Source organism: Nonomuraea mangrovi (assembly GCF_042681425.1).
In the GTDB taxonomy this organism is placed as follows: domain Bacteria; phylum Actinomycetota; class Actinomycetes; order Streptosporangiales; family Streptosporangiaceae; genus Nonomuraea; species Nonomuraea mangrovi.
In genome coordinates, this window is sequence record NZ_JBHUFV010000050.1 from 1 (window position 1) to 113,064 (window position 113,064).

Annotated in this window: 103 protein-coding genes and 2 pseudogenes (1 of these 105 only partly in view); 49 read left to right on the forward strand and 56 right to left on the reverse strand. The window is 70.5% G+C overall.

The genetic code is table 11. The annotated features are described in order from the left end of the window. Window positions 1–392: 392 nt before the first annotated feature. Window positions 393–619 (reverse strand): annotated as a pseudogene (locus ACFSKW_RS32675) (helix-turn-helix domain-containing protein); the annotation flags it as partial. A gap of 357 nt (window positions 620–976) precedes the next feature. Between ACFSKW_RS32675 and ACFSKW_RS32680 the strand changes: the two are divergent. Continuing rightward, window positions 977–1,561 (forward strand): DUF4240 domain-containing protein, encoded by a 585-nt coding sequence (locus tag ACFSKW_RS32680; protein WP_379576338.1) that lies wholly within the window; start codon window positions 977–979, stop codon window positions 1,559–1,561. 43 nt (window positions 1,562–1,604) lie between these two features. On the opposite strand, the gene ACFSKW_RS32685 is transcribed toward ACFSKW_RS32680, so the two are convergent. The 4 genes from ACFSKW_RS32685 to ACFSKW_RS32700 form a co-directional block, all read right to left on the reverse strand. Beyond that, window positions 1,605–2,135 carry a CbrC family protein gene (locus tag ACFSKW_RS32685; protein ID WP_379576340.1) on the reverse strand — a complete coding sequence of 177 codons (531 nt, stop codon included), beginning with the start codon at window positions 2,133–2,135 and terminating at the stop codon, window positions 1,605–1,607. A 437-nt stretch (window positions 2,136–2,572) separates the two neighbouring features. After that, a complete protein-coding gene (locus ACFSKW_RS32690; RefSeq protein ID WP_379576342.1) occupies window positions 2,573–3,172 on the reverse strand; it encodes a hypothetical protein in 600 nt (199 codons plus the stop codon). Window positions 3,173–3,477: 305 nt separating this feature from the next. After that, on the reverse strand, window positions 3,478–4,440 hold the full coding sequence (locus tag ACFSKW_RS32695) for an ankyrin repeat domain-containing protein (RefSeq protein WP_379576344.1): 963 nt from the start codon (window positions 4,438–4,440) through the stop codon (window positions 3,478–3,480). Between the two features lie 331 nt (window positions 4,441–4,771). Then, window positions 4,772–5,200 carry a hypothetical protein gene (locus tag ACFSKW_RS32700; RefSeq protein ID WP_379576345.1) on the reverse strand — a complete coding sequence of 143 codons (429 nt, stop codon included), beginning with the start codon at window positions 5,198–5,200 and terminating at the stop codon, window positions 4,772–4,774. Between the two features lie 620 nt (window positions 5,201–5,820). Here ACFSKW_RS32700 and ACFSKW_RS32705 point away from each other — a divergent pair. Next, window positions 5,821–6,300, forward strand: coding sequence for an NACHT domain-containing protein (locus ACFSKW_RS32705; RefSeq protein ID WP_379576347.1), 480 nt, complete (start codon window positions 5,821–5,823; stop codon window positions 6,298–6,300). Here the strand turns inward: ACFSKW_RS32705 and ACFSKW_RS32710 are convergent. Then, window positions 6,226–6,618, reverse strand: a pseudogene (locus ACFSKW_RS32710) (transposase family protein); the annotation flags it as partial. The gene ACFSKW_RS32705 and the pseudogene ACFSKW_RS32710 overlap by 75 nt on opposite strands. A gap of 55 nt (window positions 6,619–6,673) precedes the next feature. Between ACFSKW_RS32710 and ACFSKW_RS32715 the strand changes: the two are divergent. Both ACFSKW_RS32715 and ACFSKW_RS32720 read left to right on the forward strand, forming a co-directional pair. Beyond that, window positions 6,674–6,919 (forward strand): alpha/beta hydrolase fold domain-containing protein, encoded by a 246-nt coding sequence (locus tag ACFSKW_RS32715; protein WP_379576348.1) that lies wholly within the window; start codon window positions 6,674–6,676, stop codon window positions 6,917–6,919. Between the two features lie 150 nt (window positions 6,920–7,069). Beyond that, window positions 7,070–7,780: a ubiquinone/menaquinone biosynthesis methyltransferase gene (locus tag ACFSKW_RS32720; RefSeq protein WP_379576350.1), complete on the forward strand. Its 711-nt coding sequence runs from the start codon at window positions 7,070–7,072 to the stop codon at window positions 7,778–7,780. A gap of 130 nt (window positions 7,781–7,910) precedes the next feature. Here ACFSKW_RS32720 and ACFSKW_RS32725 read toward each other — a convergent pair whose 3' ends face one another. Beyond that, entirely contained in the window at window positions 7,911–9,290 is a 1,380-nt protein-coding gene (locus ACFSKW_RS32725) for an aspartate aminotransferase family protein (protein WP_379576351.1), read from the reverse strand. On the opposite strand from ACFSKW_RS32725, the gene ACFSKW_RS32730 reads away from it, so the two are divergent. Beyond that, entirely contained in the window at window positions 9,268–10,257 is a 990-nt protein-coding gene (locus tag ACFSKW_RS32730) for a LysR family transcriptional regulator (protein WP_379576353.1), read from the forward strand. The two genes, ACFSKW_RS32725 and ACFSKW_RS32730, sit on opposite strands and share 23 nt — an antisense overlap. Before the next feature lie 147 nt (window positions 10,258–10,404). On the opposite strand, the gene ACFSKW_RS32735 is transcribed toward ACFSKW_RS32730, so the two are convergent. Then, on the reverse strand, window positions 10,405–10,941 hold the full coding sequence (locus tag ACFSKW_RS32735) for a hypothetical protein (protein ID WP_379576354.1): 537 nt from the start codon (window positions 10,939–10,941) through the stop codon (window positions 10,405–10,407). A 247-nt stretch (window positions 10,942–11,188) separates the two neighbouring features. On the opposite strand from ACFSKW_RS32735, the gene ACFSKW_RS32740 reads away from it, so the two are divergent. The 4 genes from ACFSKW_RS32740 (at window position 11,189) to ACFSKW_RS32755 (ending at window position 16,229) form a co-directional block, all read left to right on the forward strand. Beyond that, window positions 11,189–12,580, forward strand: coding sequence for an MFS transporter (locus tag ACFSKW_RS32740; RefSeq protein WP_379576356.1), 1,392 nt, complete (start codon window positions 11,189–11,191; stop codon window positions 12,578–12,580). Between the two features lie 175 nt (window positions 12,581–12,755). Beyond that, a complete protein-coding gene (locus ACFSKW_RS32745) occupies window positions 12,756–12,968 on the forward strand; it encodes a heavy-metal-associated domain-containing protein (protein WP_379576358.1) in 213 nt (70 codons plus the stop codon). Next, entirely contained in the window at window positions 12,965–13,963 is a 999-nt protein-coding gene (locus ACFSKW_RS32750) for a hypothetical protein (protein ID WP_379576360.1), read from the forward strand. Before ACFSKW_RS32745 ends, ACFSKW_RS32750 begins: the two co-directional genes overlap by 4 nt. Window positions 13,964–13,991: 28 nt before the next feature. Then, the gene (locus ACFSKW_RS32755; RefSeq protein ID WP_379576362.1) at window positions 13,992–16,229 is read left to right on the forward strand and encodes a heavy metal translocating P-type ATPase; all 2,238 of its coding nucleotides are present in this window, start codon (window positions 13,992–13,994) and stop codon (window positions 16,227–16,229) included. A 209-nt stretch (window positions 16,230–16,438) separates the two neighbouring features. On the opposite strand, the gene ACFSKW_RS32760 is transcribed toward ACFSKW_RS32755, so the two are convergent. The 3 genes from ACFSKW_RS32760 to ACFSKW_RS32770 form a co-directional block, all read right to left on the reverse strand. Then, complete coding sequence (locus ACFSKW_RS32760) at window positions 16,439–16,888, reverse strand: hypothetical protein (RefSeq protein ID WP_379576364.1); 450 nt, start codon at window positions 16,886–16,888, stop codon at window positions 16,439–16,441. A gap of 8 nt (window positions 16,889–16,896) precedes the next feature. Then, complete coding sequence (locus tag ACFSKW_RS32765; protein ID WP_379576366.1) at window positions 16,897–17,757, reverse strand: F510_1955 family glycosylhydrolase; 861 nt, start codon at window positions 17,755–17,757, stop codon at window positions 16,897–16,899. A gap of 259 nt (window positions 17,758–18,016) precedes the next feature. Next, complete coding sequence (locus tag ACFSKW_RS32770; protein ID WP_379576368.1) at window positions 18,017–18,226, reverse strand: heavy-metal-associated domain-containing protein; 210 nt, start codon at window positions 18,224–18,226, stop codon at window positions 18,017–18,019. 147 nt (window positions 18,227–18,373) lie between these two features. On the opposite strand from ACFSKW_RS32770, the gene ACFSKW_RS32775 reads away from it, so the two are divergent. The 3 genes from ACFSKW_RS32775 to ACFSKW_RS32785 all read left to right on the forward strand — a co-directional run bounded on the left by ACFSKW_RS32775 (window position 18,374) and on the right by ACFSKW_RS32785 (window position 20,715). Continuing rightward, window positions 18,374–19,555 carry an NAD(P)/FAD-dependent oxidoreductase gene (locus tag ACFSKW_RS32775; protein ID WP_379576370.1) on the forward strand — a complete coding sequence of 394 codons (1,182 nt, stop codon included), beginning with the start codon at window positions 18,374–18,376 and terminating at the stop codon, window positions 19,553–19,555. Window positions 19,556–19,583: 28 nt separating this feature from the next. Next, the gene (locus ACFSKW_RS32780) at window positions 19,584–19,838 is read left to right on the forward strand and encodes a hypothetical protein (RefSeq protein WP_379576372.1); all 255 of its coding nucleotides are present in this window, start codon (window positions 19,584–19,586) and stop codon (window positions 19,836–19,838) included. A gap of 133 nt (window positions 19,839–19,971) precedes the next feature. Beyond that, the gene (locus ACFSKW_RS32785; protein WP_379576374.1) at window positions 19,972–20,715 is read left to right on the forward strand and encodes a dienelactone hydrolase family protein; all 744 of its coding nucleotides are present in this window, start codon (window positions 19,972–19,974) and stop codon (window positions 20,713–20,715) included. A gap of 184 nt (window positions 20,716–20,899) precedes the next feature. On the opposite strand, the gene ACFSKW_RS32790 is transcribed toward ACFSKW_RS32785, so the two are convergent. Then, window positions 20,900–21,478, reverse strand: coding sequence for a TetR/AcrR family transcriptional regulator (locus ACFSKW_RS32790; protein ID WP_379576376.1), 579 nt, complete (start codon window positions 21,476–21,478; stop codon window positions 20,900–20,902). A gap of 91 nt (window positions 21,479–21,569) precedes the next feature. Here ACFSKW_RS32790 and ACFSKW_RS32795 point away from each other — a divergent pair, with 91 nt between their 5' ends. Continuing rightward, window positions 21,570–22,976: an MFS transporter gene (locus tag ACFSKW_RS32795; RefSeq protein WP_379576378.1), complete on the forward strand. Its 1,407-nt coding sequence runs from the start codon at window positions 21,570–21,572 to the stop codon at window positions 22,974–22,976. A 251-nt stretch (window positions 22,977–23,227) separates the two neighbouring features. Here ACFSKW_RS32795 and ACFSKW_RS32800 read toward each other — a convergent pair whose 3' ends face one another. After that, entirely contained in the window at window positions 23,228–23,710 is a 483-nt protein-coding gene (locus ACFSKW_RS32800; protein WP_379576380.1) for a CHRD domain-containing protein, read from the reverse strand. 406 nt (window positions 23,711–24,116) lie between these two features. On the opposite strand from ACFSKW_RS32800, the gene ACFSKW_RS32805 reads away from it, so the two are divergent. Further along, on the forward strand, window positions 24,117–25,916 hold the full coding sequence (locus ACFSKW_RS32805; protein WP_379576382.1) for a bifunctional metallophosphatase/5'-nucleotidase: 1,800 nt from the start codon (window positions 24,117–24,119) through the stop codon (window positions 25,914–25,916). A gap of 120 nt (window positions 25,917–26,036) precedes the next feature. Here the strand turns inward: ACFSKW_RS32805 and ACFSKW_RS32810 are convergent, their stop codons facing one another. The 3 genes from ACFSKW_RS32810 to ACFSKW_RS32820 all read right to left on the reverse strand — a co-directional run bounded on the left by ACFSKW_RS32810 (window position 26,037) and on the right by ACFSKW_RS32820 (window position 33,437). Further along, window positions 26,037–30,626: a HEAT repeat domain-containing protein gene (locus ACFSKW_RS32810; protein WP_379576384.1), complete on the reverse strand. Its 4,590-nt coding sequence runs from the start codon at window positions 30,624–30,626 to the stop codon at window positions 26,037–26,039. A gap of 562 nt (window positions 30,627–31,188) precedes the next feature. Beyond that, a complete protein-coding gene (locus ACFSKW_RS32815) occupies window positions 31,189–32,469 on the reverse strand; it encodes an MFS transporter (protein WP_379576386.1) in 1,281 nt (426 codons plus the stop codon). Further along, window positions 32,469–33,437 carry an NAD(P)/FAD-dependent oxidoreductase gene (locus ACFSKW_RS32820; RefSeq protein WP_379576388.1) on the reverse strand — a complete coding sequence of 323 codons (969 nt, stop codon included), beginning with the start codon at window positions 33,435–33,437 and terminating at the stop codon, window positions 32,469–32,471. The genes ACFSKW_RS32815 and ACFSKW_RS32820 overlap by 1 nt, the downstream gene beginning before the upstream one ends. A 124-nt stretch (window positions 33,438–33,561) precedes the next feature. Between ACFSKW_RS32820 and ACFSKW_RS32825 the strand changes: the two genes are divergently transcribed. Then, complete coding sequence (locus ACFSKW_RS32825; RefSeq protein WP_379576390.1) at window positions 33,562–34,164, forward strand: helix-turn-helix domain-containing protein; 603 nt, start codon at window positions 33,562–33,564, stop codon at window positions 34,162–34,164. 41 nt (window positions 34,165–34,205) lie between these two features. On the opposite strand, the gene ACFSKW_RS32830 is transcribed toward ACFSKW_RS32825, so the two are convergent. The 6 genes from ACFSKW_RS32830 to ACFSKW_RS32855 form a co-directional block, all read right to left on the reverse strand. Further along, the gene (locus ACFSKW_RS32830; protein WP_379576392.1) at window positions 34,206–34,541 is read right to left on the reverse strand and encodes a hypothetical protein; all 336 of its coding nucleotides are present in this window, start codon (window positions 34,539–34,541) and stop codon (window positions 34,206–34,208) included. A 72-nt stretch (window positions 34,542–34,613) separates the two neighbouring features. Beyond that, window positions 34,614–36,701: an iron ABC transporter permease gene (locus ACFSKW_RS32835; protein WP_379576394.1), complete on the reverse strand. Its 2,088-nt coding sequence runs from the start codon at window positions 36,699–36,701 to the stop codon at window positions 34,614–34,616. Further along, entirely contained in the window at window positions 36,698–37,684 is a 987-nt protein-coding gene (locus ACFSKW_RS32840) for an ABC transporter substrate-binding protein (RefSeq protein WP_379576396.1), read from the reverse strand. Before ACFSKW_RS32840 ends, ACFSKW_RS32835 begins: the two co-directional genes overlap by 4 nt. Before the next feature lie 11 nt (window positions 37,685–37,695). Further along, complete coding sequence (locus tag ACFSKW_RS32845) at window positions 37,696–38,514, reverse strand: ABC transporter ATP-binding protein (RefSeq protein WP_379576398.1); 819 nt, start codon at window positions 38,512–38,514, stop codon at window positions 37,696–37,698. 103 nt (window positions 38,515–38,617) lie between these two features. Further along, window positions 38,618–39,904, reverse strand: a complete 1,287-nt coding sequence (locus tag ACFSKW_RS32850) for an NmrA family NAD(P)-binding protein (protein WP_379576400.1) — start codon at window positions 39,902–39,904, stop codon at window positions 38,618–38,620. A 57-nt stretch (window positions 39,905–39,961) separates the two neighbouring features. Next, window positions 39,962–41,245, reverse strand: a complete 1,284-nt coding sequence (locus tag ACFSKW_RS32855; RefSeq protein ID WP_379576402.1) for an MFS transporter — start codon at window positions 41,243–41,245, stop codon at window positions 39,962–39,964. Between the two features lie 79 nt (window positions 41,246–41,324). Here ACFSKW_RS32855 and ACFSKW_RS32860 point away from each other — a divergent pair, with 79 nt between their 5' ends. The 3 genes from ACFSKW_RS32860 (at window position 41,325) to ACFSKW_RS32870 (ending at window position 44,243) form a co-directional block, all read left to right on the forward strand. Then, window positions 41,325–42,200, forward strand: coding sequence for a LysR family transcriptional regulator (locus ACFSKW_RS32860; RefSeq protein ID WP_379576404.1), 876 nt, complete (start codon window positions 41,325–41,327; stop codon window positions 42,198–42,200). 208 nt (window positions 42,201–42,408) lie between these two features. Continuing rightward, window positions 42,409–43,236 (forward strand): class I SAM-dependent methyltransferase, encoded by an 828-nt coding sequence (locus tag ACFSKW_RS32865; protein ID WP_379576406.1) that lies wholly within the window; start codon window positions 42,409–42,411, stop codon window positions 43,234–43,236. Between the two features lie 215 nt (window positions 43,237–43,451). Next, on the forward strand, window positions 43,452–44,243 hold the full coding sequence (locus ACFSKW_RS32870) for an SDR family NAD(P)-dependent oxidoreductase (RefSeq protein WP_379576408.1): 792 nt from the start codon (window positions 43,452–43,454) through the stop codon (window positions 44,241–44,243). Between the two features lie 31 nt (window positions 44,244–44,274). Here ACFSKW_RS32870 and ACFSKW_RS32875 read toward each other — a convergent pair whose 3' ends face one another. Further along, the gene (locus ACFSKW_RS32875) at window positions 44,275–47,181 is read right to left on the reverse strand and encodes an ATP-binding protein (protein ID WP_379576410.1); all 2,907 of its coding nucleotides are present in this window, start codon (window positions 47,179–47,181) and stop codon (window positions 44,275–44,277) included. 145 nt (window positions 47,182–47,326) lie between these two features. On the opposite strand from ACFSKW_RS32875, the gene ACFSKW_RS32880 reads away from it, so the two are divergent. Together ACFSKW_RS32880 and ACFSKW_RS32885 are read left to right on the forward strand one after the other, a co-directional pair. Then, window positions 47,327–48,382: a questin oxidase family protein gene (locus ACFSKW_RS32880; protein WP_379576412.1), complete on the forward strand. Its 1,056-nt coding sequence runs from the start codon at window positions 47,327–47,329 to the stop codon at window positions 48,380–48,382. Between the two features lie 185 nt (window positions 48,383–48,567). After that, on the forward strand, window positions 48,568–49,176 hold the full coding sequence (locus tag ACFSKW_RS32885) for a dihydrofolate reductase family protein (RefSeq protein ID WP_379576414.1): 609 nt from the start codon (window positions 48,568–48,570) through the stop codon (window positions 49,174–49,176). A 52-nt stretch (window positions 49,177–49,228) separates the two neighbouring features. On the opposite strand, the gene ACFSKW_RS32890 is transcribed toward ACFSKW_RS32885, so the two are convergent. From ACFSKW_RS32890 to ACFSKW_RS32910, 5 genes are all read right to left on the reverse strand, one after another. Next, on the reverse strand, window positions 49,229–49,957 hold the full coding sequence (locus ACFSKW_RS32890; protein WP_379576416.1) for a DUF2071 domain-containing protein: 729 nt from the start codon (window positions 49,955–49,957) through the stop codon (window positions 49,229–49,231). Between the two features lie 239 nt (window positions 49,958–50,196). Beyond that, window positions 50,197–50,991 carry an SDR family oxidoreductase gene (locus ACFSKW_RS32895; protein WP_379576418.1) on the reverse strand — a complete coding sequence of 265 codons (795 nt, stop codon included), beginning with the start codon at window positions 50,989–50,991 and terminating at the stop codon, window positions 50,197–50,199. A 131-nt stretch (window positions 50,992–51,122) separates the two neighbouring features. Further along, window positions 51,123–51,629 carry an inorganic diphosphatase gene (locus ACFSKW_RS32900; protein WP_379576420.1) on the reverse strand — a complete coding sequence of 169 codons (507 nt, stop codon included), beginning with the start codon at window positions 51,627–51,629 and terminating at the stop codon, window positions 51,123–51,125. A gap of 174 nt (window positions 51,630–51,803) precedes the next feature. After that, window positions 51,804–52,175 (reverse strand): hypothetical protein, encoded by a 372-nt coding sequence (locus ACFSKW_RS32905; protein ID WP_379576422.1) that lies wholly within the window; start codon window positions 52,173–52,175, stop codon window positions 51,804–51,806. 284 nt (window positions 52,176–52,459) lie between these two features. Then, entirely contained in the window at window positions 52,460–52,945 is a 486-nt protein-coding gene (locus ACFSKW_RS32910; RefSeq protein ID WP_379576424.1) for a GNAT family N-acetyltransferase, read from the reverse strand. A gap of 178 nt (window positions 52,946–53,123) precedes the next feature. Between ACFSKW_RS32910 and ACFSKW_RS32915 the strand changes: the two genes are divergently transcribed. Beyond that, the gene (locus tag ACFSKW_RS32915; protein ID WP_379576426.1) at window positions 53,124–54,182 is read left to right on the forward strand and encodes a Glu/Leu/Phe/Val dehydrogenase dimerization domain-containing protein; all 1,059 of its coding nucleotides are present in this window, start codon (window positions 53,124–53,126) and stop codon (window positions 54,180–54,182) included. A gap of 114 nt (window positions 54,183–54,296) precedes the next feature. Continuing rightward, window positions 54,297–54,794, forward strand: coding sequence for an anthrone oxygenase family protein (locus ACFSKW_RS32920; protein ID WP_379576428.1), 498 nt, complete (start codon window positions 54,297–54,299; stop codon window positions 54,792–54,794). Between the two features lie 22 nt (window positions 54,795–54,816). Here ACFSKW_RS32920 and kstD read toward each other — a convergent pair whose 3' ends face one another. Together kstD and ACFSKW_RS32930 are read right to left on the reverse strand one after the other, a co-directional pair. Further along, window positions 54,817–56,598, reverse strand: a complete 1,782-nt coding sequence (gene kstD / locus ACFSKW_RS32925; RefSeq protein WP_379576430.1) for a 3-oxosteroid 1-dehydrogenase — start codon at window positions 56,596–56,598, stop codon at window positions 54,817–54,819. A gap of 87 nt (window positions 56,599–56,685) precedes the next feature. Then, complete coding sequence (locus ACFSKW_RS32930; protein ID WP_379576432.1) at window positions 56,686–57,918, reverse strand: amidohydrolase family protein; 1,233 nt, start codon at window positions 57,916–57,918, stop codon at window positions 56,686–56,688. Window positions 57,919–57,971: 53 nt separating this feature from the next. Between ACFSKW_RS32930 and ACFSKW_RS32935 the strand changes: the two genes are divergently transcribed. Beyond that, a complete protein-coding gene (locus ACFSKW_RS32935; protein ID WP_379576434.1) occupies window positions 57,972–58,382 on the forward strand; it encodes a DUF4259 domain-containing protein in 411 nt (136 codons plus the stop codon). Here ACFSKW_RS32935 and ACFSKW_RS32940 read toward each other — a convergent pair. Beyond that, window positions 58,372–59,031, reverse strand: a complete 660-nt coding sequence (locus ACFSKW_RS32940) for a hypothetical protein (RefSeq protein WP_379576436.1) — start codon at window positions 59,029–59,031, stop codon at window positions 58,372–58,374. The two genes, ACFSKW_RS32935 and ACFSKW_RS32940, sit on opposite strands and share 11 nt — an antisense overlap. Before the next feature lie 104 nt (window positions 59,032–59,135). On the opposite strand from ACFSKW_RS32940, the gene ACFSKW_RS32945 reads away from it, so the two are divergent. Then, window positions 59,136–59,540: a hypothetical protein gene (locus tag ACFSKW_RS32945; protein WP_379576438.1), complete on the forward strand. Its 405-nt coding sequence runs from the start codon at window positions 59,136–59,138 to the stop codon at window positions 59,538–59,540. On the opposite strand, the gene ACFSKW_RS32950 is transcribed toward ACFSKW_RS32945, so the two are convergent. Next, a complete protein-coding gene (locus ACFSKW_RS32950; RefSeq protein WP_379576440.1) occupies window positions 59,537–60,439 on the reverse strand; it encodes a hypothetical protein in 903 nt (300 codons plus the stop codon). The two genes, ACFSKW_RS32945 and ACFSKW_RS32950, sit on opposite strands and share 4 nt — an antisense overlap. 72 nt (window positions 60,440–60,511) lie before the next feature. Further along, window positions 60,512–61,369 (reverse strand): aminotransferase class III-fold pyridoxal phosphate-dependent enzyme, encoded by an 858-nt coding sequence (locus ACFSKW_RS32955; RefSeq protein WP_379576442.1) that lies wholly within the window; start codon window positions 61,367–61,369, stop codon window positions 60,512–60,514. Window positions 61,370–61,651: 282 nt separating this feature from the next. On the opposite strand from ACFSKW_RS32955, the gene ACFSKW_RS32960 reads away from it, so the two are divergent. Continuing rightward, entirely contained in the window at window positions 61,652–61,867 is a 216-nt protein-coding gene (locus tag ACFSKW_RS32960) for a tautomerase family protein (RefSeq protein WP_379576444.1), read from the forward strand. Window positions 61,868–62,016: 149 nt separating this feature from the next. On the opposite strand, the gene araA is transcribed toward ACFSKW_RS32960, so the two are convergent. The 7 genes from araA to chvE form a co-directional block, all read right to left on the reverse strand. Continuing rightward, window positions 62,017–63,474, reverse strand: a complete 1,458-nt coding sequence (araA, locus tag ACFSKW_RS32965; RefSeq protein WP_379576446.1) for an L-arabinose isomerase — start codon at window positions 63,472–63,474, stop codon at window positions 62,017–62,019. Further along, the gene (locus ACFSKW_RS32970) at window positions 63,471–64,118 is read right to left on the reverse strand and encodes an L-ribulose-5-phosphate 4-epimerase (RefSeq protein ID WP_379576448.1); all 648 of its coding nucleotides are present in this window, start codon (window positions 64,116–64,118) and stop codon (window positions 63,471–63,473) included. The genes araA and ACFSKW_RS32970 overlap by 4 nt, the downstream gene beginning before the upstream one ends. Beyond that, window positions 64,115–65,818, reverse strand: coding sequence for a ribulokinase (gene araB, locus ACFSKW_RS32975; RefSeq protein WP_379576450.1), 1,704 nt, complete (start codon window positions 65,816–65,818; stop codon window positions 64,115–64,117). The genes ACFSKW_RS32970 and araB overlap by 4 nt, the downstream gene beginning before the upstream one ends. A 28-nt stretch (window positions 65,819–65,846) precedes the next feature. After that, complete coding sequence (locus tag ACFSKW_RS32980) at window positions 65,847–66,833, reverse strand: LacI family DNA-binding transcriptional regulator (RefSeq protein ID WP_379576905.1); 987 nt, start codon at window positions 66,831–66,833, stop codon at window positions 65,847–65,849. Between the two features lie 69 nt (window positions 66,834–66,902). Continuing rightward, complete coding sequence (gene mmsB, locus ACFSKW_RS32985; protein WP_379576451.1) at window positions 66,903–68,120, reverse strand: multiple monosaccharide ABC transporter permease; 1,218 nt, start codon at window positions 68,118–68,120, stop codon at window positions 66,903–66,905. Further along, the gene (mmsA, locus tag ACFSKW_RS32990; RefSeq protein WP_379576453.1) at window positions 68,117–69,610 is read right to left on the reverse strand and encodes a multiple monosaccharide ABC transporter ATP-binding protein; all 1,494 of its coding nucleotides are present in this window, start codon (window positions 69,608–69,610) and stop codon (window positions 68,117–68,119) included. Before mmsA ends, mmsB begins: the two co-directional genes overlap by 4 nt. Window positions 69,611–69,621: 11 nt before the next feature. Continuing rightward, window positions 69,622–70,743: a multiple monosaccharide ABC transporter substrate-binding protein gene (gene chvE, locus ACFSKW_RS32995; RefSeq protein ID WP_379576455.1), complete on the reverse strand. Its 1,122-nt coding sequence runs from the start codon at window positions 70,741–70,743 to the stop codon at window positions 69,622–69,624. A 114-nt stretch (window positions 70,744–70,857) separates the two neighbouring features. Between chvE and ACFSKW_RS33000 the strand changes: the two genes are divergently transcribed. The 3 genes from ACFSKW_RS33000 (at window position 70,858) to ACFSKW_RS33010 (ending at window position 74,453) form a co-directional block, all read left to right on the forward strand. Next, window positions 70,858–71,205 (forward strand): nucleotide pyrophosphohydrolase, encoded by a 348-nt coding sequence (locus ACFSKW_RS33000; protein ID WP_379576456.1) that lies wholly within the window; start codon window positions 70,858–70,860, stop codon window positions 71,203–71,205. Window positions 71,206–71,235: 30 nt separating this feature from the next. Then, the gene (gene recD2 / locus ACFSKW_RS33005; protein ID WP_379576458.1) at window positions 71,236–73,356 is read left to right on the forward strand and encodes an SF1B family DNA helicase RecD2; all 2,121 of its coding nucleotides are present in this window, start codon (window positions 71,236–71,238) and stop codon (window positions 73,354–73,356) included. 146 nt (window positions 73,357–73,502) lie between these two features. Continuing rightward, the gene (locus ACFSKW_RS33010) at window positions 73,503–74,453 is read left to right on the forward strand and encodes a 3-methyladenine DNA glycosylase (protein WP_379576460.1); all 951 of its coding nucleotides are present in this window, start codon (window positions 73,503–73,505) and stop codon (window positions 74,451–74,453) included. On the opposite strand, the gene ACFSKW_RS33015 is transcribed toward ACFSKW_RS33010, so the two are convergent. The 10 genes from ACFSKW_RS33015 to ACFSKW_RS33060 all read right to left on the reverse strand — a co-directional run bounded on the left by ACFSKW_RS33015 (window position 74,404) and on the right by ACFSKW_RS33060 (window position 83,746). After that, window positions 74,404–76,350: a heparinase II/III domain-containing protein gene (locus ACFSKW_RS33015; RefSeq protein ID WP_379576462.1), complete on the reverse strand. Its 1,947-nt coding sequence runs from the start codon at window positions 76,348–76,350 to the stop codon at window positions 74,404–74,406. The genes ACFSKW_RS33010 and ACFSKW_RS33015 overlap by 50 nt on opposite strands. Before the next feature lie 138 nt (window positions 76,351–76,488). Next, window positions 76,489–77,169 carry a PepSY domain-containing protein gene (locus tag ACFSKW_RS33020; RefSeq protein WP_379576464.1) on the reverse strand — a complete coding sequence of 227 codons (681 nt, stop codon included), beginning with the start codon at window positions 77,167–77,169 and terminating at the stop codon, window positions 76,489–76,491. A gap of 57 nt (window positions 77,170–77,226) precedes the next feature. Next, entirely contained in the window at window positions 77,227–77,412 is a 186-nt protein-coding gene (locus ACFSKW_RS33025) for a hypothetical protein (RefSeq protein ID WP_379576466.1), read from the reverse strand. A 14-nt stretch (window positions 77,413–77,426) separates the two neighbouring features. Continuing rightward, on the reverse strand, window positions 77,427–78,185 hold the full coding sequence (locus ACFSKW_RS33030; RefSeq protein WP_379576468.1) for a sugar isomerase domain-containing protein: 759 nt from the start codon (window positions 78,183–78,185) through the stop codon (window positions 77,427–77,429). A gap of 10 nt (window positions 78,186–78,195) precedes the next feature. Then, window positions 78,196–78,924: a GntR family transcriptional regulator gene (locus ACFSKW_RS33035; protein ID WP_379576907.1), complete on the reverse strand. Its 729-nt coding sequence runs from the start codon at window positions 78,922–78,924 to the stop codon at window positions 78,196–78,198. 2 nt (window positions 78,925–78,926) lie between these two features. After that, window positions 78,927–79,793: an ROK family protein gene (locus ACFSKW_RS33040; RefSeq protein ID WP_379576470.1), complete on the reverse strand. Its 867-nt coding sequence runs from the start codon at window positions 79,791–79,793 to the stop codon at window positions 78,927–78,929. After that, window positions 79,790–80,605, reverse strand: a complete 816-nt coding sequence (locus tag ACFSKW_RS33045) for a carbohydrate ABC transporter permease (RefSeq protein WP_379576472.1) — start codon at window positions 80,603–80,605, stop codon at window positions 79,790–79,792. The genes ACFSKW_RS33040 and ACFSKW_RS33045 overlap by 4 nt, the downstream gene beginning before the upstream one ends. Next, window positions 80,602–81,447 carry a carbohydrate ABC transporter permease gene (locus tag ACFSKW_RS33050; protein ID WP_379576474.1) on the reverse strand — a complete coding sequence of 282 codons (846 nt, stop codon included), beginning with the start codon at window positions 81,445–81,447 and terminating at the stop codon, window positions 80,602–80,604. The genes ACFSKW_RS33045 and ACFSKW_RS33050 overlap by 4 nt, the downstream gene beginning before the upstream one ends. 17 nt (window positions 81,448–81,464) lie before the next feature. Then, complete coding sequence (locus tag ACFSKW_RS33055; RefSeq protein WP_379576479.1) at window positions 81,465–82,766, reverse strand: extracellular solute-binding protein; 1,302 nt, start codon at window positions 82,764–82,766, stop codon at window positions 81,465–81,467. Window positions 82,767–82,801: 35 nt separating this feature from the next. Continuing rightward, window positions 82,802–83,746, reverse strand: a complete 945-nt coding sequence (locus tag ACFSKW_RS33060) for a LysR family transcriptional regulator (protein ID WP_379576909.1) — start codon at window positions 83,744–83,746, stop codon at window positions 82,802–82,804. A gap of 66 nt (window positions 83,747–83,812) precedes the next feature. Between ACFSKW_RS33060 and ACFSKW_RS33065 the strand changes: the two genes are divergently transcribed. Both ACFSKW_RS33065 and ACFSKW_RS33070 read left to right on the forward strand, forming a co-directional pair. Further along, window positions 83,813–85,066 carry an MFS transporter gene (locus ACFSKW_RS33065; protein ID WP_379576481.1) on the forward strand — a complete coding sequence of 418 codons (1,254 nt, stop codon included), beginning with the start codon at window positions 83,813–83,815 and terminating at the stop codon, window positions 85,064–85,066. Continuing rightward, window positions 84,954–85,679: a ThuA domain-containing protein gene (locus tag ACFSKW_RS33070; protein ID WP_379576483.1), complete on the forward strand. Its 726-nt coding sequence runs from the start codon at window positions 84,954–84,956 to the stop codon at window positions 85,677–85,679. The genes ACFSKW_RS33065 and ACFSKW_RS33070 overlap by 113 nt, the downstream gene beginning before the upstream one ends. Before the next feature lie 177 nt (window positions 85,680–85,856). Here the strand turns inward: ACFSKW_RS33070 and ACFSKW_RS33075 are convergent, their stop codons facing one another. Then, window positions 85,857–87,053 carry an RNA-guided endonuclease InsQ/TnpB family protein gene (locus tag ACFSKW_RS33075; RefSeq protein ID WP_379576484.1) on the reverse strand — a complete coding sequence of 399 codons (1,197 nt, stop codon included), beginning with the start codon at window positions 87,051–87,053 and terminating at the stop codon, window positions 85,857–85,859. A 121-nt stretch (window positions 87,054–87,174) separates the two neighbouring features. On the opposite strand from ACFSKW_RS33075, the gene ACFSKW_RS33080 reads away from it, so the two are divergent. From ACFSKW_RS33080 to ACFSKW_RS33145, 14 genes are all read left to right on the forward strand, one after another. Next, window positions 87,175–87,846, forward strand: coding sequence for a helix-turn-helix domain-containing protein (locus ACFSKW_RS33080; protein ID WP_379576486.1), 672 nt, complete (start codon window positions 87,175–87,177; stop codon window positions 87,844–87,846). Between the two features lie 205 nt (window positions 87,847–88,051). After that, window positions 88,052–89,803, forward strand: coding sequence for an ATP-binding protein (locus ACFSKW_RS33085; RefSeq protein WP_379576487.1), 1,752 nt, complete (start codon window positions 88,052–88,054; stop codon window positions 89,801–89,803). 10 nt (window positions 89,804–89,813) lie between these two features. After that, complete coding sequence (locus tag ACFSKW_RS33090) at window positions 89,814–90,953, forward strand: exonuclease SbcCD subunit D (protein WP_379576489.1); 1,140 nt, start codon at window positions 89,814–89,816, stop codon at window positions 90,951–90,953. Next, the gene (locus tag ACFSKW_RS33095; protein WP_379576490.1) at window positions 90,953–93,376 is read left to right on the forward strand and encodes an AAA family ATPase; all 2,424 of its coding nucleotides are present in this window, start codon (window positions 90,953–90,955) and stop codon (window positions 93,374–93,376) included. Before ACFSKW_RS33090 ends, ACFSKW_RS33095 begins: the two co-directional genes overlap by 1 nt. Continuing rightward, complete coding sequence (locus tag ACFSKW_RS33100; protein ID WP_379576492.1) at window positions 93,373–94,329, forward strand: hypothetical protein; 957 nt, start codon at window positions 93,373–93,375, stop codon at window positions 94,327–94,329. Before ACFSKW_RS33095 ends, ACFSKW_RS33100 begins: the two co-directional genes overlap by 4 nt. 266 nt (window positions 94,330–94,595) lie before the next feature. Then, window positions 94,596–95,684 carry a YcaO-like family protein gene (locus ACFSKW_RS33105; protein ID WP_379576493.1) on the forward strand — a complete coding sequence of 363 codons (1,089 nt, stop codon included), beginning with the start codon at window positions 94,596–94,598 and terminating at the stop codon, window positions 95,682–95,684. Between the two features lie 47 nt (window positions 95,685–95,731). Beyond that, window positions 95,732–96,865, forward strand: coding sequence for an MFS transporter (locus ACFSKW_RS33110; protein ID WP_379576495.1), 1,134 nt, complete (start codon window positions 95,732–95,734; stop codon window positions 96,863–96,865). A gap of 26 nt (window positions 96,866–96,891) precedes the next feature. Next, a complete protein-coding gene (locus ACFSKW_RS33115; RefSeq protein ID WP_379576497.1) occupies window positions 96,892–97,680 on the forward strand; it encodes a nucleotidyltransferase domain-containing protein in 789 nt (262 codons plus the stop codon). 50 nt (window positions 97,681–97,730) lie between these two features. Further along, complete coding sequence (locus tag ACFSKW_RS33120; RefSeq protein ID WP_379576499.1) at window positions 97,731–98,486, forward strand: glutathione S-transferase C-terminal domain-containing protein; 756 nt, start codon at window positions 97,731–97,733, stop codon at window positions 98,484–98,486. Further along, window positions 98,483–99,793 (forward strand): NtaA/DmoA family FMN-dependent monooxygenase, encoded by a 1,311-nt coding sequence (locus ACFSKW_RS33125; RefSeq protein ID WP_379576501.1) that lies wholly within the window; start codon window positions 98,483–98,485, stop codon window positions 99,791–99,793. The genes ACFSKW_RS33120 and ACFSKW_RS33125 overlap by 4 nt, the downstream gene beginning before the upstream one ends. After that, entirely contained in the window at window positions 99,790–100,974 is a 1,185-nt protein-coding gene (locus ACFSKW_RS33130; protein ID WP_379576502.1) for an LLM class flavin-dependent oxidoreductase, read from the forward strand. Before ACFSKW_RS33125 ends, ACFSKW_RS33130 begins: the two co-directional genes overlap by 4 nt. After that, entirely contained in the window at window positions 100,971–102,005 is a 1,035-nt protein-coding gene (locus ACFSKW_RS33135) for an LLM class flavin-dependent oxidoreductase (RefSeq protein WP_379576504.1), read from the forward strand. Before ACFSKW_RS33130 ends, ACFSKW_RS33135 begins: the two co-directional genes overlap by 4 nt. Then, window positions 102,002–103,189, forward strand: coding sequence for an MsnO8 family LLM class oxidoreductase (locus ACFSKW_RS33140; protein WP_379576506.1), 1,188 nt, complete (start codon window positions 102,002–102,004; stop codon window positions 103,187–103,189). The genes ACFSKW_RS33135 and ACFSKW_RS33140 overlap by 4 nt, the downstream gene beginning before the upstream one ends. Before the next feature lie 65 nt (window positions 103,190–103,254). Continuing rightward, window positions 103,255–104,076 carry a WXG100-like domain-containing protein gene (locus tag ACFSKW_RS33145; RefSeq protein WP_379576508.1) on the forward strand — a complete coding sequence of 274 codons (822 nt, stop codon included), beginning with the start codon at window positions 103,255–103,257 and terminating at the stop codon, window positions 104,074–104,076. Here the strand turns inward: ACFSKW_RS33145 and ACFSKW_RS33150 are convergent. Genes ACFSKW_RS33150 through ACFSKW_RS33160 form a run of 3 tightly spaced genes read right to left on the reverse strand, consistent with a single transcriptional unit; the run spans window position 104,073 to window position 105,731 of the window. Then, on the reverse strand, window positions 104,073–104,414 hold the full coding sequence (locus ACFSKW_RS33150) for a YbaB/EbfC family nucleoid-associated protein (RefSeq protein ID WP_379576510.1): 342 nt from the start codon (window positions 104,412–104,414) through the stop codon (window positions 104,073–104,075). The genes ACFSKW_RS33145 and ACFSKW_RS33150 overlap by 4 nt on opposite strands. An 11-nt stretch (window positions 104,415–104,425) precedes the next feature. Next, the gene (locus tag ACFSKW_RS33155; protein WP_379576512.1) at window positions 104,426–104,806 is read right to left on the reverse strand and encodes a hypothetical protein; all 381 of its coding nucleotides are present in this window, start codon (window positions 104,804–104,806) and stop codon (window positions 104,426–104,428) included. Window positions 104,807–104,828: 22 nt separating this feature from the next. Continuing rightward, entirely contained in the window at window positions 104,829–105,731 is a 903-nt protein-coding gene (locus tag ACFSKW_RS33160) for a TauD/TfdA dioxygenase family protein (RefSeq protein ID WP_379576514.1), read from the reverse strand. A gap of 91 nt (window positions 105,732–105,822) precedes the next feature. On the opposite strand from ACFSKW_RS33160, the gene ACFSKW_RS33165 reads away from it, so the two are divergent. From ACFSKW_RS33165 to ACFSKW_RS33180, 4 genes are read left to right on the forward strand one after another with little or no spacing between them, the layout of a single operon-like run. Next, window positions 105,823–107,412 (forward strand): ABC transporter substrate-binding protein, encoded by a 1,590-nt coding sequence (locus ACFSKW_RS33165; protein ID WP_379576515.1) that lies wholly within the window; start codon window positions 105,823–105,825, stop codon window positions 107,410–107,412. Then, on the forward strand, window positions 107,409–108,314 hold the full coding sequence (locus ACFSKW_RS33170) for an ABC transporter permease (RefSeq protein WP_379576517.1): 906 nt from the start codon (window positions 107,409–107,411) through the stop codon (window positions 108,312–108,314). Before ACFSKW_RS33165 ends, ACFSKW_RS33170 begins: the two co-directional genes overlap by 4 nt. After that, the gene (locus tag ACFSKW_RS33175; protein ID WP_379576519.1) at window positions 108,314–109,096 is read left to right on the forward strand and encodes an ABC transporter permease; all 783 of its coding nucleotides are present in this window, start codon (window positions 108,314–108,316) and stop codon (window positions 109,094–109,096) included. Before ACFSKW_RS33170 ends, ACFSKW_RS33175 begins: the two co-directional genes overlap by 1 nt. Then, on the forward strand, window positions 109,093–110,589 hold the full coding sequence (locus ACFSKW_RS33180; RefSeq protein ID WP_379576521.1) for a dipeptide ABC transporter ATP-binding protein: 1,497 nt from the start codon (window positions 109,093–109,095) through the stop codon (window positions 110,587–110,589). The genes ACFSKW_RS33175 and ACFSKW_RS33180 overlap by 4 nt, the downstream gene beginning before the upstream one ends. Here ACFSKW_RS33180 and ACFSKW_RS33185 read toward each other — a convergent pair. Together ACFSKW_RS33185 and ACFSKW_RS33190 are read right to left on the reverse strand one after the other, a co-directional pair. Next, the gene (locus tag ACFSKW_RS33185) at window positions 110,579–111,799 is read right to left on the reverse strand and encodes an MFS transporter (protein WP_379576523.1); all 1,221 of its coding nucleotides are present in this window, start codon (window positions 111,797–111,799) and stop codon (window positions 110,579–110,581) included. The two genes, ACFSKW_RS33180 and ACFSKW_RS33185, sit on opposite strands and share 11 nt — an antisense overlap. Before the next feature lie 70 nt (window positions 111,800–111,869). Beyond that, complete coding sequence (locus tag ACFSKW_RS33190; protein WP_379576525.1) at window positions 111,870–112,763, reverse strand: sugar kinase; 894 nt, start codon at window positions 112,761–112,763, stop codon at window positions 111,870–111,872. 197 nt (window positions 112,764–112,960) lie between these two features. Between ACFSKW_RS33190 and ACFSKW_RS33195 the strand changes: the two genes are divergently transcribed. Then, window positions 112,961–113,064, forward strand: the beginning of a protein-coding gene (locus tag ACFSKW_RS33195; protein ID WP_379576527.1) for a hypothetical protein. It continues 619 nt past the right edge of the window; only the first 104 of its 723 coding nucleotides appear in the window; its start codon is at window positions 112,961–112,963; its stop codon lies beyond the right edge, outside the window.

Below are 113,064 nucleotides of genomic sequence, written 5' to 3' on the forward strand. Positions count from 1 at the left end.
AGGAGGACACCCCACCCATCGCCGCCTAGAAATCCTTGATCCACAGGTCTTGACGATTGCTCCCCCTCGGCACCAGCTCGCCCTGCTGCGCACGGCCTGCGATGAGGAGTCAGTGCTCCAGTTCGAGTCGAGACGTCAGCAGAGTGAACCAGCCGCTTCTGGTGTTCACCGAGAGGGCTTGGAAGTCATTAGGTTCGAATCCTGCAGGGGGCACACTCGATCTAGCTAGTGATACACGCACTGACCTGCAGAAATGCAGGTCTTTTGCGTTTCTGGGGTATGCCGCCGGACGCGGTAGATGGCAAGCATGTGCCCATGATCACGTACCAGCCGCGTACCGATCTTGGCCGCGATCTGATGGCCGTGGAGCAGCACGCCACCTCAGCGCCGTACCGACGCAACTCACACACAAGCGTCTCCACCTCCGCGCTCATCTGCGACGGAGACGACAAAGGGCGCCGCGAGCGATCCACCAACCGGCCAGCCCTGCGACCCGATACCGAGACTCCCACCGCGACAATGTCTGCCGGGCCACCCCGACCTCGCCGGCGACCTGAGTCACCGACCCACCGGCCAGCACAGCCAGAACCGCCCGATACCGCTGCTCGACAACGGACATATCCACCAGGGCCAATCCCGGCCTCCTGACGCGCGACGCCCGCAGACGACGCACGAAAGATCGGCCGACAACGGCACCCGTCAAACATGTTCTGGGACTGACGCGTCAAGCATGTCCCGGGACAGGACACCCACCATGGATGAGAACTTTCTCCACGGTTTCAAGCCGCCGCCCGATGGGCGGCGGGCGGCCGGGCGGTCCGGGCGGGCGTGCGGCCTCTCCGGGCCGGTCCCGCCCGGCCACCCCGCCGCCTCAACGGACGCAAGCCTTGGTACGGGGTTGTCAGCCGCTCCGCTTCGCGGTGGTAGGTGACGTACGAGGTGGCTACCTCAGCCACGACATAGCTAGTCTCGCGGCGTGAATCAATACGAGTTCTGGCACTTGATCGAAACAGCCCAGATGGAATCGGAGTCATCGGAGGCATTCGCCGACCGATTGACCGAGATGATGATCGCGGTCTCCGCAGAGGAGATCCTGGACTTCTACGAGCACCTTTCCGACCTGTGCTCGTCCGCCTATCGGTGCGATCTGTGGGGCGCGGCCGCGCTCATCTATGAGGGCTACTGCGGCGACGACCCGTTCCTCTACTTCAGGTTGTGGCTGGTAGCGCAAGGAAAGGCGGTCTACGGAAGCGCCCTCGCCTCCCCGGATTCACTAGCAGAGCATCGCCCCATCCAGGTGATGGCGGCCAAACCGATGAGCGACTGGGATGAAGGCAGCGAGTGGCCCTGGTTGGAATCGCTGCTCTATGTCGCGCCCAATGCCTACGAGCATAAGACCGGCATGACCTTCGATGACGCCATCGACGCTCGGCGGCCCGATGTCCTGCGGAGTGTCTCCGAAGGCGACCCGGTCGGTGAAGCGTGGGACCTTTCGAACCGGGAGGAGATTCAACGCCGCGCTCCCCGGCTTGCTGCGCTCTTCTTGCACAAAGTGAAATGACGGCCGGGAACGGTGAGGTGTCGAACGACCTACGTAAAACGACCTACGTAAAGTCGGCGTACGCCAAGCGAGATCCGCACATGCGGCATCTGAACAGATAGGCTGTGGGATTTCCGTCCTTGTCCAGGGCCGCCAGAAACTCTTCCACCTGCTCGGGCGACGATCCGCCGGTGGAGTTCTCAAAGCGAAGCATTTCCCGCGCGTCCGGGAAAGCCGCCAACTCCGACGCCCCGACCGGCCCGAGGAATACAGCGCCGTCACCGCAGTGGAACAACCAGCGTTCCTGCTGCCATCCGGAGAAGCCAGGGGTTCTCCGACTGATGGTCTCAAGCGTGCCTTCCGGCACGTTGCCGGGAGCGTCGTAGACATCTACAAGTTCGGCATCGTAGCGAGCCGCCAGGCTCCCATCCGCGATGCACCAGGGACACGGTTCGCTCGCCAGCGTCTCCATGCAGTAGACCGGCCCGGTGTACACATAACCTCGCCGCTGATCACAACACCCGCACGCTGCATCGGAAGCTTTCACCGACCCTGTGCTGAGCGGATCCGGATGGTAGTGGAAGTCAGGCAGCATGGCGGCAGAATATGCGGTGGACCTGTCAAAAACGGATCGGGGTCGAGACGTCATCGTCTACGCCTGCGCATCCCACCCTTTCCAGGCTGAGAGGCAGGCTGATGCCGTGGCGATCGCTTGCTTCGGTAATCGCCGTAGGTGGCGGGGGCGATCGGCTGCCGCGGACCGACTTCGTCAGTCCTTGCCACCGGATGAGCGGGCTGGTCGAGTGTGCCGGGAGGCGGCGGGTGCAGGGCACGCGAGCCGACGCTCACAAGCCTCTCAGGCCGCGGAACCGTAGAGACGTGAGTGACGAACTGGGTGACAATCGAGGCGTACACGTGCGGACGTTTATGGACCTTGGCTGACTGTTCGTGCAGGTCATCTGGCCTTGTGTGCCGGATCGGGGTCACGTTCAAATGGCTTTGCATCGAAGGGGTCATGGCCTTGGCGTTCGCTTACTCCGTCATAGTGATCAGAAAGTATTGGTCGAGAGCTGAGATGAGCCTGTCGGCCAGCGCTGGGGTGGTGGCCGTCGCCCATTGCCGTGCGAGGTTGAGGAAACCAGCGAGGTGCTGTCGGGCGGTGGTGAGCAGGCTGGCGAGCTCGCCGCGGGAGATCTCGATGGATGAGTCCCCATCGTGCTGCCGGAGTTGGATGACATGACCCAGATGTGTGATGTGCGGCGTGGGGCCGTGGCCGAGCCAGGGTTCTTGCCCCCGAGTCACGTCCCACCAGTCCCGCCAGTTCTCCAAGCCGAAGCAGCAACCGGGCGCGATGCTGACGCCCGTGGTGGTGTCGCGGAAGCGCAGCCCGCCGGGAGCGATCAGGCCTTCCGCTTTGGCGAGATGCTGTTCCAGATGCGCGTCGGTCAGGTTGGCGGCGTGGGTGACAGGGATGCCGTTGTAGCTGAAGATGACGGCCATGGCCGTCCCTACCTCGGCGGGAGACAGCAGGCCGGAGAGGGCGAGAAGGCGGTCGTTCGACGGTTGCGCGATCGGCCAGGCCGTAAAGCCGTCCGCGTCGTAGGTCTCCAGGACGGCGTCGACGATGACCATAGCCGTCAGTATCCACGCATTGCTCGTGTGTGCGGTTGCTGAGGTGTGAGGGCTCGCCGGCAGGTTGGAAGGTCGAGGGAGTCAGCGAAAGTCAGCGGACTCGTTGGCACGGGAACGCAGCCGACCTCATCGGGCGTCATCCCCACAGCACTTGACGGCACCGGATGGTATCCGGTGATCAGGAGCAGTACGCCTCACCGGGGTTCGCATCGAAGGGTGTCACCGGTTCGAAAATGATCTGCTTCACATGTGGACAACGGCCCGATTTGTTGGATTCGGGTCTTGCCTCGCATCTACTTCATACATCAGGCCCAGTGGTCCCGCTCGGGCAGTCGTAGCCAGGCGCCAGGTGGGCCGGTGATCGGCTGGGCGTCGGCCACGCGCAGGTCTGCACCGGCGCAGCAAAACGCTGGAGGGTGGTTGCGGTAGAGGTAGGCGGCGAGGATCCTCTCAGCAGGGGCATCAGGGGGAGTCATGTAGGCGGTATGCGTCTCCCAAGCTAAGACCGTACCGTCTCGGGCGACGTGTCCGCTGACGCCGCCCTTGGGATTGGAGTACATGCTGTAGCAGACCGTGCCCGGCGAAACGCGCTTGCCGAGACCGGGAGTGTCGGGGGTGTATCCCCAGGGTTGGGTGATGACGCAGCCGCCGGGCACATCGGTGATACCGACGATCCGGTCGGCGTCCGGGACGTTATACCAGGCCTCGTACAGGGCGTCGATGTCCACGTCGTCAGCCGGTGTGGCTTCCAGATGCCCTGTCGCCTCGGCTGCGCTGACACTGGCCACGCAAGCCAGGCTCAGGCCGTCGTAATAGAAGTCTCCCAGCGCGGGGATCAGACGTTTGGCTTCCGCCGCGGCGGCGGCCTCAGCCTCGGAGAGACCGATCTCCGGTGAGGGGATGGGGAAGAGGTTGGGAGTAGGGCCGGCCAAGCTGAGACGGCCGGGGGACCAGCCGCCCATCATGAGGCGCCACGGGTCCGCTCCAGCGGCGACGAGGGCTCGGGCTTTGTCCGAATGGCCTTCGAAGACAGCCATCCAGAGCGCGGTGCGGCCTCGATGTTCGGCGTCGACATCGTCGACGCGTATGGCCAACTCGGCGACCACTTCAGGCGATCCCCGCTCAGCCGCCATATGCAGCGGCTTTTCAAAGATGTGTACGCCGGAGTTGGGATCAGCGCCCGCGGCGAGCCGGTCGCGGATCAGGTCGAGGCCTGTCCACTCGTCATAGCCGACGATCCACCATCCGACGTCATCGGTAGCAGCCATGGCAACTCCTTGGACAACGCAGGGACACATACGTTGCTGATCATGGTCTACAGGGCGGACATTTTGGTCGACACCTCGCGAGGCATCGGAGATCTGGCAGCTCAAACGGGCCCTGCCTCGGAAGCGTCCCGTGACCCAGACGTCGTGATCTTGCTAACGCTGATGCTAACAACGGCCGTGGACGATCGTGGACGCTCGTGGGTGGACCACCCCTTACGGTGACGCGCGAGCTGGGGTATCGGAGAGTCGTGGACGGCTGTGGATGATCTCGTTCTCACTCGTAATGAAGTGGTCTGAGATTCAAGCGGGAAGGTGTGTTGGGCTCCCCGTTCTACTTCGCGTGCACCGTCACGACTACTCGCGGCGCACGGAAGGCCAGACGCAACGTGAAGGTGTCCAACACGAACAGGTCGCTGCCGTCCCAGTCGAAGCAGCTGACCTGACCGTGAGGAGCATCCGGGTGGGTGGCCACGCAGTCATGCCCCTCCTGGTCCTCACACCACTCGACGAGGCGTACATCCTCGAACCGGAAGACCACGGCGGGCGTCCCCGACAGCTCGGGTGGAGTCCACTGCGGGTCGTAGACGAACTCCAGCTCCAGCACCGGCGGCCGGCCGGGTTGATAGGTCAGGCGTCTGAAGTCGGTGTCGTGGAGGTAGACGTGGGCGTCTTCTGCGGTCCAGAACTCGTACAGCCCTGCCCTGGGGGTGACACCACGATCTTGGTCCTCGGCCACGCCGGCGAACTCGGTCACTGACATGGGGACATGGTCCTACAGACTGGAACGTCCTCGGCAGGCTCCGGCGGGGCGGTGACAGCAGTGCTGACAGCAACGTCCCCACACGCGGGCTCACCTCGGCCGCCATCCCACCACCCTCTGACCACGGCGTCCGCCGCCCAATGAGGACGATCGCTCCGCCTGGAAAGCAGACGGTCATGCCGCTGCGGGGCTTCCGCTCCTCGAGGCCTAATAGCCCTACGTAATGTCCGGTAGATCTTGGGTAGTGATGGTTCCAGGCGAGCATCGTCCCTCATGTGTCGGAGCCTCCATCCACGAGGTGCTTGCCGAACAGATCGGCGAAGAATCCCCGCAGCATCTCCACGGCGGCAGCCTCACCGTTGGTCATGTCGTATCGCCAAAGCGGTACATCTCGTACCCCTCAGCGCCCGATCTTCGGCGTCCACCTTCGAGTAGAGCCACGGGGACAAGGGACGGCGGCTCAAACCGTGAGTTGCTCAGGCGAGCTGATCACATCGCACGGCCGTCTTACCAGGAGCACCAACAGCTCGGCTATTGCCAGTGGAAGGAATTCCCCTTCTGCAGCAGGATCATCATCATAGAGTTATGCGGCGCTCCAGCCCCTTCAAGAGGATGGATGCATGGATCTAGCTGTTCTTGTGACCGTGGGCGGGGCCTCTCTCCTAGTCATTGGCTGGCTCATCGACAAATTCTTCGGAGGACTCGTCGAGGAGATCGGCAAGCGTACTCTTGACCGTCTCCTGCACCGGCCGAGCAAGGGCCCGCTGAGCCGACGAGCCGTTCGAAAGTACGTCAGCGATGTGCGGCGGAACTACGCCACGCATACCGTGGGCTTCCGCCGGGACGATGCGGCCATCACCGTCGAAGAGGTCTACATCCCAGTCCAGTACGAGTCTGGCGGGCGCCGGTTGAACATCGAGCACGTGGTCGCGGGAAAGAGCCGGGTAATTATCGTGGGCGAACCCGGCGCGGGCAAGTCAATGCTGCTCAAGCACCTCATGCTGGCCTGGGCCCGTGAGCCCTTTTCATCCTGCTTCGCGGAGTTGGAGTATGAGGATGGCTTTGACGAGCTGACCTGCGAGAAGAGGGCAGCAGCGTAACTTGCGAAGGATGCGCCACGTCTTCAACTGCGCATTCGCGCGTTCACCCGGTCCGCGGAGCTTGGCGTGCGAGGAGTTCGCGGTCTTCTGCGAGGTCGGCTTGCTGCGCCCCTTGTACGGCACCCGGACGGCCTCACCAGCGCCGACGTAGCCCTTGTCCGCGAGGGCGATCAGACCTGCGGCCTGCAGTCGGCGCACGATGCCCCAGATTCGTGCCGCCTTCAGGTCGTGCACCGAGCCCGGCAGGGAACCGGAGGTCCACAGCGGCGTGCCGTCCGGGGTAGCCAGGACCTGGATGTTCATGCCGTGTTTCTTATGCAACGCCGTCGATGAGGCGCAGGTGCGGCCGTTGCTGCCGGCGGGCGGTCCGGCGATGACGATCGTCACCAGCCGGCGCTGGATTGTCGACGAGAACGACGTGCTGCGCGACGAGGGCGAGGCCTACGCCCGCAAGCTGATCGCGGCAGGGGTCCAGACCTTCGGCGTGCGCTACAACGGCACGCTGCACGACTTCATGATGCTCAACCCCGTCCGCGCCACCGCGGCCACCAGCGCCGCCATGGCCCAGGCCATCGACGTCCTCAGGACCGCTCTGCACGGCGCGGATCAGCCGGAGTAGTCCCGGTGGACAGCCCCTGAGAGTCGGCGCGGGCGTCGTCGACCCCGCCCCGATCGCCGTCCACCCTGCCCGGTGATCTCCCCCCATGCGAGGTGCGTGATCCCCCGTACGGGGGAGGAGGGCCGGCGATGTCCCCGGCAGGGTGGAAGGATGACTGAGGAGTCTCATGATCCGCCGCCGTCCAAGGGCCAGGACGTCCAGCGGACGTTCAACAAGATCACTGACTACTACGACCGGATGAATCGCCTCATGACGCTGGGGCGACATGCCGCCTGGTGCCGTGAGGTCGCAGTGAGTACGAAAGTCCCTCCGGGTGGAAACATGCTCGATGTCGCCACCGGAACCGGCGTCATCGCTCTTGCCGCACGGGAGAAGTATCCGAACTCAACCATCCATGCCGTCGATTTCTCGGAGCGGATGCTGGCGGAAGCGGCGAGCAAACCGGGGGCCTCCGCCATCATGTGGCAGCACGCGGATGCGAACGATCTGCCCTTCGGTGACGAGTCCTTCGACGCCGTCACGCATGGTTATCTCCTTCGCAATGTCGATGATGCCCAGCGCGTGCTCGAAGAGCAGTACCGGGTACTCAAACCCGGAGGTCGGGTCGTCATTCTGGAGACGTGCCCGCCACGAGGACCGCTCCGTTACCCGGTGGCTCTGGGCGTTCGCGTTGTGATTCCCCTTCTCGGCCGGCTGGTCGCCCGCGATCGTGAGTCATACGCATACCTGCAGGAATCCACACTCGGATTCATGACTCCAAAGGAGGTCGTCGCGATCCTTCGTCGGGTCGGCTTCGCCTCCATAGCGTGGAAGAAGAGGTTCTTCGGCACTCACATGATCATCTCGGCCCGGAAGCCGTAGCCTTGCGGAGTCGTGCTGATCTTCCGCTCGTCGCGAGGGCCGGGTGGGACCGGCGAGTCCGTCACATCTCGCGATCACTGTCGTGGTGTTCCTCGATCGGACCGAGCCAGGCGCGTCCAACGGATTCACATCACCTGGCGGCGGCGTCGAGCACGGCTTCGAGAGAGGCCTCGAGGATGTCCACGCCGGTGTGCAGTTCGTCGTCTCTGATGGTGAGAGGTGGGGCGATGCGGAAGATGCCGCCCATCTCAGGTAGCTGGACGATGTTCATGTGCAGGCCTCGTTCGAGACAGGCCGAGGTGATCGCGTTGCCCAGCGCGTCGGCGGGCGCCTTGCTCTTCTTGTCCTTGACGAGCTCGACGCCTTGGAGCAGGCCACGGCCTCGAACGTCACCGACGACTTCGTAGTTGTCGCGAAGCGCCAGCAGCCGGTCGGTGAGCTGATCGCCTAGCGTCGCGGCACGCTCTGTGAGGTGCTCGCGGTCGATGACGTCAAGGACCGTCAGCGCCACGGCGGCCGCCAAGGGGTCGGAGACGTGGGTGGTGTAGAAGAGGAACCCCCGGTCGTGGCAGACCTGCTCGATTTCGGCGGTCGTGACGACAGCCGCCACCGGCAGTCCGGCTCCCAAGGTCTTCGACAAGGTCAGGATGTCGGGTGCGACCCCGTCGCGCTCGAACGCGTACATCGTTCCGGTACGGCCGAGACCGGTCTGCGCCTCGTCCAGGATGAGCAGCATCCCGCGTTCGTCACACATCTCTTTGAGTCGACGCAGATACCCGGGCGGCAGGTCGATGATCCCGCCTGAGGACAGGATGGGCTCGATGAGGCAGGCGGCGAGACTTCCGGCGGATTGCCGGTCGACCAGGGCGAAGCCGTAGGCGAGCTCAGCCTCCCAGTCGTGTGACCCGTCGGAGGATCGGAACGGCGAACGATAGGCGTTCGGCGCGGGCAGCGCGAGGTTTCCCGGTGTCGGCGGACCGTAGCCGCGCCGCCCGGCGGAGAAGGTCGCGGCGGCGGCCCCTTGGGTCATGCCGTGCCAGGAGCGGTCGAAGGAGACGATCTCAAAGCGGCCGGTGGAGAGCTTGGCCATCTTGATCGCGGCCTCGTTCGCCTCGGCCCCGGTGGTGAGCAGCAGCATCTTGCCGAGCGTCGGAGGCAGGGTCGCGGTGAGCCTCTGGGCGAGCTCCAGCACGGGGGTGCTGAGCATGCCGCTGAAGAGGTGGTCCAGCGACGCAACGGCGGACGAAACCGTTGCCACGATATCGGGGTGTGCATGGCCGAGGATGGAACTCATCTGTCCTGAGGTGAAGTCGAGAATCGGCGTGCCCTGGCGATCGAAGACATACACACCAGAGGCACGTTCGATGACCCGCGGGGTGAAGCCGGCTCCGTAGCGGATCAGGAGGCGGTCCGCCTCGTCCCAAAACGTTGTGTCCATCGCCAACCCTTTCTGATCGCGTCCGAGCCGACGTCGAATCTTCCGCTCGATGCCATCTTCGATCGGTGACAAAACTCGTAACAAGCAAACAAATACAACGCATCATTCGGCATTGCCTTACTATCGATCCATGCTCAATCCGCAACGCCTCGCGATCCTGCGCGCCGTCCTGGCGGCCGGGTCGATCAACAAGGCGGCGCGGAACCTCAGCTACTCTCCCGCGACGATCAGCCAGCACATGACCACGCTGGCGAAGGAGACCGGGCTGGTCCTCTTCGAGAAGCAAGGACGCGGTATCAGCCCCACCGATGCCGCACGGCACCTGGCAGATCAAGCTCAGTCGCTCCTCGCCGACTTCGGGCGGCTTGAACGCGTCGTCGCGGACCTTCGGGGCGGTCAGGCGCAGCATCTGGCGATCGCCTGCTTCGCTTCCGCGGCCGAGCGGTGGATCCCAGAGGTCGTGCGGACCGTTCGCCGGCACCAACCGAACCTCACCGTCGAGATCAGCCTCAACGAGCCCGTCGACGGGCGCGGCCGCCGGCGGCCAGACCTCGACATCCGGACTGAGCCCGCGAACGGAGCCGAACTACAGCTTGACGGCTACCAGCGTCACGAACTCACCATCGAGGAACTCGTCGCCGTGCTCCCCGGTGCCCACCCCCTCGCCGATGCCCGCGAGATCGCTTTCTTGGACCTCGAAGGTGAGCCCTGGATCGACCACGACATCTACGACAGCCCGATCGGGCAGATCATCTTGACCGCTTGCAAGGCCGCCGGATTCACGCCGCGCCATGCCGCCCGCCTGGACGATCACCGGGCGGCGCTGCGACTGGTGGAGACGGGTATCGGCGTCACAGTCCTGCCGCGCCTGGCCGTCGCCGAGCTCCCTGACGGAGTCGTCGCCAGGCCCCTGGTTCGCCCCACCGTCTCGCGGCGCATCGTCGTCCACGCCCGCCAGGACCGACGCCGCGGCGACCTCATCGCCCGTGCGGTGGCCCAGCTTCGCGACAGCGCCTGCCAGGCCGTACCGGCCTGGTGAGCTGGTCCGGAGACCCTGTCGGCTCGTGCCGTGAGTCTCCTCAGCCACAGCGCCAGGCCGTGCACGAGGAACGTGAGCGCCGATTCGCCGCCGATGACGGCAGGGGGACATGCGCGGTCTGGGGCTGATCGCCAGTCGTGCCCGGGATCACTGCTCCAGCCCCTTCGGCCATACCGGACACGGCCGCTCAGCCACGGGCGCGGGCGTCGACACGCCTGCCGGCGCGTCGACCTCGGCCCGGATGGCGGCGAGCAACTGGCTGTCCTCGTCTGGAAACGGCAAGGTCGGGAAACCGGCATCGCCGGGCCTGTCGATGCCTGCCAACGATCCCTCGACCGCCCGCGCCAGCCGATGGGCTTCCTGCCGTACCCGGCAGCTGCCGAGCGCGACAACGCCTGACCGGGCCTTCAGGAAGACGGATTCAGCCTTCCGGTACTCCTTCTTCGCTTCGCTGTCGTCACCCTTGACGAAGATCAGGCGAGTCTTGGCCAGCTGAAGCTGAGACCACGCCTTGAGGAAGTCGATGTAGCTCGCCTGCCTGGCCTTCACGCGCTCGTCGTTGAGCTGGACCTGTAACCGCGCGAGCTCCGACGAGGCGCCGGCCTTGGTGGCGGCATAGGTCCCTACGCCGCCGACGACAGAACCCAACAGCGTGAGAAGTCCCGTGATGACCGCGATGCGCATCTGGCTTCCGCCCGCAGGTGCTTGATCCGTCATAAGGCTCCTTCGTCCGCCGTCCCGGCCTCGCCGTGATCGTCCCTTTCCGCCGATGACCGCGGCAGCGTCGTGTCCTGACTGTGACATCCCGCGTACACGCCTGGAGCTGGTCGAGCGCATTCCGTGGGCCGGCTTCGCAAACCCTATGGGGGTATGTTACGTTTCCATCCGTCAATCGGAGATACCCCCTATGGGTATAAGGATGGGAATCGTCATGTCAGCTAATCCACGCCGCTGGTGGGCACTCGTCGTGCTCGCCGCAGCGCAGTTCATGGTGATCATGGATACGTCGATCATCGGGGTCGCGCTGCCGGACATGCAGCAGGACCTCGGCTTCTCTCAGGGCGGCTTGCAGTGGGTGTTCAACGCCTACGTGGTCGCCTTCGGCGGTCTGCTGCTCCTTGGCGGACGCCTGTCCGATCTGTTCGGAGCTCGCAAGATCTTCTCGACGGGTTGGGCGATCCTGATCGCCGGCTCGGTCGTCGCGGCGGCGGCGAACAGCGCCTGGCTCGAGATTCTGGGCCGTGGCATCCAGGGAGTCGGTGGCGCGCTCATCGCGCCGGCGGCCATGACGCTGCTCATGATGCTTTTCAGCCACGACCCGCGTGAACTCGGCAGGGCCATGTCCCTGTATGGCGCGGCCGCTCCGGCGGGCGGTACGGCAGGCGTCTTCCTCGGTGGCGTCATCACCGAGTACCTGAGCTGGCCGTGGGTGTTCATCGTCTACATCCCGATCGGCATGGCCGCCCTGTTGGCCGTCCCCTCGCTCCTACCCGCCACACCGGGCAGGCGCGGCTCGGTCGACGTCGTCGGTGGACTCTCCGCTACGGCCGGCATCGCCCTGGTCGTCTACGCCATCGTCGACCTCAACTGGATCGCCGCCGCCGGCGGCGCGGCGCTGCTCGCCCTCTTCCTCATCGTCCAGCGGACGGTGAAGGCGCCGCTGATGCCGCTGTCCATCTGGCGCACCCCAGGCCTTGCCGCCTCCAACCTGGCGATGACGCTGCTGGGCGCCGCCTGGATCCCGATGTGGTACTTCCTGAATCTCTACCTGCAGCAGGTGCTCGGTTATGGCGCCTTCCCCAGCGGCGCGGCCCTGCTTCCGATGACCGTCGCCATCATGATCTTCATGATCGGCATCACCGCGCGACTGCTCGGCCGCTTCGGCGCCAAGCCGCTCATCGTTCTCGGCCTGCTCGTGCTGGCGGCGGGAGTCGTGGGACTGTCGTTCGCCCGGCCTGACGGGTCCTTTGTCGCTGACGTGCTCCCCGCGAGCCTGATCGCCGCAGTGGGCATGTCGCTGGCCTACATCCCGGCGATGATGTCGGCGATGTCGGGTGCGCGACCCGAGGACGCCGGTCTGGCCTCGGGCATCGTCAACACCACCTACAACGTGGGCTCGGCGCTGGGCCTGGCGGTCATGACCGCTGTCGCCACCTCGCGCGGAGCCGCTGACCTGGGGAACCTCACCAGGCTCACAGATGGATTCCAGGCGGCGTTCGTCGGGGCCGCCGTCGTGGCCGCGGCCGGCGCGGTGCTCTCCCTGGTGTTCATGCGCACGCCCGGGCGTGCCGTACAGGACCAGCCGGACCCGGCACGCGTTTGACGCGGAAATACCATAGGGGGGTATGGTGTTAGAGTGATCAGCGCGACTCGAAGGGCACCTGGCCCCCACTGTGTCGCCGAGGCCACCGTCAAGGGCGGCCCCGAGATGCAGGCCACGATCAAAGAGGCCTCCGAGACCATCGCACGACTCGTCCGTTCCTGAAGGAGTTATGGATATGGCCACCACCACCTACACCGTCACGGGCATGACCTGCGGCCACTGCGTCAGCTCGGTCAAGGAAGAGGTCAGCGAGGTCACGGGAGTGACAGGCGTCGAGGTGGACCTGGCCACCGGGCTGCTGACGGTCCAGAGTGACAACCCCGTCGAGGCCGGCCAGATCTCCGCAGCCGTCGAGGCGGCCGGATACGAAGTGGCGAATCGGTCATGAACACTCCGGCCAAGCTCGGCGCTTACGTCCTGGGGCTCGCCGTCGTCTTCGGCGGCGCCCTGGGGGTGGGGAACGCGGTCGGCGAGGTCGGCGCGCCGCCCCAGGCGAACAGCCACAGCCAGAGCCACACCCCGAGCAGCCAGCCGACAAGCGCACACGACAGCGGAACGCACACCACGAACGCCAAGCCCAGTGAGGCGGCGTCAGAAGATACCCCTGGGGGGCTCCAAGTGTCCGAGAACGGTTTCACGCTCAACCCGCTCACCAGCACGATCAAGCCCGGCGAGCCGACCGACTTCCAGTTCACGGTGACGGGTCCGAACGGCGGCCCCGTGACCGACTACCAGGTGCAGCACGACAAGAAGCTCCACTTCATCGTGGTGTCCAGGGACCTTGGCACCTTCCAGCACCTGCACCCGGTAGAGGCCGGTGACGGCGTCTGGTCGGTGAAGCTGACGCTGCCCGAAGCGGGCGCGTACCGTGCTTTCGCCGACTTCGCCCCCACGGGCGGCAGCGCCTTGACGCTGGGCGCGGACCTGCTCGTGGCAGGCGAATACACGCCCAAGGCGCTTCCGGCCGCCAGCCGTACGGCAGACGTCGACGGCTACACCGTCACCCTTGACGGCGACCTGGTTCCCGGCCAGGCGAGCAAGCTCACCCTCACGGTGAGCAAGGACGGCAAGCCGATCACCGACCTGCAGCCCTACCTCGGCGCCTATGGCCACCTCGTCGCTCTGCGCGGCAGCGACCTGGCCTACCTCCATGTGCACCCCGACGGCGAGCCCGGCGACGGCAGGACCAAGCCCGGACCGGAGATCGTCTTCTACGCCGAGGTGCCCAGCAGAGGGGACTACCGCCTCTTCCTGGACTTCCAGCACGAAGGCAAGGTCCGCACCGCCGACTTCACACTCGACACCGGACAGGCGGCGACCTCCGCCGCGAAGCCCACGCCGAGCCCCGCGAAGTCGAGCGGGCACGGCGACCACAAGCACTGATCCGCAGGACGCTGAGAAAGGAGAGGTGATGTCCCCCCTCACCGACGACAGGCCCCAAAGTGCCGTCGAACTATCGATCGGTGGCATGACCTGCGCGTCCTGCGCCAACAGGATCGAGCGGAAGCTGAACAAGCTCGAGGGCGTGACCGCGACGGTCAACTACGCGACGGAGAAGGCGAAGGTCACCTTTCCTGAAGGAGTGGACCCGCAGGAGCTGATCGCCACCGTGGAGTCGGCGGGCTACACCGCCGAGCTGCCCAAGCCGCCACAGGCGGAGGGCGAGCCGCAGGAGCCCGAGGACGAACTCAGGCCGCTGCGCAACCGGCTGATCACCTCCTTGGTGCTGGCCGTACCGGTGATCGCGATGGCGATGATCCCGCCGCTGCAGTTCACCAACTGGCAGTGGCTGTCGCTGACGCTGGCCGCGCCGGTCGTGGTCTATGCCGGCTGGCCGTTCCACAAGGCCGCGTGGACGAACCTGCGTCACGGCGCGGCGACCATGGACACGCTGGTCTCGCTGGGCACGTTGGCCGCTCTGGGTTGGTCGCTGTGGGCACTGTTCTTCGGTACGGCGGGCACCCCCGGCATGACGCACCCGTTCGAGTTCACGATCGCCAGGACCGACGGCTCGGGCAACATCTACCTCGAGGCCGCGGCGGGCGTGACCGCGTTCATCCTGGCCGGACGCTACTTCGAGGCCCGCTCCAAGCGCCGGGCGGGAGCCGCCCTGCGAGCGTTGTTGGAGCTGGGCGCCAAGGAAGTCGCGGTGCTCCGCGGTGGCACCGAGGTCCGCATCCCCACCGACCAGCTCGCCGTAGGCGACCGTTTCGTGGTACGGCCGGGCGAGAAGATCGCCACTGACGGAGTGGTGGAGGAGGGCGCCTCGGCCGTCGACGCCTCCATGTTGACCGGCGAGTCGATCCCGGTGGAGGTACGCCCTGGCGACGCCGTGACCGGCGCCACCGTGAACGCGGGCGGCCGCCTGGTCGTCCGCGCCACGCGGATCGGCTCCGACACCCAGCTCGCCCAGATGGCCAAGCTCGTGGAAGACGCCCAGACCGGCAAGGCCCAGGTGCAGCGCCTGGCCGACCGCATCTCCGGCATCTTCGTCCCCATCGTCATCGCGTTGGCTCTCGGCACCCTGGGCTTCTGGCTCGGAACCGGCGGCGGCGTGGGAGCGGCCTTCACCGCGGCGGTGGCCGTACTGATCATCGCCTGCCCGTGCGCGCTCGGCCTGGCCACCCCCACCGCCCTGTTGGTCGGCACCGGCAGGGGAGCCCAGCTGGGCATCCTGATCAAGGGGCCTGAGGTGTTGGAGTCCACTCGCAAGGTGGACACCGTGGTGCTGGACAAGACCGGCACCGTCACCGAGGGCAAGATGACGCTGGTCGAGACGCACGTGGCCGACGGCGAGGACGCCGACGAGGTGCTGCGCCTGGCAGGAGCCCTGGAGCACGCCTCCGAGCACCCCATCGCGCAGGCCATCGCCCGGGGCGCGGCCGAGCAGGTCGGCGCCCTGCCCACGCCCGAGGACTTCGCCAACGTCGAAGGGCTCGGTGTGCAGGGCATCGTCGACGGGCACGCCGTCCTCGTCGGCAGGCCCAAGCTGCTGGCCGAATGGTCCCAGCACCTGCCCGTCGATCTCGAACGTGCCTTGGCGGCGGCGCAGGCGGCCGGCCGTACGGCTGTGGCGGTCGGCTGGGACGGCAAGGCTCGCGGGGTCCTGGTGGTGGCCGACGTGGTCAAGCCCACTTCCGCCGAGGCCATCCGGCAGCTCCGTGCGCTGGGCCTGACCCCGGTGCTGCTCACCGGCGACAACGAGGCCGTCGCCAGGAGCGTGGCCGCCGAGGTCGGCATCGACGAGGTGATCGCCGAGGTGCTGCCCAAGGACAAGGTGGACGTCGTCAGGAAGCTGCAGTCCGAGGGCAGGACGGTGGCCATGGTCGGCGACGGTGTGAACGACGCGGCCGCGCTCGCCCAGGCCGACCTCGGCCTCGCCATGGGCACCGGCACCGACGCCGCGATCGAAGCCTCCGATCTCACCCTGGTGAGAGGCGACCTCCGGGTCGGCGCGGACGCGATCCGGCTGTCGCGCAGGACGCTGCGCACCATCAAGGGCAACCTGTTCTGGGCCTTCGCCTACAACGTGGCCGCCCTGCCGCTGGCCGCGATGGGGCTGCTCAACCCCATGATCGCCGGAGCCGCGATGGCGTTCTCCAGCGTCTTCGTGGTCAGCAACAGCCTCAGGCTGCGCGGCTTCAAATAGAGGAATTCCCGAGGTGGCCGGAGCCGATGGCGTCTCCGGCCACCTCGTGGTGTGTTCAGAGCTTTATGGGGCGATGCGCGTGGCGACCGCGGTCTGGAATTCGGCGCAGACCGGCGATGTCCTCATGATCGCAGTTCGGCGCGCAGTCGATGAGGTGGCCAGTCCGAACCGCACGGCGACATCTCCGATGGTCATGGGCGCGCTTGACTTCATGTCGACGTTTCCTGGCCCCGGGCGGGCGCATCGTCCTCATCGGCCAGGACTGGGACACCTTCGTCATCGACTCCGACGACCCAGGGCTCACCAGGACCATCGTGCACGCGCGCGCCGACCTGACCGCCAACCCGCGCGCCGCCCGCCGCTATCACAACCTGCTGCTCGAAGCCGGATTCCGTGACGTCGAGGTCGAGGCACACGTAGGAATCTTCACCGACGGGGCGATGCTCGCGATGATCAGGGGAATCGCTGAGGCCGTCCTCGCCGCGGATCCGGCGGTGCGCCGCCGTACCGCGCGGGTCTCCGTCCTGGTGGCGGCCGGCATCGTCGCCGTCTTCGCCGTTCTCGGCAACCAGCTGCTGAGAACGCTCAAGGCCGACGCACGCCCGCCATGGGACTGCTCGCCGCCGCGATGGCCGTGGTGCGCCTGTGGTCGTCGGCACGGCCCGCGTCAGCCGTTCGCGGGCCGGAAGACCGTGGAGAAGGTCCGGCCGCCGTCCCTTGATTCCAGCACCGTCCCGTCATCGGTGGCGGCCAGCAGCCGCTGCGCGTCGACGGCGGTGAAGGCGCTGGCAGGGCCGGGGAGCTTGCCGTCGGCCTGCCAGGTCGTGCCGCCGTCACGGCTGGTGTGGATCCGGCCGTCCACTCCCGTGCCCGTCAGCGTGTCCTCGGCAGGGGATTCGACGTGGCTGAGCAGCGGCGCGTTCGCCACCCGATCGAAGTCCATGCCGCCGTTCCGGCTGACCTTCAGCCCATCTGGCGTGGTGGCGTAGACGGTGGTGAGGTCCGCCGCGAGGTCGATCATGGGTTCCTCCGCGCCTGGTGTCCAGCTCTGGCCGCCGTCGGCGCTGCGGCGCAACCGGCCGGACTGGGAGTCGAAGGCGTAGAGCGCATCGCCGGCCGGCTGTAGCGCGTGGAAGTCAGCGGTGCCCTCTTCCGACACGGTCGTCCATGTCCGGCCGGCGTCGGACGTGCGGATCAGGCCAAGGTGCGGAGGGGCCGCGGTGGACGTGTCACCGGGGTGGCCGCTGGCCAGGAACGTCCTCGGCCCGACAACGGTGAAACCCATGTGATCCTGGACGCGCCCCGCGACCCGCTCGGCGCTCTCCGCGTCCTTCACCCTGAACAGCCCGTAATGCCCCGCGATGTAGATCGCACCATCGGCTGGATCGACTCCCACGCCATGGACGTGGCCGATTCCCGGATCCTGGCCACTCGCCCTCGCCGGTGGCTGTGACTGGCCACAGGCCGCGGCAGCCAAGATCATCACCGCTGCCGCGGCTGTACGGAGCGGGACATGGCTTCCACCCATAGGGCGACCTCGCTAGAACTCGGACGGTCGCCACATTCTACTATGCATCGTCGTAGAAGGTCGTCGGGTGGCCGCCGACAGGTAACTGAAGCCGGGAACGAGGGCCGCCGGGGGCTGATGCGCGCACGCGCGTCGCAGGGGGGGAGGTGCCGGGTGAGACCGCGGACGCCGGATGCCTGCGGCAGGCACCCGGCGTTCGTCCGGAACGATGTGCGGGGGGCCGGGTCCACGTCGGCCTGAGGACCCGGCCTCCATGCGGCTAGACGAGGACTGCCTCGTATCCCGCCTCTTCGACCGCGTCCACAACGAGGACGTCGTCGACGTGTCCCTCGCTCGTCACCTTGACGTGACCCGTGCTGAGGTCCACGTCGACGGCGTTGACTCCCGCGACCTGGCTGATCTGAGTCTTCACCTTTCCCGCGCAACCGTTACACGTCATCCCGGTGACCTTGTACGTGCTGGTGCTCATGGTCAACACTCCTTCTATATACCCCTGGTAGGTATTACGACGAGGAAGTTACGCCAGGAACCGCTTCAAGGCAACCCTAACCCCCTATGGGTATATGAGACCTATGTCACGCCTCTTCTCATACCTGCGAGGGGTATGTTGCCGATCATGAGAAAGCTGAACAGGGTCACCGTTGTCGGGGCGTCGCTCGCCGGTCTGCGCGCTGTCCAGGCGCTTCGTCGGGAGGGTTTCGAGGGAGAGCTCACGCTGATCGGCGCGGAGGCCCACACTCCTTACAACCGCCCGCCACTGTCCAAGAGCGTCCTCCAGGGTGACGACGACGTCTCGTTGCCTGGGGCCGAGGACCTCGGGGAGGACTGGCTCCGCGGCCGCCGGGCGGCGGGCCTCGATCCCATCGGCAAGGTGGTCACCATGGACGATGGCTCCACGGTGCACTACGACGGACTCGTCATCGCGACCGGTGCGCGGCCGAGGCGGCTGTCCGATCACCCCGAGGGCGTGCACACGCTGCGCACGATCGAGGACTCGCTCGCCGTGCGCGCCGAGCTGAACACAGGCCGCCGGCGCGTCGTGGTGATCGGTGGCGGTTTCATCGGCGGGGAGGTGGCCTCGACCGCGCAGGCGCTCGGTCACCACGTGACGTTGGTCGCCGGCGCGCCGTACCCCATGCTCGCCGCGTTCGGCACCGACACAGCCCGATGGCTGGCCCAGCACCACCAGAGCAACGGAGTGGAGCTCGTCTCCGGCATTCGCGTCGTCGGCTTCGAGGGTAGCCCTCGCGTGACGGAGGTACGGCTGAGCGACGGCCGGTCCATACCTGCGGATCTCGTGGTCGCGGGCATGGGAGTGACGCCCAACACGGAATGGCTCGAATCCAGCGGGCTCACGCTCGACGATGGCGTGGTTTGCGACGCGAATCTGTATGCGCGGGGAGCGTCCGACGTCGTGGCGGCGGGCGATGTGGTGCGCTGGCCGCACGGGTTGTACGGCGATTCCATGGTCCGGGTCGAGCATTGGTCCAACGCCAACGACCAGGGAGCCTCGGCCGCCCTCAACCTGCTCGCAGGACCGGAGAACGCCAAGCCGTTCGCGGACCTTCCCTCGTTCGCCACGCACGTGCATGGTGCTCGAATCCAGAGCGCCGGTCTCCCGCACCTGGCCGACGAGGCCACGCTGGTGGCAGGTGCGTTCGAGGAAGGCCGCTTCGCCGTCGGGTTCGCCAAGAACGGTGTGCTGGTGGGCGCGGTGGCGGTCGATTCCCCCAAGGATCTGATCAGGCTCAAGCGTGGCATCGCCTCCGGCAGCTCACTCGGCGCGGTGTCGGCATGAAGTGAGCGCCGGCTATGAGGCGTAGTAGATGTTCGCGAGCACATGTCCCGCGCCTGAGGCGCCGGCGACCAGGCGCGAACCGCTCGCGGAGGCGTCCCGCAACCTGTGGACGGACGGGGGACGGCTGCGCGGCTACCTCGACGCGCTCGACGACGCGCGCATCCCCTTCGACGGTGGTCGGACGGAAGAGAGGGTGACGCAGGACGTCGCCCGCATGCTCCCCGTCGTGATCACGGGCTGCCCCTTCAGGTCCTTACTCGGAGGCCCTGCGAGGTTTCTGTGATAGGTTCAGCGCCGCTGTGCATCGCCGCGAACTGAGGAGGTGAGACCGATCAACGCTGTGACAGGTCGGGGCTCCCTCCCTCGCATGGCCTAGGGAGCGCCCGCAGAAGGCATCCCGAAAGGCTTGCAACGCTATGCGCTTCACCTCCCAGGCGTCGTTGGACGGCGTCGCCGAACAGATCTTCACCCTCCCCTTCACCTTCGGCGAGATACCGGGTGTGCTGTGGACCCCGGAAGATGCCGTCGAGGCTCGCCCCCTGATCCTGATGGGCCACGGCGGCGGGCAGCACAAGAAGGCCCCAGGCATCCTGGCCCGCGCACACCGCTTCGTCGCCGAGGGCGGTTTCGCGGTCGCCGCGATCGACGCGCCCAATCACGGCAACCGGCCGAAGGACGAGGAGTTCGACCGGATCGCGGGCGAGCTGAGGGCTGGTATGGCCGCCGGCGAGGGTCCGTCCGTCCTGGCCGCCGCCATGCACGGGCATCTGGCCAGGCAGACCGTCGCGGAATGGCAGGCGGTCATCACCGCGGTCCAGGAACTCGAGCGTGTGGGCGTCGGCCCGGTCGGCTATTGGGGCATGTCGATGGGCTGCGGGCTCGGGCTTCCGCTGCTCGCCGCGGAACCCCGCATCCGCGCCGCGGTACTGGGGCTGCTTGGCGTACACGGGCTGGCCGAGACCGCCGCCGGAGTCACCGTCCCCGTGGAATTCCTGCTCCAGTGGGACGACAACCTGGTGCCGCGAGCCCAGGGCCTGGCGCTGTTCGACGCTCTTGGCTCAGCTGACAAGACGCTGCACGCCAACCCCGGCAAGCACGGGGAGATTCCTGAGTTCGAGACGGACAGTTCGCTGCGGTTCTTCACCCGGCACCTTGGCTAGGGCCGCCGCGTGGTAGTTCGCGACGCGCCGGTCGGGCCTGGTTCCGGCCGGCGCGTTCGCGTCCGACTGTGGCCGAGCGGGTGCAGGCGATGGAGATCGACGCCGCCCTTCCGCGCGTAAAGCCCAGAGGAAACTGCGCGAAATTCGACCGATCTCAGATGTCCGTCAGACCGGATCAAGCCCACTAACCGGCCAGGACCGATTGGACGGACTTGGTCACCGCGTCGGCGGCGTCGTGTGCGGCCAGGCGTCCGGCGCGCATCTCGGCCGCCGCGCCGTGCAGGATGTAGTGGACGACGTTGACCAGCCAGACGATCGGCAAGTCGACGCGGAAGACGCCCTGTTCCTGGCCTCGGCGGATGAGTTCGGTCATGCGCCGGGCGGGCTCCTCGTGCAGCTCGCGCACACGTCCTGCAGGAAGGACACCCTCGGCGGCGGCCAGGAGGGCCGCGGACTCGGCCACGACCGTCCAACTCGACGCCAGCAGGCGGGTCATGGCCTCGCGGGCGTCTCCCGTCAGATCGACGGACGACAAGGTTTCCTCGCCGGTCCTCAGCGCGTCCATGAGCGCGGCTTCGACCAGGTCGGCCCGGGTGCGGAAGTGCCCGTACAGCGTCATCCGCCCCACGCCCGCGGCCAGGGCGATGTCGTCCGTGGTCGCGTTCGGGTCCGAACCCAGCAGCGCCCGCGCCGCGGACACGATGCGCACGATGCTGCGCTCGGCATCGGCGCGACGTCTGGGGCGGGCCGCTGGTGCATCCATGCCACCACTCTAACTCGTATGCGCGTATACGAGTTAGAGTAGGGTCAAAACTCGTATGTGAGAGTACGAGTTATTCGCATGGAGGGATCAGATGACCCGACCAGCAGTACGGCCGACATCGCCGCACGAGCCGCACCCCGCGCGGTGGCGCATCCTCGGCTTTCTCGGGGTGGCGCAGCTCATGTTGATCCTCGACGTCACCGTCGTCGCCATCGCGCTGCCCCACATCGAGACCGACCTCGCACTCGGCCGCGAGGCGCTGACCTGGACGGTCAGCGCCTACACGCTCACCTTCGGCGGGCTGATGCTGCTCGGCGGACGGATCACGGACCTGATGGGAGCCAAGCGGGTCATGCTCGCCGGGCTGCTCCTGTTCACCGCGGCGTCACTGGTCACCGGGCTGGCCGGGTCCGCGGGCATGCTGGTGGGCGGTCGTGTCGCCCAGGGGGTCGGGGCGGCGTTGCTGTCTCCCGCGGCACTGTCGCTGGTGGTGGCCCTGTTCGATGGGGAGGAGCGGAACAGGGCCCTGGGCGTCTGGTCCGCGCTCGGCGGTGGCGGCGCCGCCCTCGGCGTCCTTCTCGGCGGCCTGATCACCGCCGGTCCCGGGTGGTCGTGGGTCTTCCATGTCAACGTGCCCATCGGGCTGGTGATCGCCGCGGTGCTCGCCGTACTGCTGCCGGCGCGGCAGGCGTCGTCCGCCGGCCGGCCCCGCCTCGATGTCCTCGGCGCGATTCTGGTGACGTCCTCTTCCGCGTCGTTGATCTACGCGCTCATCGCCGCCGGTGAGCGGGGGTGGCTCACCGCGCTCACGGGGTGGCTCGTCATTGCGGCCGCCGTGGGCTACGTGGTGTTCGTGCTGTGGCAGAGGCGGGCTCGCTCACCACTGATGGACGTCCGGCTGCTGGTTCGGCGGCCCCTGGCGACGGGCGCGTTCCTCATCCTGATGGCGACGGCGCTGATGATCGCGGTGTTCTTCCTCGGCACCTTCTATTTCCAGCAGGCTAGGGGATACGGCCCGTTGCAGACAGGGCTGCTGTTCCTGCCGGTGGCGCTGGCGACGATGCTCGGGGCCAATCTGACGGGCCGCGTGATCGGCCGGTGGGGTGGACGCGGGCCGGCCGTCGCGGGTCTGGCGGTCGCCGCGATCGGCATGGCCGTCCCGGCGGTGTCGATGCACCCGGTCAGCGTCGTGGTCGGTGTGGCCGTCGCGGCGGCGGGCACCGGCGCCATGTTCGTCATCGCCTCGGCGACCGCACTCGGCCAGGTGGCGCCCCACGAGGCGGGGATCGCCTCCGGGATCGTGAGCACCTTCCACGAGTTCGGCGCCTCCCTCGGCGCCGCGGTCGTCTCGAGCGTCGCGGCCGCGAGCCTGGTCGGGAACACCTTGAGCGGCTTCGCCGGAGGGTTCACCGTGGCCGCGGTCGCGGCAGCGGTCGGCGCTGTCGTCGCCGCCCTGCTGACACCGGGCCGCTCAAGGCGAGGGGAGGAAGCCCGTTAGCGGGTTGGTGTAGACCATCCGCGTGGGAGATGAGCGTCCACGGCGTCACGAGGGAACGGCCGGTCACCCCGCGCCGGAGTGGTCGGCGGGGGTGGGCGACCGCCCGGTTTCGACGCCGTCAGCCGCAAGGGACGCAGTACCGCGGAGCGGTGCGTCACGAGCTGAAGGGTCATCGTGCGGTCGCCCTGCGCGAGCGTATTGATCAGGATCTGGCTCCGCCGTCCGGTTCAACGGTCCAGAGGAGACGCCCTCTAGACGGCGTTGGCGAGTTGGCCGCGGATGGCGCCGTCCGGGAATTCCGCGTTGTGGACGTTGGTGTAGAACTGGCTCGGGTTGTGGACGATGGCCTGCAGCTCGTCTCGGGTCAGTGTGGTGTCGGCGTTTTCGGGCGTCTGCTCCCTCACGGCGCGGATGCAGTCGTTCGCGAAGCCTTCGCTGGGTGCCTTCAGGGTCACCACGATCGGGCCTGCGACTCCTGCCGGGCCCTGGTGGATGTGGGCCGCGGTGGCGGGGTCGATGTTGTGGGCGGTGATGATGTAGCAGAGCGACTTTCCGCTCACCCTCCAGGCGAAGATCCCCACCCCGTCCGGGTCGCCGGGGCCGGGAACCTCTTGGGCGCCGGTCATCTCGGTGAACTGGTAGGGCGAGGGGTCATGGCTTGGGGTCGCGTTGGCGACGCTGGGGAAGACGGCGATCGCCGCGGCGAGTGCCGGGAGGATCATTGACTTGATCACGGTAAGTCTCCTTGATGACTATTAGTAGTGATCCGTTACCGTGCGTAGTCTTTCCGGGGTCTGCTGGAGCGAAACCGCGCTGTCATCACCGGGATCGTCAAGGAGTCGACACGACCGACCGGCGCCGGCCGGGCTGCCGTCCAAGCGGACGACGGGGGCGCTCAGCGGATCGGAACGCATGAGCGCCACGTCGGCGGGTGCCCGCGCCGATGATGACGCCGCGGTGGGGCGTCGTTCACCCCGTCTGCTCGCGAGGCCTGGAAGCCAGGATGCCCCGAAGGGTCACCGCACCAGGGTCGAGACGAAGCGTGGGTGATCGTTCGCCTGGGCTTTGGGGTGGCTTCACCTGGCGGCCGGACGGGACACGAAGGATCTAGCTCGCAATTACCGATAATAGGAGCATTGCGTGCGATTCCCCCTTCGTGGCGCGGTCGTCGCCGCGGCCATCGCCGTTCTCGGCGGCACCCAGGCGGTCGCCCAGGCCACGGTCGAGCCGACCCCGACGCCGACCACCGCACAGCCGGATGGCGCGCAGCGCGCAGACCGTCACGCCGTTGACGTGCAGCTGCTGTCCATCACCGACTTCCACGGCTACATCCGCCCCCACACCGACGCCGCCAACGGCACTATCAAGGACGCCCAGGGCAACAGCATCGTGGTGGGCGGCGCGCCGTACATCTCGACCCATCTCGAGAACCTGCGTCAGGGCAAGCGCAACACGGTCACCTTCACCACGGGAGACAGCTTCAGCGGCTGGCCGCCGGAGGTGGCCAGGCTGGCCGACGAGCCGACGATCGAGTTCCTGAACAAGATCGGCGTCGAGTTCTCCGCGGTGGGCAACCACGAGCTGGACATCTCACTGGAGTTCCTGCGCGACCACATGGGCAAGGGCCGGTGTTTCGGCGCGCGCGGCGTGGACAGCTGCTTCCCCGACTCCGACGGACGCCGTTTCAGGGGCGCGACGTTCGACTTCTCGGCGGCCAACGTCACCAGCAAGGGCAGCACCCGGCCGGTGCTCAAGCCGTATGTGATCAAGTACTTCGAGGGCGTGCCGGTCGGGTTCATCAACCTGACGACCACGACGACGGTGGAGGGCTCGACGTCGTTCCAGCCGTCGCTGGACAACCTGCCGCTGGTGGAGACGGCCGACAAGTACGTGGCCGAGCTCAAGCGCCGCGGCGTCGAGGCGATCGTGGCGAACGTCCACGAGGGCGGTACGGCAGGCGACGTCTACGACCGGTGCAACGCCAACCCCACCGGCCCGGTGATCGACTTCGCCCGGCAGGCCTCGGCCGAGATCGACGCGATCGTGACAGGGCACTGGCACGCGCCGTTCAACTGCTCGATCCCCGACCCGGAGGGCAACCCGCGCCCGGTCGTCGAGGCCGCCTTCCACGGCAAGCTGATCAACGAGCTCAACCTGAAGATCGACCGCCGTACCCGGGAGGTGATCAGGGAGGCGACGGTCTCCACGAACCACCCGGTCACCAGGGACGTGACCCCGGACCCCGCGATGGCCAAGCTGGTGGACCACTGGGTGGCGGCGGAGAAGCTCATCTCGGCCCGCCAGGTCGGCACCATCACCGGCGACCTGACCAGGACGCGTGACGCGGACGGCGAGAGCACGCTCGGCAACCTGATCGCCGACGTCGAGCGCGCGGACAGCGCCGACGCCGACCTGGCCATGGTGGCGGTGGCCCCGGTGAAGGGCTCCAACTCCCTGCGCGGCGACCTGCGCTTCGCAAAGGGCGCCGACCCTGCCGACAGCGAGGGCGCGGTGCTGTTCGGCGAGGCGTGGAACGCCTGGGGCTACGCCAATCCAGTGGTCACGGTGAGCGTGAAGGGCAGCCAGATCGAGCAGGCGCTGGAGCAGCAGTGGCAGACGCAGCCGAACGGGACCGTGCGGTTCGCCCCGCTGGCCGTATCGGGAAACGTCCGCTTCTCCTATGACGCCGGCAAGTCGGTCGGCGACCGGATCGCGCCCGAGAACGTGCTCATAGACGGCAAGCCCCTCGACCCCGGCGCCACCTACCGCCTGGCAGCCCTCGCCTACACGCTGCTCGGCGCCGACGGCTACACCGCCTTCGCCGGATACACCGACGCGGTTCGCGGCAGCCGGGACTACGAGGCCTTCCGCGCCTACCTCGCCAAGGGCCCCCAATCCCCGCCCGCTCTGGACCGCGCCGTCGCCCTGACCGCCCCCTAGCCCGAAAGGCACGCCTGTACGGTCCGCCGTACCGCGGCCCGCCGCTTCGTCGAGCCGCATCGCACCGGTCATCCGGTCGATGAGCCGGGCCTCGGGCGGTGGCGGTCGGCGTGCACTCGGTCACCCTGGTCGGCCGATGGGCTCCAGATCGGCGGTGACCGTGGACGTGATCTTCTCCAGCACGGAGGTGAAGAGGTGCCGCTTGTCCGGGCGGGCCTTGCCTGCGGCGTGCCTGAGGGCAGGGATCGTCGGCGCGCCGAGGAGGACGAGCCCGTCGGAGGCGGCCCTTCGGACGGCGGGGTGGGAGTGCGTGAGCAAGTCGACCAGTGCGGGAATGGCCGGCTTCCACGCCCCGTGGCACAAGGTCTTGACCGCCGAGCGCACGATGTCGGGTTGCCGGTCGTCCAGCAGTAGCGACGTCTGCTCCAGATAATCCCGGTGGTTCATCACCTTGCGGGAGATCCGGTGGGCGTGCAGCCGTACTCTCGCCTCGGGATGGCTGAGCGACTCGGCGAGCAGTTCCTTGAGTTCGGGATCGCGATCCGCCTGCCGGTCCGCGTCGGGTCGGCGCAGGCGGGCCGGGTCGTCGTCGTAACGCTCGGCGAGCAGGGTCAGCGCCCGGCGGATCTGCTCGGGGCCGCCGGTACGGGCCAGGTGGAGCAGTTCCGCCCGGGGCGGCCGTTGTTCCCGGGCGGCCGCACGCGGGACACGGGTTCGGCCGCGGAGTGCCGAGAGAGCGGCGGAGTCCTGCTGGGCCGCATGGGGATGGCGTAGCGGCCCTTCCACCAGCACGATCTTGTCCGCGAGGTCGTCGCGTCCTTCTTCGCGTAGCCGCCGACACGCCCGCACCAGCGTGGGGGTAGGCAGCAACGCGACGCCGGAGACGAGATCGAGCAGGCCCCAGGCTCCGGCTTCGAGGCGGCCGGACAGGACCTCGGCCAGAACGTCGGGGGCCGCCTTGCGCAACGCCTGCCTGGCTGACACGTGAAGGGATGGCCCGCCGTGTTCCCACCATGTCAGCAACAGGGGGATGAGCCGTTCGACGTCCGGCGGGTCCAGATGGGCGGCGACGCGGGCGATCCGTTCGCGGGCCGCGTCGTCGCCGGAGTCATGCCCGCCGGCCTCGCGCAGTTCGGTCACGCTCATGAGGGTCAGGGCATGCGCGAGATCCGCGGTGACGGTGAGGCCAACCCGGCCGTCGAGGAAGGCACGCAGCACCGCGAGCCGGAACCGGGGTTCGGGCCAGCTCCGCAAGGCCCGGGCCGCGGCTTCGCGGTGATCCTGCTTCGGATCGTCCAGCATCTCCAGCAGGCGGTCACACAGGACCGCTGAGCGGGGCTGGTCCCGATCAGCGGGACGAGGTGCGCGGGCGGTCGACGCGGACCGGCGGGCGTCCTCCGCGATGGTCCACGATGGCGCGTCGAATGGCTGCAGCTCGATCATCCAGTCCAGAAGGACGTCGCGCGCCTCCGCGCCGGCCGCGGGGAAGACGCCGATCAGTGCGTTGAGCCGGTCGCGTGAATCCGCCGGCCGTCCGTCGCGGCCGGTACGGGCGCCGTGTTCGTGGGAGGCCTCGTCAGAGTCGTGGGAGTCGAGACCGCCCACGGGCCGGTCAGCGGCGCGGAAACGCCGGAGGGCGTCGGGTGTGCGGGCGGCCGCGGTGAGGGCCTCCCGCCATCGGCGTACGGCGGGGCACTCGTGCGCCTCACCGTCGCCGCTCGACACGGCGGCGGTGACCGGTCGCGGCAGCCCGAAGGCCTCCCGCAACACCTCCTCCTCGGCCGGCCACGGGTTCGCGCCCGCGCGGGCGGCGGCCAGCGCCCGCCCGAGGTCGGTGCGGGTCAGCACCGCGCCGCATCGGCTCAGCAGCACCAGCAAGGACCGGCTCCCCGTGGCCTCTGGCGGCAGCGCGCGAATCCGCGCGGCGACGTCGAACGACTCGGTGGGGGACAGCCGTACGACCGTCTCTTCGAGCAGCGCGAGGAGCCGGTCGCGGTGAGCGTCGCCGATGTCGGCCAGCCCGGCGACCAGCGTCCGTACCGACCGAGCGAAGGTCTCCGTCTCGCCGGCTGTCCACGGCTGGGGGCACAGCTGCAGCGTGAACCGCAGGACCCGGCCGCGATGTTCCGGCCCTTCGGCGGCCAGCTCCAGCCAACGTGCCAGCATCGGCCGGAGTCGGCTCAGCCGTTGGGCGGTCGGCTCGCCTGGGTCCCGGTCGTACCTTTCCGCGAGGCGCCGGGCGATCTCGGTGTTCCAGCCGCGGCTCGCCAGGGCGTCGAGATCGGCGTCCGGCCGGGCGTCCGGTGTGGCGGGCGGCGGGGTGATGCCGTGGGCCGCCATCCGGTCCGCCAGTTCCGCGGCCGTACCCGAACCAAGGGCGAGCCGGCCTGCGGCGACGAGCGCGAGCAAGGTGACCCCTGCCTGTGACCCCTGGTCGGCGAGCGCGCCGACGGCACGGGCGGACAGTGAGCCATCGAGTCCGGCCAGCAGCAGGTCACGGGTACGGTCATCGCCGGCGCGGTCGGCCGCGGCAATGACGGTGGCGGTGTAGGCGTCGCCGAGGATCGTCCGCGACGCCTCGACGAGCGCGGCACGCAGGCCCGGGTTGTCGTGCCGGCCGAGCCAGTACAGCAGCTTCGGCACAGCCACCGGGGTTCCGGCGTGGATCAGCGCGGTCGCGGCGGTCTTCTTGACGTTCATGTTGGGATGGTCGAGACAGGCCGCGACCGCGGCGGCGGCCCAGCCCGCGCGCGCGTGCCCGAGCGCGAGCAGCGCCTGCCGTACGGTCTGCACGTCGGGGGCGGTGGTGAGCGGAATCAGGCTTGCCGACAGCGCCTGTGCGTCCTCGCCGTCGGCGTCGCGGGCGAGTAGCGCGATGACGTGCTTGCGGACGTGGCGGTCACGGTGGCGTAGCAGCGGATGCACTCGTGACCGGATTGCGCGGTGGGAAGTCTGGAGGAGCAGGCTGAGCAGGATCGTTCGCTCAGCCGCCGTGAGCGCGGGGCGGTCCAGCAGATCGAGCGCGATGCTCGCCACGAGCGCGTCGCCGGCCTCCCGCGCGTCCGCCGCGTCCACAAGACAGCGCGGCCGGATCTTCCCTCTTTCGTGGAGGCGGCCACCGAGGTCACGGATGGCCGCGACGACTTCCGGCGGCACCGCAGGTTCGCCGCTGCCGCCGGACGCGCCCGGCGCCCAGGAGGCCGCGAGGTCGGACACGACCCGCAGCAGAAGGTCGGCGATGGCGGACACGGTCGTGGAGCTGCCGTTGCGTGCCAGCGTGCACAGGGCGGCCACGGGCTTGTCCGGGTCCAGACCCGCGCGGAGCAACGCCAGTTCCCGTTCGTCCGGCCCGCCGAGATCGGCGGCGATCCGACGAGGCAGATCCTGCGGGTCGAGCCGAACCAGGATCGCCCGTCGCCCGTCGGGGTCCTCGGTGAGATGCCACAGCACTTCCAGGGCCTGGCGGCGAACCGGTCGCAGGTAGGACACCACAGTGCCGACAGCGTCTCCGCCCTCTGACCCGTCAACGCCCAGCCCGTCTCGCAGCGCCGTGACCGTCCGGGCTCCGCCCACGGCTTCAAGCGCCTCCAGCGCCGCCGCCGGTGACCGCGGTAGCGCGGCGATGACGGCCTCCTCGGCGGCCGTATGGCGCAGCGCGCGGATCGCTCGCAGGAACGGCCGTGGATCGGACGCGACACGCAGCAGATCAGCGACCTTCTCACCCACCGGCAGGTCCCCGGTGCCCTGAGCGGCCAAGGCGACCAGGAGTTCCAGTCGCCGCGGCCAGTGCGGATCGTCCGCGGCCGCCGTCGCCAGCTCCTTGAGCGTCTCTCGTCGGCACGTGAACAAGACGGTGGCGACCTCGCCCGCAGGCACCGAGTGGTCGGCGATCGCCAAGCGCACGATCGCCGGCGCGTCGTCGCCTGCTGGGAAGTGTCCACGCCGGTGGAGGCCGCGCAGGCACCGGATGGCCGGCCCGGCGAGCAAGAGCGGGTCGATCGCGGCGATGCCCGCGAGGTCGCGGATGTCGTCGCGGCGCGCAAGGTCCCCGAGCAGTTCCAGCGCGCGCCGTCGGAGCACCGGAGGCCGGTTCCGGTCGGCGGCCACGTCGCGCAGCACGTCCTGGTGCCCGTGGTGTGCTGCGGCTTCGATCGCCGCGTCGGCCACCGCGGAGACGACGGGGCCGGGTTCGGCCTTGAGGAGTCGGCAAAGGTGCTCCCGCGGCAACGGATCCGACGCGGCCCAGGGCTCCGACAGCTCACGCAGCGCGGCCGCGGCGAGGTCGGCCGCGGCAGCGTCCGTGCGAGGTTCGCCGGCGATCGATCCGACGAGTTCCACCACGAGCCTCCGAGCTCGTGCCGGTGCCAGCAGGCCGGCGTGTACGGCCTCGCGAGTGACCCGCAGAGCCTCCGCCCGCAACACAGGATCGAGCCGGCCCGACAACTCCCGGGCCAGACTCTCCGGTTCGTCCACATCAACAGCGCCGATCCCACGCACGGCCTGGTAGAGCAGTTCTCCCTCGGGTTCGTTCCGCAGGGTCTCAGGCCGGTCGGTGATCTCGGCGCTCAGCCAGGCGATCTGGACCCGGGCCGGCAGATCCGCCCCGCGCCACTGCGGCCAGGGCCGGGGACGGACGTAGGCCCGCAGCCTGCGATAAAGGTGTGCCAGAGCCAGCGCCGCCTCCGGCGGACCATCCAGCGAGTCAGGCAACGACGCCGCGAATCCTGCCTGCTCGCAACGGTCTTCATCTCGTCCCGCAGCAAGGCGTTCGGCAAGGCCTACCAGGCCCGATCCTCGCAGTCGTGGATCCTCATGCCTGATGAGAAGCCGCAGGACGGCCGGCGGACACCTCAACGGATCAAGACTGGCAGAAAGCAGGTCCGCATCGGCGAGGCGTATGGCGGCAAGGACCGTATCGTCGACCGACGTCATGCGCTATCAACTCCAGCCGGACCAGCAAATAGCGCTCAGCGTAGCGAAACGCCCTCCACACCTGACGAGCCGAAAGGGCCCGAGAAGCTTCCCCGCTCACCCGGACACTCGAGCTGAACTGCACGAATGCCTCGGGTTGAAGACGGTTCGGCATGACCGCCACGAAGGCCAAGGCGACCGGGAGGGTCGTTCGCAAACCGATCGGGGACTCCGCCAGGTGCACGGGCTGGGACCTGGAGGAGAACCCGTATGGCGAGTGCCGGGTGGGGACGTCCATCTCCAAGAAGCACGGCGTGGCCATGATCGTCTGCACGCGCACGATAGCGGGCGTTCGGACGCGTCACTGCTGGTTCCTCTCGCGCTCCACCCGGGCCGTGGCGACCTCGTCGTGAGCCGAACGGAGGGCCGTCGTGTGTCGCGTTGCGCGGGCCCGTCGCGCCCGGTCCAGGAGGATGAGGGGTACGGCAGCCGCGGCGAGGATGGCCCCGATCAAGCACACCGATGTGAGAGCGGCCCCTTGTGTGAGGGAGACGGCTGCCAGGACGGGGGTGATGCTGATGCCCAGCTGGAAGGCCGACACGGTGGTGGCGCCGGCGAGGGTCGGCGCGTCGGCCGCGATGGCGAAGACGCGTCCGTAGAGGGCGGGGTTCAGCACGAAAGCGGCGATACCGATCACGAAGACCGTGGGCACCACCGCCCAGACCTGCTGGATCGCGACAGCCATCACGAGCGACAGGATCACGATCGCCGACGCGCCGGACAGGAGTGCGAGGTGAGGGCGCTGATCGGAGACACGGCCGCCGATGGACAGGCCGACGAAGGCTCCGACTCCGAAGAGCGCGAGGATCGCCGGGATCCAGACCTCGGGGATGGCGGTGATGCCGGCGAGCATGGCCGCCAGGTAGTTGAACGTGATCATGTACGCCGCGGTGGTCAGGATCGTGATCGCGTAGATGCCCCACAGCATCGGTTTGCGCATCGTGGCGAGCTCCCGCGAAACACTCGGCCCGGTGGGCCTGCCGACGTCTGAGCCGGCGGCGGGGAGTCCGAGGAGGCAACCGATGATCCCCACGACCGTCAGGGCCACGACGGCCCAGAAGCCGCCGCGCCACTCGATGAAGTGGCTGAGCAGCGTGCCCGCGGGACCGCCGACGACCATTGCCACGCTGAGCCCGCTGACCACCACTCCGGAGGCGCGGGCGTTGCGGTCCGGCGTCACCAGGCTGATCGCGGTCACCGACGCGACAGCGAAGAAGCCCGCGTAGGCGATGCCCGAAACCACTCTCGTCAGCAGCAGCACCTGGTAGTCGCCCAGCAGCCCGACGGCGATGCTGGCCGCGAAGACGGCCTGGGTCGCCACCAGCGCGGTACGGCGAGGCCAGCGCAGACTGAGCACGGCGAACGGCGGGCCGCCGATCACGACACCCAACGCGAACGCGGTGATCAGGAACCCGGCTGAGGAGAGCGTGACGTCCAGATCGGCGGCCACCGCCGGCAGTACGCCGGCCAGCAGGAACTCTGCGCTTCCCATGGCGAACAGGCTGAAACCGAGCAGGTACACGCCGGCGGGCAACCTCCGGGCGGGAGTGGCCCTGGACGTCTCCGCGGTGATCCCGGCCATCAGAGCGCACCCCCGACGCCGCGCCCGTCAGCCGGGACGGCAGCGGACAGCTCCCGTTCGAGCAGCCAGCCGGTCATGTTGATGGCGGCGGTGGAGCCCGCGCCCGCGGCGGCGACGACCTGCGCCCGGGGGTTGACCACGTTCCCGGCCGCCCAGACACCTGGGACGTTCGTGGCACCGTGGGAATCGACGGCGACGAGTCCGCTCACCGGGTCCCTGCCGGCGCCGAGCGTGGTCAGGATCGTGTCATGGGGCACTGGGCGAGGTGCCACGAAGACGGCCTCACACGCGACCGTCTCGCCGTTGTCGAGCTCGATGGCGACAGGGTCACCGCCCGCGGTGCCGGCACTCGTCGCGACCCGTGTGACGCGCGCGTCGATCAGGCGCACGCCGTACGCCGTGAGGCGCTGCCGCTGGGCGGTGTCGACCTCGGCGCCGTTGACGCAGAACGTCACCGAGGAGCTGTAGCGGCGCATCAGCGCGGCCAGATGTGTCGATACCGCCGCCATCGTGCTGCCGATCACGGCGATGGCACGCCCCCGTACTTCGTAGCCATGGCAGTGGGGGCAGTGGTGCACCTCGGACGCCCAGCGCTCGGACAGCCCCGGGATGGCGGGGAGTTCGTCGGTCAGCCCGGTCGCGACCAGCACCGACCGAGCGCGCAGGGCGCGGTTGTCGTCGAGCCGCAGCTCGAACGTGCCGTCCGAGGCGCGCCGCGCGTCGATCACCGACGCCCGCACGAGTGTCCCGCCGAAACGGGTGAACTCGTCCTGCCCGGTCGCGACGAACTCTCTCGGCGCCATGCCGTCCCTGGTCAGGTACCCGTGCATGTGATCGGCCGGCCCGTTCCTCGGCGCACCGCCGTCGACGACCAGCGTCGCGAACCGTGCTCTCGCGAGCACGACCCCGGCCGACAGTCCGGCGGCCCCACCGCCGATGATGACGGTGTCCCACAGCACCTCTGACACCGATCCGCTCGTTGCATCCGTTGTCGCGTTCATTCGGATCACCTCCACTGAGAGGATCGGGAGAAGCTCCCGGAATCAACAAACTTCGTTGCCGATTCCGGGACACATTGATTGACTGCGTCCCATGGACGAGCAACCGAGCGTCGGCGCCGTGATAGAGCAGATCGCTCCTCGGCTGCGACGCGCCCGCGAGAAGAAGGGCATCAGCCTGGCCGACCTCGCGCGTGCCACTGGCATCTCGACCAGCACGCTGTCCCGGCTGGAATCAGCTCAGCGCAAGCCGAGCCTCGAACTGCTCCTGCCGATCACCGCGGCGCTGGGCATCGCCCTCGACGAGATCGTCGCCGCACCCCGGATACTCGATCCGCGCGTGCCGCAGCGGCCCACCGGAAAGGACGGCCGCGTGCTGATCCCGTTGTCGCGGCATCAGGGAGAACCGCGCGCGTACAAGATGACCATTCCAGCGCACGACGAACAGCCCCACCTGCGGACCCACGCGGGCTACGAATGGCTGTACGTGCTCCGCGGCCGGCTCCGCGTGAAACTGGGTGACCACGACTTCATCATGGGAGCCGGCGAGGCGGCCGAGTTCGACTGCCAGATTCCGCACTGGTTCGGCGCCGCCGGACGCGGCAGCGTCGAAGTACTCAGCCTCTTCGGAAAGCAGGGCGAACGCATCCACCTGCGCACCCGCGGCGCTGACGCGGAAGCACGTGCCCGCCCGTGAAGCCCTGACGGCACGGCGCAGGCCATCGCGTGGTCACCGCACTAGCCGGAGAACCTCTTCGCGAGGTCCCGGGCCCACTGCGCGGCCTTGGCCGCCTCATCGCCGGTGACGGGCGCGCCGGGCATCCGGCTCAGGCGCTCCACCTGGTCGGCGAAGCGCAGGTGCTCCAGATGAGCGTGTTCCCTGCAGGCGAGGCAGGTGACGCTTTCGGGACGAGGCGAGGTCATCGCATAGGGCACCTGGAGCCCGCAACCGGTGGCGACGACACTCGGTGCGTCGGGCACGAGCCCCAACGACGACACGATCATGTTGCGGTAGGCGGCACCCGCCTGCATCACCTTCTGCTCGACATGGATGTGCGGATCGGTCTGGCTCATCTGCGTCCGCGCCTCCGTCCGAGTCGTCGCAGAATCAGACTAAGCCCGATCCGATCGTCGCCGCACGCCCGCTCAGCGGTGCGCCTGCGTGCGGGAGCGCCACAACAGCCAGACGAAGTACGGCGTGCCGAGCAGGGCGGTGACGATCCCGGCGGGTACCTGGGCCGGGGCGATGACGGTGCGTCCGAGCGTGTCGGCCAGGCTGACCAGGAGGGCGCCAAGGAGCGCGGCCACCGGAAGAGCGCGGGCATGCCGGGCGCCGACCAGGGCGCGGGCGGCGTGCGGGGCGATCAGGCCGACGAAGCCGACGACGCCGACCGCCGAGACCGCGGTGGCGGTCAGCAGGACGGCGCCGGCCAGCGCGGCCAGCCGTACCGGCTCAAGAGGGACGCCGAGGACCCGCGGGCTGTCCTCGTCCAGGGCGAGCAGGTCCAGATCGCGACGCAGCCAGGCGATCAGCGGAGTCGCCAGGAGGAGCGCCAGCGCGACCGGGATGAGCTGGACGGGGACGCGGCCGTAGGTGGAGCCGGACAGCCAGGTCAGGGCCATGGCGGTGTTCCACGGGTCGGCCCTCACGATGATCATCACAGTGAGGGCGGTGCACGCCGCCTGCATCCCGACACCGATCAGCACCAGCCGGTCAGAGCTGAGCCCGCCGCGCCACGACAGCAGGTAGACCGCGGCGGAGGCGGCCAGCGCCCCGGCCATGGCCACGGCCGACATGGACCAGATCCCGGCGAGCGGCACGACGGCGAGCAGCGAGATCGCGCCAACGCCCGCGCCCGCGGTCACGCCCAGCACGCCGGGCTCGGCCAGCGGGTTACGGCACACGGCCTGAACCGCGGTGCCCGCGACGGCCAGCGCTGCGCCGGCGAGCACGGCGGCGAGCACGCGGGGATACCGCTGGTCGAGCACGTAGGTGAGGCCACGTCCCGTCCGGCCGTTCAGCCAGTTGGCCAGGTCGCCGCCCAGGACCCAGGTGTCGCCGCCGAGCATGCCGAGGAAGATCGCGCCGGCGAGCGACAGGGCGCAGGCCGTCACGACGATCAGGAAGGCGGCGCGCGAGCGTGTGGCGCGGATGCGCACGATCGGCGGCTGGCGGGTCGGCCCCGCGTCCCGGTAGCGGCGGGCCAGCCACACCATCACGGCGGCGCCGAGCAGCGTGGTCACCACACCCGGCGGCACGTCCACGCCTGCCTGCCCGCCCAGGACGGCCCGCAGCGCGATGTCCGAGCCGAGCACGATGAGCACGCCCACGAGGCCCGCCAGCGGCAGCATCGTGCGATGGCGGTGCACGCCGGGAAGCGAGGCCGGGAGCAGCCTGACGATCACCGGCGCGCAGAGTCCCACGAATCCGATGGGGCCCGCGATGGTCACCGCGGCGGAGGCCAGCACGACGGACAGCAGCGTGACCCACAGGCGCAGCCGCCTGACGTTGATGCCGAGCACGGTGGCGGTGTCGTCGCCCAGGCCGAGGATGTCGAGCCTGTGTCCGGCCAGGATCGCGGCGGCCAGCGTCAGCAGAATCAGCGGGCCCACCTGGACGACGGCGTTCAGGTCGCTCTGCACGAGCGAGCCGCTGCCCCAGGCGAACAGCCCGGTTGTCTCCTCCTCGAAGAGGATCATCAGCAGGTTGGTGAGCGAGCTGAGCGCCAACGCGGTGGCCGAGCCCGCCAGGATCAGCCTGGTGGTGCCGATCCGGCCGCCGGCGGCCAGCGCCAGCACCAGGGCGGCGGCGGCCAGGCCGCCGAGCAGGGCGAGCAGACCAGACAGGGGGAGCGGCAACGTCAGGCCGAACGCCGCCGCCGCGGCGACCGCGAAGTACGCGCCGGAACTGACCGCCAGCGTGTCGGGCGACGCCATCGGGTTGCGGGAGATCGACTGCAGCAAGGTTCCCGACACGCCCAGGGCGAGGCCGACGGCGACCCCGGCCAGCAGCCGGGGCAGCCGGGAGGCGATCAGGACGCGGGCGGCCTCGTCGTCCCCGCCGTCGAACGGCAGGCGCAGCAGGTCGAGCGCACCGATCGACGACGTGCCCTGCGTCACGTGAACCGCGGCGACCAGGACGACCGCCGCCAGCGTCAGCAGAACGACCCCGACGCTGCCCAGCCACCGCAGGGGCGTGGCCGGCTCCGCCGGGGCCTGGACCTGGATGCTCAAGCGATGAAGGCCTTCACGACGGTCTCGGCGTACTGCTTGCACGACAGCGGCCCTCCGAAGGTCCATATGCCGTCGGGCAGCTTGGTGACCTGGCCCTTCTCGACGAGCGGCAGCTTCTCCCAGATGGCGTTGGAGGCCAGTCCGTCGGCGAAGACGTCCTGGCCGTCGGAGGCGTTGTAGAAGAAGCGCGTGTCGGGGTCCTTCAGCGCGGTCAGGCCCTCGACGTCGGTGGTGCCCAGACCCCACTGCGGGTCGACCTCGCCGGTCCAGGCGTTGGTCAGGCCGAGCCGGGTGGCGAGGTCGGAGACCAGCGAGCCCTTGCCGAACATGCGGATGGAGATCTTGCTGCCGTCCTTCCAGCCGTCGGCCATGACGAACGGCTTGCCGGCGGCGCCCGCGGCGGCGAGCCTGGCCTTGCCGTCGGCCAGCGTGGTGTCGAGGTCGGCCAGGAGTTTGTCCGCCTCGGCGGTCCTGCCCACCGCGGTGGCGATCATCTTGAGGTCGGCGCGCATGCGGCCCAGGTTGTCGCTCGCGTCGCTTCCCTTGGCGACCATGACGGGGACGAACTTCTCCAGCTGCGGCACCAGCGCGGAGTCCCGTTCGGCCTCCATGACGACCAGGTCAGGCTGGAGGGCGGCGATGGAGTCGACGCTCGGCTCCTGGCGGGTGCCGACGTCCTTGACAGAGGGGTCGAGCTTGGCCGCCGTCACCCAGGTGCCGTAACCCTTGACGTCGGCCACGCCGACCGGCATGACGCCGAGGCTGACCACCATCTCGGCCTCTCCCCACTCCAGAGCGACCACCTTGGTGGCGGGACGGTCGAGAGTGACCTGCTTGCCGCGGCCGTCGGTCACGGTGATGGGGGCGGCGGAGGCCGTGCCGCCGGAAGCCGCCGGTTCCGGGGCGGCTGTCTCGGTGGTGCCGCAGGCGCCGAGCACGGCGACGGCGGCGACGGCCACGAGGACGTTGCGCAGGGGGATCATGGGTGTTCCTGTCAGGTTGTTGCGGGGACGCTTCTGGTGTGCCGGCCGACCGGCCGGGTGGTCACCGTCCCCGTCCTTGGGTCGTGCGTGACCTCGATGCGGATGCCGTACACCTCGGTGAGCAGCTGCTCGGTGAGGACCTCGGCGGGCGGACCGTCCGCGCGGACGCGGCCCCGCTGCAGGAGGACGACGTGGTCGGCCAGTTCGGCGGCCTGGTTCAGGTCGTGGAGGACGACCCCGATGGCCACACCGTGCTCGTCGGCCAGATCGCGCACCAGATCCAGCAGCTCGACCTGGTAGCGCAGATCCAGAAAGGTCGTCGGCTCGTCCAGAAGCAGGACGCCGGTGTCCTGCGCCAGGCAGGTGGCCAGCCACACGCGCTGCAGCTCGCCGCCTGACAACTCGTCCGCCGGACGGTCGGCCATCGCGGTGACGCCGGTGAGCTCCATCGCCCGCCCGACGGCGGCGTCCCCGTCGGGGTCGCCCGCCCGCCACCGCCCTCGGTGGGGATGCCTGCCATAGCCGACCACGTCGCGGACCCGGACACCGGACGGCGTGGGACGACTCTGAGCGAGCAGGGTGACCCGCCGCGCGAAGTCACGGATCGGCAGGTCCGTCGCGGACGCGCCGTCGGCCAGCGTGATCGTGCCCGCGTCCGGCCTGTGGAGCCGGGCGAGCGCCCGCAGCAGGGTCGACTTGCCGCTGCCGTTCGGGCCCACCAGGGCCGTCACGGTCCCGGGGCGGACAGCGATGTGGCCGTTCTCGACGGCCGTGGTGCCGTGGTAGCTGAGACACAGGTCGGCTCCACGGAGCGAGATCTCCTCGGTCACGGGACTTAGGTTAGCCTTACCTAGCTACATGTCAACCGTCGTCCGACGCCGCCGGGTTCTCCGCGGGTGCGCCTGGCCACGCACAGGTCCTGGAGGGCGTGCCTCAGGGGCGCGGGATGGCGACGGCGATGTACGGCGTGCGCGGAGTCTGCTTCGTGGTGAAGCGGGCGTTGGGAAGGTACAGCCGGGGCCCGAAGGCGGCCACGGTCGCCGGTATGTCGAACCGGGGATCGCTCACCCGCCGCACGACCCGGCCGTCGGTCCCCGTCGCGTTCAGCCGCAGGACGGTCACGGCGCTGCGCCCGTTCTGGACCCCGTTCTCCACCGCGAACAGCGTCCGGCCGCGCAGCAACAGGCCGTCGCCGTCCGGCAGCGACTCGCCGTGCAGGTTCACCCGGCGGGTCCGGCCGGACAGGTCGACGCGGAACAGCCCGCCGGTGTTCGACTGCACGATGATCAGGCCCTGGCCGTCCGGAGTCGGCGTGATGCCGTTGGCGTTGAAGCCGGCGCCGTACACCAGATCCCCGGTGAGCGGGATCCGCTGCGCGGCGGCGGGCAGCCGTCCGCCGCGCAGCGGCAGCTTGTAGAGCACCGGGTTGGTGGAGTCGGTGAACCAGGCGGCGCCCTGGGTGAGGATGACGTCGTTGACGAAGGCCGCGCCGGTGGTCAGCCGGTAGGAGGCCAGCACCCGGCCGGTGCGGGAGTCGATGACGCGCGCGTCACCGCCCGTGCCGCCCGCCACGAACAGCCGTCCGCGCGGATCGGTCTTCATCCCGAGTGACGGTGTGCCGGGCCCGCGGCTGACGATCGCGCCGCGTCCGGTGCGCAGGTCGGCCCGGTAGATGGAGCCGTCGGCCATGGAGCCGATGAAGGCGAACGGGCCGGGGCCGATGGCGATGCCCTCGGGCCGGAAGCCGTCGGGCAACGAGATCGATGTCGGAGATGTCCCGGCCCGCGGGTCCGATGCCGCTCCGGCGGAACCGCCGACGGTGACGGCCAAGGTGAGTGCGGCGAGAACCGCACCAAGGCGCCTGACTGATCGCATCATCTGATGCCCTCTTTCCAGTTCTGTGAGCCCCGTCGAGTGCCGCTGCTTCTTGTCGAGTGACGGCAGGCGCGCGGCCCACACGGCGTTCATGCTGTGCTCCGAAGCACGCGGGCCGTTCGGGGTGAGCAGCCACACGTCCTGCACGCCCTCGAAGGCGGGCGGCAGCGACCGGGCGTCATCGAGGTCTCCGACGAAGACCTCGGCGCCCTGCTCGTGCGGGCCGTCCGCTCGGGACTCCTCATGGATGAGAGCGCGAAGATCCACATCGGCACCGTCCAGCGCGTGCATCAGTGCAGTGGAGACGGTTCCGGTGGCTCCGGTGATCAGCACGGTGCGCGACACGCTCATGCTCCCTTTCCCCTCGTTCCAGCCGTTCCGGACACGGTGATGCGCATGGCTTCAGCTCCTGGGGTCGGTCGGTCGGGGCGGCCGGTGCCCCGTCGTGGCCATGGTGAGTTCTTGGTCGACCGAGGTCTGCGGAGGCTTCCCCGCCGCCCGGCCGGCGGTGACGCGCTCCAGGACCCACAACGCGACGGTCCCGGCCGAGAGGGCGGCGCCCAGGACGCACACGCCGGTCCAGCCGCCGTGCACCCAGACCGCCGAAGTCAGCGCGGAGCCCACGGCGCCGCCGATGAACAAGGAGGTCATGAAGGCGGAGTTGATCCGGTTGCGAGCCTCGGGCCGGAGCGCGTAGAGGACGTTCTGGCTGCTGTTGAGCACCGCCTGATGCGCCAGGTCCAGCACGATCACGCCGACGAGCAGCCAGACCAGCGAGCGTGCTCCCGTCGCGATCGCCAGCCAGGACGCCACCAGCAGGACCGTCCCCGCGCCGGTCACGGTCTGGACGTGCCCGCGGTCGGCCAGCCGCCCCGCCACCGTGGCGGTCAGCGCACCCGCGGCGCCGACCAGGCCGAACAGGCCGATGGCCGACTCCGACCAGCCGTACGGCGGCCGCACCAGCAGAAAGGTCAGCGCCGTCCACAGCACGCTGAACGAAGCGAGGCTCAAGGCGGCGATTCCTGCCCGCCACCGCAGCAGCGGCTCGTACCGGTACATCGCGACCGTCGAGCGCAACAGCTTCGGGTAGGACAGGCGTCTGTCGTCCCCGCCGAGCCGCGGCAGGAAGACGCGCAGCAGTACGGCCATCAGGGCCATCAGGACCGCGTTGACCCAGTAGACCGTCCGCCAGCCGCCCACGTCCGACAGCGCTCCGGACGCGGTGCGTGCCAGCAGCAGGCCGAGCATCAGCCCGGTCATCACCGTGCCGACCACCCGGCCGCGCTCGGCCGGGGCCGCCAGCGTCACCGCGAACGGCACCACGACCTGCGCTCCCACCGAGGTCAGCCCGGTCAGGGCCGTACTGGCCAAGAGCACTGTGCCGTTGGCCGCGGTGGCCGACATCAGCAGGAACACCGCGGTCGCCGCATAGAGGGACACGGCGAGCAGCCGCCGCTCCACCAGGTCGCCGAGCGGCACCAGCAGGATCAGCCCCAGCGCGTACCCGGCCTGCGCGGCCGTCACCACCAGCGCCGCCAGCGAAGGTCCAAGCCCCAGTTCCCGGCCGATCAGATCAAGCAGCGGCTGCGCGAAGTAGTTGCCCGCGGCCGCCAGCCCGGTCGCCACCGACATGAGCAGGAGCAGCCCGCGCGACAGGCCGCTGTCCTGAAGTCTCGCCGTCGTCATGCGTCCAGCCTCGACGATGGACGATCAATGAGTCCAACGCATGTTTGTCATCGAAGCGATCGTGTACCACGATTGATTCGTGGAGCTTCAGCAGATGCGCTACGTCGTCGCCGTCGCGGAGACGAGCAACTTCACCCGCGCCGCCGAGCAGTGCCAGGTCGTCCAGTCCGCGCTGAGTCACCAGATCGCCCGGCTGGAACGTGAGCTGGGCGCCAAGCTCTTCGAGCGCACCAGCCGCCGTGTCCGGCTGACCTCGGCCGGCGAGGCGTTTCTCCCCGCGGCCCGCCAGGCTCTGGACGCCGCCGAGCGGGCCAGGGCCGAGGTGGCGGCCGCCGCAGGAGAGATCCGCGGCCGGCTCGCCATCGGCGCCATCCCCACCGTCGTCGCGGTCGATCTGCCGGCCGAGCTGAAACAGTTCCACCTGCGGCATCGGGAGGTGCGGATCAGCCTGCGTTCGGGCGGGAGCGAGGAGCTGATCGAACGGGTGCAGCAGGGCACTCTGGACGTCGCCTTCCTGGGACTTCCCCTGGGCGTACGGCCCAAGGGCGTCCATGGCCGCGAACTGGCCCGCGGCGACCTCGTCGCCATCGTGGCGCCCGGCCACCCGCTGGCGGACAGGGAACACGTGGACCTGCATCAGCTGTCGGACGAGCCGTTCGTCGACTTCCCCCCACGCACCGCCGCGCGGGCCCAGACGGACGAGGCCTTCGCAGCGGCAGGAGCCCGGCGCGAGGTCGCCTTCGAAGTGACGACCGTGGACTTCATGGCCCGCCTGATCCGACAGGGCCTGGGCGTCGGGATGCTGCCGGCCGCCTTCGTCCCCGACGTCCCCGACCTGCCGGTCCTCCGGCTTCGCGATGCTCCCGCCCGGATGGAGCACCTCATCTGGAGTCGCTTCCCGCCATCCCCTGCCGCCGCTGCGTTCCTGTCCGGCCTCGGTATCTCGGCGGCGTGACCCGCACGATCGCCGGGCTCGTGACGTCGAGTGCGCGGTGAGACGGCAGCCGGCCGAGCCGGGCCGGCCCGCGCCCCCGGCGTGGAGCCGGCGCGGGTCGCGGCGACGCGGGTTCCGGTGGCCTCCGCACACCCCCTCCGACGGTCGGTCAGGACGCCATCAGGCATGATGACTCTGAGTGGGGACTCGCGTGCGGAAGGTGATCGTTGTGGGCGATGAGGTGCGGGCCGGATCCGTGATGCTCACCAGCGACTGGATGGCCGTGATCCGGTCCAGGGAGCGCGACCAGGCGGACGCCTATCTGGACGATCCCTGCGCCGCCGCGTTCGTCACCGCTGAGTCCGAGGCGAGCTACGACGAGATCCGCAGCAAGGGGCTGCCGTCGGAGGTGGTGCCGATCAGAGGGCGGCTCGGCGACCAGACGCTCATCGAGTCAGGCGTACGGCAGGCGGTGTGCCTGGGCTCGGGCACCGATTCCCGCGCCTACCGGCTGCCGCTCGACCAGGGCTTCAACTACTTCGAAGTCGACCTTCCCGGCCAGCTCGCAGGGAAGTCGGAACTGCTCGGCGCGGCCGGGTTCGCCGCCAGATGCCGGGTCGAGGTCGTGGAGGCGGACCTGCGCGACGACGGCTGGACGGCCGCGCTGCTCGCCGCGGGCTTCGACCCTGAGCAGCCGGTGCACTGGATCGCGGAGGGGCTGTTCTACTACCTCACGAAGCCGCAGGCCCGGGCGCTGGCCGAGGCCATGAGCGAGATGTCGGCGACGGGCTCGTGCTTCACGTTCGACGGGCCGCACGACCGGTTCCTCACCGATCCCGCCCGGCAGGACTTCCTGCGGAGGATGGGCGAGCTCGGCTCGCCGTTCGTCGGCTCGTTCCACGACCCGGTGGAGTGGCTGGCGCCCTACGGCTGGCAGGCGCAGGCGACGCTGCACGGCGACATCGCCGAGGGTCGCTGTGACTGGCTGCCGCCGCTGCCCGACCGGTTGCGGGCCATCATCCAGGACGTCTGGTTCGTCCGCGCCCGTCAGGCCTGACGTCATTCGGGGCGGCAGGCGGGTTCTCGCCCGCTTCAGCGGGGCGCCTCGCCCTCTTCCAGGTCTGGCCGGCTGGGTCAGGGTCCGCCGCCGCCCGGCCTGGTCACGCAGGCCCGCCGGAGGTTCGTCGGTCGACTCCGCGAGTCGCCGCCCGTTGCGGAAGGCTCCTCGCGCGCGGCAGCGTGGAGGGAACGGTGCCGCACAGGGGAGGTCTCGTGGAACTCGGGCTGAGAGACAAGGTCGCCGTCATCACCGGCGGCAGCGCGGGCATCGGCCTCGCCGTGGCGCGAAGCCTGGCCGCCGAGGGCGCGCATCTCGTTCTCGCGGCACGCGCCGCCGACCGCCTCGAGGAGGAGGCGCGCGGCATCCGCGAAACCTACGGGGTACGGGCCGTGCCCGTCGCGTGTGACGTGGCGACGCGGGACGGCACCACCGCCCTGGCCGCGGCCGCCGAGGAGGCCTTCGCCGGCGCGGACATCCTCGTCAACAACGCGGGCGCGGGGTCGAACGAGACCATCCTCGACGCTCCGGACGAGAAGTGGCAGGCCTACTGGGACCTGCACGTCATGGCGGCCGTACGGCTGGCCCGCGGCCTGGTCCCCGGCATGCGGCGGCGGGGCGGCGGAGTCATCCTCCACAACGCGTCGATCTGCGCGGTGCAGCCGCTGTGGTACGAGCCGATCTACAACGTGACCAAGGCCGCGCTCATGATGTTCTCCAAGACGCTGGCCGCCGAGCTGATCGGCGACGACATCCGCGTCAACTGTGTCAACCCCGGCCTGGTCCTCACCCCGGACTGGGTGAAGACGGCGAAGGAGCTCACGGCGGACAGCGGCGGGGACTGGCAGGGCCACCTCGACGAGGTCGCCAGAGAGCACGCCCCCATCAAACGCTTCGCCACACCCGAGGAGGTCGCCGACTTCATCGTCTTCCTGTGCTCGGATCGGGCCGGCTACTCGGTGGGCTCCACCTACTTCGTCGACGGCGGGATGCTCAAGACGGTGTGACACCGTGCCCCCGTCCGGGCGGGCTCGCGGGTCAGGTCGCGAGCAGGCGCGAGGTGCGCTCGCTCTCGAACCGCGCGCCGATGCGGCTCCACCGGCCCAGCGACTCCTCGAAGGCGGCCGCGCCGTACAGATGGCCGCGGGCGCGCGCCAGGCAGGCGGCGGCCCACTCGTTCTCACCGGCCGACTCGGCGGCGGCGGCCAGGCGGCGGTCCGCGTCGGGCAGGCCGGCGAGGACGGCCAGCTCGGCCCCCGCGGCGCGGGCGTAGGCGGCCGACCAGCCCGTGGAGGTGCCGGTGAAGGCCCGGCAGACCAGGGCCGCCGCGTCCTCGACGGTGCCCGTGTTCACGGCGACGCGGGCGTCCACGAAAGCGGCGAAGACCATGGGGCCTGGGGCGGCCTCGCCCGTGTCCAGGGCGCGCTCGGCGCGGGCCCGCCAGAGCCGGTACGCGCCGTGCTCGCCGCGCAGGCCGTGGGCGAGCGCGATGGCCGAGGCGGCGGGGGAGAGCCAGGCGGCGATCGGCATGCCGGAGCGCCGCCAGGCCTCCCACATGGGCTGGGCGTGTTCCAGCGCCTCGTCGAAGCGACCGAGCAGCACCAGCGGCGGGATCAGCTTGCCGGCGGAGCGGTACGGGTGAGCGCCGAGCAGGTCGTCGCGGGTGATCCGCTCGGCCGTGGACAGCGCCGCCTGGAGGTCGCCGGTGGCGAACGCGCAGAGCCAGGCGTTGTGGAAGGAGTCGAGGATCTCGGCCGCGGAGGCCGGGTGGCGGCGGTCCATCAGCTCCACCAGCGCCAGCCGTTCCCGTGCGATGCGGTACGCCCGGCGGAACCGGCCCGCGCGGATCGCCAGCGTGCCGGGCGCGTCCAGGGCCGCGCTGATGAGGATGGGGTCGCCTGCGGCGCGCGCCGCCGCCACGGCGGCCTCGGCGAGAGCCGGCTCGGGCGACGTCTCGAGGAAAATCTCGCGCGCCGGAGCAGAGGAGGTCTCGGCGAGGGACGGTTCGGGGGAGGTCTCGCGCGCCGCCGCCACGGCGGCCTCGGCGAGGGATGGTTCGGGCGGTGTGTCGGGGGAGTCCTCGCGTGACGGAGCAGGGGAGGTCTCGGACAGCGTCTCGGGCCAGGGAGGGCACCAGGCGTCGGCGGCGGCCAGGTGGGCGGTCACCACGGGATCGCCGGGCTCGCCCGCCATGGCCGCCTCGTCCAGCAGCTCGCGCAACCGCCGGCGGGGGACCGGTTCGGGGAAGCCCGAGGTGAACCTGCCGGCCGTGACGACGGCGTCGGCGAGCGCGATCGTGCGGGCGTTGCCGTCGTCCGCGGCCTCCGCCTGAGCGGCGGACTCCACGAGCAGGTCGAACGCCCCGCGGGCGAGCCCCACCGCGAAAACGACCTGCGCGGCGGTGCGCAGATCCGCGGCGGAGTCCGAGGCGGTGGGGGCGCGGCGGGCCGCCTCCTTGAAGTGCTCCAGCGATTCGCTGACCAGGCGGCGGGCGTAGGCGAGGTGGCCGAGCGAGCGCGCGAGGCGGTGCGGAAGCACGCCGGGGCCCGGTGGGGCGTTCCGCAGCGCCGCCCGCAGGTCGTCGCACACGGCGTCGAAGCGCTCCCGCCACTGCTCGCCCTGGTGCTCCGCCAGCGCGTGCGCGGTCTCGGCCGCCCACCGCAGGTGCAGGTCCCTGACCTCGTCCAGGTCGCCGCTCGCCGCCAGCCGGTCGAGACCGTACGCGCGAACGGTCTCGAGCAGCAGCCAGGAGCCCGCCTCCCGGCCTCGGACGACCAGGCTCTTGTCGACCAGCCTGCCCAGGACGTCGGCGACGGCGCTCAGGGAGTCGAAGGGGCCGACACCACGGGTGGCGTAGGGGGCGACGCTTCGGGAGTCGACTGGGCCGACACCACGGGTGGCGTAGGGGGCCACGCTATGGGCGGCGTCGAGGTCGAACGCGCCGGCGAAGACGGCCAGCCGGGGGAAGAGGGCCCGTTCGTCGTCGGCGAGCAGGTCGTGACTCCAGCCGATCACCGCGCGCAGGGAGCGGTGCCGCTCGTCGGGGTGGCGGCTGCCCGCCAGGAGTCGCAGCGTGTCGTCCAGCGCGGCCAGCAGGCCGTCCGCCCCCAGCGAGGCGCAGCGGGCGGCGGCCAGCTCGATCGCGAGCGGCATGCCGTCCAGCCGGGCGCAGATCTCGGCGACGACCGCAGGTTCCGCCGTGAAGCCGGGATCGACCGCGGCGGCCCGGTCCGCGAACAGCGCTTCGGCGTCGGAGGCCAATGGCAGCGGCGAGATCGGCATCACGTGCTCGCCCGGCACGCCGAGCCGTTCGCGGCTCGTGGCCAGGACGGCGACGTCAGGGCACTGGGACAGCACCCGGTCGGCGAGAGTGGCCGCGCTGTCGAGCACGTGCTCGCAGTTGTCCAGGATCAGCAGCCGCCGCTGCCCGCCGAGCGCGCACGCCACGGCGTCCTCCAGCGACCGGCCTGGTGACTCGCTCACCCCGAGCGCCCTGGCCACGGCCCCTGCGACCTGCCCTTCTCGCACCGGGACGAGGTCCACGAACGCCCCGCCCAGCGGGAAGTCCTGCGCGGCGGCCTCGGCGACGACCGCGGCCAGCCGCGTCTTGCCGACCCCGCCCGGTCCGGCCAGGGTCACCAGCCGCCGGGGCCGCAAGAGAGCCAGGACGGCGTCGCGTTCGTGCGCTCGTCCGGTGAAACCGGTGCGCCAGGTGGGCGTGCCCGCGATCCGGCCGAGGGGAGAAGGGGCGTCCGGTGCCCGCCCGGCGATGGCGGCCAGCGCCCGCCGGTCGGCGACGCCGTACTTGCGCAGGAGCGAGGACACGTGATTCTCGACGGTGCGCACGGAAAGGTGCAGGCGGCCCGCGATCTGGGCGTTCGACAGGTGCTCGTGGAGGAGGGCCAGCACCTCTGCCTCGCGCCGCGACACCGATTCCGGGCTCACCTGACATATCTGACCACCATCCCAGGGGTTTTGAGTAGGTGGGCTCTGCGTGGTCGATGCGTGGCCGGCACGGATGTCCTCCTCCGGCGTTCCGGCGCAGACTGGTCCCCTTCGGCCACCTGGCGATGCGAATGGGGTGACGTCTGTGAGCGGCGGCGTGCTGAACGAGGCCTACGAACGGTTCCACCGCACCGGTCCCGAATGGGGGGAGGACCAGCTGACCAACCACGGCCCGATGGCCGTGGAGGTGCTGGTACGCCGGGGGCGGGCCGACCACGTGGACCGCTGGGTGCAGGCGTACCTGGACCGGCTCGACGAGATGCCCTCCCGCACCGCCGACATCACCGACGCGGACTGGGCCGAGGCGCTCGGAGACGGACGGCGGGTCGGCGACTGGACCACGTACTTCGGCCGGGCGCTGGAGGAACGACCGTGGCGCGAGGTGCTGGCCACCTGGTGGGCGCGGCTGCTGCCGGGGATCGTGGCGGGCACCACGCACGGCGTCATCAGGGTCGGGCACGTGGTGCGCGCGCTGCTCGCCGGCGCCGAGAACCCTGCCACCCTCGGCGAGCTCGCCCACGGGCTGGCGTTCTGGGCGGCCAGGTCCCGGCCCGTGCCGGCCGCGGGCCCACCCGCGGGGCGACTCAGCCCGCTCGCGGCGCTGGATGGCATCCCCCGGATCCCCGACCAGCGCGGCAACGTGGCCGGCCGGTTCGGCCAACTGCCGCACCTGGCCGGCTGGGAGGCGGCGGTGGCCGGGCTGGCCCCCGCCACGACACCGGACGAGGTGCCCGGCCGGCTGGCGGACCTGGTTGCAGCGGCCACGCTGCGCTACCTGGCCCATGGGCACGGGCAACCCGTCCTGCTGGTGCACACCGCCACCGCGCCCAACGCGGTGCTTCACGCCCTGCCGGCCCTGCCCCGCGAGCTATGGGCGCCGAGCCTGACCGCGATCTGGACGACCACCGCGGCGATCTACTCCGCCTACGCCCCGCCCGACGGCGCGCCGCGCACGGCGCTGCCCGTCCCGCCGTCCGGCTCCGGGGCCGTCGCCGAGGTGCTGGACAGGGCGATCGCCCACGCCGACGAGCACGTCATCAAGTTCACCGACACCGCGGCCGAGGTCTACACCCGCACCGGCCACCCTGACGCGCTGGCCGCCGCCCTCCGCGCCGCCGACCTCATCCACCCCACGCTCTAGGCGGCCTTCCGCCGTCACCACCGCAGCCCGCCCGCGACATCGCGGGCGGCCTGCGACATCGCGGCCCGCCGCGCGTCAGAGGGAAGCCTTAAGGAATCCGTAAGCGGACTCCGCCAGGCTGAAGGCAGATCGAGAACAGGGAGCCGGACAGGCCGGCTCTTCGCACCGCGACAAAGGAGTGGCAGATGGCGAGCAGGCTGGTTGTTTCGACCTTCGTGTCGTTGGACGGCGTCATGCAGGCCCCCGGCGGGCCTGGCGAGGACGACTCCAACGGTTTCCAGCACGGCGGATGGCTGGCGCCGCACGTGGACGAGGGGTTCGGCCGCATCATGGACGAGCAGTTCGACCGCGCGGACGCCATGCTCCTGGGACGCAGGTCGTACGAGATCCTCGCCTCGCACTGGCCTGGCGTGCCCGACGAGGAAGGCGGCGCGAAGATCAACAGCATGCGGAAGTACGTCACCACGAGTACACCGATGAACGCCGAGTGGCGCAACACGGAGGTCCTGGTGGGCGAGGCCGCGCAGACGGTCGCCGACCTCAAGCGGCGCACCGACGGCGAGATCATCGTCCAGGGCAGCAGCGACCTCATTCGCACGCTTCAGGAGGCCGAACTGGTCGACGAATACCGGCTGCTGGTCTTCCCCGTCGTCCTCGGCGAGGGAAAGCGGCTGTTCGCCGAGGGAACCACTCCGGCCGGGCTGAAGCTCACCGGGACGTCCAGCACCGACGCCGGCGTCGTCTACATGACCTACGAGTGGGTGGGCAAGCCCGTGTACGGCTCCGTCGCCTAGCGCAGGCTCTGGTCGTAGGGTCGCGCGAGGTCGCCGACCGCGCTCGGGTGCCTCAGCGGGCGCCGGCCATGGCAGGCAGGGAGCGCCAGACCACGGGGACGTCGCGCATGACGAGGGCGCAGTCGAGGGTGGCGCTGCCCGCGGGGAAGCGGCGGGTGTCGTCGAAGAAGGAGGACTCCGCGGAGTCGATACGGCAGGCCTCCAGGCGCCAGGCGTCGGTGCCCAGTTCCATGCCGTCGAGGTGCCGGCCGGATCGGGTCGCGGAGAAGCCCCTGGAGCCGTCCTGGAAGAAGGCCGAGGCCTCCGCCAGGTCGGCGAAGAGCTCGCTGCCCCGCAGCTCGTCGGTCACCTCGACGGTGACGTCCACCCGGGTGCCGCCTCCTCTGGTGGCGTACGCGACGTGCAGGCGGTCCCTGGTCTCGTGGATGTCGAAGTCGGCGCGGCCGTGTTCGCCGGGGAAGACGCGGCCGCCGGCCCAGACCGTGAGGCGCGAGGCGGTGTCGCGGCGCGGAATGTAGACGCCGGTCTCGACCCCGGCGGGGCCGTCCCATTCGACGGCGATCCGGTGCGCGGCGTTCTCGGTGCGCAGCCCGAGCGCCTTCGGGGCCCAGACGGGCCGGACCCCGCCCAGCCGCAGCAGGCAGATGCCGGCGACGGCGTGGCCGTTGACCAGGTGGGGGCGCAGCGGCTCGGGCAGGAGATCCGCCGCGGCCTCGGGGGCGACCCGGTAGTTCACCAGCAGTCGCCGTTCGACGACGCTGGACAGACGTGTCTGCCTCATGACCGCTCGCTTTCCGGTACGGGACGCCACCTGGGGCGGCGCAACGCGATCTGCTCGGGACGGACGGCGCTGAGGAACCTGCCGACGCGGGTGGCCGGTCGCGCCTCGGCCGGCGTGGAGAAGATCCAGTGTATGGAAGGAGCGGTTGCCCTCGCGGCGCTCGGTGACGAGCCCGCTCCCTTGAGCACGCCGAGACGCCGGGAGATCGACGGGCCGCTGATGGCGAACAGGCCGGGGTGTCATCGGTCCTGACGTAGCCGCTCGGCCAGGAAGTCCTCCCAGGTACGGTGGCCCACGGCCCGCTCCGGAGCGAGGTTGGCACCTTTCCGGTACGCCGCGGCGGCCTTGCCCGGCGTTCTCACCTGTATGACCAACCGGCGCTTGCCGCTGGCCCGCAGATAGCCGCGGGCGAGCTCCTTCATCCCGTACACCCGCGGCCCCGCGATATCAGGCACCAGACCGGCCGGCTCACCCAACGCCAGCTCCACCAGCCGCGCCGCCACCTCACCGGCGTCGACCGGCTGGAACCGCATGCCACCCCACAACGGCATCACCGGAATCCTGGCCATCTGCCGCAACGTCATCAGAACCCAGTCATGGAACTGGGTCGCACGCAGCGTGGTCCACGGCACCCCCGACTCCGCCACGATCCGCTCGGCCTCCCGCTTGGCCGCGAAGTACCCGAACATGGCCCGATCCAGGCTGCTGACCACCGGTACCCGGTCGACCCCGACGACCGAGATGTAGACCAGGTGCCGCACCCCCGCCGCGGACGCCGCCTGCACCAGGTTCCTGGCCTTGTCCTCGTCACCCTTGGCGCTGCCGGCGCAGTGCATCACCGTCTCGACCCCCTCCAGCGCGGCATCGAGCCCCTCGCCGGTGGACACGTCACCGGTCACGAACTCGACCCCGTCCACCGACGGACGCGCACTCCGACTGAGCACCCGCACATCACGGCCCGCGTCGCGCAGCAGCGGGACGACCAGGCGCCCGAGCGTGCCAGTGCCGCCGGTGACCAAGATTGGTGATGTCATGACTTCTCCACATTCATTCCGGCCTGGGGTGTTGTCCCCTCTACGGGTACGACCCCTGGCGAGGAAGGAATGTGACACGACGACTGGACACGACGAGCGGGACAGGTGAAGCGCACCACCGCGGCGCCGGGTCAGGCCCGAGAGTCCGAGCCCTCAGCCTGCCGTGCGAAACGAGCGACGGCCTCCTCGACCAGGCGCTCCGCGCACTCGCGCGGCTCCCACTCCCTGGCGTCGGCGGTCTTGCCCGGCTCCAGATCCTTGTAGACGGCGAAGAAGTGCCCGATCTCGCCCCGTACGTAGATCGGCACGTCCTCCATGTCCTGGTACCGGTCGAAGCGAGGATCGTCCGCCGGCACGCACAGGATCTTGGCGTCCGGGCCCTGCTCGTCGCGCATCCAGAACACCGCGACGGGGCGGGACCGGATCACGCACCCGGGGAACGTCGGCACCTCGCCCAGCACCAGGGCGTCCAGGGGGTCACCGTCCTCGGCCAGGGTGCCGGGCAGGAAGCCGTAGTCGTAGGGGTAGGCGGTGGAGGTGAACAGCAACCGGTCCAGACGGATCCGCCGCAGGTCGGCGTCCATCTCGTACTTGTTCCGGGAGCCCCGCGGTGTCTCCACGATGATGTCGAAGCGCATGTCGCCATCACCCCCTGCGGACCCATGCTCGCAGCGGAGAGGGGTAAACGGGCATCCCTCTCGGTCTCCGGGAAGCGGGGTGTGGTGTGGGGCTCAAGCCCTTCCCCGGCTGTCCAGGGGACCGGGGCCGGGGAGGGCCGTTCTGTAAGGGCGTTCGACGCCGCTGCTCCAGCGTCAGTCGTCGACGCCGCCACCTTCGGGACGCGTGATGTTGTCGTCGCCGAGTTCGTCGTCACCGCCGCCGCGCTGTTCCCGGCACTTCTGCGGGTTCTTGTGCCTGGCGCAGGGGTCGGCCGCCGAAGAGAGAACGGGAGCGGTCGCGACAGCGGTCCCGGCCACGGGTTCCGCGCTGGCGAGTTGTGCCGGCATCGTCACTGGGACGATGAGGGCCGAGGCTCCCATCGCCCCGGCTGCGAGCGCGTGCCTGATTTTGATCATGACAGATGACTCCAGGGTGAAATCAGTTGCGCCCCGGGCGGTGCCCGGGCTGACGGAAAGCCGAATCGGCATCGCCTTCGCCGATTCGACGTAAGAACGGAATTCCACGCTAATGAGCGAAAAGTCCGGCGGTCACCTGGGGAAAGACAAAGCCTGGAACCGGTCGGATTACCCTGCCGTCATGGAGAGTGACGGAAATATCGCATACTGTGACAGATCGCCACGCCATGACGTCGGGAACCCCTGTGCCCACTAGGGAAGGCCTCGCCTGCGCGGATGGCAATGTCTTGGCAAGTCGCCGCGCGAACAGCCCTTCTCCGGGCCGGAACGCAGCGGTTCGGCCCGAGAAGAGGTCACCTCGACGGTCCGCGACGCCGGTGGTCGAGGGAAGGTCAGCCGGTGAGGTCGCGGGTGTAGCGGATGCCTGGGCGGTCGTCCAGCGTCATCTCGCCGGTGGGGACGAATCCGGTGCGGGTCAGTACGGTTCGCGACGCGGCGTTGTCCAGCGTGGTCTCCGCCCGCAGCGTGGTCAGGCCGTATTCGGTGGCGGCCAGGGCGCACACCTGGCGGACGGCGCTCGTGGCGAGGCCCTGTCCTGAGGCGCTCTTGGCGATGCGGTAGCCGAGCTCGGCCGATCCGTCCGCCACGTCGATCAGGTTGACGCGCCCCAGCACGCTGCCGTCGTCGCCCACCAGGACGTGGAAGTGGTGGAGTCCGGCGGCCTGCTCGGCGACCAGGGCGGTCAGCCGTGCGTCGAACTCGGCGAAGTAGTCGTCGCCGCGGTCCGGGATCGAGGCGGCGAAGTAGGCGCGGTTCTCCTGCTCGAACGTCAGGAGGGCGGGGCCGTGGCCGAGTCGGAGACGCTGGAGGTCGGGCATGGGAGAACGCTATCGCGCAGCGGACGATCTCCGGCGCGCGAGCGTACGGACCCTGGAAGCCCCGCGCGGGCGCACGAGCGGGCCCCGGCAGCTTCGTCGTATTCGACGAAGAGGCGTGCCTTCGCGGTCCTTACTGTCGGACCCACCCCCAGGCGGCAGGACGGAACGAGGAGCGCGAGTGAAGATCGTGGAGCTGGGCTCGGTCGATGGGTTCATCGCCTTCGACCTGGACTGCCCGATGAGTGCGGGAGGCACGCGGCTGGCTCCGGACGTCACCCGCGGGGAGGCCGAGCTGCTGGCCCGGGCGATGACCTACAAGTTCGCCGTGCTCGGCGAGCGGATCGGCGGAGCGAAGGCGGTGCTGCGGGCCGACCCGGAGCATCGCGCCGCCGCGGTGGCCCGGTACTGCGAGGAGATCACGCCGCTCGTGCGGAGCGGGCTGTTCTTCACCTCGTCCGATCTGGGCACCAGGACCCAGGATTTCGTGACGCTGCCCGACTATCGGACCGACTCGGTCATGCACCAGGACGTCGGCGGCGAGCTGGTGGACACGATCGTGACGGGGCTCGGCGTGGTCGCCGCGGCCGACACCGCGCTCGACGGGCTCGCGGGGCGGACGCTCGCGGTCGAGGGGTTCGGCAAGGTGGGCGGCGGCGTGGTGCGCGAGGCGGCCAGGCGGGAGGGGCGCGTCACCGCGCTGTCGACCGCGCACGGCTGCGTGGTGGACGAGGCAGGACTGGACGTGGCCCGGCTGTTCGAGCTGCGGTCCCTGTACGGCGACGCCTGCGTCGGCCGGCTGGGCCTGCCCGTCCGCCCTCCCGCCGCGCTGTACGACGTGGCCGCCGACGTCCTGGTGCCCGGCGCGCGGACCGGGGTGCTGGACGGGGACAGGGCGGCCAGGGTGCGGGCGCGGGTGATCGCGCCGGCGGCCAACGTCCCGTACACGCGCAGCGGGCTGCGCGCGCTTCGGCAACGCGGCGTCGTGCCGCTCGCCGACTTCGTGTGCGGCGCGGGAGCCTCGATCGGATACCTCGCGGATCGGGCGGGGAAGGTGGGCGACGCGGAGTCGGCGGGGGCGCTGGTGAACGAGACGATCGGCCGGATCACCGCGGCGAGCCTGGCCCATCCCGACGGCCCGTTCGCCGGTGCGTGCGCCATGGCGCAGGAGTTCCTCGGCGGGTGGCGCGCTCCCTCCGAGCTGCCCGACGGCCCGCCGCTCGCGCCCGAGCCCGTGTAGGGGCGTCCGAGGCGTGGAACCGACAAATCGGTAGTTTTTCTACAGGCGCGCGGCAGGGTCGGTCCGCTACGGTCGTCCGGGGTGGACCCGCCCCCCACCTTTCGCTGGGAGCGCATGATGGATGTACTGCGGACACTGGCCCTGATCGCCGCGACGCTTTCGATGGGAATGGTGTCCAGCGTGTTCGCGCTCTACGCGCACACCATCATGCCCGGCCTCAAACGGACGGACGATCGCACCTTCGTCGGCGCTTTCCAGTCGATCGACAGAGCGATCATCAATCCGTGGTTCCTCGGCGGCGGTTTCCTCGGCGCCCTGCTGTTCGGCGTCGCCGCCGCGCTCACGCAGCTGGGCAGGCCCGCCCTGCCTTGGATCGTCGTCGCGCTCGTGCTGTACGTCGTCACGTTCGTCATCACGATCGCGATCAACGTGCCGCGCAACGACGCGATCAAGGCGGCGGGGCACCCTGACCAGATCGACGTGGCCGCGGTCCGTCAGCGGTTCGACGAGGCCAGGTGGGCCACGTTCAACATGGTCAGGGTGCTCACCAGCGTCCCCGCGTTCGCGCTGCTGATCTGGGCGCTCGTCCTGCACGGCCGGTCGTCGGTCTGACGGGCCCTGCGCGGGCCGGATGTCAGGTCGCGTCGGCGAGGTCGTCGGCGGCGACGTAGCCGAACGTCATCGCGGGGCCGAGCGTCGAGCCCGCCCCCGCGTAACTGTGCCCCATCACCGCTCCGCTGGCGTTGCCCGCGGCGTACAGGCCCGGAATGACCGATCCGTCCGCGCGGAGCACGCGGGCCCGCGCGTCCGTGCGCATCCCTCCCTTGGTCCCCAGATCGCCTGGGACGATCTTGATGGCGTAGTACGGCGGCAGCCACAGCGGCGCCAGGCAGGAGTTAGGCCTGATGGCGGGGTCGGTGTAGTAGTGGTCGTAGACGCTGTCGCCGCGGTGGAAGTCCAGGTCCTTGCCCGTCAGCGCGAAGCCGTTGAACCTGGTGACCGTCTGGCGGAGCGCCGAGGAGGGCACGCCGATCTTCGTGGCCAGGTCCCCGACCGTCCACGCCTTGTGGACGGCGCCCGCGGCGTACCAGGAGTCGGGGAACGGCAGGGTCGGCGCGATGTCCTTGAACAGATACCTGTTGCGGTAGTTCTGGTCGATGATCAACCAGGACGGGATGTGCGGCCCGCCCGCGTTGCGGTCGTACATGACGTGCACGACGTCGCTGTACGGGGCGCCCTCGTTGACGAACCGCACGCCGTCCCCGTTGACCAGGATGCAGCCCGGCAGGGTGCGCTCGGCCAGGCAGAAGTACGGTTCGTCGGGCAGCGGGATGGCCGGCCCCCACCACGCGTCGTCCATCAGGTCGAGGGCCGCGCCCGCCCGGCGGCCCGCCCTGATGCCGTCGCCGGTGTTCTCCTGGGCGCCGACCGTCCAGTCCGTTCCGATGGGCTGCCGCTGGAACTCCGTGCGCATGGCCAGGTTGTGCTCGAAGCCGCCCGAGCCGACGATGACCCCGCGAGCCGCCCTGACCAGCGTCTGCCCGCCGTTCTGCGCCACGACCACGCCCACGGCCCTGCCGTTCGCGTCGAACTGCAGGTCCAGCAGCGGGGTGTCGAGCCACACCGGCACGCCGGCGGAGAGCAGTCCCGCGCGCAGGCCGCCGGCCAGCGCCTGGCCCATCGTGAGGGGGATCTCGCCGCGCAGCGCGGCGGCGGTGTACCTGGCCACGCACTCGGCGGAGACGGCCGCGCCCTTGAGGCTGACGGCGGCGAGCGTGAGCCATTTGTAGTCGGCGCTGAACACGACCAGCCCGGCGGGCGTGGGGATGTAGGAGGGGTTGAGGTGGGCGAGCTCGGCGCCGAGAACCCTGCCGTCCAGCTGGTCGGGTTCGATGGACCGGCCGTTCGGCATCCCGCCCTGCAGCTCGGGATAGTAGTCGGAGTAGCCCTCCATCCAGCGGAAACGCAGCGGGCTGTTCCGCATGACGAAGGAGATCATGGCGGGCCCGTTGGCCAGGAACGCGGCCTGCCGGTCGGCGGGCGCCCCGCCGCCCACGACGGCGGCGAGGTAGGCGGCGGCCTTGGCGGGCGTGTCGGGGACGCCGGCGGCGAGGATGACCTCGTTGTTCGGGATCCAGATGCCCGCTCCCGAGCGGGCGGCCGAGCCGCCGAACGTGGGCGCCTTCTCGATCACCACGGTGCGCAGCCCGCGCTTGGCCGCCCGCAGGGCCGCCGTCATGCCCGCCGCGCCCGAGCCGACCACGACGACGTCGAAGTCGGCGACGGCGGAGTAGGCGGTGCCGCCGAGGCCGCCCAGGACGCCGGTGGTGAGGACGGCTCCGGCCGCGCCGCGTAACACCTGCCGCCTGGTGTGGCGTGGCGGGGGCGTCGGCTGGGGGTTCTGGTCCGCGGGCATGGCGCATCCCTTCGACGTGAGGCTGACCTTTGACCGGCACCTCGCGCCCGGCGCCCGAACGAAGCATGCGCTTGGTTGGTATGGCTGTCAACGGCGCGGCGGGGCGAACTCCGTGCTCGTGCTCGTGCTCGCGACCACCCGCCCGCCGACGACGACGTGCCGCGGCGGGGCGTGCAGCGTGAGGCACTCCCTGACCGTCCGCCCCTCCAGGACCACCAGATCGGCGGGCGCCCCTGGAACGAGGCGGTGATCGCGGCGGCCCAGCACGCGGGCGGCGTCCACCGTCACCATGTCGTACAGCCGGTCGAGATCGGCGTCGGCGCGGGCGTCCAGCAGGTGCGCGGCCAGGAACGCGACCTCCAGCAGGTTGTGCCGGCCGAAAGGGTAGTAGGCGTCCTCGATGTCGTCCTGCCCCAGAGCCACCGGCAGCCCCGCGCCGGCGAGGGTGAAGACCGGCAGGTGCAGCGGCCCCGTGTGCGGGTCGCTGACGAACCCCAGGCCCGCCGCGCGGCACAGCTCGATGAGCCTGCGCAGGTAGGGCTCGGGGTAGAGCGCCATCGCACGGGCGTGCTGCGCGCTGCCGCGCACGCCCGAGGCCAGCAGCGCGGAGGCGAGCATCTCGGTGGTGCGCAGACCGGGGTCGCCGGCGTCGTCGACCAGCATGGCCACCCGCCTGCCCGTACGGCGGGCGAGCTCGACCATCCGGCGCACGTGCTCGGCGGCGTCGGCGTCGGTGTACTCGATCCACGGGATGCCGCCCACGACGTCGGCGCCCAGCCGGATCGCCTCGGCGACCAGTTCCTCGGTGCCTGGACGGCGCAGCAGCCCGTCCTGGGGGAAGGCGACGACGCGCACCTCGACCCGGTCGCGGAACTCCTCCCTCAGCGCCAGCAGCGCCTCCACCCCGGTGAGCCCGGCGTCCGGGTCCACGTCGGCGAACGCCTGGACGGCACGGACGCCGTGCCGTACCGACTCCGTCAGCGCCCGCCTGGCGCGCTCCAGGACGGCCGCGGCGCCCTGGTCGCGTTTGACGGCGGCGGCGGTCTCGATCGCGTCCATGGCCGCGCCCATCGTGCCCTCGGTGTAGGCCTCGAGCGCCCGAGGGCCGGCCAGATCGAGCGTGTGCACCTTGCACAGGTGCAGATGGGCGTCGACGAACGGCTCGGTGACCAGCCGCCCGCCCGCGTCGATCACCAGGGTCGCGGCACCGGCCGCGTCGCGGTCCTCCGGGGCCACCGCGGTCAGGACGCCGTCGGCGGCGGCGAGCATCCAGGTGCCCGGCCGGCCTCGCAGGGTCGCGTCGCGGATGAGCAGATCCACACTGCCGACCCTACGGCCCCAGGATTGTCGGTGGGGTTCGCTACAACGTCCTCATGGGTGCGTGGGATGTGGGGCCGTTCGACAACGACACGGCCGCCGACTGGTGTGGTGACCTGCAGGACGCCGACGCTTCGCAGCGGCCGGTGCTGATCAGGCGGGCGTTGGCCACCGTCGTCGACGAGCAGGGCTACCTCGACAGCGACCTCGCCTGCGAGGCGATCGCGGCGGCGGCGATCGTCGCCGCGCAGCGGGGCGGGCCGCCGATCACGTCGGCCTACGCGCCGGAGTTCCTCAGGGCGGGCGGCGGGGTCGAGGTGCCCGACGACGTGGTGGCGCTGGCGGTTCGCGCGCTGGACCGGGTCGCGGGAGACGACTCGGAATGGCGGGAGCTGTGGGAGGAGGCCGACGCGGACGGCCGAGCGGCGGCGGCGTTCGCGCCCATCAGGGACGCCCTCACCCGGTAGTCGCCGTCCAGGCGTCGTGGAGGGCTCGGATCTCTTCGGGCGTGCTCTCTCGGGCGATGTAGGGGATGTCCAGGATGTGGCGGCTGTCGGGCAGCTGCTCGCGGACGACGCCGGCGTCCTTGAGGATCTGGGCGTACAGCGAGGCGCCGTCCATGCAGAACACGTCGATGACCGCGACGCGCCCGTCGAGGGCCAGCCGCACGTTGCCGGTGTTCAGGTCGATGCCGTCCCACCAGGGCATCCGCGCTCGATACTCGGTGTCGACGGCCGCGGCGGCCTGCCGTACCTCGTCGAGCGCCGGGTCGGCGGCCCCCTCCCGCCACTGGCGGGCGACCTGCTCGGCCCGCGCGGGTTCGAGCGGGGCGAGGAACTCCAGCACGGCCAGGGTGCCGCCGCCGTCCAGCGGCGTGTCGAAGGCGACGCGTGGCAGGTAGGGGTTGTCGGGCCTGCGGCGGCACAGATCGAGGAAGGCGGCGTAGGCCGGGTCGAACGGGCACACCCTGGCGACCCACAGCCCGTCGGGGGAGCGCAGCCCCGTCGCCCAGTCGCCGACGCCGCACGGGGTCCAGCCCGCCAGCACCAGCTCCGCCGTCGCCTCACGGTGGGTGATCGAGGGCCACGGCAGGTCGAGGAGAGCGTCGCTGAGCACCCGCGCAGCTTACGAGAGCCGGCCGGCCGGGCGCACGCGGGTTTCCTGCGGGTGCAACGGAGTTCCAAGCCGGACACAAGCGGGCGCGGGTAGATCTTGACCTCGTGAACACATTCCTCGGCGTGACCGCCGCCGCCGTCATCGTCCTCGCCGGTGCCACCCCCGCCGGCGCCGATCCCACCGTCTGGAAGTGGGGGCCGGTCCACTCCACCGACGGCCACGCCGAGGCCAGGGGCACGGTGGCCGTCGGCCAGTCGGGCTTCGTCGTGTCCGGCAGGCTCGTCGACACCAGGGGCGCGGGCTGCTCGTGGGTGCAGATCAGGGCGATGAGCAGCGAGAACGGCCGTTGGCGCACGGCCCGGTCCGCCAATTGCGTCCCTGGCGCGAGAGCCTTCCGCAAGGACGTCGGCAGTGCGCTGCAGGTCAGGGTCAGGGTGTGCAGAGGCACCGCCGCCAAGGCGACCGGGCGGTGCTCCAGCTGGAAGACCGTCTACACCCAGGGAGGCTAGCGGCCGCACGCCGTGCAGGGCGGGCGGGTGATCCGGTAGTAGGAGAACGAGGCGACGGCGAGGCCGAGGCCCCAGACGACGTAGGCAGGGACGGCCACCCACATGAACGCGGGCTCCTCAAGGGTGCCGTCGATGGTCTCGCCCACCATCTGCCCGACGCCGGTGCCGAAGTAGGCCAGCATCGCGCCCGCGATCCCGAAGCCGGGGCCGACGACCAGCCAGCGCGGCACCCTGCGCCCCGCCAGCGGCAGCACCCACCGGGGCCAGACCCTGCCCCAGCCGTGCACCAGCGCGAGCGGCAGCAGGACGCCCGCGAGCAGGAAGCCGAACTCGAAGACCAGCAGCGAGGGGCTGGTGGCGTAGGGGACGCTGACACCCATGGTCAGCTGCGCGACGATCCTGGTCAGGCAGCCCGCCACCGCCGCGTAGGCCGCGATGTGGCCCCAGCGGGGGGTCGCGTCGAGACGAGGGACGCCGACGCACCGCAGGCAGTCCGCCGTACGGCGGCGCTGCCACGCCAGGGCCGTGGCCCCCGCGAGCAGGCCGACGGCCGCGCAGCTCGCCCTGCTGAGGAAGGCGGCGGGGTCACGCGGGATGCCCAGGCCGGGCAGGATGCCGCCGACGACGTCGAGCAGGAGCATCGCCGAGGCCGACAGCAGGCTCATGCCCAGCGCGTACGCCGCGAGCACCAGCGGCAGCCGGCCCCTGCTGACCTGCAGTCCCGCGACCACGAGCGCGACGCCGGCGCACAGGGAGATCACCACCCAGGAGGGGAACATCACGTCGGAGCCGAGCACCCAGGCGGGCGCGCGGCCTGCCGCCCAGTAGGCCTGCACGGCCCCGTAGGCCACGGCGCCGACCAGGGCGGCCCACGGGGTCCACGTCATCCATCGCGTCATGCTCACACGCTCGCGCACGGCGGCGGCGTGGCCCTCACCTGGGAGGGTGAACCGGCTCCCCCGTCAGAGGGATCACCGGCCCACGAGCTCCTCCACCGCCTCGCGGAACAGCACGCCGTGCCTGTCGACGTCGGCGCGGACGGTGTCGGGGCACATGAGCGCCATGTTGTGGAAGGGCGTCAGCAGGATGCCGCGGTTGGCCAGGTACAGGTGGAGGTAGTCGTCGAGCTCCTCGTCCGAGGCGGCGCGGGAGGCGGTGCCGTTGACCGGCGCGGGGGCGGCGAAGCGGTACTCGGCGCGGGCGCCCAGCCGCTGGACGCTCCACGGCAGGCCCGTGTCGGCGATGACGGCGCGCACGTCCTCGGTGAAGACCTCGGCCAGCGCCGTCATGTGCGCGAACGCCTCGTCGGTGAGCACCTCGCCGAGCGTCGCGCGGACGGCGGCCATCGACATGGCGTTGCCCGCGAGCGTGCCGCCGACGCCGCCCATGTCGACGAGGTCCAGGTCGGTGCGGGCCAGCACGCGGTCGGCGAGCTCGGCCGACATGCCGTACGCGCCCGCGGGCACGCCCCCGCCGATCGCCTTGCCGATGGTCAGCATGTCGGGCTCCAGACCCCACAGCGCGGTGGCGCCGCCTGGGCCGGCGGAGAAGGTGTGGGTCTCGTCGTTGATGAGCAGCGTGCCGTAGGCGCGGGTCAGCTCGCGGACCTTGTCCAGGTAGCCGGGCTCGGGGAGCACGATCCCGATGTTCGTCAGCGCGGGCTCCATGAGGACGGCCGCCACGTCGCCGTGCGCGAGCTGCCGCTCCAGACCTTCCACGTCGTTGAACTCGGCCACCCTGCTGGTCGCCGTCACATCGTAGGGGGCGCCGACGTTGCCCTCGCGGCTGACCCCCTGCCACTGCCGCCCGATCGCGTGGCCGCCGCTCACCCATCAGGTGGCCGTCAACCCCCTGAAGAGGGCGATGACCTCCTCGTTCACCTATGCCCCACGTATGCCCCACGGTGTGGCATCCGGTCATTCTCGTGTGAGACTGGCCGTGTCCGCATCAGTGGAAGGGGGAGCGCCATGGCCGAACTCCCGCCCGACGTCCGCGCGCTGTTCGAGGGCCCTGCGGCACGGTCGCCGAGCGGCTGACGTTCACCTGAAGGTCAGGCGCCCCGCCACGCGGTTGTGTCGCACCGTAGAGGCACGAATCACGGGGGAGAGAACATGCCACTCATCAACGTCAAGATCATTGAGGACGTCTTCACCGAAGCGCAGAAGGCCGAGATGGTCGAGAAGCTCACGGACGCCATGGTCAGCATCGAGGGCGAGAACATGCGCTCGGTGACATGGGTCGTCGTCGAGGAGGTCAAGAGCGGTGACTGGGGCATCGGAGGCAAGACGCTGACCACCGCTGACGTCAAGGCCCTGGCAGGAGGCTGACGCGCGGAGCGGTGATGCGGTGCCGGCGATCCGGTAGCCGGGACCGCCGGCGATCGAGGGGGCGAACCGGGGGCACCGTCCCGCCGGGGGAGAGACCGGCGACGAACCGGCCTTCCGTGGGGTGCGGCCGCCCGGGAAGGCCGGGACGGTCAGAGGCCCCTGGCGAGGCGGTAGTAGGCCTGGTTCCAGCGCAGCTCCTTCGCGAACCGCCTGGTCGTGGTGTCGGAGTCGATCATCAGCAGCTCGACCTCCAGCATCTCGGCCAGGTCGGTCAGCTCCTCCGCACCCACGGCCGTGGAGAGCACCGTGTGGTGCGGCGCGCCCGCGGTCAGCCAGGCCTCGGCCGACGTGGCGAGGCTCGGGCGGGGCCGCCAGACCGCGCGGGCGACGGGCAGGCGGGGCAGCGGCTCCAGCGGGGCGACCAGGTCGATCTCGTTGGCCACCAGACGGAAGCGGTCACCGAGATCCGCCAGCCCCACCACCAGGCCGGGACCGGGCGCGGCGTCGAAGACCAGCCGGACCGGGTCCTCCCTGCCGCCGATCGACAGCGGATGGATCTCGCATGACGGGGTCCCCTCCGCGATGGACGGGCAGACCTCCAGCATGTGAGCGCCCAGGATGAGCTCCTGGCCGGGGGCCAGGTGGTAGGTGTAGTCCTCCATGAAGGACGTGCCCCCGCCCGGCGCCATCGCCTTCAGCGTGCGCAGCAGCACCGAGGTCTTCCAGTCGCCCTCGCCGCCGAAGCCGTACCCGTCGGCCATGAGCCGCTGCACGGCGAGGCCGGGCAGCTGGCGCAACCCGCCGAGATCCTCGAAGTTGGTGGTGAAGGCCTTGAACCCGCCCGCTTCCAGGAAGGACCGCAGTCCCAGCTCGATGCGGGCCGCGTAGCGCAGCGAGTCGTGGCGCTCGCCCAGCAGCACAGGCGCGATCTTGTACAGGTCCTGGTACGTGGCGACCAGCGCGCTGACGTCGGCGTCCGACGCCGCGTCGACGGCCTCGACGAGCTCGTTGACGCCGTAGGTGTTGACCGAGACGCCGAAGCGCAGCTGGGCCTCCACCTTGTCGCCCTCGGTGACCGCCACGTCGCGCATGTTGTCGCCGAACCTGGCCAGCTTCAGCGTGCGCAGCTCCCGCAGCCCTGCCGCGGCGCGCGACCACGCCAGAACGCGACCGGCGACGCCGGGGTCGCCGACGTACCCGGCGACGGTCTTGCGGGGCACGCCGAGCCTGGTCTGCACGAACCCGAACTCGCGGTCGCCGTGCGCCGCCTGGTTGAGGTTCATGAAGTCCATGTCGATGGAGCTCCACGGCAGGTCACGATTGGCCTGCGTGTGCAGGTGCAGCAGCGGCTTGCGCAGCGCGTCCAGCCCGGCGATCCACATCTTGGCGGGGGAGAAGGTGTGCATCCAGGCGATCACCCCCGCGCAGTCGTCGTCGGCGTTGGCCTCCAGCATCACCCGGCGGATGGCGGCGGCGTCGGTCAGCACCGGCTTCCACTCCACCTCGACGGGCAACCGGGCGGCGATCTCCCTTGACTGCTCGGCCACCTGCAGCAGTGTGTCCTCGCCGTACAGGCCCTGACTGCCGGTGAGAAACCAGATGCTCAACGGGTGCTCCTCTGTCCATAGACGTTCTGGTAGCGGTCGTACAAACGGTCGATGTCGGCCTGCGGGATCGGCAGCGGCTCGCCGAGCTGGCGGGCGATGTGGACGGTGCGGGCGACGTCCTCGCACATGACGGCCGCCTTCACCGCCGCCTTCGGGTCCTTGCCGATGGTGAAGACCCCGTGGTTCCGCATCAGTACGGCAGGCGAGCGCGCACCGCTGAGCGTCTCGACGATGCCCTGCCCGATCGAGTCATCACCGATGAGCGCGAAAGGACCGACGGGGATCTGGCCGCCGAACTCGTCGGCCATCGCGGTCAGCACGCACGGGATGGGCTCGTTGCGGGAGGCCCAGGCCGAGGCGTACGTCGAGTGGGTGTGGACCACCCCGCCGACCTCGGGAAGGTGGCGGTAGACGTAGGCGTGGGCGGCGGTGTCGCTGGACGGGGCGTGGTCGCCCTCGACCAGGTTGCCGTCGAGGTCGCAGACGACCATCGCCTCAGGGGTGAGCTCGTCGTAGGAGACTCCGGACGGTTTGATGACGAACAGGTCCTCGCCGGGGATCCGGCCGGAGACGTTGCCCGCGGTCCAGGCGACCAGGCTGTTCCTGACCAGTTCGGCGTGCAGGTCGCACACGGTCTTCCTCATGCCCCCGCCTCCTTTCCGGCGGTGTCCGTGGCCTCGGTCTGAGGGGCGATGGCCTGGTCGCGGATGTGGCGGAGGGTGTGCAGCAGAGCGCCGTCCGCGAAAAGATCATGGAGTTTGCGGTATTCGGCATACAGAAGGTCGTAGGCGGCGGCGTGCTTCTCGTCGGGGACGTAGGCCGCGACGGTGCGCTTGCCCATCGCGGCCGCGGCCCGGCCGATGTTTTCGTAGGCCCCGGCGGCCACCGCGGCGTGGATGGCCGAGCCGAGGGCGGGTCCCTGCTCGGATCCGATCAGCGAGAGCGGGCGGCGCAGCACGTCGGCGTACACCTGCATGAGGAAGCGGTTCCTCATGAGCCCGCCCGCCACCACGAACTCCTCCACGGGCACGCCCGACCGCTCGAAGGTCTCCACGATCAGCCGCGCGCCGAAGGCGGTCGCCTCGATCAGCGCCCGGTAGACGTCCTCCGGCCGGGTGGCCAGCGTCTGCCCGACGATCACGCCGGACAGGTGGTGGTCGACGAGGATCGACCTGTTGCCGTTGTGCCAGTCGAGCGCCACCAGGCCGTGCTCGCCGACGGCCTGCGCCGCGGCCAGCTCGGTGAGGTACTCGTGCGTCGACAGCCCGCTCGCCGCGGCCTGCGAGGTGTGGGAGGCGGGTACCCCGTTGTCGACGAACCAGGCGAAGATGTCGCCGACTCCCGACTGCCCCGCCTCGTATCCCCACAGGCCTGGCACGATCCCGTCGCGCACCACTCCGCACATGCCGGGCACCTCGGCCAGCTGGTCGGAGGGCATGACGTGGCAGGTGGAGGTCCCCATGATGGCGACCATCTGGCCCGGCCGCACGGCGTCGGCGGCCGCGGCGGTGACGTGCGCGTCGACGTTGCCGACCGCGACGGCGATGCCCTCGGGCAGGCCGGTCCACGCGGCGGCCCGTTCGGTCAGCCGGCCCGCGAGCCCGCCGAGCGGCGCCACGGGAGCGGTGGCGAGCTTGTCGGGGAAGGAGGCGAAGTCGGGGTTCAGCGCGTCGAGGTAGTCAGCCGAGGGATAGGTCCCGTCCTGGAATATCCCTTTGTATCCGGCGGTGCAGACGTTGCGGGTCTCCACTCCTGCCAGCTGCCACACGATCCAGTCGGCCGCCTCGATCCAGCGCTCCGCACGGGCGTAGACGCCGGGGTCCTCCTCCAGGACCTGCAGCGCCTTGGCGAACTCCCACTCCGAGGAGATCTTCCCGCCGTACCTGCGCAACCACGGCTCGCCGCGAGCCGCCGCCACCGCGTTGATCCGGTCGGCGTGCGACTGCGCGGCGTGGTGCTTCCACAGTTTCGGCCACGCGTGCGGCAGCGCCGGCGTCTCCACGCAGAGCGGCGTGCCGTCGGCGGTCGTGGGCAGCACGGTGCAGGCGGTGAAGTCGGTCCCGATGCCGATCACCTGCTCGGGCGGGATCCCGGCGGCGGCGATCGCCTCGGGTACGGCGACGCGCAGCACATCGAGCCAGTCCTGCGGTGACTGCAGCGCCCAGTCGGGGCCGAGACGCACGTCCGTGCCCGGAAGCGCGGTCTCGATGACGCCGTGCGCGTACTCGTGCACGGCGCTGCCCAGTTCGGCGCCGTCGGAGACCCGCACGACGACGGCGCGCCCCGACAGCGTGCCGAAGTCGACGCCGACCACGTACTTGTTAGCGTTCACAAACTGCTCCATGCGAAACGAGTGAAAGAGGACGGACGGCTCAGCCGGCGGGGGCCGTACTGGACCTGATCATGAACCCCGGCGGCACGACCAGGCGTTCGACATCGACGGGGCCGGACGCGTCGATCTGGCGCAGCAGCAGCTCGATGCTGTGCCTGCCGACGGCGCCGAAGTCCTGCCTGACCGTGGTCAGAGGCGGTGAGAAGAACTCCGACTCGGGGATGTCGTCGAAGCCGACGATGCTGATCTGCTCCGGCACCCTGACCCCGGCCTCGGTGAAGGCGCGCAGCACGCCGAGCGCCATCTGGTCGTTGGCGGCGAACACCGCGCTCACCCCGTCGATCGCGGCCAGCCGCTGGCCCGCGACGTAACCGGAGCGCGGGCTCCAGTCGCCGGACAGCGGCTCGGGCACGGGGCGGCCCTCCTCGCGCAGCACCGCGCGCCAGCCCTCCAGCCTGCCCTCGGCCTCCAGCCAGTCCGGCGGGCCGCTGACGTGCCAGACCGTGTGGTGTCCGAGGTCGAGCAGGTGCCGGGTGGCGAGCCTGGCGCCTTCGACCTGGTCGATGCACACCGCCGAGACGGGCGAGCGGTGGGCGCCTTCGACGGCCACGGCGGGCATGCCCGCGGGCAGGCTGTCCAGCGCGCGAGCCGCCGAGCGCTGCGGGGCCACCACGACGACGCCGTCGACGCCCTGCTCGGCCAGGTAGTCGATGGCCTCGCCGACGCTGGAGGCGTCCAGCGACTTCAGGCTGACGATGCTGACGAAGTAGCCGGCGGTCCTGGCCGCCTGCTCGATGCCGTAGATCGTGCTGGCCGGCCCGTACAGGGTGGTGTCGAAGCTGACCACCCCGAGGGTGCGCGAGCGGCTGGTGACCAGCGCGCGGGCGACGAGGTTGCGCCGGTAGCCCAGCTGGTCGATCGCCTGCAGGACCCGCGCCCGGGTCTGCTCGCGGACGTTGGGGTGGTCGTTGAGGACCCGCGAGACCGTCTGGTGTGACACGCCGGCGAGCTTGGCCACATCAGACATCACGGGGGAGCGAGGCCTGCTCACGGTGACTCCTTTCGCTGACATGTCAGACTAGATCAATGTGCCGGATCAGCGGGCGGCGCCCGAACGCCGCTTGGTCCACACGTCGAAGGCGACCGCCGCCAGCAGCACGGCGCCCTTGACGAGCATGACGCGCTCGCTCGGGGAGCCGATCAGCGACATCCCGTTGTTGATCACCGCCATGATGAGGCCGCCGGTGATCGCGCCGGCCACCTTGCCCACACCGCCCTGCACGGCGGCGCCGCCGATGAAGGCCGCGGCGATGGCGTCGAGCTCGAAGCTGTTGCCCGCGGTCGGGCCCGCCTGGTTGAGCCGTCCGGCGAAGATGATGCCGGCGATCGCCGACAGCACGCCCATGTTGACGAAGATCCAGAAGACGACCTGCTTGACCTTGACACCGGACAGGACCGCGGCCTGCAGGTTGCCGCCGATGGCGTAGATGCGGCGGCCGAAGACGGTGCGGTTGGCCATCACCGAGTAGCCGAGCACCAGCAGCGCGAGCAGTACCAGCACCCAGGGCAGGTTCTTGAACCTGGCCAGCTGCACCACCAGGAAGAGGATGAGCGCGGCGGCCGCGGCCAGCTTGGCCACGAACAGCGGCAGCGGCTCGATCGCCTGGCCGTAGCCTGCGCGGGCGGTGCGGGTGCGCCACTGGGCGGCGGCCATGCCGCCGACCGCCAGCAGAGCGACGATCAGGCTGAACAGGTCGGCGCCGCCGAGCGGGCCAAGACCGATGTTGCCCAGGTAGCCGTCGGTGAAGCCGTTGGCCAGGGTGCGGACCGCGTCGGGGAACGGGCCGATGCCCTGGTTGCCGAGCACGGTCAGGGTCAGCGCGCGGAACAGCAGCATCCCCGCGAGAGTCACGATGAAGGCGGGGATGCCGAAGTAGGCGATCCAGTAGCCCTGCCAGGCGCCGATCAGGCCGCCGGCCGCGATCGTGACCAGCAGCGCGAGCGGCCACGGCATGCCCATGTTCACCATGAGCACCGCCGACAGGGCGCCGGTGACCGCCACCACCGAGCCCACCGACAGGTCGATGTGCCCGGCGATGATGATCAGGATCATGCCGATGGCCAGGATCAGCACGTAGGAGTTCTGGACGATGATGTTCGAGATGTTCTGCGGGGTGAGCAGCGCCCCGTCGGTCAGCACCGAGAACAGCGCGACGATCAGCGCGAAGGCCACGTAGATGCCGCCGGCGCGCACGTTGAGCTTCAGCCCGGCAGGCTTCTGCTCGGTCTGCGGCCGGGCCTGCGTCATGGTCATCGTGGGTTTCCCTTGGTCATCAGATGCATGAGGCTCTCCTGGGTGGCCTCGCCCCGGGGCAGCTCCCCTGTGACGCGGCCCTCGGAGAGGGTGTAGATGCGGTCGCACAGGCCCAGCAGCTCCGGAAGCTCCGACGAGATCACCAGCACCGCCTTGCCCTCGTCGGCCAGCCGGTTGATGATCGTGTAGATCTCGTACTTGGCGCCCACGTCGATGCCCCTGGTCGGCTCGTCCAGGATCAGCACGTCAGGCCCGGTCAGGATCCACTTCGACAGCACGACCTTCTGCTGGTTGCCGCCGCTGAGCTTGCCCACCACGCTGGAGACGCCGGGCGCCTTGATGTTCATGCTGCGGTGGAACTCCTCGGCCAGGAGATACTCGCGCCGCTCGTCGACCCACCACCCCTTCAGCGCGGCGGCGGAGATGTTGCGCTTGATGTCGTCGATCAGGTTGAGGCCGTAACGCTTGCGGTCCTCGGTGGCGTAGGCCAGGCCGTGCCTGATCGCGTCACGGACGTCGCGGATCTCGATCGGCCGGCCGTCCTTGACGATCAAGCCCGAGATGTCGACGCCGTAGGCGCGTCCGAACACGCTCATCGCCAGCTCGGTACGGCCCGCGCCCATCAACCCGGCCAGCCCGACGATCTCGCCGCGCCGCAGGGACAGGCTCGCTCCGTCGACCACCTTGCGGCCATGCTGGCTCGGGCTGTGCACCGTCCAGTCCTCGATCCGCAGCACCTCCTCCCCGATGGCCGGCTCGTGCGGGGGGAACCGGTTGTCCAGCGCCCTGCCCACCATCCCGGCGATGATCCGGTCTTCGGTGACCCCCGCGGCGGCCAGCGTCTCGATCGTCCGGCCGTCCCGCAGGATCGTGACGGTGTCCGCGATCGCGATCACCTCGTTCAGCTTGTGCGAGATGATCACGCACGTGATGCCCTCGTCCCGCAGCCCGCGCAGCAGGTCCAGCAGATGAGCGGAGTCGTCGTCGTTGAGCGCGGCGGTCGGCTCGTCCAGGATGAGCAGCTTCACCTGCTTCGACAACGCCTTGGCGATCTCGACCAGCTGCTGCTTGCCCACCCCGAGGTCCGACACCGGCGTGACCGGGTTGTCGGCCAGGCCCACCCGCTTCATCAGCTCGCCGGCCTCGAAGTTGGTGCGGTTCCAGTCGATCAGGCCGCGCCGGGCGCGCTCGTTGCCCAGGAAGATGTTCTCGGCGATCGACAGCTGCGGGCTGAGCGCCAGCTCCTGGTGGATGATGACGATCCCGGCCCGCTCGCTGTCGCGGATGCCCTTGAACGCGCACAGCTCGCCGTCGAACTCGATCGAGCCTTCGTAGTCGCCGTGCGGGTAGACCCCTGACAGCACCTTCATCAGCGTGGACTTGCCCGCGCCGTTCTCGCCGCAGATCGCGTGGATCTCGCCCCGCCGCACGGTGAGGTCGACCTCGTGCAGCGCCTTGACGCCCGGGAAGCTCTTGCTGATCCCGCTCATCGTCAGGATGCTCACTTGAGCTGGTCCGCCGTGTAGTAGTTGCCGCCGATGATGATCTGCTCGTAGTTGGCCTTGTCGACGATCACCGGGTCGAGCAGGTACGACGGGACGACCTTGGTGCCGTTGTCGTAGTCCTTGGTGTTGTTCACCTCGGGCTTGCCGCCCTTGAGCACCGCGTCGGCCATCTTCACCGTGGTCTCGGCCAGCTTGCGGGTGTCCTTGAAGATCGTGGAGTACTGCTCGCCCGCGACGATCGACTTCACGGAGGCCAGCTCGGCGTCCTGCCCGGTCACGATCGGGTACGGCTGGCCGCTGGTGCCGTAGCCGTTGCTCTTGAGCGCCGACAGGATGCCGATCGAGAGCCCGTCGTACGGCGACAGCACGCCGTCCACCTTCTCGCCGCCGCTGTAGGTCTTGGTGAGGATGTCCTCCATCCGCTTCTGCGCGGTGGCCGGGTCCCAGCGCAGGATGGCCGCGGTCTTGAAGTCGGTCTGTCCGCTCTTGACCTTCAGCGTCCCGCTGTCGATCTGCGGCTGCAGCACGGACATGGCGCCGTTCCAGAAGAAGGTGGCGTTGTTGTCGTCGGGCGAGCCGCCGAACAGCTCGACGTTGAACGGCCCCTTCTCACCCTTGTCGACGCCCAGCCCGGCCAGGAGGGAGGTGGCCTGCTGCACGCCGACCTTGAAGTTGTCGAAGGTGGCGTAGTAGTCGACGTTCGGGCTGTTGCGGATCAGCCGGTCGTAGGCGATGACCGGGATCTTGTTGTCGGCGGCCTGCTGGAGCTGCGAGGTGATCGCGGTGCCGTCGATCGAGGCGACGATCAGGAGCTTGGCGCCCTTGGTGATCTGGTTCTCGATCTGGTTGGCCTGGGTGGGGATGTCGTTCTCCGCGTACTGGAGGTCGACCTGGTAGCCGAGCTTCTCCAGCTGGGACTTGACGTTGTCGCCGTCGTGGATCCAGCGCTCGGACGACTTGGTCGGCATGGTGACGCCGATCAGCGCTCCGGCGCCGGCGGCCGCGCCGCCGGTGGGGGAGGCCTGCGCGTCGACGGTCTTCTGGCTGGAGCCGCAGGCCGTCATCGTCGCGGCCAGGGCGAGCGCGGAGACCACGCCCCAGATTCGTCCCATCCTCATGGTGGTGGCTCCCTCAGGAAAGTGGTGGATTGCGCCGATTGTTATCGTTAACATAATCGCCTGTCAACGGTCGCGATGAAATCTGCCGGTAACACAGGGGTAGTGTCACCAGCCATGACGTCCCCGTTGGAGGAGCTGGCGGTACGGCTGCGCGGGTTCGCGCAAGCGCGTGACTGGGAGCGGTTCCACACCCCGAAGAACCTCGCGATGGCGCTGGCGGGCGAGGTCGGCGAACTCGTGGCGGAGTTCCAGTGGCTCGCCGACGCCGAGCGACTGGACGACGAGGCGATGGCGCGGGTGCGGGCCGAGCTCGGAGACGTGACGGGCTACCTGGTACGGCTCGCCGACGTGCTCGGCGTGGACCTGGTGCGGGCGGCGAACGACAAGCTGGACGAGAGCGAACGCCGCTACGACCCCGAGCTCTACCGGGGCTCGGCCCGCAAGGCGCCGCCGCTCCGCTGAATGTCGGCGGCGCGTGGTTGGATCCTGTGCGTGGAGGCATCCGTCGAGCAGCTCGTGTACGTCAGGGAGGACGCGTACACCGTCGCCCGCATGAGCAGCGAGAGCGGGGCCGCCGGCTTCGTCGCCTCGGGCAGGGCGCTGGCGGGCGCGCAGCCCGGCGAGACGCTGCGCCTGGAGGGCGGCTGGGAGGAGCACGCCACCTACGGCAAGCGCTTCGCGGTCACCGCGTGCGAACGCGTCGTCCCCTCGACGGTCCACGCCATCCAGCTCTACCTCGGCTCAGGGCTGATCCGCGGCATCGGCTCGCGCCTGGCCCAGGCGATCGTCGGCCACTTCGGCGAGTCCACGCTCACCGTGATCGACACCGCGCCCGAGCGGCTCGTCGAGGTGATCAACATCGGCCCCGCCCGCCAGGCGCAGATCGTCGAGGCGTGGAAGGAACAGAAGGCCGTCGCCGCGCTCATGGTGGTGCTGCAGGGATTCGGGGTCAGCCCGCTGCTGGCAGCCAAGATCTTCCAGGTGTACGGCCAGGCCTCGGCCGAGATCCTCGCCTCCGACCCCTACCAGCTCATCGGCCGCGTCAGGGGCATCGCGTTCGCCACGGCCGACAGGATCGCGTTGCGTTCGGGCGTCCCCGAGCGCAGCCCGCAGCGGATCAAGGCGGCCGTCGTCGACAGGCTGGAGGCGGCGGCCGCCCGCGACGGCCACTGCTTCCTGCCGCTTCCCGCGCTGATCGCCCGCACCGCCGAGCGGCTGGAGCTGGAGGAGGAGCTCGTCAGCCGGATGGTCGACGCGCTGCTGGCCGAGCGCCGCGTCGTCGTCGAGGAGACCGACGACGACCTGGTCGTCTACTCCAAGGAACACCACAGCCGCGAGCTCAAGCTGGCCGCGGAGCTGGCCAGGCTGTTCGGCGCCCGCTCGACGCTGCCGCTGCGCGCCTTCAGCGACGACCCAGGCCTGCACGAGGATCAGCTGGCCGCCGTGACCATGGCGCTGACCAGCACGGTCTCGGTCCTCACCGGCGGCCCGGGCTGCGGCAAGAGCCACACGGTGAAGGTGATCGCCTCGACCGTGCGCGCGATGGGCGGCGCCGTCACCCTGTGCGCGCCGACCGGCAAGGCGGCCAAGCGGCTGTCGGAGCTGACGGGGCTGCCGGCGACGACTGTGCACAGGATGCTGGCCGTCCAGCCCGATCCCGACAAGCTCTTCGACCAGACGCCCGCGCAGGCCGACCTCATCGTGGTCGACGAGGCCTCCATGCTCGACCTCCACCTGGCCACGCGGCTGTGCTCCGCGATCCCGGCGGGAAGCCACCTGCTGCTGGTGGGCGACAGCGACCAGCTGCCGAGCATCGGGCCGGGCAGCGTGCTGTCCGACCTGCTGCGGGTCGAGACGATCCCCAGGATGCGGCTGACGCACGTCTTCCGGCAGGCCGAGGGCAGCGGCATCGTCCAGGCCGCCCACCAGATCAGGGCGGGGGCGGTGCCGTACACGCCCGGCGGGGGCGGGTTCTGGTTCGAGGAGCTCGACGACCCTTCGGCGGTGGCGGCGCGGGTCGTGCACCTGGCGACCGAGGCGATCCCCGCCAAGCAGGGCGTCAGGCCCGACCAGGTGCAGGTGCTCTGCCCCATGCGCAAGGGCGACGCCGGCACGGCGGAGATCGGGCGGCTCATCCAGGAGCGGCTCAACCCCGCCCGTGACGGCACGCCCGAACACTGGTCGGGCGCGTCGGTCTACCGGGTCGGCGACCGGGTGATGCCCATCCGCAACAACTACGACAAGGGCGTCTTCAACGGCGAGATGGGCACGGTCGTCGCGCTCGACATGGACGAGCGCGTCGTGGAGGTGCGCATCGACGAGGGCGACGTGGTGCCCTACCGGTTCGACGAGCTCGACGACCTCACCCACGCCTACGCGATCAGCGTGCACCGCTCGCAGGGCAGCGAGTACCCGTTCGTGGTCGCGCCGCTGGTGGTGGAGGCGGGCGGTGTGATGCTGCGCCGGCGGCTGCTCTACACGCTGGTCACCAGGGCCAAGGCCTGGGTCGTGCTGGTCGGGCAGCGGGAGGCGCTCGAGCTCGCCGTCCACCGGCTCGGCCTGCGCCGCAACACCGGCCTGACGCGCCGCCTCGCCCTGATGCTCACCTCGTGACGGCGGCCTGCCGCCGGGCGTTGAGCAACCCCGTGACGGCCGCCACCCGCGGGCCCGCCGGGCCGTCGTCTCGCGCCGATGTCCATCCCGGTGACCGGCGGCGCCCGGCGGCCACGGCAGTGGGCCGGGGTTCCTACGATGAAACGGTGAGGATCCTCGACAAGCGGGAGTGGCAGGCGCGGGCCGAGGCGCATCAGCGGCGGGTCGACGCCTGGGTCGGGCCGCACCTGAGCCGCCGCAGGGAGGGTCAGGCCCACCCGGTCGAAGACTTCCTGTTCGACTACTACGGCTACCGTCCGGGGCGGCTGCGCAGGTGGCACCCGGGCGCGGGCGTCGTGCTGGCGGAGGCACAGGGCTACGGGGCCGACTACCTCGACACCGACGAGGGCGCCACCGTCGACGCCGACCGGCTGCTGGCCAAGCGCAGGGCCATGGTCGAGTGGACGGCCGCGCTGCTGTCGGCGACCGCGTCGCGGCAGGGGCAGTTCGGCTGCTTCGGCATGCACGAGTGGGCGATGGTCTACAAGCAGCCCGCCGACGAGGTACGGCACGCCGCCCAGCCGCTGCGCATGCCGCCCGAGGAGATCGCCGCCGTCGTCGAGCGCAGGGGCGCGCGGTGCAGCCACTTCGACGCGTTCAGGTTCTTCACCGAGGCCGCCAGACCGCTCAACACCCTGCGGCCGACCCGCGAACGCCAGGTGGAGCTGGAACAGCCCGGCTGCCTGCACGCCAACATGGACCTGTACAAGTGGGCCTACAAGCTGTCGCCCCTCGTGCCGAGCGAGCTGGTCGCCGACTGCTTCGAGCTCGCCCGCGACATCAGGACGCTCGACATGCGCGCCAGCCCCTACGACCTCAGCGCGCTCGGCTACGAGCCGGTCCCGATCGAGACGCCCGAGGGGCGGCTCGCCTACGCGGCCGCCCAGCGGGGCTTCGCCGAGCGGGCCGCGCCGCTGCGCCGCACGCTCGCCGACCTGTGCCAGAGCCTGCTCCTCAACACGCCCGCTCCCGGCGGGAGTCTCGGCGCGGGTTTTCCGCGAGGGGAGCTCAGCGTGGATGCTCCCGGCGGGAGTCTCGGCGCGGGCGTTCCGAGCTGAGCTCGAAGGTCGCGTGGAAGCGGGCGTGGTCACCATGCCCGCGCAGGAGGATCACGCCGAGCGGACGCCCGTTCGGGTTGCCCGTCGCCGTCGCCGTGTAGGCCTCGAACCCTTCCGGCACGGCCAGCGCCAGGCGGGGCGCGCCGTCGACGTCCCAGGCGCCGCGCAGGACACGGTCGGGCGGCACGAGGAGCGTACGGACGTCGCACAACGCCGTCTCGTCCGGGGCCGGCGCGCCGGCCCGCTCGGTGGTGGTGAAACGGACGTCGCGCAAGGCCGTCTCGTCCGGGGCGGGTGCGCCTGCCCGCTCGGCGGCGGCGAAGCGGCCGTCGCCGTGGAAGACCCACTCGATACGGCCTGGCGCCGCCAGCGTGACCGTGAACTCGTCGGTCCACCCGCCGTCGGTCACCTCGACGGAGCGGCGCAGGACGGTCCCCTCCCACGCCGACTCCGCCACGAGGTGGCGCGCGGACGACTCCAGCAGGCGTCCGGTGTGCGCGGGCTGCCGGGCACCGTCGACGATCACCAGGTTGTGCGCGTGGGGTGAGCGCATCCACGCCGTGAAGTCCGAGCCGTAGCCGCTGGTTCCGAGGTCGAGGCTGGACCAGCCCGTGGCGGTCTCCACGTCGACGTTGAGCTTGTCGCGGTGGTCGTGCCAGCCGCCGTCGGGGCCGAACCGCATCGCCAGCCGTACCGAGGCCGAGCGCAGCAGTCCGATCCCCGTGCACGGCCACACGAACGAGGCGCGGTCGCCGGAGCCCGCGGGCACGTCGTCGGGACCGAAGACCAGGGCGGCGACCGACGAGCGGCCCTGGATCTCCGCGCAGCCCGGCAAGGTGGCAGGGTTGCCGAACCAGGGACGCACCGGGCCGGGCCGCGGGCGCTCGTAGTAGGGAGCCAGGTCGACCGGCGCCTCGGGCACGACCGCGCAGGCGGCCTCGGCCTGGGAGGCGAAGTCGCCGACGTGGCAGTCGGCCCAGCCGTCGCCGTAGGCGGGAAGGCAGGTGTCGGCGTAGGCGAGGGAGGGCGGGGCGGCGATGGCGCGCGACAGCCGCAGCGCCGCCCGCGCGGACAGCCCCGCGGGCCCCGCGGCCTCGCGGTAGGACAGGAGCGCGGCGACCGCGTAGTAGTGGTAGTGAGCGTTGACCTCGTACCAGAGGCCCTCGGGCCGGAAACCCTCGATGACCTGGGTCTCCGCGCCGAAGGGGGAATCGCGGCACCACGCCATCAGCTCGTCGTTGCCCAGCCGGGCGGCGCACTCGGCCAGCGCGGCCAGCAGCCAGCAGTGGATGTTGTGGATCATGCCGACCTGCGGGCGCAGCAGCTCTACGATCGCCCGCGCCATGGCGTCGACCGCCAGGCAGGTGGCGGGACTGAGCGCGTCGCCCGCCCAGCGCAGCGCGCGCAGCATGCCGACGGCCCAGACCGCCTCGTCGAGCGACTGCGGCAGGACCCTGCCCGTGCCCGCGTTGACACCGTGGGGCTCGTAGGCAAGGTAGTCGCGCGCGTAGACGGCCGCGATGCGTTCGAGCTCCGCGCGTGGCTCCTGGCCGTCCGACAGGCGGACCAGCAGGGCGGCGCGCTGTGCCTGGACGGCGGCGGCGTTGTGCATCGTGGTGCGCCACGCGCCGTCCCACGGTTCGCCGAGGTAGACCCTGCCGCACAGGGAGCACGCGTGGCGCGCGGGAGTGGCGGCGTCGAACACCAGCGGCGCGCCGTCGCCGTCGCAGAAGTAGTGGTGACTCCACGCCGACGGGCGTTCGGGGCCCGGGATGACCAGCTCGCGCGTCCAGCGGGTGAAGTCGGCCCTGATGGCGGCCAGGATCGTGGCGGCCCACGGTCTGGTCTCGACCCTGCGCAGGATCGCGGGCCAGCGGGGCGTGTACGCGGCGCTCATGTCACCATCGTGACGCGAGCGCCCAGGTCGCGATCGTGGTGCGGTGTCATGTCACCATCGTGACGCGGCATGCCGCGATCGTGGCTCATGTCGCCTCATGGCGCGGCGGTCGCGTCACGCCACGGGATCGACCCGATGTCAGCTCGTCGAGCCTTCCTTGGAGACGGTGCCGTCCTTGGCGTCGACGTAGACCTCGTGCTTGGTCCCGTCAGGGGTGAGGAGGTCGGCTTCCCACGCCACCTTGCCCTCGTGCCGGTCCAGGTACAGCTCGGCGATCCTGCCTTCGGGCACCGACTCGGTGGCCTTCTGCGCCGCCTCCTTGTAGGTGAGAACGGCGCTCTTGACCATGTCCATGAGCTTGGCCTTCTCCGCCGCGTCGTCCTGCTCGGCCGTGGGTCCCGAGACCACGTTGCCCGACTCGGCGTCGATGTCCATGCTGTGCTCGGTGCCGTCCGTCCCGACGACGTGGGCCTCCCAGGTCCGACCGTTGTCCCTGGCCTCGATCGCGATGAGCGTGGAGCCCTCGACGGCCTCCACCGCCGCCATGCCCGCCTTCTCGAGGCTCTCCACGTCGCCCGCGCCCATGCTGGGCGCGCCGCTGGGCTCCATGGTCGGGTAGCCGCTGGGTTCCATGCTCGGGGCTCCGGTGGGCATCCCGGTGGGAGACGGGAGGGCTGCGACGGCGCCTCCGGCGGGCACCTGCTTGGCCACGGCGGTGCCGGACTCGGTGCCGTCGGTCCCGCAGGACGCCACCCCGAGCAGAACCGATCCGGCGAAGATTGTGCCGATGATGGTCTTTGTCCGTTTTCCACCATTCATACTGGTGACGCTGCCCGGAACGTCGTAAAGGCACGCCCAGCGATCAGGCAATACGGTTCAGGCCGGAGAACCGACCACTGCCTGGTCCACCGTCCCTTTCGCGGCCTGCTCGCCCAACGTGAGGCCGAGCCCCGGCCGCGCGTACCGGCCGGGGCCACCGGCCCGCCTGGCGTAGCCGCAGCCGACGCCCTGGTGGCCCTGCTTGGCGCCGATCTCGGCGAACAGCACGGCCACCTCCCTCATCGGCCGCGGGACGCCTAGTCTCGCGCCCTGCCCTCGGCGGCGTGCAGGCGACGCCGGTGCTCGTCGAAGACCTCGTCGTTCGACGACACCGAGGCGCCGGGCACGGTCGGCGAGACGAACGTCGGGACGACCACGCCCCTGCCCGCCAGCACGGCGGCCGTCCTGGTGACGATCTCGTGGCTGACCACGCAGGCCACGACGGTCGACGCGCCGCCGACGGGACGGTCCCATCCGTCGACGTCGACGATCGCGTCCTGTACGGGCACGCCCGTGTCGATGGTGACGTCGCACACCTCGGCGATGCGCCTGCCGCTGGAGTGCTCGGCGGGACGCTCCAGGTTGGCGACGGAGGTGACGGCCACGGTGAACAGGCCGCGCTTGGCGCCGTACATGGCCGCCTCGACGGGAGCGGCGTTGCGCCCGCCGTGCGAGTAGACGACCAGCACGTCACCCGCGCTGAGCGGCTCGTGGTCGAGGTACTGCTCGACGTAGCCCTCGGTCCGCTCCAGCCACAGCAGCTCCCGCACCCCGCCGGGGCCGAGCACGTTGTGCCACATCAGGCGGGGATCGGTCAGCGGGTGCAGCCCGGCGAAGCTGCCGTAACGCGGGAAGGCGTCCATGGTGGGGATCACCGAGTGGCCGCTGCCGTACAGGTGGATGAGGCCGCCGTTCTGCACGGCGTCGGCGCAGCGCTCGGCGACGGCGTCGAGGGCGGCGCCCTGGGTGGAGTCGAGGCGGTCGAGCAGATCGATCATGAGACGGGTGTAGGTCACGAGATTCCTCTCATCGCAGGGCCAAGCGGATCTGGTAGCGGTCGCCGCGCATCACGCTGCGGACGTACTCGAAGGGGCCGTGGGCGTCGAAGGTGAGGCGCTCGACGTAGAAGGCGTGCGCGCCGGGCGCCACGCCGAGCGTGGGGGCGTCCTCGTCCAGCACGCCGCCGACGGTGAAGGTCTCGATCGCCTCGCGCGGCACGAGGCCGTAGTGCTCGCGCAGCGTCTCGTACAGCGAGCGGTCGGTGAAGTCGAGCCGATCCAGGCCGGGGAAGCGCTCCAGCGGCAGCAGCGCCGTCTGAACACCGACGGGGCGGGCGGTGTCGGTCCTGAGCCTGCGCAGCCGCAACAGCAGGTCGCCGGGTCCCAGGCCCATCTCCTTCGGCAGGTCGCAGTCGACGGCGGGCACCACGCCCTGCTCCAGGACCCTGGCGCCCGACGGGTGCCCGAGCCCCGCCAGTTCCGCGGTGAACGAGGTGACGCCGCGCGCGCCCGCCGTCAGGCTGGTGTCGCGGACGAACGTCCCCCTGCCCTGCTCGCGCACCAGCACCCCGCGGTCGACGAGCCTGGCCAGCGCCTGACGGATGGTGACCCTGCTGACGCCGTAGGCCTTTCCCAGCTCGTCCTCCGTGGGCAGCTGGGCGCCCGGCACCCACTCCTCGGCGTCGATGCGTTGCCGCAGCGACCGCTCCACCTGCAGGTACAGCGGCACGCCCGAGGTCGGGTCGAGCCCTTTCATGTTCACCAGTCCTCCCCGATCCTGGCCGCGAGCAGCGCGCCCACGGCTCCAGCGCTCGACCCGAGGCCCGCCGCGACCACCGGCACCCGCCGCCCGTCGGGCGAGGCGAGCCGCTCGATGTGAACGGCGAGCATGGGTCCCAGCACGTCCATCGCGTCGGCCATGCCGCCGCCCACCACGACGACCTCGGGGTCGAGCGTGCTGGCCAGCGCGGCGATGCCCCGCGCCAGCCGTCGAGCGTAGGCGTCGAGTTCGGGCGGCATGCGGCCGGCGCGGGCGGCCGCGACCAGCTCAGGCCCCCGCCCGCCGAGCGCCGCCCCCGAGGCGGCCCCCTCGAACCCGCCCGTGTCGAACCCGCCCGTGTCAGGCCCGCCCGTGTCAGGCCCGCCCGTGTCAGGCCCCGTGTCGGAGCCGGCGGGGAGCCAGCCCCACGAGCCCGCGCTGCCGTGCGCGCCGCGCCAGATCCTGCCGTCGACGAGCAGCGCGCCGCCGATCCCCGTGCCGACGGCGACCAGCACGGCCGAGCGCCGTCCCTTGGCCGCGCCCTCCACCGACTCTGCCAGCAGGGTGAGGTGGCCGTCGAGGCCCAGCCGTACCGGGGCGCCGAGCCGTTCCGCCAGGTCGTCGGCCAGCGGACGGCCCTGCAGCCACGGCAGCGCGGGCACGAACACCGGGCTCCCGCCCGCCGACGTGCCGGGCAGCCCGACCCCCACCGTATGGGCCCCCGGCCCCGCGAGCTCGGCGACCAGGCCGACCAGCTCGTCGTAGGAGCGGGGCACCGTGTGCCTGGCGACGGCGCCGCGCACGCCGTCGCTTTCGACCAGCACCCGCAGCAGGGTGCCCCCCACGTCGACGCCGACGTACCTCATCCCTTCACCCCCGTCCTGGACAGCGAGGCCACGAACACCCGCTGTGCCAGCAGGAACACCACGATCGTCGGCAGGGAGGCGATCAGCGCCCCGGCCATGACCACGTTCTGGTACTGCACGGAGGTGCTGTAGTTGAGCAGCCGGCTCAGCGCCAGCACCACGGGGAACTTCGCGTCGTCCTGCAGGATCGACAGGGGCCAGATGAAGTTGTTCCAGTAGAAGACGAACGAGAAGATCGCCAGGCTCACCACCGCGGGCCGCAGCAGCGGCGTGACCACCCGCCACACGATGCGCAGCTCGCCCGCGCCGTCGATGCGGGCCGCGTCGAGCAGCTCGTCGGGCACGTCGGCGACGAACTGCCGCATCAGGAAGACGCCGAAGGCGTTGGCCAGCCACGGCAGCAGCACGCCCAGGTAGCTGTCGGCCAGGTCCATGGACGACACCAGCCAGTAGAGCGGCACGAGCGTCACGACAGGCGGCAGGAACATGGTCGCCACCACCCCCCAGAACAGCGCCTCACGACCCCTGAAGTGGTGCTTGGCGAACACGTACCCGGCCAGCACGCTCGTGACCAGCACCGACACCGTCGCCACCCCGGCCAGCAGCAGGCTGTTGACGAACGCCGTGCCGAACGGCACCGCCTCGAACACCTCCGCGAACGCGCCGAACGACGGCTCGCGCGGCCACCAGGTCGGCGGGATCGCCTGCAGTTCCTCGGGCCCCTTGAGGCTGGAGATCACCATCCAGTACAGGGGGAACAGTGCGGGCAGCATGACCAGCGCGATCGCCGCCGCGGCCGCCGCACGCCTCATGACCGCCTCCTGACCGCGGCGAGGAACACGCCGCCGAGCGCCACCAGGAGCACCAGCAGGGTGAACGCCATCGCGCTGGCCTGCCCCGCCATGCCGTGCTGGAAGGCGGCCCGCTGGATCGCGAACGACAGCACGCTCGTGCTCTCAGCGGGACCGCCCTGCGTGAGGATGTAGACGGGGTCGAACACCTGGATCGCGTTGATGATCGCCACCAGCCCGATGAAGACCGTCGTACGGCGCAGCAGCGGAAGCGTGACGTGCGCCGTCTGCCGCCAGAACCCGGCGCCGTCGATGCGCGCCGCCTCGTACAGGTCGGCGGGGATCTGGGTGAGCCCCGCGACCACCAGCACCGTGTAGTAGCCGGTCATCTGCCAGATGTGGAAGATCACCAGCGACACCAGCGCGGTGTCGGGCGAGCTCAACCAGGTCGGGTCCCATGCGTCGAACAGCCGCGACAGCGGCCCGTAGTCGGGGGCGTAGAGCCCGCCCCAGACGATCGAGATCGCCACCGTGGGGATCACGTACGTCGAGAACAGCACCGCCCTGGCCGCCCCCTTGCCCATGACGCGGGGGAAGTACAGGAGCATGCCGAGCGCCAGGGACAGCGGCAACGTCACCACGACCACCAGCGCCACGTACAGCGCGGTGTTGCCGAGGGCGGTGAAGAAGCCGTCGTCGCCGAGCAGGTCGGTGTAGTTGCCGAGTCCCCGCCACGACATCTCGCTCAGCGGGGTGTACATCGACCACTCGTGCAGGCTGATCCAGAACGTCAGCCCGATCGGCACCACCGTGAACAGGCCGATGACGAGCATGGCGGGTGACAGGAACGCCACGGCCGCCATGCTGCGACGATGCCGCGTCACGTGCCTGCCTTGGTGAGGATGTCGGCGACCTCCCGCTGGGCCGCGCTCATCGCCGCCTCCGGCGTCTCCTTGCCGAAGACGACGTTCTCCACGTGCTTCTGCACGGCCTGGCTCATCGCCTCGCCGCCCAGCACCGCGGGGAACGGGACGGCGTTGGCCAGTTCGGCGACGTAGGCGGACAGGAACGGGTCGGACAGCTCCGCCCGGTGCGCCTCGAGGTCGCCGGTGCGGCTCGGCAGGATGCCCATCGACGTCAGGATGTCGCCCATCGCCGAGGAGCCGTTCTTGCCGCTGTCCTTGCCGTTGAGGTAGGTGAGGAACTTCCACGCGGCCTGCTGCCTGGCCTGGTCGGCCTTGCCGTTCACGATGGTCAGCCAGGAATAGGACACCGGGGCGCTGCCGCCGCCGTCCGGTCCGACGGGGACGGGGGCGACGCCCACATCCTGGTAGCGCTCGCCCATGGCCTCCTTGAGCGCGCCCTGCCACCAGTTCGCCATGATGATCATCCCGGTCCTGCCGTTGACGAAGTTGTCCAGGTAGGGGCCGGTGGTGTTGGCGTTGGCGTTGCTCATCTTCGGCTGTGTCGCGCCGGACTTCACGAGCCTGGCGTAGAGCTGGGCGGCGGCGACGGTCTTGGGGTCGTCGAGCTTGGGGACAGCGCCGTCGAGGAGCCTGCCGCCGTTGGAGTTGACCAGCGAGAGCCAGGGGTGCACGACGCCGGCGGGCCAGCTGGTGATCACGCCGAAACCCTGCCTGCCGTCCTTGGACAGCTTCGCGGCCGCCTCCTCCAGCTCCGCCCACGTCTTGGGCGGGGCGGCGACGCCGGCCTCCTTGAGGAGCTTCTTGTTGTAGTTGAGCGCGTAGAGGTCGACCTCGTTGGGGTAGCCGCGCGGGCCGCCCTGCTTGGTGACGCCCTCGATCAGGTTCTTCGGCCAGTTGGCCGCGAGCTCGGTTTCGGCGTCGGCGGGCATGTTCCCTGCCAGGCCGTCGCGGACCAGCTCGGGCAGCCACAGGTCGTAGACGCTCGCGATGGTCGGCCCGTTGGGGCTGGCGCCCTGGGTACGCAGCGTGGACAGCAGGTTCCCGAACGGGACGGCGCGGATGTCGACGGTGATGCCCGGGTTCTGCTTCTGGAACGCCTGGGCGGCCGCTTCCAGGGCCTTGACCTGGTCGGGGCCCCAGTGTGTGAGGAACGAGATCTTCGTGGTCTTCGGGCCCTCGGCGCCGCCGCCGCACCCTGCCGCCACCACCGCCACGGCCGCGCTCACCGCGGCCACCCGCATCGTCGAGGTCTTCATTGGGGGGCCTCCTGATTCATCAGGTCGTTAGGTTGTTATAACGAATTTTCGCCCCCGTGGGAAGACCTCTTGTTCTCCGCGGGCGGGCTGAACTCGGGCCCGAAGTCCCGCGTTCGCGACACCACGTGCGCGTGGAAGGCTCGCACCACGGGCGTGAGCTGGGCGGGTCTGACGACGCCGATCGTGCGGAACACCGCGGGGGAGAGCGGGATCTCGACCACCCCCTGCAGCGGCGCGGTCGCTTCTCCGGGCAGCAGCGCCACCCCGAGGCCGGCGGTGACCAGCCCGCGCACGGTGTCCGACTCCTGGCCCTCGAACGTGATGCGGGGCCTGAACCCGGCGGCGGCGCACAGGTCGTCGGTGATCTGGCGCACGCCGTACCCCTTTTCCAGGGTGACGAAATCCTCGTCGGCCAGTTCCGCGGCGCGCACCCGCCTGCGCCCTGCCAGCCGGTGCGCGGCAGGGACGGTGAGCATCAGCTCCTGCCTGGCCAGCGGCGTGCCGGTCAGGTCGGGGTCGTCCGAGGGGAGTGGGGCGACGAAGGCCAGGTCGATCTCGCCCTCGCGCAGCCGCCGCAGTATCACCTCGCGCGAGCCCTGGACCAGGCTGAACCGCACCCCCGGGTGCCGCTCGCGGAAGCCGCCCACGAGCGCGGGCACGAGCGAGCGGCCGAGCAGGTGCAGGAAGCCGAGCACGATCCGCCCGCTGCCAGGATCGATCTCCTCGCGCACCTCGCGGACGCCCGTCGCCATCACCGCCAGCGCGCGGACCGCCGCGTCGGCGAGCGTGCGGCCGGCCCTGGTCAGCCTGACGCCCCTGCCGTGCGGGACGACGAGCGGGGTGCCGACCGCTTCGGACAGCGCGGCGAGCCGCCTGCTCACCGTGGGCTGGGGCACGCCGAGCAGCTCGGCCGCCCTGGTCACGTGCTCGGTCTCCCTGATCGCGGCCAGGAGTTCCAAGTTGGGAGCCAATTCATGCATCACGGTATGAATTTTCGCATATTGCGGTATTGGACGTATTTATTAGCTTTGCTTAGTTTCTTTGGCGTGGCTATCGCTCCTCGGGTGACTGCCGGCGTCGCGGCCGCGGGCATCTCCTCCTTCGCCCTCCTCTACGCCCCGCAGTCGGTGCTGCCCCAGCTCGCGACGGACTTCCGGCTCGACCCCGGCGGCGCCTCCCTCGCCGTGGGAGTGGCGACGGGCGCGCTCGCCGTCGCCGTGCTGCCGGTCGCCGCGCTGTCGGAGGTCGTGGGCAGGAGGCGGGTCATCCTCATCTCCGTCGTCGCCTCGGCCGTGCTCGGCCTGCTGCTGCCGCTCGCGCCGAACTTCGAGACGCTCCTGGTCCTCAGAGCCCTGCAGGGCATCGCCATCGCCGGCTTCCCCGGAGTCGCCGCGGCCTACCTGATGGAACTGCTGGGCGGGGCGGGAGTCGCCGCCGCCGTCGGCGCGATGATCGCTGGCAACTCGGTCGGCGGCATGGCGGGCCGCCTGGCTGCCGGGCTGGTCGCCGAACCCCTCGGCTGGCACGGCGCGCTCGCCGCCGTCGCGGGCGTGTCCGCGCTGTGCGCGGTGGTCACCGTTCTGACGCTGCCGCCCTCGCCCCCGCGCGCCAAGACCAGGCACGGGGGCGGCATGCGGGCGGCCTTCAGCCGCCCTGTGCTCCTCGCGCAGTACGGCGTGGCCGCGGCGGGCGTGGGCTCCTTCGTCGCCGTCTACAACGCCGCCGGATTCAGGCTCATCCACGACCTCGGCCTCGCTCCAGCCATAGCCTCGCTGGTCTTCCTCGCCTATGCCATGGGCACCCTCTCCTCGGGCGCGGCGGGCAGGCTCGTCGGCAGGTACGGCAAGCGCCCGGTGCTCGTCGGCGCCCTCCTGATCACCGTCCTCGGCACGCTGCTGACCATCCCCGACTCCCTGACGCTGGTCGTCACCGGGCTGGTCGTGCTCACCGGGGGCTTCTTCGCCGCGCACGCCGTCGCCAACGGCTGGGCCGCCGCCGAGGCCCCCGAGGGAGCCCGCGGCCACGTGTCCGGCATGTACACGCTCTTCTTCTACGTAGGCAGCAGTGTCGGCGGAACGCTGGGCAGCATGGTGTACGGCAGGGCAGGGTGGAACTGGCTGGTCGTCTTCACCGCCGCCTGGCTGCTGGCGGCGGTGGCGGGAGTGCTGACCGAAGGGAGAAGGCGGCGTGACCATCAACGTCACGGTGTGGGGCGAGAACGTGCACGAACGGCAGGAGGAGGACGTCAGGCGGCGCTATCCGGAGGGCCTGCACGGCGCGATAGCGGCAGGGCTGCGTGAACGCCTGGGCGGGAACGTCACGGTCAGGACCGCGACCATGGACGAGCCCTCCCACGGCCTCACCGAGAAGGTCCTGGCCGAGACCGACGTCATGACCTGGTGGGGGCACGCCGCCCACGAGGACGTCTCGGACGACGTCGTCGCCCGCGTCCACGAGCGCGTGCTGGGCGGTATGGGCCTGCTGGTGCTCCACTCGGGCCACTACTCGAAGGTCTTCCGCTCGCTGATGGGCACCACCTGCACGCTGACCTGGCGTGACGCGGGAGAGCGCGAGCTGGTCTGGACGATCGACCCCGCGCACCCGATCGCCGCGGGGGTGCCCAACCCGCTCGTCATCGAGCAGCACGAGACCTACGGCGAGCCGTTCGGCATTCCGACTCCCGACGAGCTCGTCTTCATCAGCTCCTTCACCGGGGGCGAGGTCTTCCGCGCCGGCTGCTGCTACCGCAGGGGCAAGGGACGCGTCTTCTACTTCAGCCCAGGAGACCAGAAATACCCGATCTTCCACCACGAGGGCGTCCAGCGGGTGCTGGCCAACGCCGTCCTCTGGGCGGCGCCTCCGGGTGGCGCGGGCGAGCCGCTGCGCAACGTCCACACCCCGATCACCTGGTAGGCGAGCGCATGGCCTTCGACACCATCACCGAGGGCAGGCGCTGCGCGCCGGTGGTCCGTCGCAGGAAGGCTTGACAACGTCGCCATGATCACCTCGCCCAAATCGGCGATCAGGGGGCCGAGGCGATAAAGTCCCATCCTTGTGACTCCTCCGCTCCGTGAAAGGAGCAGCTTCTCGCTAAGCCGCTCCCGCAGCCTCACGAAGGGCAAGCCCTGCCCTCAAGATGTTGATCGCTGCGTTCACGTCGGCATGGGCGGTGTGCCCGCATGCCATACAGACGAACTCGGCTTGGGTGACGCGGTTCTCTCTTGCGCTGTGCCCGCATCGGGCGCAGGTGCGGGAGGTGCTGGAGGGGTTCACCGCAATCAGCTCGCGACCGGCGCTTTCAGCCTTGTGCGCGAGGACCGTCAGGAACACTCCCCAACCCGCGTCCAGGATCGATCTGTTCAGACCGGACTTGGCCGATGCGCCATTGGCCAGGTAGCCGCCCTGGCCGTCAGGCTCAGGCGCCGCCCGTTTGGTCATGTTCGCGATCCGAAGGGCCTCATGCGCGATCATGTCGTAGTCGCGGACCAGCGTCAGCGCGGCCTTGTGCGCGCAGTCCAGGCGTTGACGGCGCACCTTGGCGTGCAAGGCGGCGACCCGAGCGACAGCCCGACCGCGACGAGAAGAGCCTCGCTTCTTGTGAGCCAAGTCCCTCTGCGCCGCCGCGAGCCGGTCTGCCGACGTTACGAGATGGCGCGGATTGGTGACGTGCCCGCCATCGCTCGTGGTCACCAGCCAGGCCACACCCAGGTCGATCCCGGCCACCGCGCCGGCAGCGGGCAGTGGCTCGGCGGGCACGCTGTCGCAGGAAAGGATCACATACCAGCGGGAACCCTCCCGCTTCGCACTGATCGTCTTCACTCGGCCTTTCACCGACCGGTGATGGTGGACCTTCACATGTCCGATGCCCTGAAGCCGGACGAACGTAGTCGTCGGATGTCCTGGCTGGGAGTCCCATCGGCACCCGTCGCCGTCCTTCGGCCACTCCACCGTGTCGAACCAGCCCCACCCCTTGAAACGGGGGAAACCCGGCGTGCGGCCCTCGCGGACCCGCATGAAGAACGCGGAGAACGCCTTGTCCAGACGGCGCAGCGTCGCCTGCTGGGAGGAGAACGACCAGCGGCCCTGCCCCTCGGCGTCGTCGGCACGAATGTTCTTCAACTCCGCCGACTGGTCGCCGTAGCGGACGCTCACGCCCGCCTTGCGGTAGGCGGTGCGGCGATGCTCGAGAGCGGCGTTGTAGAGCTGGCGATGATCTTCCAGGCATTGCGCGAGTGCGGCGGCCTGCTTGCTGGTGGGACGTAGCAGGAACCTGAACGACCTGCGCACACCCACCCCCCTCACGATCAACCCGGCGGATCAACGGTACCGGCGGGCTCCGACAAAACGAAGGGAGGGAGCGCGGATTCACCCGCCGGCCTACGCAGGTGGTTCCCTCCGCGCTACCACGATGGAGCTGATTGACAAGGTTCGCGAACTGCGCGGCCAGGGCAAGTCGCCCAAGGAGATCGCCCGCGCGCTGGGCGTACCGCCGTCAAGGGTGGCGCCGCTGGTCCGGGCGATCGCGGCCGAGTCTCCCGCCGGTGAGGCGGGAGAGGTCGTCGGAAGCTGGGTGAACACCGGCTGGAGCGTCGGCCTCACCGCGGACGGCTGGGTCGACGAGGCTCCGGCAGAGGATGGCACCAACGGCACCGTCTGCGTGCTCGTCGCCCGCAAGCACGGCTGGGACAAGTTCCTGGTCTGCGGCTACCTGATCGACACCTACTGCCTGGGCGTCAAGAACACCGTCGGCCCCGACACCATGGACGAGCGCGAGCTGCGCCGCTTCCGCGACTACTTCTTCTCCGACTTCCCCGGCTGGCAGGAAGCGCCGTTCGAGCTGGCCAGGGAGCTGGTCCTGGGTTCCGTCGAGTACGCCAGGGGCCTCGGCTTCGAGCCGCACGAGGACTTCGCGCCCGCCGAGGGCCACCTGGGCGAGGGGAAGATCGCCGGGACCGTCTCCTTCGGCAGGGACGGCAGGCCGTTCTACGTCGCGGGCCCGAACGACGACCCGCGCAAGGTACTCCGCCAGCTCGAACGCGCCGTCGGCAAGCCGCCCGCCTTCGGCTACGTCATCGTCTGACCCGCTCCGCCGGCGCGGTGCCGTCTTGTCCGGTCGTGAAGATCGCTCTTGAATGAGCGCACGCGGGGGCTAAGGTCTTTCTGGGGCGGAGTCGGAGCGCCGTGGTTCGCGAGGCGAAACCCACCGGACCCGGGGAAGATGCCGAACCCACACCCCCAACGCCATTACGCTGCGGTTGAGGGCGTTATGGGGGCGGAGGGGCTGAGTGATCGAGAACGGAGTGGCGGGCCGTACGGCGACGCCTGGGGCGGGCGTGTCCGGTGAGGCGGTCGGCAGGGTGCTCGGCACGCAGGCCGCATCCCCCCTCTCCTTCTGGATCGGACTGGAGCCGGGCAGGGTCGTCCAGCTCGACGACGTCGTGGTCACCCGCAGAGAGGTGCCCGGCTACGGTCAGGTGCTGGTCGCGGGTGTGGTCGCGGCGGTCGAGGCCAGGCATGAGGGCGCCGCCTACGACTCTGACGTCTTCCTCATCGCCGACGGCGCGCTGCCGGCCGCCGTCGTGGAGGTGGCCGAGGTGCGGGTCACGAGGGTGGAGCCGGAGGTGTTCGTGCCGCCGCTGCCCGGAGAGGTGGTCTACCGGGCGGGTTCGGGCGACCGCGACCAGGCGCTCTACTTCGACGTGATGGACCGCCGCATCCCGATGGGCACGGGCCGCGACGGCCAGCCCCTCTACGTCAACTTCGACTTCCTCGACGGCACGCGCGGCGCGCATGTCTCCATCTCGGGTGTCTCGGGCGTGGCGACGAAGACCTCGTTCGCCACCTTCCTCCTGTATTCGATCTTCAATTCGGGGGTCCTCCAGAGCGAGGCCGCCAACACCAAGGCGCTGATCTTCTCGGTGAAGGGCGAGGACCTGCTCTTCCTCGACCACCCGAACAGCCGCCTCGACGCCGCCGCGACCGCCGCGTACGAACGTCTCGGCCTGCCCGCCAAGCCGTTCGGGAGCGTGCACGTCTTCGCCCCGCCGCGCCCGAACGACCCGAACGCCGTCCCGCACGTCTCGGCCCGCACCCACGGCGTCAGCGCCTTCTACTGGACGCTCGCCGAGTTCTGCACGGAGGAGTTGCTGCGCTTCGTCTTCGCGGACGCCGACGACGAGCGGGCGGGCTACTCGCTGCTCGTCGGCCAGGTCGCGGCGCGGCTGGCGGCGTGGGCGGTGCCGGTGGAGGGCGGCGCGGTCAAGCTGCCGGAGGGCGGGGTGTGCCGCACCTTCCCCGACCTGGTCGACCTGCTGAGCGACCAGCTCATGGACGAGGGGAGCAGGGTGACGTGGACCGGCGCCCAGACCCCGCTCGGCACGGTCAACGCGTTCCTGCGCCGGCTGCGCAGCGCGGTCAGGGCGCTGTCGCCGATCATCAGGGGCGACGTGGCGGGCGGGCGCCCCCACTCGATCCGCACGTCCGACGCGCAGGTCTCCATCGTCGACCTGCACAACCTGCCCGAGCGCGCCCAGCGGTTCGTGGTCGGCGTGGTCCTGCGGGGCGAGTTCGCCAGGAAGGAGAGTTCGGGCACGGCCAGACCGCTGCTGTTCGTCGTACTGGACGAGCTCAACAAGTACGCGCCGCGCGAGGGCGACTCCCCGATCAAGGAGATCCTGCTCGACGTGGCCGAGCGCGGCCGTTCGCTTGGCGTGATCCTCATCGGCGCCCAGCAGACCGCCTCCGAGGTGGAGCGGCGCATCGTCTCCAACAGCGCCGTGCGCGTGGCGGGCCGTCTCGACCCGGCCGAGGCCGGCAGGTCCGAGTACGGCTGGCTGCCCCCTGCCGTCAGGGACAGGGCCACGATCGCCAAGCCGGGCACCATGTTCGTCGCCCAGCCCGAGATCCCCGTGCCGCTCGCCGTCGCCTTCCCCTTCCCCGCGTGGGCCACCAGGCCGTCGGAGGCGGTGCCGATCAAACAGGCCAGCCAGGACCCGTTCCAAGGACTGGTCGAAGAAGAGGACATCCCGCCGTTCTGATCGGAGCCCGATGAAGATCCTGCACACCGCCGACTGGCATGTCGGCAAGGTGCTCAAAGGCCGCTCCCGCATCGACGAGCACCGCGCGGTGCTGAGGGAGCTGGTCGCGACCGCCCGCGAGCAGAACGTGGACGCGGTCATCGTCGCGGGCGACGTCTTCGACACCTCCGCCCCCACGCCCGAGGCCCAGGCGCTGGTCATGCCCGCGCTGATGGCGCTGCGCGAGGACGGGCGCGACGTGGTGGTGCTGGCGGGCAACCACGACAACCCGCACCTGTTCGAGGTCTACCGCCCGGTGCTCGGCGCGCTCGGCATCCAGGTCGTCGGCGCGTTCCGCCGTCCCGACAAGGGCGGCACGCTGTCCTTCACCGCGAGGACGGGCGAGCCCGTACGGCTGGCCGTCCTGCCGTTCCTGTCCCACAGGTACGTGGTGCGCGCGGCCGAGGTCTTGACGGGGACCGCGGCCGAGCACAACCGCGACTACGCCGCCAGGGTCGGCGAGCTGCTCGGCGCGCTGACCGCCCCCTTCCAGGCCGACACCGTCAACATCGTGACCACGCACGGCACGCTGCCCGGCGGGGCGTTCGGCGGTGGCGAGAGGGAGGCGCAGTCGATCTTCTCGTACTACTTCGAGGCGACCGCGTTCCCCTCCTCCACGCAGTACGCCGCGCTCGGCCACCTGCACCGCAGGCAGCAGATCCCGGGGCCGTGCCCCATCTGGTACAGCGGCTCGCCCGTCGCCGTCGACTTCGGCGAGGAGGCCAACACGCCAGGCGCGCTCCTGATCGACGTCTCGCCAGGACGGCCCGCGGTGGTGCGCGAGGTGCTGTTCGAGCAGGCCCGCACCCTGCGGACGGTCTCCGGCACCCTCGAACAGCTCGAGGCCATGGACGTCGGCGAGGCGTGGCTAAAGGTGATCGTGGAGGAGAAGCCCCGCCCTGGGCTGGCAGACACGGTGAGGGAGTTGCTGCCGGGCGCGCTCGACGTGACGCTCGACGAGCGGTTCAGGCCGGTGCGTGCCGTACCGAAGGCGTCGAGCGCGTCGCGCAGCCCGCGCGAGCTGTTCCGCGACTACCTCACCAGCAGCGGGCGGCACGACGACCAGGTGGCGGGGCTGTTCGACCGGCTGTACGACGAGGTGACCGGCTGATGCGACCCCTTCTGCTGCATCTGGAGAACTTCGGCAGCTTCCGCGCACCCGTCACGATCGACTTCTCCGACATCGACTACTTCGCGCTGATCGGCCCGACCGGGGCGGGCAAGAGCACGGTGATCGACGCGATCTGCTTCGCGCTGTACGGCACGGTGCCACGCTGGGGCAAGGAGAACGTGATCGCCCACGCGCTCGCCCCCTCGGCCGCCGCGGGCAAGGTCGCGCTGGTCTTCGAGGGCGGGGGCCGCCGCCACGGCGTGGTCCGTGCGCTCCAGCGCGACACCAAGGGCACGGTCCGCACCAAGGAGGCCAGGCTCGACGAGCTCGACCCCGCCGTCCACGGGGACCTGACCCAGGTGCTGGAGGCGGTGCTGCGGCCCGTCGCCGAAGGCGACGCCGTCACTCCCGAGGTGCAGCGGGTGACGGGGCTGGAGTACAAGTTCTTCACCCAGTGCGTGGTGTTGCCGCAGGGCCGCTTCGCCGAGTTCCTGCACGCCGCGCCGCGCGAACGGCAGGACCTGCTGGTGCAGCTCCTCGACGCGGACGTCTACGAGCGGATCCGGCAGCGTGCCGTGCGCGAGGAGGAGGCGAGCAAGCAGGCCGCCTCGTTCGCCCGCGACCAGCTCGGCAAGCTCGCGGGCGCCGACGCCGCCGCCGAGCAGGCGGCGGGCGAACAGGTCGCCAGGCTGCGCGCGCTGGCCGAGCGGATCGATCTCGACCTGCTGCGGGCCCGCGAGGAGGAGATCCGCAGGGCGATGGCCGACCGCGAGGCGGTCGCCGTCCGGGTCAAGGCGCTGCAGTCGCTGCTGATGCCCGCAGAGGTGCCGACGCTCGCCGAGACCGCCAGGCAGGCCGTGGCCGCCGTGACGTCCGTCGCCGAGGAGGTGGCGGCGCTGGAGGCCGACGAACACCGTGCGCACGACGAGCTGGCCGCGCTCGGCGACCGCCAGACGCTCGCGCAGCGCCTGGCCGCCCTCGACGAGCACGAGCGCGTGACCGCTGCCGCCACCGCCGCCAGGAGCGCCGCAGCGCAGGCCCGTGACGCGCTGCCGCGCCTGAGCCAGGCCGCGCGGAACGCCGATGAGGCGCTGGCCGCGGCCGAGCGCGAGCGCGACCGGCTCCGCGACGCCCACACCGCCGCCGAGCTGGCCGCCCGCCTGTCGGTCGGCGAGCCGTGCCCCACGTGCCTGCGCCCCCTCACCGAGCTGCCGCACCACCCCGCCCTGTCCGACGTCGGTACGGCCGAGCGCGGCCTGTCCGCCGCCAGGGCCGAGGCCGAGCGCGCCAGGACCAGGTTCGGCAAGGCCGAGACCGAGGCGGCCATGCTCGACTCACAGGTCGCGGCGTTCGCCGCCAGGCTGGCCGAGCTGCCGCCGCCCGGTGAGCGGACCGCGCTGGAGGAGCGCATGGCCGCCGTGCGGAAGGCCGACGCGGTCGTGGCAGAGGCGCGCAAGGCCGTCCGTGAGGGCAGGGCCAGGCTGGAGAAGGCGCGGCGCGCGGCCGAGAGCGCCGGGCACAGGTCGGAGCAGGCGTGGCGCGAGCTCGAGCTGGCCCGCGACCGCGTCCTCAGCCTCGGCGCCCACCCCGGAGGCAGCGCCCCTCCTCCCGTCGATCGGGAGGACCTGCACAGGGCGTGGACGGCCCTGATCGGCTGGCGGGACGAGGCGGGGCGAGCGGCTCGCGCGGTGCTGACCGAGCGGGAGGCCGAGCTGGCGAGGGTGGAGGCGGGCCGTACCCAGGAGCGGGCCAGGCTCGTCAGGCTGCTGGCCGACCACGAGATCGCCGTCCCTGCGCAGGCCGCGCCCGACCAGCTCGGCGCGGCCGTCGCCACCGCCGTCGCCCGCGCCGAGGGCAGGCTCGAACGGGTCAGGGAGGACCGCGAGCGCGCGAGGGGCCTGGAGGCGCTGGCCGCCGAGAAGGAGCAGGAGACCAGGGTCGCGCACGAACTGACCCTGCTGCTGCGCGCCAACGCCTTCGAGCGGTGGCTGTGCGCGGAGGCGCTCGAACTCCTGGTCGCCACGGCCTCCGACACGCTGCGCGAGCTGTCCGACGGGCAGTACGAGCTGACGCTCGGCGGCAAGGGCGACATCGAGGTCATCGACCACGCGGAGGCGGGCATGCGGCGCAGCGCCCGCACGCTGTCAGGCGGAGAGACCTTCCAGGCCGCCCTCGCCCTGGCCCTCGCGCTGTCGGGCACCGTCGCGCGCAGCCTCGACTCGATCTTCCTCGACGAGGGGTTCGGCACGCTCGACCCCGCCACCCTCGACACGGTCGCCGCGACCCTCGAACGCCTGGCGGCGGGGCAGGACCGCATGGTCGGCGTCGTCACGCACGTTCCCGCGCTGGCCGACAGGGTGCCCGTGCGGTTCGAGATCGGCCGCGACGCCAAGGGGTCGCACCTACGGAGGGCGGGGACATGACGGCGTCCGTGACCGAGTTCACCGTCGATCCATGGGATCCGGGCTACGCGGCGGCGCTGTCCGTCGAGGCGCTGGCCGAGCTGGGCCCGACCAGCGCCGAGCTGGTCCTGGACGTCGAGAGGGACGCGGCCGACTGGAAGCCGGTCGACCCGCCGCCCGGCACGGTCGCGCCCGAGGCGCTGCTGATCGCCGACGGGGTCCGCAGGATCGACGCGCGCGTGTGGGTGCACGATCCCTCCTCGCCGATGCCGATCCCGGGCATCGCCGCCTCCTACGCGGCGGGAATCGTCGAATGCGGTCCTTCGGGGGCGAGGCTCGCCGCGCTCGAGGTGGGCAGGTCGCTGTTCAGCGCCTCGCCGTACACGCCGGAGGTCAAGACCACGCACGCCACCTACCGTGCCGAGCGGGCCTCGGGACCGAGCATGGACGAGCTGTCGCTGGCGCTGCAGCGCCAGGTCACGCAGCTGGAGGTGGACCTGGCGGTCAAGTATCGCTCCCTGGCCGACGACCTGCTGCTCGTCGACGGGCCCCTGCGCGGGCGCACCCACCTGCCGCGCACCGTGGGGTACATCAAGACCCACCACACGGCCTACCTGCCGGGGCCGCAGAGCGCGGTCGTCTCGGCGCTCGCGCCGGGGCAGCGCACCCCCGTCTTCCTCATGGGCACGAGCTGGCGGCGGCACGCCTGGTACGTACGCCTGCCGGTCCGCTCGTCCGCGCCGTGGGCGGGGATCGCCAGGTGCGAGGCGGGCGCGGACCTGTCCGTCGACGAGGTCGTACGGCTGGCCGACACGCTGACGCTCGTGCTGCCCTCGCTGGCCGGGGTGGACTACAAGGATCCGCGCGCGCCGCAGAACCTCGTGCCCATCGGCGGCCTGGAGAAGCTGCTGCGCCATCGCCTCGGCGACCCCGCGCTCCTCTACCGGGCACTGCGCACCGCCGCCCATTCTTGACCGTTTTCCTTTCTCGTGTTTCGGTGGTGATCGACACGAGAAAGGGGCGTCATGGGAAACAGCAACTCTGATGGTGTGACCCTGCTCAAGCCAGGTACTTCGGTCCTGGAAGACGAATTCTCGCTCACGCTCTCGGAAATGGTTCTGCTGGACGAGTCGTTCACGGTCCGCTGACCGTGGAGTCCCGCGCCCGGAGAGAGCGCGAGGTCGGTCTCGCCGATTCGCTCGGCATCATCGAGTCCTTATTCAGGGATTCGGGATTATCGGTGGAGTTCGTGTCCTCCGGTACCGCGGAGTTTCCCGTCCACCGTTGTTCTGTCGTCGCCCCCTCCGGCGAACTGGTGGCCGAGTCGCTCGGCAAGGGGCGCGGCGAGCAGAGCAGGGCGAGTGCTCTCTTCGAGGCGTGGCAGCATCTCCAGCACGAGCGTGGCCAGGCCGCCCTTCCCTCCGATACCTCACGCGTGCGGGTGCTGCCGGTGGCGGCGGTTCTCGCCCAGCGGGGCATCGAGGGCGACGAGATGCTCGCCAGGCTCGGCCGTGACTTCCCGTCCGCCGCGCCGGCGTGCCTGCTGCTGGAGCCGCTGGCGGAAGGCGGCGAACCGCTGTGGTACCCGGCCTTCACCCGGTCGCCCGCCTGCAGGGATCACCCGATTCCCGGCGACGACCTGCGCGGGTACGAGCCCTACCTGCGCTACGCCTACGACAGCGGCACGGCGACGGGCGTGACGGAGAACGAGGCGGTGCTGCACGGGTTGCTGGAGGTCGTCGAGAGGGACGCGCTCTCGCACGCCCTGCTCGACTGGTACCTCGGGGAGGCGCCGGTCGCCGCCGTGCCCGACGAGGCGGCCCTCCTCCTCGACATCACCTCCGACCTGGGCATTCCCGCCTACTGCGCGCTGCCGTTCGAGGCCGGCGACTACCCCGGCGTGCTGGGTTCGGGCGCGTCGCTCGACCCCGCCTACGCGGTCGAGCGGGCGTTCACCGAGCTCGGGCAGTCGCGGTTCAACATGTCGCTCGGCGTCGACCGGACGCTGGCGCGCAGGCTGGAATCGCTGCGGCCGTGGCCGCTGCTCGACAGGTGCGCGCGCGTGGACCCCGCGCCCCTGCTGGACCGGCTGACCCCCGCCGAGCTCAGAGCCGGCGGTTCGGGGGAGGCCTCCGTCGAGGGGCAGATCGGTACCGTCCTCGACGCACTGGCCGCCGCCGGACTGTCGGCCTATCTTTTCCGGTGGAATCCCCGCGGCCCCGGCTGCCCCGTCGTGACGGTCGTCGTTCCAGGAATGGACACCTTCTCCATGGTGCACAACGCGATTCCCGTGCTGCCCACGGGCCGGGCCATGCGCCGGTTGACTTGATGCGTGCCGTACTCGGCCGCCGGGATTTCCGGACGGTGTTTTTCGGTATGGCCGCGAGTTTGCTCGGAGACGCTTCTCTGCTGCTGATCCCGTCGATTCTGGCGAAGAAGATGACGGGGTCCGACGGGGCCGCGGGACTGGCGTTGTTCTTCTTCACCGCGCCGATGTGTTTCGCGCCGCTTTTCGGCATGGTGATCGACCGGGTCGACCGGCGGCGCTTTCTCGTGGTCGCCTGCCTGTGCTCCGCCGTCGCGCTGCTGCCGCTGGTCCTGGTGACGGGCGTGGAGACCTACTGGCTGGTCTATCCGGTGTCCGCGGCGATGGGCTGCTCCTATACGGTGATCTTCAGCGCGCTGAGCGGCCTGCTGAAGAGCATGCTGCCCGGGGAGCTGCTCGCCCACGCCAACAACGCCCTCCAGACCACCCGCCATGGGGCCAGGCTGCTGGGCCCGTTGCTCGGTGTCGCCGTCTACACGGGCGCGGGACTGTGGGCCGTCGTCGCCTTCGACATGTTCACCTTCGCCCTCGCGGCGTGCGCGTTCGCGCTGCTGCCCGCTCCCGTTCCCGTCGCCCGCCGTCCCTTCGGCCGGTGGCGCGAGGAGTTCACCGCGGGGCTGCGGCACATCAGGGACGAGCGCGCCATCCGTCCCGCTGTCACCGCGTTCGTGCTGATGTTCCTGGCGGCCGGGCTGTCCGAGTCGCTCATCTTCGCCGTCATCGAGGGGCTGGGCCGCCCGCCCGAGTTCACCGCCGTCACCTCCACCGCCATGGGCGTCGGGGCCATCGCGAGTGGCTTCGTCGTGGCCCGCCTGGTGGACAGGCTCGGGGAGTTGCGCATGGTCGGCGCGGGCATCGCCGTCTATGGCATGGCGATCGGGATGTGGCTCGTGCCGGCGGAGAGCGCGATGGTCGTCTCGATGGCGCTGGCGGGGGTCAGCCTCACTCTCGCCAGCGTCGCCGTCCGCACCCTGCTGCAGCGCCGCAGCCCCGACGAGGTCGTGGGGCGCGTGTCCACGGCCTTCGAGGCGTTGAGCGGCGGGAGCCAGCTGCTGTCGGTCGCCGTCGGCGTCGTCCTCGTGACCCTGATCGACCACCACCTGCTGCTCGTGCTGGTGGTCGCCGGCGTCGTCCTGTCCGGCCTGCACGCCGTCCGCGTCTCCGTGAGGGTTTCCGTCGGCTGATCCTCGCTGTGCTCCAATGGCCCGTCATGGATGACATGCGATTGCGGGAGCTGGCCGGACGTCTCGCCGGGGTCCCAGGGGTGGTCGGCGTGGTGCTCGGGGGCAGCAGGGCTCGTGGGACGCACAGGCCGGACTCCGACATCGATCTCGGCCTGTACTACAGGGGCTCGCTGGACGTGGAGGCGCTGCGGGCACTCGCCCTGGAGGTGAGCGGGCAGAGCGTGGAGGTGACGGCGCCCGGCGGATGGGGGCCGTGGGTCGACGGCGGCGGCTGGCTGACGGTCGAGGGGTGGCGGGTCGACTGGATCTACCGCGACCTGGACAGGGTGCGCGCCGTCTGGGCCGACTGCCTGCGGGGCCGGTACGAGGTGGGTGTCCAGGCGGGGCATCCGCTCGGCTTCTACTCCCACGCCTACGCCGGTGAGGTGGCGATGTGCAAGGTCTTCGCCGATCCCACCGGCGAGATCGGGGAGCTGAAGGCGGCCACGCAGGGCTATCCGGAGCCGCTGGGGCGCACGCTGGTCGAAGGGCTGTGGGAGGCCGACTTCGCCGTGCAGTTGGCGCGCTACGGAGTGAAGGGCGACGACCCCGCGTACACGGCGGGGTGCCTGTTCAGGGCGGTGGGGGTCGCCTGCCACGCGCTGCACGGCAGGGCGGGGCGGTGGCTGATCAACGAGAAGGGCATGGTCGCCTCGGCGGCACGGCTGGAGATCGCCCCGGACGGGTTCGCGGAGCGGGTGGCGGCGGTCTTCGCGCAGGGTTCGGTCGACGGGGCCGCCGAGCTGGTCGGGGAGGTGCGGGCATTGACAGGATAACCCTCTTTTCCTACTTTTTATGTAGGCAATGCGGAGAAGAGGAGTCTGTCGTGACCGCTCCCACCGATACACCGGCCTACGCGAGCCCTGTCGACCTGGACGCCTACGGGCCGTACGGGCCCGGCCGGGCGCACACCTCAGCCGGATGGAACCGCCCGATCTATCCCTTCCAGGGACGGATCGGGTCGCGTGAGCATCCGGCGGAGGCGGGGCGCTACCACCTCTACGTCTCGTGGGTGTGCCCCTACGCCCACCGCGCGGTGATCGTCCGCAGGCTCAAGGGCCTGGAGGACGTGATCTCGCTCTCCTACGTCGACGACGAGCGCGACGGGCGCGGGTGGGCGTTCAGGGAGCGGCGAGGACCCGACCCGGTCAACGGGTTCACCTTCCTGGAACAGGCCTACGAGGCCACCGAGAAGGGCTATCTCGGGCACATCTCCGTCCCCGTGCTCTGGGACAGGACGCTCGGCAGGATCGTCAGCAACCACTACCCGGACATCACCATCGACCTGGCCACCCAGTGGTCGTCGGGCGTCGACCTCTACCCGCCCGACCTGCGGCCCGAGATCGATGCGATCAACTCGGGCCTCGACCGCCGGCCCGCCCCCGAGACGCTGGAGCGGCTCGACCGGAGGCTCGGCGACCGTCGCCACCTCTTCGGCGACGTGATCACCGAGTCGGACGTGCGGCTGTGGGTCCATCTGGTCAGGCTCGCGGACCTGTCCGCCTACCCGAACCTGTCCGCCTACGCCCGTGACCTCCACCAGCACCCCGCCTTCGCCGACACCTTCGAGGACGGCCGGTGAGCGGGAAGCGGGTCCACCTGGCCGCCCACTTCCCCGGCGTCAACAACACCACCGTCTGGACCGACCCCCGCTCGCGCAGCCAGATCGACTTCGCCTCCTTCGAACACCTCGCCCGTACGGCCGAGCGCGGCAGGTTCGACTTCTTCTTCCTCGCCGAAGGCCTGCGCCTGCGCGAGCACAAGGGCCGCATCCACGACCTCGACGTCGTCGGCCGCCCCGAATCGCTCACGGTGCTCAGCGCGCTGGCCGCCGTCACCGACAGGCTCGGCCTGGCCGGCACCGTCAACGCCACCTTCAACGAGCCGTACGAACTGGCCAGGCGGCTGTCCACGCTCGACCACCTGAGCGAAGGCCGGGCGGCGTGGAACGTGGTCACCACCTCCGACGCCTTCACGGGGGAGAACTTCAGGCGCGGCGGCTACCTCGACCACGCCGACCGCTACACCAGGGCCGCCGAGTTCGTCGGGCTCGCGCGCGCCCTGTGGGACTCGTGGGCCCCTGGCGAGACTCCCAGGAGGCATGCCGTCAGGCCCGGCGCCATCGGCACCGTTCGCCACAGCGGACGGCACTTCACCGTGGAAGGGCGGTTCACGCTGCCGCGCAGCCCGCAGGGGCGTCCGGTCATCATCCAGGCGGGCGACTCCGACAGCGGCAGGGAGTTCGCAGCGGAGACCGCCGACGTCATCTTCAGCAGGCACGGGTCCCTGACCGACGGCAAGGCCTTCTACACCGACGTGAAGCGCAGGCTCCAGCGGTACGGGCGGGAGCCGGACGAGCTGAAGATCATGCCGGCGGCCACGTTCGCGCTCGGCGACACCGACGAGGAGGCGGCGGAGAGGGCCGCCGAGATCCGCAGGCAGCAGGTGGGGCCGCAGACGGCCATCGCCTTCGTCGAGCAGGTATGGGGCAGGGACCTGTCGGACCACGACCCCGACGGGCCGCTTCCCGATCTGGAAGTGGGGGAGGGCGTGACGCAGGGGCGGGTGCCCATCGGCGACAGGGCGGCGGTGGCCGCCAAGTGGCGGGCACTGGCCGAGGAGAAGCACCTGTCGATCCGCGAGCTGGTCATCGAGGTGACCGGCAGGCAGACGTTCGTCGGCACGCCGGAGAGCGTGGCAGGACAGATCGACCAGCACGTGCAGCAGGACGCGGCCGACGGGTTCGTCCTGGTGCCGCACCTGACGCCCGGCGGGCTCGACGAGTTCGTCGACAGGGTGGTGCCGCTGCTGCAGGAACGGGGCGTGTTCCGCACCGAGTACACCGGCAGGACGCTGCGCGACCACCTCGGCATCGGAGGTCCCCGATGATCCATCTGGCTGCCGCGCTCGACGGCGCGGGCTGGCATCCCGCCGCGTGGCGCGAGCCGACCGCCAGGCCGAACGCGCTGCTGTCCGCCCGGTACTGGGCGGGGCTCGTCGCCGAGGCCGAGCGGGGGCTGCTCGACTTCGTGACGATCGAGGACGCGTTCAGCCTGCAGTCGACGCTGCTCGACGGGCCGGACGAGCGGACCGACCAGGTGCGTGGGCGGCTCGACGCCGTCCTGCTCGCGGCCAGGCTCGCGCCGCTGACCAGCAGGATCGGCCTGGTTCCCACGGCGACGACCACGCACACCGAGCCCTTCCACGTGGCCGTCGGCATCGCCACGCTCGATCACGTGAGCAAGGGCAGGGCGGGCTGGCGGGCGCAGATCTCGGCCCGCGCCACCGAGGCCCGGCACTTCGGGCGCAGGGAGCTGCCTTCGCTCGGCGAGGGTCCGCTGCGCGACTTCGCGGGCCTGGAGGGGGACGACAGGGTCAGCGCCCTGCGGGAGGAGACCGTCAGAGACCTGTTCGAGGAGGCGGGCGACGCGGTCGAGGTGGCCAGGCGGCTGTGGGACAGCTGGGAGGACGACGCGGAGATCCGCGATCCGGCCACCGGGCGGTTCATCGATCGCGACAAGCTGCACTACATCGACTTCGAGGGGCGCTTCTTCGCGGTGAAGGGACCGTCCATCACGCCCCGCCCGCCGCAGGGCCAGCCGGTGGTGACGGCGCTGGCGCACTCGGCCATCCCGTACGCGTTCGCGGCTGAGCACGCCGACGTCGTCTACGTGACGCCGCACTCGCGGCAGGACGCGGCCGGCATCGTCGCCGAGCTGCCCGCCAGGGTGAAGGTCTTCGCCGACCTCGTGGTCTTCCTCGGCAGGGACGCGGCCGAGCGCAAGCAGCGGCTCGACGAGCTCGACGGCGGCGAGCTGGTCTCCGACGCCAAGATCTTCACCGGCACTCCCGAGGAGCTGGCCGACCTGCTGCTGTATTGGCACGAGGCGGGCATCCAGGGCTTCAGGCTGCGGCCTGGAGCGCTGCCGTACGACCTGAAGGCGATCACGCGGGGGCTGACCTCGGCGTTGCGGCGAAGGGGCGCGTTCAGGGACCGGTACGAGGCGGACACGCTGCGCGGGCTGCTCGGCCTCCCTCGCCCCACCAGCCGCTACGGGAAGGCATCATGAAATTTCTTGCCATCACGTTGATTGTTCACAATGACGAGCGATCGCCCACCGAACGTTTCAGGGAGGTCGTCGACAACGCGGTGCTCGCCGAGGAACTGGGCTTCGACGGGTTCGGCGTGGGGGAGCGGCACGAGCGGCCGTTCATCTCCTCGTCCCCGCCGGTGGTGCTCAGCCACATCGCCGCCCGCACCACGCGCATCAGGCTGTTCACCGCCGTCACCACGCTCAGCCTGCTCGACCCCGTCCGCGCGTACGAGGACTACGCCACCCTCGACCACCTGTCGGGCGGCAGGCTCGAACTGATCATCGGCAAGGGCAACGGGGCCGCACAGGCCCAGCTCTTCCACGTCACGCCCGACGACCAGTGGGAACGCAACCGCGAGGGCTACGAGCTCTTCCGCCGGCTCTGGCGCGAGGACAAGGTCACGTGGGAGGGCAGGTTCCGTCCCTCGCTGACCGACGCGGAGACCTGGCCGCGCCCGCTCCAGCGGCCGATCAGGATCTGGCACGGCAGTGCCACCAGCAAGGAGTCGGTCGACCTCGCGGCCTTCTACGGCGACCCGCTCTTCTCCGCGAACGTCACCAACCCCGTCGAACCCTACGCCGAGCTGATCGAGCACTACCGCGAGCGCTGGGCCGCCTACGGCCACGACCCCGCCGACGCCCTCGTCGGAGCCGGTACGGCGGGCTACTACGCGGCCCGCACCTCCCAGGAGGCGCTCGAGACCTACCGGCCGATCTTCGAGGCGAGGATCGCGCTGTTCAGGAAGGTGGGCGTGGACCCCGTCTTCCACACCCTCGAAGACGCCGTCGAGCGCGGCTCCATCCTCGTGGGCAGCCCGCAGCAGATCGTCGACAAGGTCCTGCGCTATCACGAGCGCTTCGGCCACGAGGTCATGCACCTGCACGCCGACGCCGACGGGCTCACCTCCGCGCAGCATCGCGCCGCGCTGGAGCTGTTCCAGTCGGAGATCGCGCCCGTGCTGCGCAAGGAGATCCCCAGTCGCCCGTTCCCGGAGGTGGCCGTATGACGTCGCTGTCCATCCTCGACCTCGCGCCCATCTCCTCCGGCGGTACGGCGGGCCAGGCGCTGCGCAACACCATCGACCTGGCGGTGCGCGCCGAGCAGTACGGCTACCGCAGGTACTGGCTGGCCGAGCACCACTTCGCGGCGGGAGTGGCCAGCTCGGCGCCCGCCGTGCTGATCGCGCTGGTGGCGGCGGCGACGTCGCGGATCAGGGTGGGGTCTGGCGCCGTGCAACTCGGGCACCAGACGCCGCTGTCGGTGGTGGAGCAGTTCGGCCTGATCGACGCGCTGTACCCGGGACGGATCGACCTGGGCATCGGCCGGTCCGGTCAGCGCAGGGCCGAGCTCGCCACCGCAGGGGCGCACCCCATCCCCGCCGCCGGCGCTGTTCAGGAGCCCGGTGATGCCGGGGGACCGGCAGGCGCGTCCGGCGGGGCGAGGGTGGTCGACGGATTGCTCATCCCCGAGCCGTTCGACTGGTCGGTGCTGGCCAGGCATCCTCAGCTCGCCCTCCAGGCCGCTCTCCTGCAGCAGCCCGGCGCCACCACGCCCGACTTCGCCGAGCAGATCGACCAGGTGCTGGCCTTCCTGCGCGGGACCCACAGGGCGCGAGCCGTACCGGGGACGGGGGCCGAGGTGGAGCTGTGGATCCTCGGCAGCAGCGGCGGCCAGAGCGCGCGGGTGGCGGGCGAGCGCGGCCTGCCGTTCGCCGCGAACTACCACGTGAGCCCCAGTTCGGTGCTGGAGGCGGTCGAGGGCTACAGGAAGGCGTTCCAGCCGTCCGAGGTGCTCGACGAGCCCTACGTGATCGTGTCGGCGGACGCCGTGGTCGCGGAGGACGCGACGACGGCGAGGGAACTGGCCGGGCCGTACGGGCTGTGGGTGCGCAGCATCCGGACGGGCCAGGGCGCGATCCCCTATCCGAGCCCAGCGGAGGCGGACGCGCACGTCTGGACGGACAGTGACAGGGCCCTGGTCCAGGACAGGATCGACACGCAGTTGGTCGGCGACCCCGACACCGTGGCGGAACGCCTGAGGACCTTGCAGCGGGTGACCGCCGCCGACGAGCTCTTGGTCACGACCATCACCCACGCCCACGCCGACCGGGTGCGCTCCTACGAGCTGCTGGCGAAGGCATGGGCCGATCTCGCCCGATCAACCGACATAAGCTATAAATTCCCTTCTTAAGCCGTCTGAAAAATCTGGAGACGCCCGTGCCCCTCAGCCGCCTGACGGTCTATCCCCTGGGCAGCATGAGCATCACGACCTTCGTCGGGATCATGCTGCTCGTCCAGTGGCCCGAGGGAGACCCGGACAAGGCGCGCGAGGTGGCGGCCGTGTGGCGGCGCATCGCCACACGGGTGGACTCCAGCCTGCGCGACCTGGACGAGGTCGCCGAAGCGGTGTGGAAGACGAACTCGGGCGCCGGCGTCGACGCGTTCGAGGACTACTGGAAGGACCGGCTCAAGCCGTACCCTCCGCAGGTCTCCGCGTACGTGCGCGGCCTGGCCAAGGTGTGCGACGACTACGCCGACGTGCTGGACGACACCCAGCGCAAGATCCTGCAGATGGCGATCATCTCCTACCTGGAGATGCTGATGTTCATGGCGTGGCCGGAGATCGGCGCCATGACCAACTGGATCGCGCGCAGGGCCATGCGCAGGGTGCAGGCCAAGCTCCTGCTCAGGCTGGGCGAGTACGTCTCGGGCAGCCTCTTCTACGCGATCGCCGACCAGGTGATCGTGGACGGCGTCAAGCTCAGCTTCGGCGACGACATCGGCTCGCTGTCGGACAACCTCACCGCCATGGGCAAGAACTTCGCCGCGGCCCTGGTCTTCTACAGCGTGGATCCCGCCAACTTCAAGCGCGTGGAGAAGATCCTTCCCAAGAACGCGGACCTCAACAAGTACGTGGTGTTCCTGGCCGGATCCAGTGTCTTCACCGTGACGGCGAACGCTCTGAACCGGCCGGGCGACATCCTCGACGACCCGGCCAGCCTGCTGCCGACCTGGCAGCAGATGATCAGCAAGCTCCTGGTCGGCGCGGGGCAGCTGGGCAAGGGCTGGAGCCGTTAGAGGCTGTCGTAGAAGCGTCTGGCGTCCTCGAGATACGGGGTCATGGTCTCGCCGACCGTCTCCGACAGCCTGGTGGCGGCGTCGGCCGCGGCGGTGCTCGCGGCTTCGAGGACCGCCTCGGCCAGCGCCTCCGAGCCCAGCTTCATGGCGCGAGGATCGATGGTCAGCCCCGACAGGGCGCCGCCCGGTCTGACCTCCGCGCGGACCATCCCTTCGGCGGCCTCCCCGTGGCCGCGGACGTCTGCCATGCGCTCGCGCGCCTCCTGCAGGGGGCGCATCTCCTCGGCGAAGTCGGCCAGCAGCCTGCGAACCTCGGCGTCGATGGTGGGTTCGGACAAGGGATCTCCGATCAGGGCTTGTAGGTGGGCGGGGCTGGGATCTTGGGCGTGGCCTGGATCGTGGCCCACGTCGCCATGTCGAGTGCCGCCGTCGTCAGGCGCAGGCGGGCGGAGATCTCGGGATAGGCCGCTCGCAGCGCCTCGATGTAGGTGGCGGCGTCGGCGGCGTGCTTGACGTAGTCGTTCTTGAACTTCACCCCCCTTTCGTCGTCGCCCGCGAAATCGCCGATGGCGGCCATGTCGGCGAGGGCGGCCGCGAGGTCGGTGCCGAAGAGCCGGTGCTCGTCGTCGAACGCCTTGGCGGCGGTGCCGAAGGACGAGGTGTGGGCGTCGGTGGTGGGCGGCTGTCCCCCGGGCCGCGGCCCGGGGGAGTCGGGGTCCTTCGGAGGCATGTGAGCCTTTCTCGATCAGCGGTCAGGCGGCGGTGGGCGTGTAGGCGGAGGCGTCGCCTGAGACGACCGTACTGGGACGTCCGTCCACGCCGACGGGCACCTCCCCCGCGATCGTGACCCTGTGCAGCCGGCGGCGCTGGCCGCCGAAGTCGTGCACCACCCTGTGCTGGGTCGCCCTGTTGTCCCAGACGGCCACGTCGCCCGGCGACCAGCGCCAGCGCACGGTGTTCTCCACCTGCGTCACCCGGTCCTGGATGAGCGCGATCACCGAGGCGGAGACGTCCCGCGGCAGCCCCACGAGGTGCTTGGCGAAGTCGCCGAGCAGGATCGAGCGCTCGCCCGTCTCGGGGTGCACGCGGACCACGGGGTGCTCGCTCTCGTAGACGGTGGAGGCGAACACCTCGGCGTACTTCCTGGCCTTCGACGGGTCGTCGGCGGTCGCGATGCGCACGTAGTCGTGGACGTTGGTGTGGACCGCCCGCAGCCCGTTCAGCAGCGTCCTGAGGTCGGAGGGCAGGTTCTCGTAGGCGGCGACCGTGTTGGCCCACAGGGTGTCGCCGCCCGCCGCGGGCACGTCGACGGCACGCAGCACCGAGGCCGTCGGCGGCCGGTCGATGAAGGTCACGTCGGTGTGCCAGCGGTCGACCTTGTGGCCGTTGCTGTAGTCGAGATCCAGGATGTTGCCGTGCCCGTTGAGCGAGGGCACGGTCGGGTGGGCGGTGGTGAGCGGGCCCAGCAGGGCGGCGAAGGCCACCTGGGCGGCCTCGTCGAGGTGGTGCTGGCCGCGGAAGAAGATCACCTTGTGCGCCAGCAGGGCGAGCCTGAGCTCGGCGACGAGATCGGCGGCGAGGTCGCCGCCGAGCCGTACGCCGGAGACCTCGGCGCCGATGGTCCCTGAGACGCGGGTGATGACCGGTGCGGGCATGTCGTGATCCTCCCGTTGACAGCAATTCCTGTATTACCTACTTTTTTAATAGGTTAATCGCTCGGTGACAAGCCATCGCGAAAGGACATCGTTGAACCTTCTCAAGGGCGCGTTGCCCCTCCTCGCCGCCGCCGCCCTTGCCGCGTGCGGATCGACCCAGCAGACCACCACTCCAACGCAAGCCGACGGCGGCACCCTGACCTGGGCGATCGAGACCCAGCCGATCACGTTCAACCCGCACCAGTGGGCGCAGAACAAGGTCAGGCTCCTGGTCTTCAACCAGTTCGACCCGCTGATCACGCGCGACGGATCGGGGAAGTTCGTGCCGTGGCTCGCCAAGGCATGGAAGGCGGACGGGCTCACCTACACCTTCGACCTGCGTGACGACGTGACCTTCCACGACGGCACCCCCTTCGACGCCGCCGCGGTCAAGGCCAACCTCGACCAGTTCGCCGAGCCCGGCTACAACCCGGCCGTCAAGGCCATCCAGCTGCGCGCCTTCGACAGGGCGGAGGTGGTCTCACCCCACACCGTGAAGATCACCCTGAAGGAGCCCGACGCGCTCTTCCTCGACTTCCTCGCCTCGCCCTACGGCGGGCAGGTCTCGCCCGCCTCGCTCAAGGCGGCCAAGGACCTCAAGGCCGGCGGCCCCGACCTGGTCGGAACCGGCCCCTTCATCCTCGACAGGTTCACCCCTGGACAGGAGATCCACTACCGACGCAACCCCGCCTACTTCAAGGGCGCGGCGAGCCTGCGCGAGGTGACCTACCGCATCCTGCCCGAGGCCGCCGTCAGAGTGGGCGCGCTCACCTCGGGACAGGTACAGGTCATCGAAGGCGTGCCCGCCACCGAGCTCAACCTGATCAAGCAGGATCCCGGGCTGACCGTGCGGACGGCCCTCAACTCCGGCACCGCCTTCTCCTACTACTTCAACACCTCGCACGCCCCCTTCGACGACCAGCGCGTACGGCAGGCCTTCCGCGAAGCCGTGAACCTGGACGCCGTCCTGACCTCCGTCTACCAGGGCACCGCCACCAGGGCGTGGAGCATCGTCGGCAGGACGAGCCCGTTCTACGACGCCAGCCTGGAGAAGACCTACGGCGGCGACGCCGCCAAGGCCAACGCCCTGCTCGACGAGGCGGGCTGGAAGCAGCGGGACGCCGAAGGATTCAGGGTGAAGGACGGCAGGCGGCTCACCGTGCGGACCGTCGCCGCCGCCCCCTTCGTCAGGGATCGCCGCGACATCCTGGCGCAGGCCGTACAGGCGCAGGTCAAGCAGACCGCGGGCATCGACTTCCAGGTCAGGATCGTCGACCAGGGGAGCGCGCAGAAGGCCGTCGACGAGGACCAGTACGAGGTCTTCGAGAACTCCCGCGGCGACTCCGACGCTGGCGCCGCGCTCAACCTCATCCTGCCGGCCAAGGGCGCGATCAACCGCACCCGCTACTCCGATCCCGAGGTGGACGCGTGGCTGGCCAAGGCCTCGGCCACCTCCGACCAGGCCGAGCGCGCCGCGCTGTACGCCAAGGTGCAGCAGCGGGTGGTCGCGGAGAAGGCGATCGTCTTCCCGATCTACGTGCCTGCCGACCAGATCGCCGCGAGCAAGGGCGTGACAGGGCTCGGCTTCGATCCGGTCTCCGGCACCCCGAAGAGCGCCTACGACGTGCGGATCGGCACGTGAGACGGCTGCTCAGCGGCCTGGCCGTGCTCTGGGCCGCGGCGACCGCCGCCTACCTGGCGCTGCTGGTGGCACCCGGCGACGTCGTGGACATCCTGGTCGGCGACGGCGCCGACACCCCGCAGATCAGGGCCGAGATCAGCCGCGAGTGGGGGCTCGACCGGCCCGAGATCGTGCAGTACGTCGCCTACCTCGGCAGGCTCGTCCAGGGCGATCTCGGCCGCTCCTACCTGCTCCACCGAGACGTCGGCGCGGTCCTGGCCGACCAGCTGGGGCCGACCGTGGAGCTGATGCTCGCCGCGGGCGGCGTGGGCGTGACGCTCGCCGTGCTCGTCGCCGTCGCCACCGCCGGCAGGGGCAGGTGGATCCGCTCGGCCGTCGCCGCCTTCCAGCTGGTGTCGGTGTCGGTGCCGCCGTTCCTCATCGGCATCCTGCTGCTGTTCGTCTTCTCCTTCTCCCTCGGCTGGTTCCCCGTGTCGGGCGCGAAGGACGCCTCCGCGCTCGTGCTGCCCGCGCTCACGCTCGGCCTGCCGATCGCGGGAGTGCTCGGCCAGGTGCTGAGAGAGGGCCTCGAACGGGCGCTGGAGCAGCCGTTCGCGGTGACCGCGAGAGCGCGGGGCCTGACCGAGCGGGCGCTGGTCGTCAGGCACGCGCTCAGGCACGCGCTGCTCCCCGCCGTCACGCTCGCCGGCTGGCTCACCGGCGGGCTGCTCGGCGGCGCGATCATCACCGAGGCGCTGTACGGCAGGCCGGGCCTCGGCCAGGTCACGCTGAACGCCGTCACCGGACAGGACCTGCCCGTCGTCATGGCGGTCGTCGTGCTCTCAGCCGCCGTCTACGTCGCGATCAGCACGCTGCTCGACCTGGCCTACCGGCTGATCGACCCCAGGCTGAGGAGCGCGTGATGGCCAGAGCGTTCCTCGTGCTGCTCGCGGTGGCCGTCGCCGTGCCGGGCCTGCTGGCCGGCGCGGACCCGCTGACCGCCGACCCGCTGAACGCCCTGACCCCACCAGGCGCCGGGCACTGGTTCGGCAGCGACCACCTCGGGAGGGACATCCTGTCCAGGGTCGTGTACGGCGCGCGCCACTCCCTCAGCATCGGCGTCGCCGCCACGGGCATCGCGGTGGCGGCGGGCGTGCTGCTCGGCCTGACGGCCGGCCTGTCGCCCCGGTGGGCCGACGAGGCGCTCGCCCGCTCCTTCGATGTGCTGTCCACGCTCCCCGAGCTGCTGTTCGCTCTGCTCATCATCGCGATCATCGGCCCGGGGACCGGCAACGTGATCTTCGCGATCGCCGTCGCCCAGATCCCGAACTACGCCCGCGTCATCCGCGCGCAGACCTTCGTCGTCAGGCGCGCCGGCTACGTCGAGCAGGCCGTCACCTTCGGCAGGCCCCGCCTGGCGATCGTCGCAGGGCACGTGCTGCCCAACGTGCTCGCGCCCATCCCCGTGCTGGCCACCATCGGCCTCGGCACGGCCGTCATCGCCGCCTCCGGGCTCAGCTTCCTCGGCATGGGGCCCCAGCCGCCCGCCGCCGAGTGGGGCGCGATGCTGTCCGAGGCCCGCAACTACCTGCGCGTCGCCTGGTGGGAGGCGTTCTTCCCCGGAGCGGCGATCACCCTGACCGTCGTCTGCCTGACCGTGATCGGCCGGCGCCTGCAGCGCCGCTTCGAAGGGAGGACCCCGTGAGTCTGGTCAACGTCAAGGGCCTGCGCGTCAGCTTCGACGGCGACGAGGTCGTGCACGACGTCTCGCTGTCGATCGCGCCCGGCGAGTGCGTGGCCATCGTGGGCGAGTCGGGCTCGGGAAAGAGCGTCACCGCGCGGTCGCTGCTGGGACTGGCCGGCCCCGGCGCCACGGTCGAGGCCGACCTCTTCGAGATCGGCGGCAGGGACGCGCTCGCGTTCGGCCCCCGGGAGTGGCGGCGGCTGCGCGGCCGCTTCGCCGGGCTCGTGCTGCAGGACGCGCTCGTCTCGCTCGACCCGCTGCGCACGGTCGGGGCGGAGGTGGCCGAGGTGCTCAGGGTCCACGACGTCGTGCCGCGCGCCCGCCGTAGCGAGCGGGTGCTGGACCTGCTGGAGCGGGTCGGCGTCCCCGACGCTGCCGCGAGGATCGGGCAGCGCCCGCACCAGCTGTCGGGCGGGCTGCGCCAGCGGGTGCTGATCGCCTCCGCCATCGCCGCCGAACCCGCTCTGATCATCGCCGACGAGCCGACCACCGCGCTCGACGTCACCGTCCAGGCGCAGATCCTGCGCCTGCTCGCCGAGCGCAAGGCCGCGGGCACCGCGCTGCTGCTCATCAGCCACGACCTGGCCGTCGTCTCCTCCATCGCCGACCGTGTCCTGGTCATGAAGGACGGTCGCCTGGCCGGCGAAGGGGCCGACCTCGCCCCGCCCCCGCACACCGTCAGCCGTCCCGCCCCCGACTACGCCACCCCCGTCCTGACCGCCTCGAACCTGTCCCTGCGGTACGGCTCCCGCCAGGCTCTCGACGACGTCTCCCTCACCCTGCACAGGGGCGAGACCCTCGGCGTCGTCGGCGAGTCGGGCTCGGGCAAGACCACGCTCGCCAGGCTCCTGCTCGGCCTGGCCGAACCCGCAACCGGGCGGATCGACCTGCACGGGCGGCAGTGGAGCCACCTGCCCGAACGCGTGAGACGTCCGTGGCGCTCGATGATCCAGATCGTCTCCCAGAGCCCCCTCGACTCCTTCGACCCCCGCCACACCGTCGGAAGGCTCGTGGCCGAACCCCTCGCGAACTCGCCCAGGCCCGTGCGCAGGGCCAGGGCGCTCGAGCTGCTGGAGCGCGTCGGCCTGCCCGCCTCGGCCGCCGACCGGCACCCCCGGCAGCTGTCCGGCGGCCAGCGGCAGCGGGTCGCCATCGCGAGGGCACTGGCGGGCCGGCCCGACGTGCTCGTCTGCGACGAACCGGTCAGCGCCCTCGACGTCTCCATCCAGGCCCAGGTGCTCGACCTGCTCGCCGGCCTGCAGACCGAGTACGGCACCGCGATGGTCTTCATCTCCCACGACCTCGGCGTGGTCCACCGGCTGGCCGACAGGGTCATGGTCATGAAGGAAGGACAGGTGGTGGAGGAGGGAGAGGCCGACGCCGTGTTCCTCAGGCCGCGGCACCCCTACACCGAGGAACTGGTCGCGGCCGTGCCCGGACTGGCTATCGGCTGAACGCCGCGGCGCGGACGCCACGCCGTACGAGTGCGGGAAGGCACAGCGCGGTGCCGAACGCGCCGATCCACACCGCGGCCGACAGCCCGGCCAGCGCCGTGACGGCGGCGGCCAGCAGAGCGCCGAGCGACATCGCGCCCCAGATCAGGAAGCGGTGCACCGAGCCGACCCTGCCGAGCAGCTCGGCGGGGGCGGCCGTGTGCCGCACCGTCAGCGAGGTCGGGCCGAACGCCCCCTCGCCCACGCAGTGCACGATGCTGCCCGCCACCAGCCCGACGGCGCCCACCTGCGCGCCCAGGACCGGCATCGACAGCAGTCCCGCCACTGACAACGCCGCCGCGCCTACCAGCGTGCGCGGCGCCCCGAACCTGCGCACCAGCCGCGCCGAGGCGAGGTTGCCGATCGGGAAGCCGGCCGCGGCCGCGCCGAGCACCACGCCGATCCACTGCGGCGACAGGCCCAGCACGTCACGGCAGTAGAGCACCAGGCTCGTCTCCACCATCGACAGGAACAGCACGTAGGTCGTGCCGCACGAGATGATCGGCTCCAGCAGCGGGTGCCCGGCCACGAAGCGCAGGCCCTCCACGATGTCCCTGCGTAGCCAGCCGCGTTCACGGGCGGCCGCCTGCCGTACCGGCTCCCTGTGCCTGATCAGCGTCAGCGACAGCACCGAGGCGAGGAAACTGACCACGTTGGCGGCGATCGCGCCGACCACCCCGAGCGCGTGAATGAGCGGGCCCGCGACCATCGGGCCCACCGCGTTCGCCGCGGACTCCGACAGCGACAGGCGGGCGTTGCCGGTGTGCAGGCGCTCGCGGTCGTGGATCAGGGTGGGCAGATAGGAGGAGTAGGCCACCTGGAAGAACACCACGGCGCACCCGCTCAGCAGCACCAGCCCGAGCAGCAGCGGAAAGGTCAGCAGTCCGGCGGCGAGCAGCACCCACACCGCGCCGAACGCGACCGCCTGCACGCCGTCGCACACCAGCATCACCGTACGGCGCGGCAACCGGTCGACGATCGCCCCCGCGGGCAGGCCGAGCGGAAGGAAGGGAAGGAACAAGGCGAAAGGCAACAGAGCCGCCTGCGCGGGCGAGACCCCCAGCGCGGTCACGGCGACCAGCGGAAGCGCCAGCTTCATGAACTGGTCGCCGAACAAGGACAGCGACTGCCCGGCCCAGAGCAGGCCGAAGTCGCGGCGGACGTCATCCATACGTAGAAGCACGACGTCGTAGCCTGCTGCCCCGGTGGGCGGCCCGGCTGGCGGGATTCGGACGACGCGTTTACGAGGTCCGGAACCCGCTACCGAGCTCGGCCCTCGTGGGCAGGCCCTGCCAGTCGCTCGCGCTGGTCACCGCGGCGGCGCCGAGCATGGTGCCCCTGGCCAGCCGCTCCTGCGCAGTGAGCCCTTCGAGCACGGCGCTGAGGTAACCGGCGACGAACGCCTCTCCCGCGCCCATGGTGTCGACGACGGGCACGGACAGCGCGGGCGCGTCGTAGCGCACCCCGCCCGAGCGCACGCTGGCCCCCTTGGCGCCGCGCGTGACGACGACCTGCCTGTCGGCGGTGAGGGCGGGTTTGACCAGGTCGAGCTCGTCCTGCCTGACGAAGAGGATCGAACTCTTCCTGGCCAGCTCGCCCAGCACCTCCTCGGCCTCGCTCAGCGAAGGCCACAGGGCGGGCAGGTAGTCGACCGCCATCGACACGGGCACGCCCGCGGTCATGGCGGCGCCGACGGCGGTCTCGACGGCCTCGCGCGGGTCGAGGCCGAGCGCCGGGGTGACACCTGTGACATGCAGCAGTCGACAGGCGGCGATCCTGTCGATGGGAACGTTCCCCGGCGACAGCCGCGAGCCCGCCGACCTGGTGCGGTAATGGGTGAGGCGCGGGTCGTGACCGACTCTCGACTCCTTCAGCAGCAGCCCCGTGGGCGCGGTGCCGTCCTCGCGCATGTCCGTGACGTCGACGCCCTCGCCGCGCAGGACCGTGGTGATCCTGGCGCCCAGCTCGTCGGCCCCCACCTTGCCCAGGAAACTCACCTGATGACCCAGCCTGGCCAGCGCGATCGCCAGGGTGAGCTCCGGCCCTCCCACGTCGAGTCCGGCCTCGCTGTCGTGACGAACCCTGCCACTGGACACCACGCCGAGGGCTTCGCCCATCGTGTAGACGTCGATCATGTGACGAACACTACAGAGTTATGAATTTTCACATCAGAACCGCAGGTCGCAGCGATGCTGCCTTTATGATCAAAACTTTTTCCCCTCTTGAGTCAACCTTTTCCGATCCGGCCGCCTCTAAGTAAAGCGAGGGGGTCGGGCAATCCCGAGCTTGACCCCATCGACACATCGATACGGGGAGAGGAATCAGCACCCTCATGAAGAAGATCGCAGCAGGCCTCATCGCCGCCACCATGGGTGGCGCTCTGCTTGTCACCGGCGGTACCGCCGCCCAGGCTCGTACGGCCCTGGACGTTCAGAT

Coding starts and splice junctions, on each gene's coding strand:
- chvE (WP_379576455.1), bottom strand. CDS start 70,743: ATGAGGATGGGACGAATCTGGGGCGTGGTCTCCGCGCTCGCCCTGGCC.
- ACFSKW_RS32750 (WP_379576360.1), top strand. CDS start 12,965: ATGAACACTCCGGCCAAGCTCGGCGCTTACGTCCTGGGGCTCGCCGTC.
- ACFSKW_RS32740 (WP_379576356.1), top strand. CDS start 11,189: ATGTCAGCTAATCCACGCCGCTGGTGGGCACTCGTCGTGCTCGCCGCA.
- ACFSKW_RS33110 (WP_379576495.1), top strand. CDS start 95,732: ATGGCCGCGAGTTTGCTCGGAGACGCTTCTCTGCTGCTGATCCCGTCG.
- ACFSKW_RS32695 (WP_379576344.1), bottom strand. CDS start 4,440: ATGGCTGCTACCGATGACGTCGGATGGTGGATCGTCGGCTATGACGAG.
- ACFSKW_RS32885 (WP_379576414.1), top strand. CDS start 48,568: ATGGCGAGCAGGCTGGTTGTTTCGACCTTCGTGTCGTTGGACGGCGTC.
- ACFSKW_RS33190 (WP_379576525.1), bottom strand. CDS start 112,763: ATGATCGACGTCTACACGATGGGCGAAGCCCTCGGCGTGGTGTCCAGT.
- ACFSKW_RS33095 (WP_379576490.1), top strand. CDS start 90,953: ATGCGACCCCTTCTGCTGCATCTGGAGAACTTCGGCAGCTTCCGCGCA.
- ACFSKW_RS33080 (WP_379576486.1), top strand. CDS start 87,175: ATGGAGCTGATTGACAAGGTTCGCGAACTGCGCGGCCAGGGCAAGTCG.
- ACFSKW_RS33045 (WP_379576472.1), bottom strand. CDS start 80,605: ATGAGGCGTGCGGCGGCCGCGGCGGCGATCGCGCTGGTCATGCTGCCC.
- ACFSKW_RS32935 (WP_379576434.1), top strand. CDS start 57,972: ATGGGTGCGTGGGATGTGGGGCCGTTCGACAACGACACGGCCGCCGAC.
- araB (WP_379576450.1), bottom strand. CDS start 65,818: ATGGAGCAGTTTGTGAACGCTAACAAGTACGTGGTCGGCGTCGACTTC.
- ACFSKW_RS33060 (WP_379576909.1), bottom strand. CDS start 83,746: ATGCATGAATTGGCTCCCAACTTGGAACTCCTGGCCGCGATCAGGGAG.
- ACFSKW_RS33020 (WP_379576464.1), bottom strand. CDS start 77,169: ATGAATGGTGGAAAACGGACAAAGACCATCATCGGCACAATCTTCGCC.
- ACFSKW_RS32755 (WP_379576362.1), top strand. CDS start 13,992: ATGTCCCCCCTCACCGACGACAGGCCCCAAAGTGCCGTCGAACTATCG.
- ACFSKW_RS33135 (WP_379576504.1), top strand. CDS start 100,971: ATGAAATTTCTTGCCATCACGTTGATTGTTCACAATGACGAGCGATCG.
- ACFSKW_RS32780 (WP_379576372.1), top strand. CDS start 19,584: ATGTTCGCGAGCACATGTCCCGCGCCTGAGGCGCCGGCGACCAGGCGC.
- ACFSKW_RS33160 (WP_379576514.1), bottom strand. CDS start 105,731: ATGCCCGCACCGGTCATCACCCGCGTCTCAGGGACCATCGGCGCCGAG.
- ACFSKW_RS33025 (WP_379576466.1), bottom strand. CDS start 77,412: ATGAGGGAGGTGGCCGTGCTGTTCGCCGAGATCGGCGCCAAGCAGGGC.
- ACFSKW_RS32700 (WP_379576345.1), bottom strand. CDS start 5,200: ATGTCAGTGACCGAGTTCGCCGGCGTGGCCGAGGACCAAGATCGTGGT.
- ACFSKW_RS32815 (WP_379576386.1), bottom strand. CDS start 32,469: ATGGCCGGGATCACCGCGGAGACGTCCAGGGCCACTCCCGCCCGGAGG.
- ACFSKW_RS32790 (WP_379576376.1), bottom strand. CDS start 21,478: ATGGATGCACCAGCGGCCCGCCCCAGACGTCGCGCCGATGCCGAGCGC.
- ACFSKW_RS32720 (WP_379576350.1), top strand. CDS start 7,070: ATGACTGAGGAGTCTCATGATCCGCCGCCGTCCAAGGGCCAGGACGTC.
- ACFSKW_RS32690 (WP_379576342.1), bottom strand. CDS start 3,172: ATGGTCATCGTCGACGCCGTCCTGGAGACCTACGACGCGGACGGCTTT.
- ACFSKW_RS32855 (WP_379576402.1), bottom strand. CDS start 41,245: ATGACGACGGCGAGACTTCAGGACAGCGGCCTGTCGCGCGGGCTGCTC.
- ACFSKW_RS33040 (WP_379576470.1), bottom strand. CDS start 79,793: ATGAGGTACGTCGGCGTCGACGTGGGGGGCACCCTGCTGCGGGTGCTG.
- ACFSKW_RS32890 (WP_379576416.1), bottom strand. CDS start 49,957: ATGAGGCAGACACGTCTGTCCAGCGTCGTCGAACGGCGACTGCTGGTG.
- ACFSKW_RS32980 (WP_379576905.1), bottom strand. CDS start 66,833: ATGTCTGATGTGGCCAAGCTCGCCGGCGTGTCACACCAGACGGTCTCG.
- ACFSKW_RS32910 (WP_379576424.1), bottom strand. CDS start 52,945: ATGCCCGACCTCCAGCGTCTCCGACTCGGCCACGGCCCCGCCCTCCTG.
- ACFSKW_RS32960 (WP_379576444.1), top strand. CDS start 61,652: ATGCCACTCATCAACGTCAAGATCATTGAGGACGTCTTCACCGAAGCG.
- ACFSKW_RS32715 (WP_379576348.1), top strand. CDS start 6,674: ATGACGATCGTCACCAGCCGGCGCTGGATTGTCGACGAGAACGACGTG.
- ACFSKW_RS32895 (WP_379576418.1), bottom strand. CDS start 50,991: ATGACATCACCAATCTTGGTCACCGGCGGCACTGGCACGCTCGGGCGC.
- ACFSKW_RS32840 (WP_379576396.1), bottom strand. CDS start 37,684: ATGATCCCCCTGCGCAACGTCCTCGTGGCCGTCGCCGCCGTCGCCGTG.
- ACFSKW_RS33090 (WP_379576489.1), top strand. CDS start 89,814: ATGAAGATCCTGCACACCGCCGACTGGCATGTCGGCAAGGTGCTCAAA.
- ACFSKW_RS33185 (WP_379576523.1), bottom strand. CDS start 111,799: ATGGATGACGTCCGCCGCGACTTCGGCCTGCTCTGGGCCGGGCAGTCG.
- ACFSKW_RS32705 (WP_379576347.1), top strand. CDS start 5,821: ATGGATCTAGCTGTTCTTGTGACCGTGGGCGGGGCCTCTCTCCTAGTC.
- ACFSKW_RS32685 (WP_379576340.1), bottom strand. CDS start 2,135: ATGCTGCCTGACTTCCACTACCATCCGGATCCGCTCAGCACAGGGTCG.
- ACFSKW_RS32745 (WP_379576358.1), top strand. CDS start 12,756: ATGGCCACCACCACCTACACCGTCACGGGCATGACCTGCGGCCACTGC.
- ACFSKW_RS32775 (WP_379576370.1), top strand. CDS start 18,374: ATGAGAAAGCTGAACAGGGTCACCGTTGTCGGGGCGTCGCTCGCCGGT.
- mmsB (WP_379576451.1), bottom strand. CDS start 68,120: ATGACCATGACGCAGGCCCGGCCGCAGACCGAGCAGAAGCCTGCCGGG.
- ACFSKW_RS32730 (WP_379576353.1), top strand. CDS start 9,268: ATGCCATCTTCGATCGGTGACAAAACTCGTAACAAGCAAACAAATACA.
- ACFSKW_RS33115 (WP_379576497.1), top strand. CDS start 96,892: ATGGATGACATGCGATTGCGGGAGCTGGCCGGACGTCTCGCCGGGGTC.
- ACFSKW_RS32770 (WP_379576368.1), bottom strand. CDS start 18,226: ATGAGCACCAGCACGTACAAGGTCACCGGGATGACGTGTAACGGTTGC.
- ACFSKW_RS33140 (WP_379576506.1), top strand. CDS start 102,002: ATGACGTCGCTGTCCATCCTCGACCTCGCGCCCATCTCCTCCGGCGGT.
- ACFSKW_RS32795 (WP_379576378.1), top strand. CDS start 21,570: ATGACCCGACCAGCAGTACGGCCGACATCGCCGCACGAGCCGCACCCC.
- ACFSKW_RS33050 (WP_379576474.1), bottom strand. CDS start 81,447: ATGGCGGCCGTGGCGTTCCTGTCACCCGCCATGCTCGTCATCGGCCTG.
- ACFSKW_RS32830 (WP_379576392.1), bottom strand. CDS start 34,541: ATGAGCCAGACCGATCCGCACATCCATGTCGAGCAGAAGGTGATGCAG.
- mmsA (WP_379576453.1), bottom strand. CDS start 69,610: ATGAGCGGGATCAGCAAGAGCTTCCCGGGCGTCAAGGCGCTGCACGAG.
- ACFSKW_RS33035 (WP_379576907.1), bottom strand. CDS start 78,924: ATGAAAGGGCTCGACCCGACCTCGGGCGTGCCGCTGTACCTGCAGGTG.
- ACFSKW_RS33055 (WP_379576479.1), bottom strand. CDS start 82,766: ATGAAGACCTCGACGATGCGGGTGGCCGCGGTGAGCGCGGCCGTGGCG.
- ACFSKW_RS32825 (WP_379576390.1), top strand. CDS start 33,562: ATGGACGAGCAACCGAGCGTCGGCGCCGTGATAGAGCAGATCGCTCCT.
- ACFSKW_RS33000 (WP_379576456.1), top strand. CDS start 70,858: ATGACGTCCCCGTTGGAGGAGCTGGCGGTACGGCTGCGCGGGTTCGCG.
- ACFSKW_RS33155 (WP_379576512.1), bottom strand. CDS start 104,806: ATGCCTCCGAAGGACCCCGACTCCCCCGGGCCGCGGCCCGGGGGACAG.
- ACFSKW_RS32900 (WP_379576420.1), bottom strand. CDS start 51,629: ATGCGCTTCGACATCATCGTGGAGACACCGCGGGGCTCCCGGAACAAG.
- ACFSKW_RS32970 (WP_379576448.1), bottom strand. CDS start 64,118: ATGAGGAAGACCGTGTGCGACCTGCACGCCGAACTGGTCAGGAACAGC.
- ACFSKW_RS33015 (WP_379576462.1), bottom strand. CDS start 76,350: ATGAGCGCCGCGTACACGCCCCGCTGGCCCGCGATCCTGCGCAGGGTC.
- ACFSKW_RS32920 (WP_379576428.1), top strand. CDS start 54,297: ATGATGGATGTACTGCGGACACTGGCCCTGATCGCCGCGACGCTTTCG.
- ACFSKW_RS32785 (WP_379576374.1), top strand. CDS start 19,972: ATGCGCTTCACCTCCCAGGCGTCGTTGGACGGCGTCGCCGAACAGATC.
- ACFSKW_RS32950 (WP_379576440.1), bottom strand. CDS start 60,439: ATGACGCGATGGATGACGTGGACCCCGTGGGCCGCCCTGGTCGGCGCC.
- ACFSKW_RS33175 (WP_379576519.1), top strand. CDS start 108,314: ATGGCCAGAGCGTTCCTCGTGCTGCTCGCGGTGGCCGTCGCCGTGCCG.
- kstD (WP_379576430.1), bottom strand. CDS start 56,598: ATGCCCGCGGACCAGAACCCCCAGCCGACGCCCCCGCCACGCCACACC.
- ACFSKW_RS33100 (WP_379576492.1), top strand. CDS start 93,373: ATGACGGCGTCCGTGACCGAGTTCACCGTCGATCCATGGGATCCGGGC.
- ACFSKW_RS32735 (WP_379576354.1), bottom strand. CDS start 10,941: ATGCGCATCGCGGTCATCACGGGACTTCTCACGCTGTTGGGTTCTGTC.
- ACFSKW_RS33145 (WP_379576508.1), top strand. CDS start 103,255: ATGAGCATCACGACCTTCGTCGGGATCATGCTGCTCGTCCAGTGGCCC.
- ACFSKW_RS33130 (WP_379576502.1), top strand. CDS start 99,790: ATGATCCATCTGGCTGCCGCGCTCGACGGCGCGGGCTGGCATCCCGCC.
- ACFSKW_RS32765 (WP_379576366.1), bottom strand. CDS start 17,757: ATGGGTGGAAGCCATGTCCCGCTCCGTACAGCCGCGGCAGCGGTGATG.